Raw genomic sequence first — 111,849 nt, 5'->3', positions numbered from 1 at the left:
TTACCACCATAGATGGAAACATGAGAGATCGCACCTCGGGTCTCCTCCCAGAACCCGAGCAGGCTGATAGTCTCCATACCATCCCAGTCCCCGACCTCGAACGCGTAGAAGTAGTAGTTGGGGTTGGTGTTTCCATCCTTGACCACCAGGTAACACTCAGGACAGGAGATAAGATCCGGGCCTTCCCATCTGATGTAGGCGTTGTAGGGATCGCCCGCTTCTGGGAAGAAGGTTGTGGTGTAGGAGGAGGCGAGTTCGCCACTATCGCTACCACCGAAGTCGGAGCGGTACAGCAGACTAAGGCTGCTACCGTCCTCCAGACCGAACACATCGGCAATGCACCCGGCCTGAGCGGCCTCCCCGGCACACTGCCCCGACGGGTGATAATAGCGTTCTATCATGTCATCGGGTGTGAGCTCAAAGGACTGTGCATTACCACTAAATGCAAGCAGCACCAGCATCACAAGAGAGAGCGTCCAGTTACGTGTGCACATTGTCGTACTTCCTTCGTCAATTTGCTGTTGTGATGAGGGTTTGGTCTTCAAGCCCTCCGTTTCGGCTCAGATGTTGCTCTGACATCTGTGCCACCCTCCCTGCTGTGTCTGGTCTGGATCTGTCCGTGATTCAGGGCTGAGAGGTCAGCTGAGTCCAGTTGTCTTTCATAACGCACTAGCCGTGCCAGATCTAAAAATACCAGTAAAAACAATAGGATATGTGGTCTGACTTCAGCGATGCTCACCATAGTGGGTGAGAAGTGTTAATCGGCCCGACAATGTGATGGGGTTCACATCTTGTGGCCTGTGTGAAATCCCTCTCTAGCACACATCCCGCATCCTTGGCTGTCGCCGGGTCTTCTTCTAATGCATTGAAAAACAGGGCTTAATGGGCGTGTGGTGTTGGGCGTTGGCCGTGCGAGCCCGTGAACTGCGTGTTTGGTGTTGTGTAAAGGAAGTCGACACTCGCGGGTGTTTCATCCGGTAGCCGCTGTGTCGGGGCAGCGGCCCAGCAGGGGAGCGAGGAAGCGCCCCGTATGCGAGTCTGGGTGTGCGGCCAGGTCTTCCGGCGTCCCCACAGCGATGATCTGGCCCCCGCCGGAGCCGCCTTCGGGTCCCAGGTCGATGAGCCAGTCGGCGGTCTTGATCACGTCCAGGTTGTGCTCGATGACCACCACGGTGTTGCCGTGGTCGCGCAGGCGGTGCAGCACCTCCAGCAGCTGTTCCACGTCGTGGAAGTGCAGGCCGGTAGTGGGTTCGTCCAGGATGTAGAGGGTGCGGCCGGTCTCGCGCTTGGAGAGCTCCCGGGCGAGCTTGACCCGCTGGGCTTCGCCGCCGGAGAGCGTTGTGGCGTTCTGGCCCAGCTGGATGTAGGAGAGGCCCACGTCCATGAGGGTTTCGAGCTTGCGGCGGATCACCGGCACTGCATGGAAGAACTCCAGGGCGTCCTCCACGGTCAGGTCAAGCACCTCGTGGATGGTCTTGCCCTTGTAGCGGATCTCCAGGGTCTCACGGTTGTAGCGCTTGCCCTTGCAGACGTCGCAGGGCACGTACACGTCCGGCAGGAAGTGCATCTCCACCTTGATCACCCCGTCTCCCTGGCAGGCCTCGCAGCGTCCGCCCTTGACGTTGAAGGAGAAACGTCCCGGGTTGTAGCCCCGGGAACGGGCCTCGGGTGTGGAGGAGAACAGGTCCCGGATGGGAGTGAACAGGCCCGTGTAGGTGGCCGGGTTGGAGCGGGGGGTGCGGCCGATGGGGCTCTGGTCGATGTCCACCACCTTGTCGAACTGCTCCAGACCCTCCACGGCGTCGCAGGGGGCGGGTTCCTCGCCGGCGCGATTGATGTGCCGCGCCATGATCCGGTACAGGGTGTCGTTGACCAGGGTGGACTTGCCGGAGCCGGACACGCCGGTGACGCAGGTGAGCAGGCCCACGGGGAAGCTCGCATCCACGCCTTTCAGGTTGTTGCCCCGGGCGCCGCGCAGGGTGAGCACCCGCTCCGTGTCGTAGGGCACGCGGGTCTCGGGCACGCGGATGGCGCGTCGCCCGGAGAGGTACTGGCCGGTGAGGGATTCCGGGTGGGTCTCCACCTCGTGGGGGCTGCCCTGGGCCACCACCCGGCCACCGTGCACGCCGGCGCCGGGACCCATGTCCACCACGTGGTCGGCGCGGCGGATGGCGTCCTCGTCGTGTTCCACCACCACCACCGTGTTGCCGAGATCCCGCAGGTAGGTCAGGGTGTTGAGCAGGCGCTCGTTGTCCCGCTGGTGCAGGCCGATGGAGGGCTCGTCCAGGATGTACATGACCCCCACCAGGCCCGCGCCGATCTGGGAGGCCAGGCGGATGCGCTGGGCCTCGCCGCCGGAGAGGGTGTCGGCGCTGCGGTCCAGGGTCAGGTAGTCCAGGCCCACGTTGACCAGGAAATCCAGGCGCGCGGCGATCTCGCGCACGATCTTCTCCGTCACCTGGCCCTTGGCGCCGGGCAGGCGCAGGGACTGGAACAGGGCCTGGGCCTCGCCGATGGGCAGGTGCGTGGTCCGGGGCAGGGTGTGCTCGCCCACGAACACGTGCCGGGCGGTGCGGTTCAGGCGCGTGCCCTCGCAGTCCGGGCAGGCGTGGGTGGAGAGGTACTTGGACAGCTCCTCGCGCACCGTGGCCGAGTCGGTCTCCCGGTAGCGGCGTTCCAGGTTCGGCAGGATGCCCTCGAAGGGATGGCTGCGCCGGGTGGTGTGGCCGCGTTCGTTGATGTAGCGGAATTCGATGGCTTCCTCGCCGCTGCCGTGCAGGATCACCTGGCGGTGTTTTTCGTCCAGGTCGCCGAACGGGGCCTCGATGTCGAAGCCGTAGTGTTCGGCGAGCGACTGGATCATCTGGAAGTAATAGGCATTGCGCCGGTCCCAGCCGCGCACCGCGCCGCCGGCGAGACTCAGCCCCGGGTTGGTGACCACCCGCTCCGGATCGAAGAACTGCTTCACCCCCAGCCCGTCGCAGGCGGGACAGGCCCCGGCCGGGTTATTGAAGGAGAACATGCGCGGTTCCAGGGACTGGATGGAGTAGCCGCACACGGGGCAGGCGAAGCGGGCGGAGAAGGTCAGGGGGGCGCGCTCCGGCTCGTCCATCCAGGCCACCAGCACCAGGCCGTCGGACAGGTGGATGGCCGTCTCGATGGATTCCGCCAGGCGCACGCGCACGTCGTCGCGCACCTTGAAGCGGTCCACCACCACCTCGATGCGGTGCTTGCGCCTGGCATCCAGGTCCGGCGCCGCGTCCAGCTCCACCAGTTCCCCGTCGATGCGTGCGCGGATGTAGCCCTGGGCGCGCAGGTTCTCGATCACCTGGTGGTGTTCCCCCTTGCGGTCCTGGATCACCGGCGCCAGCAGCATCAGCTTGCTGCCCTCCGGCAGGGCCAGGATCTGGTCCACCATCTGGCTCACGGTCTGGGCCTCCAGGGTCTCGCTGTGGTCCGGGCAGCGGGGTGTGCCGGCGCGGGCGAACAGGAGGCGCAGGTAGTCGTAGATCTCGGTGATGGTGCCGACGGTGGAGCGGGGGTTGTGGGAGGTGGTCTTCTGCTCGATGGAGATGGCCGGCGAGAGCCCCTCGATGTGGTCCACGTCGGGTTTTTCCATCACCGACAGGAACTGCCGCGCATAGGCGGACAGGGATTCCACGTAGCGGCGCTGACCCTCGGCGAACAGGGTGTCGAAGGCCAGCGAGGACTTGCCCGAGCCGGACACGCCGGTGATCACGATCAGGCGGTCCCGGGGCAGGTCCAGGTCCACGTTCTGCAGGTTGTGGGTGCGGGCGCCGCGGATGAGGATCTTGTCCATGGGGTGTCGGGTCTGGCAGCCGTTGGGGCGTGGGATAGGGGAGTCGCGCAAACGTGTTAGCTTAACACTGCGGGGTGGGGTGGGGCTAAGGTGAGGGGTGATGTGTTTTTTGGGGATTCAAGGGCCTCAAAGTCAAAGGCTTCCGATCCCCGCTTTTCGCGGGGCTCGGGTTACTTTCTTTGCTTGTCCAAAGAAAGTAACCAAAGAAAGGACACCCGACTTTCTCGCCCCTGCGGGGTGCCCTGCGCGCGGGGGTGTTCCGGGGAGGTCGGCTGACAGGCCGTCCATGGCCTGGCAGCCGACGCGCCGCATCCTTGCGGCGCCCCTGCGGGCTTTAACCCCGGAACACCCCCGTGCTCGGCGAGAAAAACGGGGAGGGACGTCAAAGGCAGCAACCCCCACAAGGTGTGTTGTATTGCCTGGTTTTGTAGGAGCCCCGACCCCGGGGCGAATTTCCTACCATTCGCCCCGGGGTCGGGGCTCCTACAATGAAAACCCAAAGCAGATCGAAGCGGTTTTGACCTGCCTCCCCCCCTTATGCCGCACCGAGTAGCGCAGGCTTCGAGGGAAAAAGCCCGAAGGGGCGCCGCAGGGACGCGGCGCGTCGCCTGCCAGGCCATGGACGGCCTGTCAGGCGACCCCCTCGAAGCCGAGCAACGCAGGGCACCCGCGAACAGCGGGTGCGGCATCAGGGTGTCCTTCTTTTGGTTACTTTTCTTGGACAAGCAAGACAAAATCGCCGGGAGCGATTTTGCGCGCAAGCCCAAAGGGGTGAGGCGCAGGGATGCGCCGAACAAAAGTAACCCGAGCCCCGTGCAACGGGGATCGGAAGCCTTTGACCTTATCTTCGCTTAATCCTCAAACCCCAGCCGTCAGCAATCTACACCGATACCCCTCTGACGCCCGGCCCCCAAAAACGACTCCTCCCAGCCCCGACAAACCTCCCCCAGCCCCCCAGTCTGCTAAGATACCCGCCCTGTCCGGGCCCCCTCAGGCCCGGCGTAGACCCAGAATCCAAGGACCACCCAAGACCCCATGCAATCAGGCTATTCCGATTCCCTGAGCCCCGCCGAGCTGCGCGCCTCCGGCGCCCTGGCCAGTATCTACGCGGTGCGCATGCTGGGGCTGTTCATGATCCTGCCGGTGTTTGCCCTGTACGCCGAGGGGCTGGCCCATGTGACCCCCTTCCTGGTGGGGCTGGCCATCGGCATCTACGGCCTCACCCAGGCCCTGCTGCAGATCCCGCTGGGAGTGCTTTCTGACCGCGTCGGGCGCAAGCCGGTGATGGTGGCCGGCCTGCTGGTGTTCGCGGCGGGCAGTGTGCTGGCGGCGGTGTCCGATTCCATCTACGGGGTGATCGCCGGGCGGGCCCTGCAGGGGGCCGGGGCCATCGCGGCGGTGGTGCTGGCCCTGGCGGCGGATCTCACCCGGGAGGAGCATCGCACCAAGGTCATGGCCATCATCGGGCTGACCATCGGCGTGTCCTTCTCCGTGGCCCTGGTGGCAGGACCGGTGCTGGACCGCTGGGTGGGGGTGTCGGGGATCTTCTGGCTCACGGCCCTGCTGGCCATCGTGGCCATCGGCATCACCCTGCTGCTGATCCCCACGCCGGTGACGGCCAGGGTGCACCGGGATGCCCAGGCGGTGCCGGGCTCCTTCGGCGATGTGCTGCGCGACCCCCAGCTGCTGCGCCTGGACGCGGGCATCTTCGTGCTGCACATGGTGCTGACCGCCAACTTCGTGGTGCTGCCCCTGTTGCTGCGCGACAGCCTGGGGCTGGACTCGGCCCAGCACTGGTGGATCTATCTGCCGGTGCTGCTGGCGGGGTTCTTCGCCATGGTGCCGTTCATCATCTACGCGGAGAAACACCGGCGCATGAAACCGGTGTTCGTGGGCGCCATCGCCGTGCTGGGCGTGGCCCAGCTGGCCCTGGCGGGCAACGGCGGCTCCATGGTCTGGCTGGTGGTGGCCCTGTTCGTGTTCTTCGCCGCCTTCAACCTGCTGGAGGCGAGCCTGCCGTCCCTGATCGCCAAGATGGCCCCCCCGGACCGCAAGGGCACCGCCATGGGGGTCTATTCCAGCACCCAGTTCCTGGGCATCTTCGTGGGCGGGGCCGTGGGCGGCCTGCTGCATGCCCGGTACGGGGTGCAGGGGGTGTTCCTGCTGGGCGCCCTGGGGACCCTGATCTGGCTGGGGCTGGCCATGAGCATGCGCCGGCCCCGGTATCTGTCTAGCTACGTGCTCAACGTGGGCACCCTGGCGGAGAAGGAGGCCGAGAGCCTGGCCATGAAGCTCACCGCCGTGCGCGGGGTGGCCGAGGCGGTGGTGATCGGGGAGGAGGGCATGGCCTACCTCAAGGTGGAGCGCCACGCCCTGGACGAGGCGGCCCTGCGCCGGTTTGCCGTGGCCTGAGGGCGGGGCGGCCTGATACAATCCCCCTTTGGTTTCTGGTTCACGCGGGCAGGGAGCCGGCACGACACCCAAGCACAGGAGCGAAGCGCATGGCACGAGGCGTCAACAAGGTCATTCTGGTGGGCAATCTGGGCAACGACCCGGAGGTCAAGTACATGCCGAGCGGCAACGCCGTGGCCAACGTGAGCCTGGCGACCACCGAGAGCTGGAAGGACAAGAACAGCGGCGAGCGCCAGGAGAAGACCGAGTGGCACCGGGTCACCTTCTACGGCAAGCTGGCCGAGATCGCCGGCGAGTACCTGAAGAAGGGTTCCCAGATCTACGTGGAAGGCCGCCTGCAGACCCGCAAGTGGCAGGGTCAGGACGGCCAGGACCGCTACACCACCGAGATCATCGCCAGCGACATGCAGATGCTCGGCGGGCGTGGCGGCAGCGGCGGCACCGGCGGCTTCGACGATGCGCCCAGCCAGTCCCGCCAGGGTGGTGGTGGTGGCCGTCAGGAGGCCCCGGCCCGTTCCTCCATGTCCGACGATTTCGACGACGAGATTCCGTTCTAAAAAACCTGTAATGGGTCCGCAAATGAACGCGAATGGACGCGAAAGAGAGCGCTGGTCTTATTCGCGTTGATTTTGCGTTCATTCGCGGACTCATGCTTTTTGGTCATTCAGCACACATGAGCAGCAAGGTATACATCCAGACCCACGGTTGTCAGATGAACGAGTACGACTCCGGCAAGATGCTGGACGTGCTGCGTGAGTCCGAGGGCATGGTGCTGACCGATGACCCGGAGCAGGCGGATGTGCTGCTGCTCAACACCTGCTCCATCCGCGAAAAGGCCCAGGAGAAGGTGTTCTCCCTGCTGGGCCGCTGGCGTGCCCTGAAAGAGGCCCGCCCGGGGGTGGTGATCGGCGTGGGCGGCTGCGTGGCCAGCCAGGAAGGCGAGGCCCTGCGCGAACGGGCGCCCTTCGTGGACGTGGTGTTCGGCCCCCAGACCCTGCACCGGTTGCCGGAGATGGTGCGTTCGGCGCGCCTCAAGGGCCTGCCGGTGGTGGACATCTCCTTCCCGGAGATCGAGAAGTTCGACCGCCTGCCCGAGCCCCGGGCCGAGGGCCCCTCGGCCTTCGTGTCCATCATGGAAGGCTGCTCCAAGTACTGCACCTTCTGCGTGGTGCCCTACACCCGGGGCGAGGAGATCAGCCGGCCCTTCGACGACGTGCTCGCCGAGGTGGCCCAGCTGGCCGCCCAGGGGGTGCGCGAGATCAACCTGCTGGGGCAGAACGTCAACGCCTACCGGGGCCCCATGCACGACGGCGAGATCGCCGACCTGGCCCTGCTGATCCACTACGTGGCGGCGGTGGACGGCATCGAGCGCATCCGCTTTACCACCTCCCACCCGGTGGAGTTCTCCGACAGCCTGATCCGGGCCTTCGCCGAGGTGCCGGAGCTGGTGAGCCACGTGCACCTGCCGGTGCAGAGCGGTTCCGACCGCATCCTGGCCGCCATGAAGCGCGGCCACACGGCGCTGGAATACAAGTCCAAGATCCGCCGCCTGCGGGAGGCCCGTCCGGACATCTCCCTGTCCTCGGACTTCATCGTCGGCTTCCCCGGCGAGACCGATGCCGATTTCGAGGCCACCATGGAACTGATCGAGCAGGTGGGCTTCGACCAGTCCTTCAGCTTCATCTACAGCCGCCGCCCCGGCACGCCCGCATCCTCCCTGCCGGACGACGTGCCCCTGGAGGTGAAGAAGGCACGCCTGGCGCGTCTTCAGGCGCGCATCAACGAGATGGCCCAGGCCATCAGCCAGTCCATGGTGGGCAGCCGTCAGCGCATCCTGGTGGAAGGTCCGTCGAAGAAGGACCCCGCCCAGATGGCCGGACGCACCGCCAACAACCGAGTGGTCAATTTCGACGGCGCAGCGGAACTGGCGGGCCGGTTCGTGGACGTGCACATCACGCAGGCGCTGGCCAATTCCCTGAGGGGGCGGCTTGACGCCGAATTCAATATTCAAGATTCAATATTCAAAGTGGGTTGAAGGGGTAGATTTTTCCTTTGAATCTTGAATGTTGAATCTTGAATCGCCTTGCGTTCTATAATCCTTCCATAGTCCTCAATTCCCGGTAATCCTGGCCTCTTGAATCCTTCCCCCGACCCTGCCCCTGCCGATCTGCCCGTCACCCTGGAAATCGTCCTGGAGCCGGCGGACAACCTGCGGCTCGCCAACCTGTGCGGCCAGTTCGACGAGCACCTGCGTCTGCTGGAGCAGCGCCTGGGTGTGGAGATCAACAGCCGCGGCAACCACTTCAACGTGATCGGCGATCCCCGCCCCGCCCAGGCGGCGGCGGAGCTGCTCAAGGACCTGTACCGGGACACCGCCCGCGAGACCCTGTCGCCCCAGCGGGTGCACCTGCACCTGCAGGAGTCCGGCGTGGACCGGCTGCTGGAGCGGGCCGAGGCGCAGGCGCCGGAAGACATGGCCCTGCATCTGCGCAAGGGCATCATCCGTGGCCGGGGCACGAACCAGATGCGCTACCTCAGGCACATCCGCAGCCATGACCTCAACTTCGGCATCGGCCCCGCCGGCACCGGCAAGACCTACCTGGCTGTGGCCGCCGCTGTGGAGGCCCTGGAGACCGACCGGGTGCGACGCCTGGTGCTGGTGCGCCCGGCGGTGGAGGCGGGCGAGCGTCTGGGCTTCCTGCCCGGGGATCTCGCCCAGAAGATCGATCCCTACCTGCGCCCCATGTACGACGCCCTCTACGAGATGCTGGGCTTCGACACCGTGGCCAAGCTCATGGAGCGCAACGTCATCGAGGTGGCGCCGCTCGCCTACATGCGCGGGCGTACCCTGAACGATGCCTTCGTGATCCTGGACGAGGCCCAGAACACCACCACCGAGCAGATGAAGATGTTCCTCACCCGCATCGGTTTCGGCTCCACGGCGGTGGTCAACGGCGACGTCACCCAGACGGACCTGCCGCATCATCGCCAGTCCGGCCTGCGCCACGTGATCGAGGTGCTCAAGGACGTGAATGGCGTGAGCTTTACGTTCTTCACTTCCCGGGACGTGGTGCGTCATCCGCTTGTGCAGCGGATCATCGAGGCCTACGAGAAAGACGAGAAGAAGGGCGGGGACTGAGCAACGCCATGGCGCTGCACACCGAGATCCAGCTGGCCAGCGAGGCCGCGGACATCCCTGTCGAGGCGTCCCTGGAACGCTGGGCCGCCGCCGCCTGGCAGGGCGATGAGGACGAGGCCTCGGTGGTGATCCGCGTGGTGGACGAGGCCGAGAGTGCCGAACTCAACGGCACCTACCGTCACAAGCAGGGCCCGACCAATGTGCTGTCCTTTCCCTTCGAGGCGCCGCCGGAGTTCGCCGAGGGCCACCTGGGCGATCTGGTGATCTGCGCCCCGGTGGTGCTGCGCGAGGCCGCCGAGCAGGGCAAGACCGCCGAGGCCCACTGGGCCCACATGGTGATCCACGGCATGCTGCATCTGCAGGGCCACGACCACATCGAAGACGCCGAGGCGGCCCGCATGGAGGCCCTCGAAAAAGAGATACTGTCCGGGCTCGGTTATGAAAATCCCTATGAATAAAGGACTAGAGACAAGATGCAAGATACAAGAGGCAAGAAAAGGCCCTGGGGTCGACGCTGAGGCCGTCGAAGCCACGCGTCCCCGATCTTGCCTCTTGTCTCTTGTCTCTTGTATCTAACGCTTTCTTTTATGAACGACAAATCAAGAAACGCACCGCCCCTGAGGAACTGGCTGGAACGCCTGAGTCTTGCCTTCACCGGTGAGCCCCGCGACCGGGCGCAGCTCATCGACCTGCTGCGCAGCGCGCACCAGCGGGAGATCCTGGATCCGGATGCCCTGGGCATGATCGAGGGCGTGCTGCAGGTGGCCGAGATGCAGGTGCGCGACATCATGGTGCCCCGGGCGCAGATGGACGTGGTGCGCGGCGACGGACAGCTGATGGATATCCTGCCGGTGATCACCGAGTCGGCCCATTCCCGTTTTCCGGTGGTGGGCGACAGCCGCGACGAGGTGCTGGGCATCCTGCTGGCCAAGGACCTGCTGCGCTATTTCGTGGACGGCAACACCGAAGACTTCGACATGCGCGACGTGCTGCGCCCGGCGGTGTTCGTGCCGGAGAGCAAGCGTCTGAACGTGCTGCTCAAGGAGTTCCGCAACAGCCGCAACCACATGGCCATCGTGGTGGACGAGTACGGCGGCGTGGCGGGGCTGGTGACCATCGAGGACGTGCTGGAGCAGATCGTCGGCGAGATCGACGACGAGCACGACATCGAGGACTACCTCACCCACATCATGCGTCACCCCAGCGGCCGCTACACGGTCAAGGCGCTCACCCCCATCGACGAGTTCAACCAGTACTTCTCCACCGACTACAGCGAGGAGGAGTTCGACACCATCGGCGGCCTGGTGGTCAACCGCTTCGGCCACGTGCCCAAGCGCGGCGACGAACTGGTGTTCGACCGCTTCCAGGTGCGCGTCCTGCGCGCTGACAATCGTCGCGTGCACCTGCTGGAGATGCGGCTGCGGGAGGATGTGGAGCCGACGGTGGACGGGGAGTAAAGGCCCTCGACGCAAAGACGCGAAGACGCAAAGGAACGCGAAGGTTTTGCTGATGCTTTGTTCCGGGTTTTCATAAGTATCAATTGAGCTTTTTTGCGTTCTTGGCGCCTTCGCGTCTTTGCGTTCAGGGCTTTTATCCTGCCTTCACGCCCATCCGGTACACTACCGGCCGAATCCGAACCCGTGCCTGATCCGATGAACCCGGTCATCTCCTTCCTCGAGGCCCGTCCCTGTCTCGGCCATCTCCTGGCCCTGATCGCTGGCGTGTCGCTGAGCCTGGCCTTCGCCCCCTATGAACTGCGCGTGTTCGCCGTGCTGGCGCCGGCGGCGCTGTTCCTGCTGTGGTGGGACCAGGCGCCGGGCCGGGCCGCGTGGCGGGGCTACCTGTTCGGTCTGGGGATGTTCGGCGCGGGGGTCTCGTGGATCTATTACAGCCTGCACCTGTTCGGTTCCGCCATCGCGCCCCTGGCGGCCCTGATCACCGCCCTGTTCGTGGCGGTGCTGGCCCTGTATCCGGCGCTGCTCGGCTACCTGCTGGCCCGCTTCGCCCCGCGCCTGCCGGTTGCGGCCCTGGTGCTGTGTTTCCCGGCCGCCTGGGTGCTGTGGGAATGGTGGCGGGGCTGGTTCCTCACCGGCTTCCCCTGGCTGCTGCTGGGCACCGCCCAGGTGGATACGGCCCTGGCCGGCTACGTGCCGGTGGTGGGGGCCTACGGCGCGAGCCTGGTGGTGGCGCTCATGGCCGGGCTGCTGGCCTTTGTCCTGGTGCGCTGGTCACCCCGGGCCCTGGGCGTGGGCGCTGCCGCCGTGTTGTGCCTGTGGCTCGCGGGTCTGGGGCTGTCCCGGATGGACTGGACCCGGCCCGAGGGGGAGGCGCTGTCGGTGCATCTCATCCAGGGCAACGTGGCCCAGGAAGAGAAGTGGGGGCCCGACAGCATCGATGAGGCCCTGGCGCTCTACGGCGGGCTCACCCGAAAGGTCCTGGTCGAGGCCGAAGCGGTGGACATCGTGCTGTGGCCCGAGACCGCCATCCCTGCCTTCTATCACGAGATCCATGAACCCCTCATGGAACTGGCCGATGCGGTGGAGGCCCGGGGCGGGGCGCTGATCACCGGCATTTTCGTCTACGACTTCGAGACCGGCGCCATGTACAACAGCATCGTGCATGCCACCGCGGAACCCGCTGCCTACCACAAGCGCCACCTGGTGCCCTTCGGCGAATACCTGCCCCTGAGGGGCCTGCTCATGTGGCTGGATGACTGGCTGGAGATCCCCATGTCGGATCTCTCCAAGGGCGGCTGGCGTCCGCTCATGTACGTGGGCGATCTGCCCGTGGGCATGTCCGTGTGCTACGAGGATGCCTTCGGCGGGCAGGTGATCGATGCCCTGCCCGAGGCGAAGTTGCTGATCAACGTGAGCAACGATGCCTGGTTCGGCGATTCCATCGCCCCCCACCAGCACCTGGAGATCGCGCGTATGCGTTCGCTCGAGACCGGGCGCGACATGCTGCGCGCCACCAACACCGGCGTGTCCGCCGTGATCGGTCACCGCGGCGAGCTGATCGCCACCTCGCCCCAGTTCGAGGTGGACGTGCTCACGGCCCACGCCCAGCCGCGCACCGGGCGCACGCCCTTTGCCCTGTGGGGCAACAGCGTGGCGGTGTGGCTCAGCCTGGTCCTGCTGGCCGCGGGCAGCCTGGGACGCCGCTGGCTGCGGGCCTGACCGGCCTTGTGGCCGGGGGTTGTCAGGGCGCGCTGGCAGCTCAGGCGGACAGTCGCCGCGGATCGGCATCCTCCGCCGTCCTGGGCTCGATGCCGAGTCTCTGGCAATGGTCCAGGTAGCGCTCCCGCAACTCCGTCTCCCCCGGCAGGTCGCCGGGTTCCTGCCGATAGCTCTGGGTGCCATCGAGCAGCTGGCCCTGCCAGCGCTGTTCGATGGCGCGGCGTTCCGGGCTGCCCCGGAACTCGCCGATGAAACGGTTCAGCGCCGCCAGCAGGTGGTAGCCGGAGGGTTCTGCCGACACCCCAGCAGCGTAGTACCAGGGCGAGGCGCTGATGGGGGCGGGGAGCAGTTCGATCTGTCCGCGCCAGGGGCTGTCCTCGCCGTAACAGGCCCACCAGTAGATGGGCCGGTCCACCGCGAAGGCGTCCACCAGGCCATCCGCCAGGCAGTCGTGGATGCGCCCCTGGTCGGAGTAGGCCACCAGGTTGGCCAGACGCACCCGGCCTCCTGGCTGGTCCTGGTTGGCCGGCCAGCGCAGGCCCGCGCCCGCCAGGGTGTCGAAGGCGGCCGGGTCGTTGATGCAGCCCAGCACCCGTCCCTCCAGGTCGGCGATGCCGCTGATGCGGGTATCCCCCTTGCGCCGGGCCAGGGCATAGGGCAGGTAGGTATAGGATTCCGAGAAGGCCACGTCACGGTAGCTGGCATTGGGGGGCAGGGCACTCCACACCAGATCCGCCTCCGGTTCTCCCGGGGCACGGCCAGCGGCCAGCAGTTCGGTGCACTGGTCCCAGGGGCACTCCAGGAACTGGCACTCCACGCCGAGCCAGCGGGCGAAGGCCCGGGCGTAGTCCGCATCCAGGCCCTGCAGGGGATCGCCGGGACGGCGCCTGAAGGACAGGCCCTTGAAGTCCGGCTCGATGGCCACCCGGAGCACGCCGCGCCGGCGGATCTCGGCCAGGCGGTCGAAGTCCGGCGCGCGCAGCAGATCCCGGTCCTGCAGCAGGCGGGTGAGGGCCGGCTCGCCGCCCTGTTCCAGCGCGGTTGTACCCTCGGCGAGCAGCGACCGGCTCCAGCGGGTCTTGCCCGCGACCCGCTCCACCGCCGACTGGCTCTGGCCCAGCACCTCGAAGATCACCTTGTTGTTGTCCCGCACCGATTCCAGGTGCGCGTGCATGTGCTGGAAATTGCCCAGCTGCCGGCGGGTGGATGCCGAGGTGCTGTCGGCCAGCGCGCCCAGGGTGTCTCCCGTGTCCTGCTGGAAGCGTTCGAGGGCCTCGTGCAGGTCGCCGAAATCCAGCTGTTCCTTGATGCGTTGGGCATGGCTGCGGGTCGATCCCGCCAGCTCCCGGATACGCTCTGCCACCACGCCGAAGGTGGCCCCGTGGCGCTCCGCGTGGGCGGCCTCGATGGCCGCGTTGATGGCCAGCAGGTTGAGCTCGTTGGCGATGCCCTCGATGAGGGAGACGATCTGCGTGGTTTCGGCCAGGCGGCGGGTGAGTTCCCCGTCGATGCGGGCCAGGCCTTCACCGATGTGGCGCTGGGTGTCCTGCACGCCGGTGGCGATCTCGCCCTCCAGGGCCTCCGCCGAGTGCAGGCTTTGCTGCATCTGGGTTTCCGCCGCATCCAGGGCGATCTTCAGCGTGCTGGAGCGCTGGTCCATCTCGTCCATGCGCTGGGCCAGGCTGGCACTGCCTTGCTCCGCGTGTTCCAGCAGGCGTCGGGCCAGGGCCATGAGTTGCACGGCGGATGGCACGGGCAGGGGTTCGGCGCTGGTCGAAGCGCTGTCGACGGGGACCGGGTCGGCGGGCGGTGCTTCGCTGCCGGCGGTGTCGGGATTGAAGGCGCCAAGCAGGGTCAACGAGCGTAGGAGTTGGAGCATGGGGCATCCCTGTTGTGGTTGTGTGTCGCACCAATACCCACAGCAAGATGCGGGCTGGATGAGCGGCGCGATTTCCGGTACGAACGGCACATTGCCGGACCGCCGTGCACGAAACCGGGCGGCAGTGCCCCATCCCTGCGCGGCCCTGGTGCAGGGACCCCGTCTATCCCGAATGGGTAGTGCGACCCTCTCCCATGTGGTTTTGCGGCGGGCGCTGCTCCTCCGGTAGTCTCATCGGTTTGATCAAGTTTTTTGCCTGAGGAGCGCCATGCGACCTGCGCTGTTGCTGCAAGTGCTGGACCGGGAGTTTCAGAGCACCCGTTCGGGGCATCACACCCCCGTGATGCTCTGGGGCCCGCCGGGGGTGGGCAAGTCCCAGATGATCACTGAGGTGGCGAACCGCCACGGCGTGCCGCTGATCGACATCCGCCTGTCCCAGATGGAGCCCTCGGACCTGCGCGGCATCCCCTTCAAGCACGGCGACCGGGTGGAGTGGGCCATCCCCTCCATGTTGCCTGATGCCGAGCGGCACGGGCCCGAGGGCGTCCTGTTCCTGGACGAGATCACCTCGGCGCCGCCCAGTGTCTCGGCCGCCGCCTACCAGCTGATCCTGGACCGACGCCTGGGCAACTACCAGGTGCCCGAGGGCTGGGCGATCTTCGCCGCCGGCAACCGCCAGGGCGACCGGGGCGTGACCTACACCATGCCCGCGCCGCTCGCCAACCGATTCTCCCACTTCGAGGTGGACCTGAACGTGGACGACTGGGCCGCCTGGGCCTACGGTGCCGGTATCGACGATCGCATCATCGCCTTCATCCGTTTCCGCCCGGACCTGCTGTTCGATTTCGACCCGGCCCATAACCCCGTGGCCTTCCCCTCGCCCCGTTCCTGGGAGTTCGCCCACCGGGCCCTGCAGAAGTTCGAGGGCCAGCCGGAGCTGCTCTCCGGCGCGCTGCAGGCCTGTGTCGGCCAGGCCGCCGGCATCGAACTGGCCGCCTTCCTCGCCCACCTGGAGGATCTGCCGGATCTGGACGCCATCATCGGCGGCGAGCGCCTGCCGGCGCCCCGGGAGATCGACCTGCAGTACGCCGTGGCCGCCGCCCTGGTGGGGCGCGCCATCCGTGCCCGGGAGGCGGAGGAGGCACCGGTGGTCTGGGGCAACATCCTCAACTACGCCGGCGTGTTCCCGCAGCGGGAGATGGGCGTGATGATGATCATGGACATGCACCGTGCCCTGGGCGAGCCGCTGTTCGCGGTGCCGGAGTTCGGCCGCTGGGCCACCGAGGTGGCGGACCTGATGCTCTACGAGAGCTAGCCCGCATATCTCACCGGTCGGACACCGGCTGGCGCACAACAGGTCGATACATATGTGGAATACGTTGAAATGGTCGTCAATCTCAGCATGACAGACTGTTCCCGCCGGAGTCCGACCGGTGAGATATGCGGGCCAGCCTTCTCGTGAGCCGGCCGGACGTCGAAACCAAGCTGGGCGCGGCGCGCACGCGCCTGATCCTGGACAAGCCGTTTCTCGGCGCCCTGGTCCTGCGCCTGCCGCTTGAGCCCGCCGGAGACTGGTGCAGGACCACCGCCACGGACGCGCGCAAGCTCTATTACAACGCCGAGTACATCGACAAGCTCAACTTGGCCGAGGTGCAGTACATGCTGGCCCACGAGGCCCTGCACTGTGCACTGGGGCACTTCGCCCGTCGCGGCCACCGGGTCAAGCACCTCTGGGACATCGCCTGCGACTACGCCATCAATCCCATCCTCATCAACGACGGCCTCACGCCGCCTCCGGGCATGCTGTATGAACGCAGCTACGAGGGCATGTCCGCCGAGGAGATTTACCCCTTCATCCAGGACAACGAGAACGACTCGACCCTGGACCAGCACGTCTACGACCAGCCCGAGGAGCAGCGCAGCGGCAAGGGCAAGCAGCCGCCGCCGGAGTCCGGGGAGGACATGGGCAAGCGCCGCGACGAGAACCCGCAGCAGGATCCCGGCGAGGGGCAGAACGAAGCCGAGAGTCCCGAACGGGAGACCGACGAGCACCAGGGCGGTGACCAGCCGCCCCCGCCGCTCGGCCACCAGGAGCGGGAGGAACTGGCGGTGCAGTGGCGCCAGCGTCTGGCCGGCGCCGCCCAGCAGGCCATGCAGGCGGGCAAGCTCAGCGGCGACATGGCGCGCCTGGTGGATCACCTGCTGCAACCCCAGCTGCCCTGGCGCATGCTGCTGGCCCGCTACATGAGCGCCCAGGCCCGGGACGACTACAGCTACAGCCGTCCCTCGTCCAGGCGCGGCGAGCCCGCCATCCTGCCGAACCTCAGGAGCCACAACCTGGACGTGGTGGTGGTGCTGGACACCAGTGGTTCCGTGTCTGCGAAGGAGATGACCGACTTCATCACCGAGGTGGACGCCATCAAGGGCCAGATCCGCGCCCGGGTCACCCTGCACGCCTGTGATCACCAGATGAATGCCGATGGCCCCTGGGTGTTCGAGCCCTGGGAGACCCTGCGCCTGCCCGAGTCCTTCCAGGGCGGCGGCGGCACCGACTTCCGGCCCGTATTCGACTGGATCGCGGGCCTCGACCGCCAGCCGGACCTGCTGGTGTACTTCACCGACGCCCAGGGGGATTTCCCCCCGCTGCCGCCCCACTATCCCGTGGTGTGGCTGGTCAAGGGCAAGACGCCGGTGCCCTGGGGGCAGCGCGTTCAGTTGAACTGAACGCGAGTGGCTAGTTTCAAGTGGCTAGTGGCAAGGGACACCCATATCAAACCTCACCACGATTTAAGGCAGGGTGTTATGTCTGGTTTTGCTCCCTCTCCCTCAGGGAGAGGGCTGGGGTGAGGGTGGTTTAACTTGCCACTTGCCACTTGAGACTTGCCACTTCATTACAACCACTGGTTGAACCATGAACCTGAGCCCAGAAGACAGCCTGCGTTTAAACGTCCTCCTCAAGCAGGAGCTCCAGGCCCTGCGCATCGACGAGGGCAAGCTGCTGGTGGTGGGGCTCACGCCCCGGGGCGAGGCCAAGGTGCAGCTGCATCCCAACTGCCCGGAGGAGAAATACCTGCGCCAGGTGCGCGAGATGATCTCCAACCAGGTGCTGGGTTCCCCCCACGGCTATCCCCGCTTCATGCACCGCTGGACCCGCACGGGCCACGCCCGCACCGAGAGCCTCACCAAGCTGCTGCGCCTGGGCGAGCCTGAGGCGGTGGCAGCGGTGGTGCATGCCGAAGGCCTCACCGAGGAGATCGCCCGACACGCCTGGTGGGTGGACCAGTCCCCGGATCATGCGCGGGCCATGCTGCGCCGGGCACAGGTGGCGACGAGCGACATGGGCCGGGTGCTGGCGGAGTTCCTGGTGGAGTTCATGCCCTTCGAGGAGGACAGTCAGAAGGTGGCGGAGTCAGTGCGCCTGGTGCTGCAGCCCGGACTGGTGGGCGAGCAGGTGCAGGCCTCCCTCTGGTCCCGGGGCCAGCGCAAGCCCGCGTTTCGGGTGGGTTTCCTGAAGACCCTGCCCGATGCACTGCCCTCGCAGCAGCCGCCCCATCCGCGCCTGGCCGAGCTGGAGCCGCTGCTTACGGCCCTGGCCGAAGGCGGCAATGCCCACGCCCGGTTGCTTATGCGGCTGTTGAGTCCCCAGGGCCAGGCCTGGCTGGAGACGGTGGAAGGGGTGTTGGGTCGCAGTGCGGATCAGGGTGTGGTGATCCAGCTGTTCGAGGCCATCGAGGCCTACTTCGCCCCCATCAAGCCCGCCGAGGCTCGCTACCGGGACATGGCATCCCTGCTGGCGGTCTGCACCGCAGCGGACAGTGGACCGGCCGATGCGCGGCTTTGCGGCGAGCTGGCCGCGCTCAGGTCCGCCCTGCCGGAACAGGATCATCCCTTGCTTGAAAGCCTGCGGGTCCTGGCCTGCGTGGGCGAGCAGCTCATTGCCCCCATCTTCGGCTTGTCGGACTCCGTCGGTATCGCCCTGCGGCAGAGCATCGAGCCGGTGACCGGGCCGCTCATGCCGCATGTGCATCGCCTGCGCGGAAAAGGAACTCGGTGATCGGTAGTTAACGCAGAGGACGCAAAGACGCAGAGGGCGCAAAGAATTGATGTCAAAAATCCTCTGCGATCTCCGCGTCTCTGCGCCCTCTGCGTGAGATAGGGACTTTTGGCTTATCCCGGAGAGGTTCGCGGCGGGGTCGCCGCGCCTACGATGTTTCGCCGCGGGTGCGCCGGAAGGTGGTGGACTTGCACTTGGGGCAGGGCGGGATGTGGCCGCTGCTCTTGAAGTGCAGTTCCTCGCCGCATTCGGTGCACATGAGCACGCCGGGTCCGGTGATCTCGCCGGTGTGGCGTTCGCGCACCGTGGCGCGGGCGGCGATTTCGGCGATTTCCACCCGGGTGCGGTCCGCGATGGAGCCGAGCAGGTCCATGATCCTGGCCTCGATCAGCTGCAGATCCATGCGGAACCACTTGCGGTAGTCGTCGCTCGCCTCGTTGAGGTAGTCCGCCATGTCGTGCAGGTCGCGGCGCACGTAGTCGCCCACCTTCTCCGCTTCCTCCCGGGTGATCTCACCCAGTTCCACCGCCTTCTCCCTGGCCGCCTCCAGGGCATGCTCCAGGGTCGGCGCCACCTTGTGTTCGGCAGTCTCAAGGCTGTGGCGCACCCGCTCCAGCATGCGGTCGTAGGCGTGGGCCAGGCGGTCCTTGACGTTCTCTTCGTGCTTTTGCTCGCTCATGGGAATCCTCCGTGCGGTGGCGCTCGCGGGTGAATCTATTTTTGAAGGCTACCAAGTCCCGGTGTGGATGGCTATCGGATTCCCGCGGCAAATTGAGCTGCATCAGTCATTGATGCCGGGTGGTCGAGGCGCCCACGATCAGGCCGGGTGCTTGGGTCCGTGTTCCGGGACATCGGTCGTGGGCAGACAGGCGTGGTGCGATCGGGCGATGATGTGTCCGGGTCGTGATGGGGGCAGTCCGATTGGGTGATCCTGTGAGCATGCAGGAGGTGGAATGCGATGGGTACGGGGGTATCGGGAGCCTTCCGGGTTAGTGGCGTATACGGTCCCGGTGCTTGCGGCGGGTTCTCGATCAGTGGCTGCCTGCCGGGGCGATGGCTGTGCCTGCTGTGCCTGGTGCTGATGCTGTGCCTCGGCCGGGACGCCCTGGCCGGGCTGTACGCTGATCAGGCCGCCATTCTCGAGGCGATCCGCACCAGCCCGCTCGATGGAGAGCCCGTGCACCTGGTCTCGGTGGAGGAGAGGGGTGCTGTCCATGGCGAGGTCCACGCCATCCTGGACGCCCCCTTCGAGGCGCTTGTCCGCCAGCTCGACAGTGCCGAGGCCTGGTGTGAAATCTTCTTTCTGCACTTCAACATCAAGGCCTGTGTGCTTGAGCGCAAGGAGGCCCATCCAGGTCAGGAGATCCGACTGCATATCGGGCGGAAGCGTTACCAGGACCCGGAGGTGGTGGAACGACTGGGCATGCGCTTCGAGGCCCAGCACTTAAACACGGAGACGTTTCTCGTCCGCTTGCAGGCAGAGCGCGGTCCCCATGGCCTGAGAGATCTCTCCCTGGAGCTTTCCGCGATGCGCCTGGATGCAGAGCGCAGTCTCCTGCGGTTGCGCTATGCATTGCGCTATGGCGCCCTGGGGCGCATGACCCTTGCCCTGTACTTCTCGGTGGGTGGCCGTGACCGCATCGGCTTCACGGTGGAAGGGCTGGACGAGGCGGGCCAGCCCGTCCATGTGAGCGGCATGCGCGGCATGATCGAGCGCAACACCCTGCGCTTTTATTTCGCGCTCAAGGCCTATCTGCGTGAGCCGGGGCCGGCGCGTCTGGAGCAGCGGCTCATCGCGTGGTTCGAGTTGACGGAGCGCTACCCGGAACAGCTTCGGGAGATGCCGCTTGGCAGCTACGTGGCCCAGAAACTGCGCGAGCATCATGATCAGGTGGCGATCCAGGCGCGCATCGATGCGGGCATCGAGGCGGACATCTGGGCGCCCTCCGGTGGCTGGTAGGTCCGTGCTTCCTTGGTAGAGCCTGAATGTCTATCAGGGAAATCGCCGGCCATGTATCGGCCAGGCTTGCGGGAGGGGCATGGGCTCAATCCCGTCCGGGTGAATAGAGCGTCGTCAGATTGCGTCCTTCGGCCTTGGACAGGTACATGGCCTCGTCGGCGCGCCGGGCCAGTTCGCGGGCGTTGTCGGCGTGGCTGGGGTAGAGGGCGATGCCGATGCTGGCGGAGATTTGCAGGCGTCGGCCCTCGATGTCGAAGGGAGTCTCCAGGTGGCAGCGCAGTTTTTCCGCGGCGGTCAGGGCGTCGTCTTCTGTGCGGATGTCATGCAGCAGCACGATGAACTCGTCGCCGCCGATGCGCCCCACCAGGTCGCCGGCGCGTAGTATGGTGTGCATGCGCCCGGCCACCGCCTGCAGCAACTGATCCCCCACGGCGTGACCGTGTCGGTCATTGACCGGCTTGAACCGGTCCAGATCCACGAACATCAGGGCCAGTTTCCGGGACTCGGCGGAGGCCTCGTCGATGGCCGCTTCCAGCCGATCGAAGAACATGGCGCGGTTGGGCAGACCGGTGAGCAGGTCGTGGTGGGCCAGATGGTGTATCTGCGCCTCCTGCTGCTTGCGTTCGGTGATCTCCCGGGCAATGCCCAGGTAGGCGCTGACGCGGCCGGCTTCATCCAGCACGGGAGAGGCATTGGAGGTGTGCCAGCGCCAGCTGCCGTCGGCGTGCCGGATGCGGTATTCCACGCCGCTCTGCTTCTTCCCGGTGGTGAACACGGCGCGCATGAACTCCCGGGTCCTGTCCAGGTCGTTGGGGTGAATCAGCGGCTCGTAGGAATGGCCGATGAAGGGCTCCACCTCGTAGCCCAGGACGTCCTGCCAGTTGGGGGAGATGTAGCTCAGTTCACCCTCGGGTGTGAGGGTGTAGATGATGTCGTTGGCGTTCTCCACCAGGGTGCGGAACTTGGCCTCGCTCAGGCGCAGGTCCTGTTCCAGCAGCTTGCGCTCGGTGATGTCCTGGGCATAGCCGGTCCAGATGACGCCGCCCTCGGGCGGGAAGTGCAGGGTGTCATAGGCCTCGATCCAGAACATCCGGCCATCGGGCCGGATCATGCGCATGTCGGTGCAGGAGGTGCCGTCGATATGGGCGTGCCGGATGCTGTCCTCGATGACGTGCAGGTCGTCGGCATGGATCATGCCCAGCAGCACGTTGGCGTCGGCCAGGGCGTCTTCCACCCGGATGTGGAACATCTCCTCCACCCGCCGGCTCAGGTAGGTGAATCTGAAGCTGCCGTTGGGGGACTGGCGCAGTTCGTAGAGAAAGCCCGGCAGGTTGTGGATGACCGATTCCAGTTCGCGGGCGTCGCGCAGCTTGTGCAGCACCTCCACGGCCGGGTCGGTGGGGGTGGATGGTCTGTTGTGGGGCGTATCAGGCGTCAAGGTGTCTGGCCGGTTTCCTGATGATCGGACCCATGGTAGCCACTGATCCGCATGAAGCAAACCCGCAGAGGGATCAATCCTTGCGGACAGGATCACGCCCCCGCCCGCGGGGCGGGGGCCATGAGTCCTGAGCCAGGCGGATCAGGCGACGCTGCCGAAGCCCGACTGCACGGCACCGGCGGGTGGCTGCAGGCCGGCCAGGCGGCAGCCCTGGGCCACGGGGCCGCCGGGCAGCAGGCCGAACAGGTACTTGCGCCCGCCCTGGCGGTGGAACTTCTCGTCCAGGGCATCGTGCAGCTCGCGCAGGTTGACCCGGCTGTCCGGGTGTCGGGCGTAGTACTCCTGCAGGGCGCGCACCACTTCCCAGTGATCGTCGGTGAGTCTCAGACCATCGGCCTGGGCGACCCGGATGGCCTCGTCCCGACTCCAGCCGGACGGGGCATGGCGGAAGGCAGGGTCATGGCTGGCGGCGCTGGGGTTGAGGATCTCGTTCATGTCGGGGTGCATGGGTACCTCCTGGGAGAACGGATTGGTCGGGATGTCCCGTTCATGAGTGTAGTTCATGCATGCCAGGGCTTCGGGCCAGGGTGGCAAAATGTCGTGTGGGAAAGCCCCTTGTGGCGGGGCTGCGCGGTTGTGGGGGTGTTCTGCGGGCTGGTATCCTGACCTATTGCCCGGGGCAGGGCCTCATGCCTGCCCCAGCCACCCCCTTTGCCCCGAACAAGAACGGTCCATGCAAGAACACTACGAACCCGACGCCCTTGAACGCCAGGCCCAGACCTGGTGGGACGAGCACCAGACCTTCCGCGCCCGGGAGGACGCCCCCGGCGAGCCCTTCTACTGCCTGTCCATGTTCCCGTACCCCTCGGGGCGGCTGCACATGGGGCACGTGCGCAACTACACCATCGGCGACGTGATCTCCCGCTATCAGCGGATGCAGGGGCGCAACGTGCTCCAGCCCATGGGCTGGGACGCCTTCGGCCTGCCGGCGGAGAACGCCGCCATCAAGCACCTGGTGCCGCCGGCCAAGTGGACCTACGAGAACATCGCCTACATGCGCGGGCAGCTGCAGCGCCTGGGTTTTGGCTACGACTGGGACCGGGAGCTGGCCACCTGCCGGCCCGAGTACTACCGCTGGGAGCAGTGGCTGTTCACCCGCCTGGTGAAGAAGGGCCTGGCCTACAAGAAGACCGCCATGGTGAACTGGGACCCGGTGGACCAGACCGTGCTGGCCAACGAGCAGGTGATCGACGGCAAGGGCTGGCGCTCCGGCGCGCCGGTGGAGCGCCGGGAGATCCCCCAGTGGTTCCTGCGTATCACCGATTACGCCGAGGAACTGCTCAAGGGCCTGGACGGCCTGGAGGGCTGGCCGGAGCAGGTGCGCACCATGCAGCGCAACTGGATCGGCCGCTCCGAGGGCGTGGAACTGGAATTCGAGGTACCCGGCGAGGCGCCGCTGACCGTCTACACCACCCGCCCGGATACGCTCATGGGCGTGAGCTACGTGGGCGTGGCCCCGGAACACCCGCTGGCCGCCAGGGCGGCCGAGGGCGATGGGAAACTTGCCGCCTTCATCGAGGCATGCCGCCACACCAAGGTCTCCGAGGCGGACATGGCCACCCTGGAGAAGAAGGGCATGGACACGGGTCTGAAGGCCGTGCATCCCGTCACCGGCGAGCCCGTGCCCGTCTGGGTGGCCAACTTCGTGCTCATGGAATACGGCACCGGCGCGGTCATGGCCGTGCCCGCCCACGATCAGCGGGACTGGGAGTTCGCCCGCCAGTACGGCCTGCCCGTCCGCCAGGTGATCCTCCCGGCGGAGGAGGGCGTGGCCGTGGACCTGGACCAGGCCGCCTTCACCGACAAGGGCGTGCTGATTGAGTCCGCCCAGTTCAACGGCCTCAGCTCCGCCCAGGCCTTCGACGCCATCGCCGATTTCCTGGAGAAGCAGCACAAGGGTCGGCGCCGGGTGAACTACCGCCTGCGCGACTGGGGCGTCTCCCGCCAGCGCTACTGGGGCTGCCCGATCCCCATCATCAACTGCCCAGACTGCGGTCCGGTGCCGGTGCCCGAGGAGCAGCTGCCCGTGGTGCTGCCCGAGGACGTGGCCTTCGACGGCGTGGGTTCACCCATCAAGAGGATGCCCGAGTTCATTGATACCACTTGCCCGGAGTGCGGCGGCAAGGCGGAGCGCGAGACGGACACCTTCGACACCTTCTTCGAGTCCTCCTGGTACTACGCCCGCTACACCTGCAAGGACGCCGACGGCGCCATGCTGGACGAGCGCGCCCGCCACTGGTTGCCGGTGGACCAGTACATCGGCGGCATCGAGCACGCGGTGCTGCACCTGCTCTACGCCCGCTTCTTCCACAAGCTCATGCGCGACGAGGGCCTGGTGGACGGCGACGAGCCCTTCACCCGCCTGCTCACCCAGGGCATGGTGCTCAAGGACGGGGCCAAGATGTCCAAGTCCAAGGGCAACACCGTGGACCCGGAGGCGCTCATCGAGCGCTACGGCGCCGACACCGTGCGCCTGTTCATGATGTTCGCCGCGCCCCCGGAGTTGTCCCTGGAGTGGTCCGACTCCGGTGTGGAGGGGGCCTACCGCTTCCTCAAGCGCCTGTGGAAGCAGGTCCATGACCACGTGCAGGGGGGCGCCGCGCCGGCCCTGGACAAGGCCGCGCTCAACGCCGATCAGCAGGCCCTGCGCCGCAAGCTGCACCAGACGCTGGCCAAGGTGAGCGACGACATCGGCCGGCGCACCACCTTCAACACGGCCATCGCCGCCTGCATGGAGCTGATGAACGAGCTGGGCCGCTTCGAGGACAAAAGCGGGCAGGGCCGGGCGGTGATGCAGGAGGCCCTGGAGACCACCGTGCTGATGCTCTCGCCCATCGTGCCCCACATCGCCCATGCACTGTGGTCCGAACTGGGCCGCGAAGGCGCCGCCGTGGACCAGCCCTGGCCAGTCGTCGACGAATCCGCCCTGGAAAGCGACACCGTGGAACTGGTGGTGCAGGTCAACGGCAAGCTGCGCGCCCAGATCCAGGTGCCCGCCGCCGCCGCGCGTGCCGCCATCGAGGAGGCCGCCCTGGCCGACGAGAATGTGCAAAGGCACATCGAGGGCAAGACGGTGGTGAAGATGGTGGTGGTGCCGGGGCGGTTGGTGAATGTAGTTGTGAAGTGAGAGAAACAAGATGCAAGAGACAAGAGGCAAGTTGAACGGCGGGCACAGGGTGCCCCGCATTTACTTGTCTCTTGCCACTTGTCTCTTGTCTCTGCTCCTTGCTTCCTGCGGCTTTCAACTGCGCGGCGCGGCCGACCTGCCGCCGCAGATGGAGCGTACCTGGCTCACCGGGATCAATGCCCATCACGGTTTCGCCCGGGAACTGTCGGGCTTGCTGCGGGCCGGCGGCGTGACCCTGGTGGACAGCCGCGAGGCGTCCACCGCTGAATTCCGGGTGCAGCGACTCACCACCGGTCGGCGCGTGCTGTCCGTGGGTGGCGATGCCCGGGTGAGCGAATACGAACTCTACATGGTGCTGGAATACGAGGTGCGCGGCCGCGGCAGCGAATGGGCCCTGGAGCCGGTGACGCTCAACATCACCCGCGAATACGTGCACGACCCGCTGCTGGTGCTCAGCCAGGGCGAGCAGGAGCAGGCGCTGCGCGAGGCCATGGAGCGGGACCTGGCCCAGCTGGTGATGTTCCGGCTGCAGTCGGCGCGTTGACTCTTCAAAATGGACAGGATGAACAGGATTTTTCAGGATTGACAGGACTCATGACTAGTTGAAAACCGTGAGACGGTCTGCCTGCATCCGAAGCGAATGTGTAATTCGCGGTTCAGATTCCATAATTTTTCCTGTTCATCATGAAAAAATCCTGTTCATCCTGTCCATTCCCCAAGTCCCATGCGCCTGAAGCCTGAACAACTCGCCCGTCACCTGGAACAGGGCCTCGCCCCGGTGTACCTGTTCGCAGGCGACGAGCCGCTGCAACTCATGGAGGCGGCGGACGCGGTACGTGCCGCGGCGCGTACCCGGGGCTACACGGAACGGGAGGTGTTCACCGCCGACCGGAGTTTTGACTGGAGCGCGCTGACGGCCGCCTCGGACAGCCTGTCCCTGTTCGCCGAGCGGCGCATCCTGGAACTGCGTCTGCCCACGGGCAAGCCGGGCACCCAGGGCGCCAAGGCCCTGGAGGCCTACTGCCTGCGGCTGCCCGAGGACACCCTGCTGCTGGTGCATGCGGGCAAGCTGGAGAAGAGCGCAGCCAACAGCAAGTGGGTCAAGTCCCTGGAACAGGCCGGGGTGATGATCCAGGTCTGGCCCTTGTCGCTGGCCGAGACCGCCGGCTGGATCGCCCGGCGCCTGCGCAGCCGGGGGCTCGTGCCCGACGAGCCGGCGGTGCGCCTGCTAGCGGAGCGGGTGGAGGGCAACCTGCTGGCCGCCGCCCAGGAGGTGGAGAAGCTGGCCCTGCTGCGGGGCGAGGGGTCCCTGGACGCCGACGGGGTGCTGGAGGCGGTCTCCGACGCTGCCCGCTACACCATCTACGACCTGGCCGATGCGGCGCTCGCCGGCGACAGCGCCCGGGCGGTGCACGTGCTCAACGGCCTGCGCGGCGAGGGGGTGGATGCGGTGCTGATCCTCTGGGCCCTGTCCCGGGAGGTGCGCAGCCTCACGGACATCGCCGAGCAGATGGAGGCGGGCACCCCTGCCGCCCAGGCCATGAAGAGCGTCTGGGCCAAGCGGGCGCCCCTGGTGAAGAAGGCGCTCGCCCGGCACCGGGCCCCCGCCTGGCGCGCCCTGCTGGCCCTGTGCGCCCGCACGGACCGGGTGATCAAGGGCCAGGCACCGGGCAGCCCCTGGGATGAGTTGTTACAATTAACAATAGGCTTGGCCGGGCGTCCGTTGTTCGGACGCCCGGCCTCCCGACCGGCCCCCTAGATCTTTATTCTCTGTGACCTCTGTGTTCTCTGTGGCAAGAATGATTAGAAAGGATTTTTTGCCACAGAGAACACAGAGATCACAGAGCTAAGGGACTTTTTGGAGTGGCACGTAGTTTTGATGAATCTGGATGATGGCAATGAACGCAGTGGTTGAAAACATGACGGGCGAGATCGAGCGGCAGATGCAGGAGATGGGTCGGCGCGCGCGCGCGGCCTCCCGCGCCCTCGCCCGAGCGGAGACCGGCGCCAAGAACGCCGCGCTCATGGCCATGGCGAGCGTTATCGAGGCGCGGGCCGAGGCCCTGATGGCCGAGAACCGCAAGGATCTGGAGGCCGGCGAGCAGAACGGCCTGGACGCGGCCCTGCTGGACCGCCTGGCGTTCACCCCCGAGCGCATCGCGGTGATGGCCGAGGGCCTGCGCCAGATCGCCACCCTGCCGGACCCGGTGGGCGCCATCTCTGATCTCAACTACCGCCCCAGCGGTATCCAGGTGGGGCGCATGCGCGTGCCGCTCGGGGTCATCGGCATCATCTACGAGTCCCGCCCCAACGTGACCGTGGACGCGGCGGGTCTGTGCCTCAAATCCGGCAACGCCTGCATCCTGCGCGGCGGCTCTGAGGCCTTCCACTCCAACCGCGCCCTGGCCGAGTGCATCCGCGCCGGCCTGGAACAGGCGGGACTGCCCGTTGACGCGGTGCAGGTAGTGGCCACCACCGACCGCGCCGCCGTGGGCGCGCTGCTGCGCATGAAGGACTTCGTGGACGTGATCGTGCCCCGGGGCGGCAAGGGGCTGATCGCCCGGGTGAGCGAGGAATCCCTGATCCCGGTGATCAAGCACCTGGACGGTGTCTGCCACGTGTACCTGGACGACGGCGCCGATCCCGACAAGGCGCTCAAGGTGTCGGTCAACGCCAAGACCCACCGCTACGGCACCTGCAACACCATGGAGACCCTGCTGGTCTCCCGCGCCGTGGCAGAGCAGATGCTGCCTGCCCTGGGCCAGGCCTTTGAGGAGAAGGGCGTGGAGCTGCGCGGTTGCGCGGCCACCCGGGCCATCCTGCCCGGCATCAAGGAGGCCACCGAGCAGGACTGGTTCGAGGAATACCTGGCCCCGGTGCTGGCGGTGCGCGTGGTGGACGGCCTCGATGCCGCCATCGAGCACATCAACACCTACGGCTCCCACCACACCGACAGCATCATCACCGAGGACTACACCCGGGCGCGCCGCTTCCTGCGCGAGGTGGATTCCAGCTCCGTGATGGTCAACGCCTCCACCCGCTTCGCCGACGGCTTCGAATACGGCCTCGGCGCCGAGATCGGCATCAGCACCGACAAGCTCCATGCACGGGGGCCCGTTGGGCTGGAGGGGCTGACCACGCTCAAGTACGTGGTGCTGGGCGACGGGCATGTACGAAGCTAGAGGCAAGATGCAAGAGACAAGAGGCAAGAACGGCCCGAAGGGCCGTGGTCCCGGTCTTCACTTGCCTCTAGCGACTTGTCTCTTGTCTCTAGCGCCATGCTAGGTATCCTCGGCGGCACCTTCGACCCCATCCACTTCGGGCACCTGCGCCCGGCGCTGGAGGTCATGGAACACCTGCGCCTGGACGAGGTGCGCTTCGTGCCCTGCCGCATCCCGCCGCACCGGCGTACCCCGGTGGCCTCCGTGGAGCATCGCCTGGCCATGGTGGAGCGGGCGGTGCACGGCCAGCCGGGCTTCGTGGTGGACCGGCGTGAGCTGGACCGGGACGGGCCCTCCTACAGCGTGGACACCCTGGAGAGCCTGCGCGCCGAGCTGGGCAATGACACGCCCCTGTGCCTGATGATGGGCATGGATGCCTTCGCGGGACTGCCCTCCTGGCATCGCTGGGAGGAGATCCTCAAGCTCGCGCACATCGTGGTGGCCCACCGGCCTGGCAGCCCTGCCTCCCACGATCTGGGCGACTGGGCCACCGAGGCGGCGACCCGCGATCTCAATGAACTGCGTGCCCGGCCGGCGGGTGCGGTGTGGTTCCAGCCGGTGACCCAGCTGGACATCTCCGCCACCGCCATCCGTGCCATGCTGCGCCGGGGCGAGAGCCCGCGCTACCTCATGCCGAGCAGCGTGCTCGATTACATCCGCGCCCAGGGCCTGTACCTGGACGCCTCACCGACCCAAGGCGCGGCCACCCGCTTCGCTTAGCCCACACGGGGAAGACATGCAGACAGAAGAACTCACCGAACTGGTCATCAAGGCCCTCGAGGATCTCAAGGGCCAGGACATCAAGGCCATCGACGTGCGCGGCAAGACCGCCATCACCGACATGATGGTGATCGCCAGCGGCACCTCGGACCGGCACGTGAAAGCCCTGGCCGACAGCGTGGTCGTCAAGGCCAAGGAAGCCGGGGTGATGCCGCTCGGCACCGAGGGGCAGGGGGACAACGAGTGGGTCCTGGTGGACCTCAACGACGTGGTGGTGCACGTGATGCTGCCCCGGGTGCGTGACTTCTACAACCTGGAGAAGCTCTGGCTCACCGACGCCTCCGCCGCCGAGGAGTCCGAGCCGGTCACCAAGGTCAAGCGCCTGCGCCGCTGATGCGCATTCACCTGATCGCGGTGGGCGAGCGCATGCCCGCCTGGGTCAACGCCGCCTACGCCGAGTACGCCAACCGCCTGCCTGCCGAGTGCAGCCTCAACCTCAAGGAGATCCCGGCGGTCAAGCGGGGCAAGAACGCCGATCTGGCCCGCATCGCCGAGACCGAGGGGGCGCGCATGCTGGAGGCGATCCCCAAGGATTGCCTCGTCGTCGCCCTGGATGAAAAGGGCCGCAGTTTCTCCACCGCCGAACTCTCCCGCCGCCTGGACGACTGGATGCACTCGGGCCGGGATCTCGCCCTGCTGGTGGGTGGCCCCGAGGGCCTGACCGATGCCTGCCGCGCACGCGCCGATCTCGTCTGGTCCCTGTCGCCACTCACCTTCCCCCATCCCCTGGTGCGGGTGATCCTCGCCGAACAGGTCTACCGGGCGTGGAGCCTGTTGCGGGGGCACCCGTATCACCGTGAATAAGTGGGGTTGGAAGCCAGAAGTGTGAATTGGGAAGTGCGAAGTGAAAGGCGGTAAGATCGAGCGGGATTTCGGCCTTTTGTTCCCACTTTCAAATTCACACTTCGTACTTCATCAACCCCTATGCTGATCCTCGCCTCTTCCTCTCCCCGCCGCCGTGAACTGCTCGAGCAGATCGGCGTGGCCTACCGGGTCCAGGCGGTGGACGTGGACGAGACGCCCCTTGCCGGCGAGACGCCCCGGGCCTTCGCCGAGCGCATGGCGCTGGCCAAGGCCCGGGCGGGATGGATGGCCCAGTCGAGCGGATTGTCGGTGCTGGGGGCCGATACCGTGGTGACCCTGGACGGGGTCATACTGGGCAAGCCCGCCGATCGCGACGAGGCCCTGCACATGCTGGGACGTCTGTCCGGGAACACCCACCGGGTGCTGTCTGCGGTGGCCCTGGTGCACGGGGACCGGGAGGCGCTGAAATGTGCCGAGACCCGGGTGCGCTTTCGCACCCTCTCGCCCCGGGAGATCAGCGATTACTGGGCCAGCGGAGAGCCCGCCGACAAGGCCGGCGCCTACGGAATCCAGGGGCTGGGCGCGCTGTTCGTGGAACACATCGAGGGCAGCTACACCGGCGTGGTGGGGCTGCCCCTGTTCGAGACAGGTCAATTACTGGAGGCCTTCGGCGTGACCCATGGTGGTCACGGCGCTGCGGCTTCAAAGGATATGCAAAGCACATGATGGGCACCGAGATACTGATGAACGTCACTCCCCAGGAGACCCGCGTGGCCCTGGTGGAGAACGGCGTGCTGGTGGAACTGAACATGGAGCGCGCGCGCCGCCGCGGGCTGGTGGGCAACATCTACAAGGGTCGGGTGAGCCGGGTGCTGCCGGGCATGGACGCGGCCTTCGTGGACATCGGCCTGGAACGGGCCGCCTTCCTGCACGCCTCGGACGTGGCGCCGGTGGAGCGCGAAGAACTGCCCAACGGCGAGGGTGTCAAGCCCACGGAACCCATCCAGAAACTGCTGCGGGAAGGCCAGGACGTGCTGGTGCAGGTGATCAAGGACCCCATCGGCACCAAGGGCGCGCGCCTGACCACCTACATCACCGTACCCTCCCGTTATCTCGTGCTGATGCCCAACAACCCGACCATCGGCGTCTCCACGCGCATCGAGGATGAGGCCGAACGTGCGCGCCTGAAGGGCTTCATGGAATCGGTGCTGGCGGACAAGAGCGAGGGCCACGGCTTCATCGTGCGCACCGCCGCGGATGCGGCCAGCGAGGAGGCCATGCGCAACGACGTGGACTTCCTGCACAAGCTCTGGCACTCCATCAGCGAGCGGGTCAAGCAGGTGCCGCCCGGTTCCGAGGTCTACACCGACCTGCCGCTCACCCTGCGCATCCTGCGTGACATGGTGGGCGTGGAACTGGAGAAGATCCGCATCGACTCCCGGGAGACGGTGCAGAAGGTGACGGAGTTCGCCGAGAGCTACGTGCCGGAGTTGCTGGGCCGCATCGAACACTACCCGGGCGAGCGGCCCATCTTCGATCTCTACAACGTGGAGGACGAGATCCAGAAGGCCCTGGAGCGCAAGGTGGAGCTCAAGTCCGGCGGTTACCTGATCTTCGACCAGACCGAGGCCATGACCACCATCGACATCAACACCGGCGCCTTCGTCGGCCATCGCAACCTGGAAGAGACCATCTTCAAGACCAACCTGGAGGCGGCCCAGGCCATCGCCCGGCAGCTGCGCCTGAGGAACCTGGGCGGCATCATCATCATCGATTTCATCGACATGACCCAGGACGAACACAAGCGCCAGGTGTTCCGCGCCCTGGAGAAGGCCCTGGAGAAGGATCACGCCAAGAGCCAGTTGTGCGAGGTCTCGCCGCTCGGCCTGGTGGAGATGACCCGCAAGCGCACCCGTGAAAGCCTGGAGCGCATCCTGTGCGAACCCTGCGTCACCTGTTCAGGGCGGGGCTATCTCAAGTCTGCCGAGACCGTGTGCTACGAGATGTTCCGGGAGATCATGCGCGAGGCGCGCCAGTTCGACGCCAAGGAGCTGCTGGTGATGGCCTCCCAGACGGTGGTGGACCTGCTGTTGGATGAGGAATCCGCCAGTGTCGCCCAGCTGCAGGAATTCATCGGCATCCCCATCCGCTTCCAGGTGGAGAGCCTCTACACCCAGGAGCAGTTCGACGTGGTCCTGCTCTAGTCCCCAATACCCATGTCCGAGACGCCACAGCCCCAGGAGCCTGAAAGCCCGCGGCATGATCGTGCCGGGGGTGTGCGTGTGGCCTGGCGGGGCTGGCTCAGTCGCCTCAAGACCGCGGCGATCTGGATCACGGCCAGCGTACTGATCCTGCTGGCGGTGCTGGTGACCAGCCTGCGCCTGGTGCTGCCCATGGCCTCCGAGTACCGGGAACAGATGGCCGCCGAGCTGGGCGGCCTGTTGGGCCACCGGGTGGAGATCGGCGCCCTGGATGCCCGCTGGCGCCTGCTGGGTCCACGCATCCTGCTGGACGACGTGGCCATCTACGGCGAGGACGACACCACCCCGGCCCTCCATGTGGCGCAGGTGGACGTGGGTGTGCGTGCCATCCTGAGTCTCTGGCACCGCCAGCTGCGGGTGCACTCGGTGCGCGTGCTGGGCGCCGACGTGCACATCCACCGGGACGCGGAGGGCGGTGTCCAAATCAGTGGCGCGGGCTTCGCCCCGGCGGCCGGCGAGGCTGCCCCCGCCGCCCCCGGGACCCGGGTGCTGGACCTGCTCGCCGGTACCCGCTTCCAGCTCCAGTCCAGCCGCCTGCGCTTCAGCGACGAGATCCTCACCCTGGATTACCGCTTCGACGATCTCAACCTCGACGTGGCCGTGGATGCCGATCGCCTGCGCCTGGCGGGCCAGGTGTTCCTGCCCAGGGAACTGGGTGCCGCCATGGCCGTGGGCCTGGACCTGCGCGGCGACCCCGGGGTGCGCGAGAGCTGGCGCGGCGAATTCTATGTGCATGGCGAAGGGGTCATCATCGAAGGGCTCCCGGAACATGCCCTGATGCGTCGCGTGCATGCGGACTCGGGGGTCCTGGACCTGGAGGTCTGGGGACGTCTGTCAGCGGGCGAACCGGACCGGCTGCGTGCCCGGGCCCGTGCCAGGGACCTGCGCTTCAGCCCTGTCTCAGAGGAGGCACCGGCGCACAGGTTCTCCGAATTGCGCACCGACCTGCTCTGGGAGCGACGCGGCCGGGGCTGGCAGCTGCGCCTGCACGATACCCGCATCGAGGACGGCTCGCCCATGGGGCTGTCCCTGGCCTTCGCGCCCCGGGACGAAGGTCGCCAGGTCTGGGGCGAACTGGAGGGTGTGGGTCTTGAGCGTCTCTCCGTGCTGCTGCTGGCCCAGCCGGCCTTGCTCGAGGAAGACCAGCGCCACCTGCTCGAACGCCTGGCGCCTACGGGCGAGATCCGGAAGGCGCGTTTCAATGTCCGCTTGCCCGTCGAGGAGGATGCCCGGCCCACGGGGGTGATGGAGGGCGAGTTCAGCGAACTGGGCGTGAATCCCCTGGACAAGATCCCCGGTTTCCATGGCCTGGCAGGCAGCTTCAGCCTCCACGAGGAGGGCGGTGATGTGACCCTGGCCAGCCGTGGGCTGCGATTCGAGGCCCCCCGGCTGTTTGCCGATGCCCTGTGGCTGGATGGCCTGGAGACCCGGCTGAAGATCGAGCGCGGCGCGGACGGGCTGCATCTGGCCGCCGACGGGATCCGCGTGCACAACGCCGACATCCGTGCCTGGGGGCGGGCCGAGGTGGAACTGGGCGAGCGCCCGGGCATGGTGCTGGAGATGGCGTTCGCCGATGGTGACGGCAGCCGCACCGCCGCCTATCTGCCGGTGGGCATCATGCCCCAGAACACCTCACGCTGGCTGCGCGAGAGCATCAAGGCGGGCCGTGTCACCGAGGGCACCGTGGTCTACCGGGGGCCGTTCACCCGGCTTCCCTTCGAGGAGGGGGAAGGGGAGTTCGAGGTGCGCGCCCGGGTGGAGGAGGGCCTGCTGGACTACCAGCGCGGCTGGCCTGCCATCGACGCCCTGGCGGGAGAATTGATCTTCACCGACCGGGGCATGCGTGCGCAGTCCGCCAGCGGTCGCCTGTTTGGCGCGCAGATCCAGGATGCGACGGTGGTGATCGAGGATTATCACAACACGGTGCTGCAGATTCAGGGGCAGGTGGACGGCCCGCTCCAGGACATGCTGCGCTACGTGCGCGAGAGCCCCCTGGTGCGCGGGCTGGATGACCTGCTGGATCACTCCCGCGCCCAGGGCGACAGCCACCTGGATCTGTCCCTGCGCATCCCCCTGACCCGGCGTGAGGGCGGCACCGCCAATACCACCGCCCAGGGCACGGTGACCCTCAAGGGCAACCGCCTGACGCTTACTGGTCATCCGGTGGATTTCACGGACCTTGAGGGCCAGGTGCGTTTTACCGAGGCCACGGTGAACGCCGAGGGGGTCAGCGCAAACCTTCACGGCGAGGCGGTGACGCTCGCGGCGCGCATGCCCAGGGGCGGACCCCTGACCGTGGACGGGGAGGGCCTGCAGCGGATCGAGTCCTTCCGTACGGTGCTGCCCGAACTGCTCGCGCCCAGACTCGCGGGTCGGGCCCGCTGGCAGGCCCGCCTGACCGCCCCCCTGGATGGCGGCGCCACCACCCTGCGTCTGCAATCGGACCTGCGGGGTGTCAGCTCGAACCTGCCCGAGCCCCTGGCCAAGCCCGCCGCCCGCACCCTGCCCATCACCCTGACCGTGCCGCTGACCCAGGCCGGTGCGCAGCCCTTGGCCCTGGACCTGGGGCAGCTGCTGTCCATGCGCCTGCGCACGGCTGCCCCGGGTCGTGCCGCCCGGGGCGAGTTGCGTTTCAACGACGGCACGGCACGCATGCCCGAGCGGGGTGTGCGTCTGGCGGGGCGGATCGAGGATCTCCCCCTGGATGACTGGCTGGCCCTGCGGCAGCGAGTACCGCGCACGGCCGGTGCCCAGGCCGCCCCGGAGCAGCTGGTGGATCGCCTGGACGTGCACGTCGGTGCATTGCGCAGCGGCGACCGGCTGTTCCGCGATCTGCAGATCCAGGCCGAGCGCACCCCCCAGCACTGGGAGGCCCGGGTGGTCTCCGATGCCCTGCGCGGCCAGCTGGACATTCCCCATGACTTCACCGGCGCGGCACCCCTGACCCTGAACCTGGAGCTGCTGGACCTGGATCAGCTGGCCGCGGCACGGGAGGGCAGCAGTGCAGGCCAGCCCGCCCGGCTGGATCCCCGGGAGCTGCCTGGCATCCGGGGCAACGTGGGCGCCCTGGTGCTGGACGGCCGCTTCTACCGGGACGTGCGCATCGAGGCGACCCGCATCCGCGAGGGCCTGCAGATCCACAGCCTGCAGCTCGCCAGTGCCCGGGACCATGCCCGGATGCGCATCACCGGCGACTGGCGGGTGAGTGGCGCAGACCGGCACCAGACCCAGCTGCGTTTCACCATCGACAGCGAGAACGTGGGCGAGGCACTCACGGATCTGGGCTTCGAGCACGGCTTCCACCGCGGCACGGCGAAGCTGGAAGGCCAGATGCGCTGGCCCGATGCGACCACCCGATTCACCTGGCAGGGGCTGACCGGCAACGTGAAGCTGGAGGTCAAGGATGGCCGGCTCACCGAGGTGGAGCCGGGGGCAGGGCGGTTGCTGGGCCTGTTCAGTCTCAACATGATCCCCCGCCGTCTGGCCCTGGACTTCCGTGATCTCTTCCAGCGCGGACTCGCCTTCGACCGCATGGAGGGCAACATCCGCTTCGTGGACAGCGATGCCTATACCTCGGACCTCACCATCCAGAGCGCCGCCGCCCGGGTGCAGATCGAGGGGCGCACCGGGATCGTGGCCCGGGATTACGACCAGAAGATCACGGTGATGCCCCGCGTCGGCAGCACCCTGCCGGTGGCCGGCGCCATCCTGGGCGGGCCCGTCGCGGGCGTGGCCGTGTTCGTCATGGACCGCCTGCTGGGCATGGGGCGGCGCATCGACGAGGCCTCCCGGGTGGAATACCGCATCACCGGCTCCTGGGATGAACCCCGGGTGGAGGTGCTGGCCAGGCCCGTGGAGGAGGTCCAGTAGGGTGTGGCCGGCTTGCCGAGGACAGACACGGGCTCGGCTGACTTGGTATAGTGACGGCATGTTCGAACACCTGCTCCGGGCCCTGTGCCTCTCCTGCCTGCTGATCCCCCTCGCCCTGTCCGCGCAGCCGCCGGCGCCAAGCCTGGATGCGGACACCTGGTCGCGTCCCCGCAGCGCCGAATCCCTGATCGCCCTCGCGCCCCTGCGCGAGACCGTGGCGGCGCTCCAGGCCAGCGCCGATCGGCGCCTGCAGATCCGTCACCCCCAGGATGAGCAGGGTGAACTGTGGGCCTCGGAACTGCGCGACTGGCTGGTGGCCCTGGGCATTCCCTCGTCGCGCATCGAACTGCGCGCCGATCCCGGTGTCACTGAGCGTGTGGACCTGCTGGTCCAACCCTGATCCCCGTCAACTTGCCCGACAAGCCGCCCAGCATGAAAACTGAATCCAAGCCGACCCTGCTCGCCGCCATCCAGATGGCCTCCGGTCCCAATGTCTCCGCCAACCTGTCCGAAGCCGCCCGGCTGGTGGGCGAGGCCGCCGCGGCCGGTGCCAGGCTCGTGGTGCTGCCCGAGAACTTCGCCCACATGGGCATGAAGGAGAGCGACAAGCTGGAGATCGCCGAGGCCGATGGCGAGGGTCCGATGCAGGATTTCCTGGCCGACCTGGCGCGGCGTCACCGTCTGTGGATCGTGGGCGGCACCATTCCGCTCAGGAGCGCCGATCCGGGTCGTGTCTACGCCAGCTGCCTGGTCTACGACGACCAGGGCCGGCGGGTGGCCCGCTATGACAAGATCCACCTTTTCGACGTGAAACTGCCCGAGGGCGATGAGTCCTACCACGAGTCCGAGACCACCATGCCCGGAGAGTCCGCGGTGGTGGTGGAGACCCCCTTCGGCCGGCTGGGCGTGGCCATCTGCTACGACCTGCGCTTCCCGGAGCTGTTTCGCGGCATGATGGACCAGGGCATGGACCTGCTGGCGCTGCCGTCGGCCTTCACCGCCATCACCGGCCGCGCCCACTGGGAGGCCCTGATCCGGGCCCGGGCCATCGAGAACCAGGTCTACCTGGTGGCCGCGGCCCAGGGTGGCTACCACGTCAACGGTCGTGAGACCCACGGCGACAGCATGGTAGTAGACCCCTGGGGCCAGGTCCTGGACCGCCTGGCGCGGGGTTCGGGGGTGGTGTTGGGGGAACTGCATCCGGAGCGTATTGCCTCCATCCGGCGTAGCTTCCCGAGCTTGCAGCACCGCCGCCTGAGCTGCGCCATCAGCTGATCGCGCCAATACCCCGGGCCCCTGTCGGGTTGAATTGCCCGCGCCGGGGCCCCACTGTGATCTAAAGACCGATGCGCGGACGCGCGCGCCGGCTTCGCCACATTCCCAAGGAGCAACCCTCCCATGACCCAAGTCCTGCAGATCGCCAAGCAACAGTTCATGGAGCCGGCCGGCCTCACCGAGGGTGACCTGGACCGTGTCCTGGGCGGCCTCATGGGGCCGGGCATCGACGGCGGTGACCTGTACTTCCAGCTCACCCGCCACGAGTCCTGGTCCCTGGAGGACGGCATCGTCAAGGACGGCAGCTACAACATCGAGCAGGGCGTGGGCGTGCGCGCCCTGAGCGGTGACAAGACCGGTTTCGCCTACTCCGACGACATCCGCATGCCCACCCTGCTGGAGGCCTCCTCGGCCGCGCGGGCCATCGCGCGGGCCGCCAGCAGCGGCACCGCGGCCATGCGCCGTGACCAGGCCGGCCACAGCCTCTACGCCCCCCTGGACCCGCTGGCCACCCTGGACGAGCAGGCCAAGATCGATCTGCTGCACCGGGTGGACGCCGAGGCCCGGCGCCAGGACCCCCGGGTGAGCCAGGTGATGGTGAGCCTTAACGGCGTGCACGAGGTGATCATGGTGGCCAACACCGACGGCACCCTGGCCGCCGACGTGCGCCCCCTGGTGCGCCTGAATGTGAACGTGATCGTGGAAGGCAAGGACGGGCGCCGGGAGCAGGCCTCCTCCGGCGGCGGCGGACGTTCCGGCTACGAGTTCTTCCTGGACGAGGAGCGCGCCCTGGGCTATGCCCGCGAGGCGGTGCGCCAGGCCCTGGTGAACCTGGAGGCGGTGGACGCCCCCGCGGGTACGCTCACCGTGGTGCTCGGCCCCGGCTGGCCCGGCGTACTGCTGCACGAGGCGGTCGGCCACGGCCTGGAAGGGGACTTCAACCGCAAGGGCACCTCCGCCTTCAGCGGCCGCATCGGCCAGCAGGTGGCGAGCCCCGGCGTGACCGTGGTGGACGACGGCACCCTGGCCGGGCGGCGCGGCTCCCTGAACGTGGACGACGAGGGCATCCCCACCCAGTGCACCACGCTCATCGAGAACGGCGTGCTGCGTGGCTTCATGCAGGACCGGCTCAATGCCCGGCTCATGGGCGTGCCCACCACCGGCAACGGCCGGCGCGAGTCCTACGCCCACCTGCCCATGCCGCGCATGACCAACACCTACATGCTGGCCGGTGAGCACGATCCCGGCGAAATCCTTGCAAGCGTCAAGAACGGCCTGTATGCGGTGAACTTCGGCGGCGGCCAGGTGGATATCACCTCCGGCAAGTTCGTGTTCTCCGCCTCCGAGGCCTATCTCATCGAGAACGGCCGGGTGACCCGCCCGGTGAAGGGCGCCACCCTGATCGGCAACGGGCCCGAGGTGCTCACCCGGGTGTCCATGGTGGGCAACGACCTGAAGCTGGACGCCGGTGTCGGCACCTGCGGCAAGGACGGCCAGAGCGTGCCGGTGGGCGTGGGTCAGCCGACGCTCAAGGTGGACGGTCTTACCGTGGGCGGCACGAGCACTTAAAGGCTAAAGGCTAAAAGCTTCAACGCAAAGGCGCAAAGACGCAGAGGGCGCAAAGAGATTCATGGTGAAAACCTTCGAGACCTTCGCGCATCCCTTGGCGTCCTTGGCGGTTATGCTTTCAATGATCAACGTATCGAAGACAGATTTTCAGGAAAGACACGGCAGACAACAGGAGGTGACTATGGTTGACGAAGACTTTCTGGCCCATGAACTGGCCCTGCCGGAAGGCCATGGCAAGGATCACGTGGTGCAGTGGCACGTGTTCCGCAGCCGCGAGGCCGCCGCGGCCTTCATGCCCCATGTGAAGCTGGCCGAGGGTCAGCAGCTGGTGGGCGGTTATACCCGCGACAGCGTGGGACCGCTCTGGTGGGTCGGCGTGCAGGTGGATGATCTGGATCGCTGGGGCAACCGCACGGCGGTGAACAAGCACGGGGCAAGTGCATGAGGGCGCTAGAGGCAAGAGGCAAGGGGCAAGGGGCAAGACGACACAGAGCGTAATTTGTAGGTCGGGCTTCAGCCCGACGGCTCGCGGTTCGAAGCCGCCTGTGTCGGGCTGAAGCCCGACCTACGCAGTTCCCTGTTCGCTCAGGTAGCGGAACAGGGCGCGGGAGGCGGTCTTTCTGGCCGCGGCGTTGGGGGCGTTGCGGGCGGTGTCGATGAAGTCCCGCAGGGTTGCGGCATCGCTCTCCGGATGCTCGGCCAGCCAGGCGTTCAGGGCCTTGTCGTCTTCCTTGAGCAGGCGCTCGCGCCAGGCCTCAAGGGCCTTGAAGGCCCGGGCGTCACGGTGACGGTCCTGCTCCCGTTCGGTCAGGGCGGCGCGGATCGGCTCGATGTCGATCTTGCGCATCAGCTTGCCGATGTACTGGCGCTGACGACGCAGGGCGCCGTGCTGGCGGATGCTGCGCGCCGCGCGGATCGCCTCCAGCAGGGGCTCGGGCAGATCCAGGGCCGCGAGCTCCGCTTCCTTGAGCGTGACCAGCCGTTCGCCCAGGGCCTGGGCCTCCTCGGCCTCGCGCTTGAGCTGGTTGCGGCTGATGTATTCCTCGTCGTCGTCTTCGTACACGGGCTTCGATGATGTGTGGTGAATGAGATTCAAAGGCCTTCAACGCAAAGGCGCAAAGACGCAGAGGGCGCAAAGATAAGGCTTGTGATGAATAAAATCCTTCGCGGCCTTCGCGCAGACCTTGGCGCCCTTTGCGGTATGGCTTTGTCTGGCGCGTGAATCGCCAGCCGCATCTTACAACGATCAACAGGATCAGGTCGCGGCCCGGTCCAGGAATTTTGGGAAAACACATGACAGCGATTCAGGCCCTTCCCAGGGATCAGCGGACCATGGAATCCATCGTCGAGCAGATGCTGGACGAGGCGCGCAAGGCGGGTGCGAGCAGCGCCGAGGCGGCGGCCAGCAATGACCTTGGGCTGTCCGTGAACGTGCGCCTGGGCGAGGTGGAGACTCTGGAGCACCACAAGGACCAGGGCGTGGCCATCACGGTCTACTTCGGCCAGCGCAAGGGCACGGCCAGCACCTCGGACCTGGCACCGGAGGCCCTGCGCGAGGCGGTGCAGGCGGCCTGCCGCATCGCCCGCTACACGGCGGAGGACAGCTGCGCCGGTCTCGCCGACCCGGCACTCATGGCGAAGGACTGGCCGGACCTGGACCTGGATCATCCCTGGGACCTGTCCGTGGAACACGCCATCGAACTGGCCCGCGCCTGCGAGGCCACGGCCCGGGAATTCGACGCGCGCATCATCAACTCCGAGGGCGCCTCGACCAACACCATGCGCGGCATGGCGGTGTACGGCAACAGCCATGGCTTCCTCGGTGCCTACACGGGCACCCGGCATTCCCTGAGCTGTTCCGTGGTGGCCGCGGACGAGAAGGGCATGCAGCGGGACTACTGGTATTCCGTGGCCCGGGACGCAGCCGGACTCGAAAGCCCGGAGGCGGTGGGCCGCGAGGCGGCCCGGCGTGCCGTGCGTCGCCTGGGCGGGCGGCGCCTGACCACCCGCCAGTGTCCGGCCATCTACGTGCCGGAGATGGCCCGTTCCCTGATCGGACATTTCGTCGGCGCCGTGCGCGGCGGCGCCCTGTACCGCAAGGCCAGTTTCCTGGTGGATGCCCTGGGTCAGTCGGTGTTCCCGGACTTCGTGCGCATCCACGAACAGCCCCACCTGCCCGGCGCCCTGGGCAGCGTGCCCTTCGACAGCGAGGGCGTGGCCACCCGGCCCCGTGACCTGGTCACCGGCGGCGTGCTGCAGGGTTACGTGCTGGATAGCTACTCGGCCCGCAAGCTGGGTATGAGCACCACCGGCAACGCCGGCGGCGTACACAACCTCACCATCGAGCCCGGCGAGCAGGACCTGGATGATCTCATCCGCACCCTGGGCACCGGCCTGCTGGTGACCGAGCTCATCGGCCACGGCATCAACCTGGTCACCGGTGACTACTCCCGGGGCGCCGCCGGCTTCTGGGTGGAGAACGGCGAGATCGCCTATCCCGTGGAGGAGATCACCGTGGCCGGCAACCTCAGGCAGCTCCTGAAGGGTATCCAGGCCGTGGGCCGCGACGTGAACGTGGACAGCAACATCCGCACCGGCTCGCTGCTGCTCGAACAGGTGACTGTGGCGGGTGAATAAAACTTGGAAGTGGGAGTTTGGAAGTGGGAAGTAAAACCACCCTCACCCCAACCCTCTCCCTGAGGGAGAGGAAGTAACTGAGCGGTTTTACTTCCCACTTCCCAATTCACACTTCGTACTTGTGTTCCCGATTCACACTTCCAACTTCAAGAGGAGGTTTTATCCATGTCCATGACCGCACAGCAACTGGTGGCCGAGGCCAGGCAGCAGATCCAGGAGACCGATCACGACGGCGCCTACGCGCTGATGGAGAAGGACGCAATCGTGCTGGATGTGCGCGAGCCGGGTGAATTCGAGCAGGGGCATCTGCCCGGCGCCGTGAACGTGCCCCGGGGGTGCTGGAGTTCAAGGTGGGCGAGCACCCGGCGCTCAAGGATCCCAATGCCGAGATCCTGGTCTACTGCCGCACCGGCGGCCGCGCCCGCGCTCGCCTGCGTGGCCCTGCAGCGCATGGGCTTCGGCAAGCTCACCTCTCTGGCCGGCGGCTTCGAGGGCTGGGTCTCCAAGGGCCAGCCGGTGCAGAAGTCCCCGGAGGCCTGCTGAAGCGCATTTTTCAGGTTTCGTCGAAATAACGCAGAGCTCGCAAAGACGCGGAGGGCGCAAAGTTTTTTTGCCTGTTTTTCTTCGCGCTCTCTGCGTCTTTGCGAGCTCTGCGTTACATCCACGTAACCAGTTAGAACCACCTGCCAAGGTGGCACAGGACACCGAATAGCGGTTACCCTCCCAGACGGTTCCATGGACTGTGCCGGGAGGTGTCATGCGCAACACCCGCAATGCCCTGATCTGGATGAGCCTGTTCCTGCTGGCGGTGGCGCTGGTGGTGGCGGTGCTCTCGGTGCCCCTGGCCCGGGCCTTCATGGCCAATCCGGTGTTCAACGGGCTGATCCTGCTGGTGCTCCTGGCCGGCCTGGTGATCAATTATCGCCAGGTGCTGATCCTCGCCCCCGAGGCCCGCTGGATCGAGCGCTTCCGCCGCGCCGACGCCCCCGATGCCGCCATCCTGCCCCGCACCCGCCTGCTGGGGGCCATGGCCCGCCTGCTCACCGGCCGCCACGGCGAGCAGTTCACCCTCTCCACCACCTCCCTGCGTACCCTGCTGGACGGCATCCGTTCACGCCTGGATGAGTCCCGGGACATCTCCCGCTACATCATCGGCCTGCTGGTGTTCCTGGGCCTGCTGGGCACCTTCTGGGGCCTGCTGGACACCCTGGGCGGGGTGAGCGCCGTGATCAGCGGCCTGAACCTGGGCGGCGAGGACGTGGGCACCGCCTTTCGCGGCCTGCAGGCGGGCCTGGAGGCGCCGCTCTCGGGTCTGGGCACCGCCTTCAGTTCCTCCCTGTTTGGCCTGGCCGGCGCCCTGGTACTGGGCTTCATCGACCTGCAGGCGGGGCATGCCCAGAACCGCTTCTACAACGAGCTGGAGGAATGGCTGGCGGGCCAGACGCGCCTGTCCAGCGGCGCCCTGGTCGCGGAGGGGGAGGGCAGCGTGCCCGCCTACATCCAGGCCCTGCTGGAACAGACCGCCGACAGCCTGGATAAATTGCAGCGCATCATGAGCAAGGGCGAGGAGACCCGCCGCGCCACGGACCAGCGCCTGGAGGCCCTGATCGGCGAGGTGGGTGCCCTGGCGGAGCAGGCCCGCGGCGACCACAAGGCCCTGCTGGGCGTGGTGCGCACCCAGGGTGAGCTTCAGGGCGTGTTGCAGACCCTGGCCGCATCCACGTCCGAGCGCAGCGACACCGACCAGCAGCTGCGCGAGCAGCTGCAGCGCCTGTCCCAGAGTCTCGACGGGGTGCGCGACACCCTCGGGGCCGAGCGGTCCGAACTGGTGGACACCCTGCGCGAGGAGATCCGGCTGCTCACCCGCACCGTGGCCCGGGTGAGCGAAGGCGGACGGGACTGAGCCGGCCATGATCAGCACCAGCCGACGCCGCAGTCGCAGCACCGACATCTGGCCGGGCTTCGTGGACGTGCTCGCCACGGTGGTCCTGGTGTTCGTGTTCCTGCTGATGCTGTTCGTGGTCTCCCAGTTCTACCTCTCCGACGTGCTGTTCGAGCGCCACCGGGCCCTGGAGACCCTGCAGACCCGCGTCACGGAGCTGGCCGAGACCCTGTCCATGCGCGAGGCCGAGGCCGAGGACCTGCGCGAGCGTGTCCAGGCCCTCTCCGGGCGTCTACAGGTGACCCTGGCCGAACGGGAGCAACTGCAGCAGAGCGTCGACCAGAGCCAGGCGGAACTGAGGCAGCAGGCCGAGACCCTGGAGGCGCACCTGCTTCAGATCGCCTCCCTGCAGGAGGACATCGACGCCCTGCGCCGCCTGCGCGAGGACCTGGAGTCCCAGGTGGGGCGGCTCGCCTCGGAACTGGAGGAGAGCCAGGCCAGCGCCGGACAGCTGCGGGACCGCAGCCGCGCCCTGGAGGCACGCCTGGCGGAGACGCAGGAGACCACCCTGCTGGCCCAGCGGGAGATCGAGGCCCGGGAGATCCGCATCCAGGACCTGGCGGCCGGCATCGAGGAGCGGGACCGCGCCCTGGTCGAGGAGCGCAGCCTCACCGCCGACGCCCAGGCCCGGGTGGATGCCCTGCGTCGCCAGATGCAGGACCTGGAGCAGCAGCTGGCGCGTCTCAACGAGACCCTGCGCGCCCGGGAGGAGACCATTGAGGCCCAGCAGGTGGAGATCGCCGACCTGGGCGAGCGCCTGAACCTGGCCCTTGCCGAGGAGGTCAGGGAACTCTCCCGCTACCGTTCCGAGTTCTTCGGCCGCCTGCGGGAGGTGCTTTCGGACGTGGAGGACATCCAGATCGTGGGCGACCGGTTCCGTTTTCAGTCGGAGCTGTTCTTCGAGACCGCCTCGGCGGACATCGGTCCCGAGGGCCGCGAGCGCCTGGACCGGGTGGCGCGCACCATCCGCGAGATCGATGCCCGCATCCCCGGGGACATCGGCTGGGTGCTCATGGTGGAAGGCCATACCGACCGGCGTCCCATCCGCACCGAGCAGTTCCCGTCCAACTGGGAGCTGTCCAGCGCCCGGGCCCAGAGCATCGTCAATTACCTGATCAGCCGGGGCGTGGCACCCCGCCGCCTGGCGGCGGCAGGTTTCGGCGAGTATCACCCCCTGGACGCGGGCAGCACGGAGGCCGCCTTCTCGCGCAACCGGCGCATCGAGATGCGCCTGTCATCGGCGCCGAATTAAGTGGCCAGTGGCAAGTCTCAAGTGGCAATGGAAACCACCCTCACCCCGACCCTCTCCCTGAGGGAGAGGGGGAACGGTTCTTTCCTTGCCACTTGAGACTTGCCACTAGCCACTGCCTCAAGGCCCCATCTGCTCCGGCCGCACCCGGGCCCGGAAATACTCGTCCGCCAGTTCCGGGTCCACCTCGTTGCCGTCGGCATCTTCCAGCGCACCGCCGTCGTCGTTCCAGCCACGCACGCCCATCTTGAGTGATTGCACCTGTTTGAAACCCATCTCCACCAGGGTGCGGCCGGCCAGGGCGCTGCGCCGGCCCGAGCGGCAGATCACCACCACCTCCGAATCCCGCGCCCGGACCAGCTCGGGCAGGGTCTCCTCGAAGCCCCACTGGGCGGCGGCCTCCAGGATGCCCCGGGGGGCGTGCAGGCTGCCGGGGATGTGCATGGCGGCGTATTCCTCGGGCTCGCGCACGTCCAGCAGCAGGGGGGCGGGGGCCTGTTCGAGACGGCTCTGCAGGTCCCAGGGCAGTATCTCGGGAACCACCGTCAGGGCCTCGGCGACGAGGGTTTCGTAGGTCTTCATGGGATCCTCGGGGGCGGTGTCGGGTCCTTGAGTATACCGATTGGGCGATTGCCATCACCCCGGGGCTTCGGTACAACACGGGCACTGGCCCTACGACCCACGGGCGCACCCGGAGCAAGACAAGATGGATCAGAATCCCGAGACCCGACCCGGCAATCCCTTCACCGGCATGCTGGCCGCGGAACAGGCAGCGATGGAGCAGCAGCTGGCGGAGATGCAGCTGAAGCTCGCGACCCTGCCTGCGGACACCCCCTTCATGGAGCGGGTGCACCTGCTGCTGGACATGGCGGAGGCGCGCCTGGGACTGGAACGCCATGGCGAGGTCTGGGAGACGGTGCGTCCGCTGCTGGACGAGCTGATCGAGGCCGAGGCGTGGCAGGAGGCGGTGGAGGCCTGCGAACTGCTGTACCAGGCGGAGCAGGCGGAATCCATCGTGGCCCTGGGCCACGGCGTGTGGCTCTCGGTCACCTACCCGGTGAAGGCCCACACCACGGTGACCATGCTGGGACACGTGGTGGAGGAGACCCCGGAAAATGCCGATGGCGCGGCGGTGGCGGCCATGGCGGCCCACTACATCGCCGGCCTGCGCACCGAGGGCAAGGAACGGGACAATCTCACCTTCCTCACCAACCAGATCATCGCCAAGGTGGCCAGGCGTCATCGGGGTATCGAGGACCAGGAGACCCTGGAGACCTGGATCGAGATGTACGAGCTCAACAACATCGACAAGCTCTTCCCGCGGCTCGGCATGATCGTGGACGCCATCGTGGGCGGCAAATGGTGGTTCGAACGGGATGCCCTGCGGGCCCGATTGCCCTGATGCGGTAGTCGTCTAAGGCTGGGATTTCCCCTTGCCTTTGTCGCCCTCGTCCGATCCCCGCTGCACGATGCCCTGCACCACCTGGGGCACGAAGCGCTCGGAAAATCCGGCCACGAATGACCAGAAGATCAGCTTCGCCAGATCGGGGCCGCTGGCAGGCAGGGTCTCAGTCAACAGCGCATGGATGTTCTCGCTGCTCGGCGGGACACTGAAGGCAGGGATGTGGAAGCTTGGGAACAGCTGGCCGCCCACCAGCTGGGCAATGAACAGCACGTAGAGCACCAGGGCGAAGATGCCCCCATAGACGGGGATGAGCAGCACGGAGAACCAGGACTCGGCCAGCAGCTGCAGTTCGTCATCCTGGATGTCCTTGAGCCGCTGCTGGATGCTGACGAAACCGCCGATGATGCCGCACTGAAAGCACAGCCAGCTGAGCATCAGGCGCCCGGTGCCCAGGAAGGCGGCGGCGAAAATGATGCCCGACAGGACAAGGGAGAGGCCTGCGAGGATGATGAGGCGTCGGGTGATGGTGTGCAGGTGCCTGCGGCGTTCCAGCTGATCCATATGCGTCCTCCATGGACGTCCTGTCCCTGAAGCATAGATCAAGTCCTGATGAGTGCCAGAGCAGCGAGCCTGCGCAGACGTCACCGCTGCGGACTGTTATCCTTGCGTGCCGATCACCTCCTTGCTTCCCGGGCGCCCGGCGCCCGATGCCTGTGTCCTTCGATGCCATGATGCGCTACATCAATTCCGTGGGCAGAAAGCTTGCCCGGGTCGTCTCCCGGGCCCGGGGAGACATGCGCACGCCCTGGCAGCGTTTCCTCGGACGCTTTGAACTGCTGCTGGTGGATCACGGCTTCATCCGCGCCCTGTACAGCAACCGACACCAGGTGGCGCCGGGCATGTACCGCTCCGCGCAGCCTTCGCCGGCCCATGTGAAACAGATGGCCGATCTCGGCGTGAAGACCATCGTCAATCTTCGCGGCGAGGGGGATACCGGTGCCTATCTCCTGGAGGCGGAGGCGTGCCGGCGCTTCGGCATCGAGCTGGTGAATTTTTCCGTGAGCTCCAAGCGGGCGCCGCCCAGGGAGACCCTGCTCGCGGCGGCGCGCATGTTTCAGGAGCTCAACTATCCGGCGCTGATGCACTGCAAGTCGGGGGCGGACCGGGCGGGCCTCATGTCGGCGGTGTATCTGGCCATGCACGAGAGGCGCGACGCGGACGAGGCCGCGGCGCAGTTACGGCTGCGTTACGGGCATCTGCGCATCGGCCGCACCGGCGTGCTGGACGAGATCTTCAGGCAGTACCGGCGCGATGCGGCAGAGACGCCCATGGACTTCAGCACCTGGGTGGAACAGGTCTACGATGCGGACAAGATCAACCTTCAGTACCGCTCCGGGAGACTCGGCAATCTGCTGGTGGACCGCATTCTAAGGCGGGAATGAATTTGTCAGTGGTCAGTGGTCAGTGGTCAGTAGAAATTTGCCACTGACTACTGACTACTGACTACTGACCAAATCCAAACACCTGATCCGCAAGCCCCCACTTGCTCGCCAGGGTCTCGGTGGCATTGAGGACCTCTTCCGCCCGGGCCGGGTGGTTGAACACGCCTTTGGCGATCCAGCTGAGCCCCGTCTCCCGGTCAGGCGCGAGCGACAGCAGGTGGATCAGTTCACCGGCCTCGCCACCCACGATCTCACCGCCCAGCAGGGCGCCGGAATCCATGTCGCCGATCAGGCGCACGAAGCCGGCAGTGTCGTCCTGGCCCAGGGCGCAGGGGGAGGTCTCGAAGGCGGCAAAGCCGACCGCCGGTTCCAGTTCCTCGTCCTCGGCCATGTCCTCGTCCATCCCCAGACGCGCCATCTCGATGGCGCTGTAGATGACGATGGGCACCTGCAGGCCATCCTGTTTGCGGGTGTTGCCGCTGATAATGTTGTCCACGGCCACGGTGGCGTCCGACAGGGCGTGGTTGGCGGTCATCCAGGGGCTGGCCACGTCGCCGATGGCGTAGATGTTCGCGGCATCGGTCTGCAGGAAGTCGTTGCGTTTCACGAAGCCGTCCCGGTCCAGCTTCACGCCCACGGCCTCCAGGCCGAGGCCCTCGGTGTGGGGCGTGCGGCCGGTGCCGAGACACACCCAGTCCACCTGGATCTTTTCGCCGTCCTTGAGGGTGATCACCACGCCGTCACCGGCGGTGTCCACGGACTCGAAGCCCACGCCCTGGCGGTGCTCGATGCCGTGCTCCTTGAAGGCGGTCTTCAACGCGCCCATGGCCTGGGGGCTGAAGGGGATCTTGCGCAGGGCGGCGGAGCGGGACAGCCACACCACTTCTTTGCCCAGCATGGCGAAGATGAAGGCGAACTCGGTGGCCACCACGCCGTTGCCGATCACCGCCACGCGCTTGCCCTTCGGCGGCGGACTGTCGAACAGCATGTCGCTGGTCAGCACCTTGCCGTCCACGGCCTCGAAGGGTTCGGGCACGAAGGCGGTGGCGCCGGTGGCGATGATGCTGTGCCTGGCCTGGATGAGTTGCGTGCTGCCGTCGCTGGCGGTGATCTCGAGCGTATGGGTGTCCTTGAAGCGGGCAGCGCCCTGCAGCGCGCTGATCTTCAGGTGCTTCATGTAGTCCACGTAGCTCTGCTGCACGGTGGCCACCACGGTCTCCTGGTGTTCCCAGGCGGCGTCCATGGACGCAGTGAGCGTGCCCTCGATGCCTCGCCCGGCGAAGTGGCGCTGGGCGGCGATGAGTTTCGCGCTGTGGTACCAGTCCTTCTTGGGGACGCAGCCCCGGTTGAGGCAGCAGCCGCCCCAGTCGGCCTTCTCGATGATGGCCACGTTGAGCCCGCGCAGGGCGCCGAGGATCGCGGCGCGATAGCCGCCCGGTCCGGAGCCGATCACGGCCAGGTCGAAGTGTTCGCTCATGGTGGGTGTTCCGATGGCTTGGAATGGATGGGTGGTCAGTGTCTGGGTGAATGAGAAAACGCAAAGTTAATTCAGCCACAGAGGACACAGAGGTCACAGAGTTTTCAAGAAAGGCCACAAACTGTCAGTCTTATGATTTTTCTCTGCGACCTCTGTGTCCTCTGTGGCAAAAGGTTCTTCGCACAAATGCCTGGAATCAGGCGGACGGCATGATCAACAACCCTGACCAAGGCACGCTTGAGGAAGCCTCAATGCCACTCCACCCCGGTGATCCTCAGGGCGTAGACGCGCCCGTCGGCCTCGTAGTCGAAGCGTACCGGGATGTAGTGCAGTTCAGGGGCAAACCAGGCACTGAGGGCGATACCCCGCTCCTCGTCCCGGCGGGTGATCTTCACCGTGTCCAGGCGGCCGAGGTCCGTCTGCAGGCGTTCGTTGCCTTCACGGATCAGGGTGTAGGTGCGCAGGCGATGGCGCTCCACCACTTCCACGGTTTCACGGGCCTCGACACTGCCGGTGCGCAGTTCCTGCATGAGCATCATCAGCACGGACAGGTAGTCCAGGGTGCCGTCCTGCACCTCCAGTTCGAAGGGATTACCGTTCTGCACACCCCGGGCCAGGTGTGCGTCCCAGTCAAAGCGGGTGTGCACCTCGCGGCTGCGACGGGGCTGGGTCTCGCTGTGATGGCTTTCCAGCAGGCGCAGGCCTTCGGGACCATTGCTGAGGATGCTTTCCCGGGACATCTCGAAGCGCCCCAGGATGCGCAGGAAACCCACGATCCGGGCGTCCAGGCTCATGCGCACCAGGCCCGGTTCGTAGTTCACGGTGCTGCGGGTCTTGAGGGTGTTGCCATAGGCGACGGCCTCGTAGAAGGCAGTATGGGCCGGGGGCATCGCCAGGGCCGGGGTGCCGGCGCCGAGCAGCAGGATGAACAGTGCGAGCCGGGTGCTGAGGGTGTTCCATGCCATGTCGATCAATCCTCCGCGGATGCCTGCGCGTCCAGGTCCAGGGGGGCGTCCAGCGGCGTACCGTCGAACCAGACCTCACCGCCCTGGAGTTTCAGGTGGCCATCGGCCAGCAGACCCACCACCCGGGGATAGAGGCGGTGCTCCCGCTGTTGGACCCGTGCGGCCAGGGTCTGGGGGGTGTCGTCGGACCTGACCGGAACCCGGGCCTGCATGATCACGGGGCCGCCGTCCAGTTCGTTGTTGACGAAGTGGACGCTGGCGCCATGTTCTTTGACCCCGGCGCGCAACGCCCGTTCATGGGTGTTGAGGCCGCGGAAGTCCGGCAGCAGGGAAGGGTGGATGTTGATCATGCGTCCGGCATAGTGCTCCACGAAGCCGGGGGTGAGGATGCGCATGAAGCCGGCCAGCACCACCAGGCCGGGTTGATGGCTGTCGATGGCGGCTGCCAGGGCGGCGTCGAAGGCGGCCCGGTCCGGGTAACCGGTGTGGTCCAGCACGTGGGTGGGGATGCCCGCCCGCCGGGCCCGTTCCAGGCCGCCGGCGCCGGGGCGGTTGCTGATCACCGCCGCGATGCGCGCCCGCACCTCGCCGGCGGCGATGGCGTCGATCAATGCCTGCAGGTTGGTGCCGGTGCCGGAGATGAGCACCACCACCGGCATTGGTTCCGGCAGGGTCATTCAGTGATCAGTTCCACGTGGGGCGGCACGTGCTCGCTGGCGCCGATCTGCCCAAGGACCCAGGACTCGATGCCGGCCTCGGTCAGGTGGGCGCGGGCGCTGTCCACGCCCTCGGCGGGCAGGATCACCACCATGCCGATGCCGCAGTTGAAGGTGCGCAGCATTTCCCGGGGCTGTACCTGGCCGGCCTCCTGCAGCCAGTTGAACACCGGCGGGCGGGTCCAGGCGTTGGGGTCCAGCCGGGCGCAGGTGCCGGGCGGCAGGACCCGGGGGATGTTTTCCAGCAGGCCGCCGCCGGTGATGTGGGCCAGGGCGTGCACCGGCTGCTTCTGCATCAGGGCCAGCAGGGGGCGCACGTAGATGCGGGTGGGGGCCAGCAGGGCATCGCCCAGGCTGGTGTCGCCGCAGGGCTGGTCCAGGTCCGCCTGGCTGACCTCCAGGACCTTGCGGATCAGGGAGTAGCCGTTGGAGTGGGGGCCGGAGGAGGCCAGGCCCAGCATCACGTCGCCTTCGCGAACCAGGCGGCCATCCAGGATCTGGGACTTCTCCACGATGCCGACGGTGAAGCCGGCCAGGTCGTAGTCGCCCTCGGCATACATGCCGGGCATCTCGGCGGTCTCACCACCCACCAGGGCGCAGCCGGCCAGCTCGCAGCCGTCGGCGATGCCCTTGACCACGTCGGCGGCCACGTCCACGTCCAGCCGGCCGGTGGCGTAGTAATCCAGGAAGAACAGCGGCTCCGCCCCCTGCACCACCACGTCGTTCACGCACATGGCCACCAGGTCGATGCCGATGGTGTCGTGGCGCTTGAGCTGCATCGCCACACGCAGCTTGGTGCCCACGCCGTCGGTGCCGGAGACCAGCACCGGTTCCTTGAATCTGCCCACCGGCAGTTCGAACAGGGCGCCGAAGCCGCCGAGGCCCGCCAGCACGCCGGGGCGATGGGTGCGTCGGGCGTGGGGCTTGATGCGTTCCACCAGGGCATTGCCGGCGTCGATGTCGACACCTGCGTCGCGGTAGCGCAGGCCGGTGGACGGGTCCTTGGCGTGGGGATCGGATTGGGACATGGACTTAGGGTCCTGGGGGTTGGGGGCCGACGATGTTACGAGGGCCATAAGGGGGTGTAAAGCGTGGCGCCCATCAGGCTCACGGCAGGATCAACTGTGATATGTTAGCGAACTCTCAATCCAAGCGAAAACGCCGCCTTTCCCATGAACTTGCGACCTCTGTTGCGCCGCTTACCCGTTCTTGCCCTGGTCTGTCTGCTCACGGCCGGTTTCACCGGTGCGCTCCAGGCCGCCGGCGCCGGGCTCCACGAGGCCACCGTGCCCGTGCAGGACCGGGACCGTGCGGCTCGGCAGGCGGGCTTCGAGGCCGCCCTGGACCGGGTGCTGCTCAAGCTGACCGGCGACCGACAGGTGCTGCGGGACCCCCGCCTGGACGACATCCGCTCGGCGGTCTCCCGCTACGTGCAGCGTTTCCGCTATGTGGATCTGGGCGACGGTCAGCCGGGTCTCGAGGTGCTGTTCGACGGCGCCGCCCTGGAGCGCCAGCTGATCAGCCGAGGGCTGCCCGTATGGGGTGCCGACCGCCCGGCGGTGCTCATGTGGGTCGGCGCGATCCACCAGGGACAGCGCGTGGTGCTGGGCGGCGAGGAGGGCCGCGAACTGCGCGAGACCCTGGAGCGGGTGGCCGGCGAGCGAGGCCTGCGCCTGGTGTTTCCCGTCATGGACCTCCAGGATCAGTCGGCGGTGAGCTACGCCGACCTGGCCGGCGGATTCAACGAGCCGGTCATCCAGGCCTCCACCCGCTACGGAAGCCGCTTCGTGCTGGCCGCCCATGTGCAGCGCCGTGGCAATCTCTGGAGCGGCCGCTGGCGGCTCATGGGGCAGGATTTCCAGGAGGACTACACGGCCGAGGGGGAGACGCCGGAGGCGGCCCTGGACGAGGGGCTGCAGCGGGTCGCCGACGCCCTGGGGCGGCGCCTGGCCATCGCCGGGCTGATGGCCAGCGAGGACCACGTGCTGGTGACCGTGGACGGGGTGCAGAGCCTCGCCGATTTCCAGGCGGTGCGTCAGTACCTGGCGGAGCTGAGCGTGGTGGCGGAGATCCGCCCGCACCGCCTCGAGGCCGGTCAGGCGGTGTTCATCACCCGCCTGCGCGGCAGTCCCCGGGACCTGGAGCGGGGCGTGCGCCTGGGCCGGGTGCTGGTGCCCGCCGAGGCCGCCGCCGAGCTGCCCTTCCACGAGCAACGCATGAGCAGCGTCAGTCTGCGTCTGTCCCGGTGAGCCTGCGCCAGCTGCCCAATGTGATCACGGTGCTGCGTCTGCTGCTGACGCTGCCCATCGTGCTGGCCCTGCTCGACGGCCACTATGGCTGGGTGCTGGCGCTCCTGCTGCTGGCCGGCATCTCCGATGGCCTGGACGGCTGGCTGGTGCGCCGCTACGGCTGGCACACCCGGCTGGGCGGCTATCTGGATCCCCTGGCGGACAAGGTGCTCATGATGGGCACCTATTTCACTGTGGCCTGGGTGGGCCTGATCCCCTGGTGGCTCATGGTGCTGGTGGTGGCCCGTGACGTGGTGATCATCCTCGGGGCCCTGGCCTACCGGGCGGTGACCCGCAGCCTGGAGATGCAGCCTCTGCTCATCAGCAAGCTCAACACCTTCTTCCAGATCGTGCTGGTGCTGTCCGTGCTGGTCAACGCCGGGGTCATTTCCCTGCCCCAGCTCTACCTGGATGCCCTGGTGGGCATCGTCCTGGTGACCACCGTCTCCAGCGGCGTGGCCTACGTGGTGGGCTGGTCCCGGCGCGCCCTGGCCGCCCGGCAGCCCGGCGTATGAACACGCAGCCCGGTGCCGCAAGTCAGCGGCTGACCCTGCTGCTGTTCTTCGCCGCGGCCGGCCTGCTGGTGTACTGGCTGCGCCCCATCCTGACCCCCTTCCTGCTCGCCGCCCTGTTCGCCTACCTGGGCAATCCGCTGGTGCTGCGTCTGCAGCGGGAGGGGCGGCGCTGGAAGTGGCGCCTGCCCCGGACCGCGGCGGTGATCCTGGTGTTTCTGCTCCTCTTCCTGGGGCTGCTGCTGGCGGTGCTGACGCTGGTACCGGTGCTGCAGCGTGAACTGGCCCGGTTCCTGGAATGGCTGCCCCAGTGGCTCGCGTGGTTCCGCGCCGAGGCTCTGCCCTGGCTCGAGAACCGTTTCGGACTGCCCCTGGAAGGTCCGGAGATGGGCACGCTCTCGGGTCTGCTCTCGGAGCACTGGCAGCAGGCGGGGGAGTGGGCCCTGGGTGCCCTGGGTTCCATGGGCCGTTCCGGCGGCCTGGTGTTTGCCTGGCTGCTCAACCTGGTGCTGGTACCGGTGGTGACCTTCTACCTGCTGCGGGACTGGGAGCGCCTGGTGGCCGCCCTGCATGGCCTGCTGCCCCGTTCCATCGAGCCCCGGGTGGTGCGCATCGTGCGGGAGTCCGACGCGGTGCTGGCCACCTTCATCCGCGGCCAGCTGCTGGTGATGATCTCCCTGGCGGCCTTCTATGCCGTGGGCCTGTGGTTCGCGGGTCTGGATCTGGCCATCGCCGTGGGGGTCACTGCCGGGCTGGTGAGTTTCGTGCCCTACCTGGGCGTGATCGTGGGCGTGGGTCTGGGGGTGGCGGCGGCCCTGCTGCAGAGTACCGACCCCTGGCTGCTCATCTGGGTGCTGGCGGTGTTCGGCGTGGGGCAGTTGCTGGAAAGCCTGGTGCTCACCCCCTGGCTGGTGGGCGATCGCATCGGCCTGCACCCGGTGGCGGTGATCTTCGCCGTGCTCGCCGGCGGGCAGCTGTTCGGTTTCTTCGGTGTACTGCTGGCCCTGCCTGCGGCCGCGGTACTGGCGGTGCTGGTGCGCCACGCCCATGCGGACTACCGGGGCAGCGCCCTCTACGCGGGCGATTCGGCCAAGCCCGGGGACTGACATGCAGGCGCGCCAGCTGACCCTGGACGTGACCCTGCCGGACGGGTCCGATTTCGATGCTTTCCACGCGGGTGCCAACGGCCTGGCCCTGGACAGCCTGCGCGCCCTGGCCCGGGGCGAGGGGGAGCGCCAGCTCTATCTCTACGGCGAGCCCGGCAGCGGCAAGACCCACCTGCTGCAGGCCGCCTGTCACGAGGCATCGCTATGGGGGCGCCGCGCCGCCTACCTCCCCGCCTTCCTGCTGCGCCAGGGTGGCGCACACGCACTGGAAGGTCTGGATCAGCTGGATCTGGTCTGCCTGGATGGCATCAGTGCGCTAGTCGGGTGTGTGGAGACCGAGACGGGCCTGTTCAACCTCATCAACGCCTCGAGGTGCCGCGATACCCGGCTGGTGCTTGCCGATACCCATGCCCCGCGGGCCCTGTCGGCGGCGCTTCCCGACCTGGGCTCACGCCTGGTCTGGGGTCCGGTGTTCCAGCTACAGCCTCTGGATGATGCCGGCAAGCGAGCCGTGCTCGTGGAACGCGCCCGGCGCCGCGGCTTCGATCTACCCGGGGAGGTGGGGGAGTTTCTGCTGCGCACCTGTGCCCGTGATCTTGCCACGCTCATGGTGCAACTGGAGCGTCTGGAACAGGCGTCCCTGCGGGATCAGCGCCGGGTGACCCTGCCGTTCGCCCGGGCGGTTCTGGGGGAGGGGGGGTGAAGTGGGAAGTGTGAATTTGGAAGTGCGAAGTTAAGTCCCACTTCTCACTTCACTTGTCTTTCCCGCCGCGACATCCGCGGATACAAGGCGCTGCCCGCCATCCAGGCCAGGCTGAGCAGGACCATGAGCCAGCCGTAGAGCTTCTCGACCGGTTCCCCCGCGGCGTGAAACACCCCGATCACGAAGTAGGGCATGGCCAGGTAGCTGGCCCAGGCGTGGGTGTAGGCGCGCCCGGCCAGCATGCCCCGCAGTGGGAATACCAGGGGCACCAGCAGGATCGCGAGCACCAGGGCGCGGGGCAGCACCTGGGGCGGGAACAGCCAGGCATTCCACACCAGGATCAGCAGGAACAGGCCCAGCAGCCCGGAGATGGCGCTGAAGTAGCAGATGCGGCTCAACGGGACTCTCCCTGGTGCAGGGCCAAGCCCAGGGCCTGGGCCGTGCGGGCGATGCGCTCACCCAGGGCGTGGCACAGGTGACGTTCGTCCTCGCTCAGGGGCAGGTCGCCCTTGGGCCCGGCGAAATGGCTGGCGCCGTAGGGGGTGCCGCCGGTGCGGGTCTCGGTCAGGGCCGGCTCGGTGTAGGGCAGGCCCACCAGCAGCATGCCGTGGTGCAGCAGGGGGATCATCATGCTGAGCAGGGTGCTCTCCTGGCCGCCGTGCAGGGTGCCCGTGGAGGTGAACACCCCGGCGGGCTTGCCGGCCAGGGCGCCGGAGAGCCACTGGCTGCCGGTCTGGTCGAGGAAATACTTCATGGGGGCGGCCATGTTGCCGAAGCGGGTGGGGCTGCCGATGGCCAGCCCCGCGCATTCCTCCAGGTCCTGGGTCGTGACGTAGGGCGGACCCTCGGCGGGGATCTCCGGGCTCACCGCCTCGCAGGTGGCTGACACCGGCGGCACGGTGCGCAGTCGCGCCTGCATGCCGGAAACCGACTCCACGCCCCGGGCCACGTGCCGGGCCATCTGCGCCGTGGCGCCATAGCGGCTGTAATAGACCACCAGGATCTCGGTCATCTCAGAGGATCTCCAGCACCTGCTCCGGCGGGCGCCCCAGGGCGGCCTTGTCGCCGTGGATCACGATGGGGCGCTCGATGAGTTTGGGGCGCTGCACCATGGCGCGGATCAGGGTCTCGCGGGTCAGGCCCGGGTCGTCCAGGTCCGCCTCGGCATATTCGGGTTCCTTGCGCCGCATCAGCTCCCGAGGCTCCATGCCGAGCATCTTGAGGATGCGGTCCAGTTCCTCGGCGCTGGGCGGAGTCTTGAGATACTCCACCACCCGGGGCGAGATGCCCCGGGATTCGAGCAGTTGCAGGGTCTCGCGGGACTTGCTGCAGCGGGGGTTGTGGTAGATCAGGACGGGGGCTGGCTGTTCGGTCATCGGGCTGCCTTCTGCTTTCGGTGAATCAGGTGCGGACCTGGGGCGTGTCTTGACGGCATGGGGGGTGGGTGATAGCGTCGGGAATCAACCTTAGTCTCCACCCGCCTATTACGCCCGAATCCTGCCCCATGTGGAGTCAACGACTGCGTACCGCGCTTGTGATCGCATTATACCTGTCGGTGCTCGCCCTTGCCGGATGTGCCGCCACCGCCCCTGTCCAGGAGATGAGTGACGCGCGCCAGGCCCTGCGGGCGGCGGAGCAGGTGGGTGCCCCCCAGCGCGCCGCGCCTACCTACGAGACGGCCCGCAGCCTGCTCGAGTCCGCCGAGAGCCTGTTGCAGGCGGGCGAATACCGGGCCGCCCGGGACAAGGCCGAACAGGCGCGCAGCGAGGCCCTCAAGGCACGCCAGGAGGCGCTGGACGCGATCCCCTGATATTTAAGCCCCTGAGCGCGTCGGGTCTGAGCAGGAGGGATTGCATCGGAATATGGCACCGTTCAGAATTCTCCCAACACCCGATCATCGTCCCGATGAGCCGTTCCGTGACGTGCGTCTCTGCTTGTTCTTGACGCCTCAAGTTTTCCGGTGTTAGCTTGGATACACGTAGTGCCGTGTTGTATGCCCGCTCAAAGAATTCCCAAAAATCAGGAGCTTTTGACATGAATACGAAACAGCTGCGGCTTGTCCTTGCCGGCGCCATTGCCCTTGGGCTGACCGTCGGATGTGCCTCCACCCAGCCGGCCCCGGAACCCGAACCGGCCCCGGCCCCGGCGCCTGCTCCGGCCCCCCGTGCCGAGCCTGCTCCGGCCCCGGCTCCGCCCCCGGCGGCCCCCACCACCATGACCTACGAGGTGGTGCGCGGTGACAGCCTGTGGAAGATCTCCGGTCGCAGCTCCGTGTACGGCAACCCGTACCAGTGGCCGCTGATCTACAGGGCCAACGCCTCCCAGATCCGCGACGCCGACCTGATCTTCCCCGGCCAGCGCCTGACCGTGCAGCTCAACCCCTCCAGTGCTGATGTGGATGCGGCCGTGAACCACGCCCGCACCCGTGGTGCCTGGGAACTGGGTCGCGTCGAGAGTTCCGATCTGCGTTACCTGGATCAGTACGGCCTGCGCCCCATGCGCTGATCCGGCATCACCTGATGCAGAAAAAGGCCCGCCCTGTGCGGGCCTTTTTTGTTTCTGACCCGGATACTGGCATGAGCCCATCAACGGTACACCTGACATGTCGTCCCATTTCGAGAAACACTGCGCCCGGAGATTTCTGGTAAGCGGCCGGGTGCAGGGGGTCTTCTACCGCGCCTCCACGCGTCGGGAGGCGCAACGCCTGGGTCTGTCCGGCCATGCGAAAAACCTGCCGGACGGTCGTGTGGAGGTGCTGGCGGCCGGACCCTGCGCAGCAGTCGATGAACTGGAGGCCTGGCTCTGGCAGGGTCCGCCGGCAGCGCAGGTGGATGAGGTGCTGGCGGAGGAATTCGCGGGCGAGGTGACGGAGGGATTCAGGACGGGATGAGATTCATAATTCAAATTCAAGATTCAAGATTCAAAATTCAAAGGGAAAACCCACGCGTCCTCACCTTTGAATCTTGAATCTTGAATTTCGAATCGCTTATTTAGCCTGCGGCAGGATCACATGCAGTGTCTCCATGAATTGCATGTTCACGTCACGCCAGAGGTCCTCGGTGATGTCTTCGTCGAGGCCGAGGGTCTTCCACACGCCGGGATGAGGCATGCTGGCGAAGGCGCCGAACTCACTGAAGCTGCCCTGGTCGGTGCGGTTGGCCAGGGTGTCGGCCAGGTGCACGATGGCCACTTCCATGTTGTTGGCGGTGGCGCCCGGTCGGTGGTGGAAGGCCACCGCCTGCTGCAGGCTTTCCGGCAAGCCCCACATCTCCATCAGCGCGCCACCCACCTCGGCATGATCGAAGCCGATCAGTTCCCGCTCCTGCTGGGCCAGCACCTCCTCGTTGCCGCGTGCCGCGAGCAGGGAGTCGCGCAGGATGTCCGGATACCGGTGATACAGCACCAGGCTGCCGATATCGTGCAGCAGTCCGCCCACGAACAGTCGTTCCGGGTGCAGCACATGACAGCGCTGCGCCAGGTTGCGGGCGATCAGCGCGGTGAACACGCTGTGGCGCCAGAACACGGCGATGTTGACCAGTTCGCTGGGCAGTTTGGAGAAGGTCTTGGTGGCGCTCACGGCCAGCGCCAGGTGATAGAGGGCGCGCTGGCCGATGATGGAGATGGCCCGGCTCACGGTCTCGATGCGGTGATTGAGGCCGTACATGGCGGAGTTGGCCATGTGCAGGATGCGCGCACTCAGGTTCGGGTCCTGCATGACGATCTTGGCCAGGCTTTCCGCCGTGCTCTTGGGGGACTCCATGTCCTGGCGCAGGCGGATGATGATCTCCGGTGGCGAGACCAGCGCCGAGAGGTCCTTCAGCAGATCCTGAATTTCCTGCCTTTTGTCGGAAACCGAGCTCATAAGTCTGATTTACCTCTCGCTTTCGCTGGTATGCGATGGCTGTTTGGAGACACTATGGGCTATAAGTTTGGCAAGTCAACCAGGTTTTGCAGGGCAGCGTGATCTCCCGGGGGCATCTACATCGGGGGATCGTCAACTGTCAGGAGAGTCAGTCATGAGCGACGGCGCGAGCGAAAAAGTAGTTCCCTTTGATGTGGCTGCACGGCGTGAGTCGCCGGGCTCCGCCATGCAGATCATCGGGCGTTGCCGCAATCTCACCACGACCCACCTGGAGCGTTTCCTCAAGGAGATGCTCGACAACACCGACGACGCCCTGTTCAAGCTGGCCGACCAGGCCGAGGACAATCGCACCCAGAGCGAGTACTTCGACGCCATGCGCGAGGTGCGCCTCAAGCGCTCCACCATGGAGTCCGAGTACCCATCCCAGCTGGCGCGCGCCTTCGACTCGTTTCTCCAGGCCGGCCCCAGCGCCGCCGCCAAGCTGGCGAGCGCAGGTGAGCTGGAACTCTCCCTGGTAGGTCAGGAGGAACTGGAGGAGAACCTGGCCCTGGAAGGCATGATCGCCAAGGCCAGCCGCGTCAACAAGGCGGAGCTGGAGGCCCTGACCCGTCGGCTGGTGGTGGCGCTCAACCGTCCCAAGCTGTCCGAGGATGCGCATCCCCTGACCCCCATGTCCCTGTGCGAGTCCTTCCGCAGCACCATGAAGGTGCTGGACGTGGACCTGCGGGTTCGGTTGATCATCTACAAGCTGTTCGACAAGTACGTGGTCGGCGCGCTGCCGGCGCTGTATCAGGAGATCAACCGTGAGCTGGCGGAGCGCGGCCTGTTGCCCGAGCTCAAGACCACAGCGACGGCGGCACAGACTCGTCGCCGCGTCAGTCCCTCCCAGTCCCGCGAAATCGATGACGAGCATGAGCCGATTGCGGGCGAAATGGCGGATGCCGGTGAATTGCTGGCCGCCCTGCAACAGCTCGCGGCCAGGGGTGGCAGCCCGATGTTGCCCGGGGTGACATTGGTGGATTCCAAGTCCCTGCTCAGCGCCGTGCCACGCATCCCGGTGATCACCCCTGCCTCCGGCAGCGTATTCACCAGCGCCGAACTCAAAGATGTGGTGCTCACTGCAGTCAACAACGGTGATCCCACCGGCCTGGCCCTCAATCGCATGGACGAGACGGCCATCGACATCGTCGCCATGCTGTTCGACTTCATCTTCGATGATCCGGCGCTGCCCGCACCCATCAAGGAGTTGATCGGTCGTCTTCAGATCCCGGTGCTGCGGGTGGCCATCAGCGACAGGACCTTCTTCAGCCGCAAGAAGCATCCCGCCCGTCGCCTGCTCAACGAGCTGGCCCGTGCCGGTATCGGCTGGACCGAGGCGGAGGAGCGTGAAGACGGTCTGCGTACCCGCATCCAGTCGGTGGTTGATAGACTGGTCAATGACGCCTCCGGTGACACGAGTCTGTTCGAGCAGGAACTGGTGGCCTTCCAAGAATGGTGTCAGGATCAGAGCGAGCGTGCCGCGCAGCGCGAGGAGCAGAGTGCCCTGGCGGCCCAGGGTCGTGAGCACCTGCGCGTGGCCAAGGGCGTGGCCGAGGAGTCCATCGCCCGTCTGCTGGAAGGGCAGACCCTGCCCGAGCCCATCACCCAGTTGCTCAAGACCACCTGGAAGGACCTGCTGGTTCTCATCTATCTCAAGGACGGCCAGCACGGCAAGCTCTGGCAGAAGGCCCTGAACGTGGCCTCGCTGCTGATCTGGAGCCTGCTGCCCAAGTCGAGCCAGGCGGAACGCGAGCAGTTGACCGGCATGCTGCCCTCCCTGCTCAAGGCCCTGCAGGAGGGCATGAACCGCATGTCCTGCAGCGAGACCGAGCGCCAGGGGATCATCGCCCTGCTGGCCCGGGAACATGCCCGGATCGTGCGCGATCCCGAGCTCGACCTGGACGTGCAGTCCGTGCCCGCTGTGGAACATGCAGAGCACGATGCCCGGCCCGTCGAGCAAGCCGCGGCCGAGACTGTGCGGCCCGTGGATGCCGCTGTGGCAGCGCCGTCTGTCCAGGAGACGAGCACCGACGCCGAGACCGATGGGGCGAGCGACGGCCGCTCCTTCATGGCGCGCAAGGTGGCCGAGATCAACCGGCTCATCTCCGACGGCCGATTCAAGGTCTACGAGGAAGTGGTGATTGGCGAGGCCGGTGCGAGCGAACCTGTGGATGAGGACCAGTACGTCCAGCAGGCCCGCGAAATGGAGGAGGGCACCTGGCTGGAATTGACCGATGCCGACGGCCAGCCCCTGCGTGCCAAGCTGTCCTGGAAGAGTCTGATCAGCGGCAAGTACTTCTTCGTCAACCGACAGGGCCTGAAGGTCAAGGAAATGACCGTCTACGGGCTGGGCGCGGAGTTCCGCGCCGGCCGGGCCCGTGTCATTGAGGATGTGCCGGTGTTCGATCGGGCCATCAGCACCCTGATGGCCAGTCTGAGCAAGAGCGGCGCCCCGGCCCTGTGATGCAAGCGGCGCGGCGCGGGGCTGATCAGGCCCCGCGCCGCGCCGTTTTCGCGTTCCCTCCGCCCCGGGCGCGAGTTGCGCCGTTGCAGGGCAGGCCGTACCATTGCTCCCTTTTCGGTTCCCGCTCCCGGCGCGGTCTCCCGTGCGCCGCGCCCCCTGCCGTTTCGGCACCCGTCGGGGCGGATCCCCATCGTTCATAAAGGGCTGGAAATGCGTAGCCATTACTGCGGTTCTGTCAACGAGTCACACTTGGACCAGGAAGTCACCCTGTGCGGATGGGTCAACCGGCGCCGGGACCACGGCGGCGTGATCTTCATTGATCTGCGTGACCGGGAAGGCCTGGTTCAGGTGGTGTTCGACCCGGACCTGCCCGAGGTCTTCGCCACCGCCGAGCGGGTGCGCAGCGAATACGTGCTCAAGGTGAAAGGCCGTGTGCGCCGCCGCCCCGCCGGCACCGAGAACCCGGACCTGCCCACCGGCGCCATCGAGGTGCTGGGCCGCGAGTTGACGGTGCTCAACAGCGCCGAGACGCCCCCCTTCCAGCTGGACGAGGACGAGGTCAACGAGGAGACCCGCCTGCGTTACCGGTACGTGGACCTGCGCCGGCCAGCGATGCAGAAGCGCCTGCAGATGCGTGCCCGGGTGTCCCGCACCCTGCGCCGCTTCCTGGAGGACAACGGCTTCCTGGACATCGAGACCCCGATGCTCACCAAGGCCACCCCCGAGGGTGCCCGGGACTACATCGTGCCCAGCCGCACCCATCCCGGCAGCTTCTTCGCGCTGCCCCAGTCGCCGCAGCTGTTCAAGCAGCTGCTGATGATGGGCGGCATGGACCGCTACTACCAGATCGTGCGCTGCTTCCGGGACGAGGACCTGCGCGCCGACCGCCAGCCCGAGTTCACCCAGCTGGACATCGAGACCTCCTTCATGGACGAGGAGGGCATCATGGGCCTCATGGAGGAGATGGTGCGCGAGCTGTTCGCCCAGGTGCTGGAAGTGCCCCTGCATACCCCGTTCCAGCGCATGAGCTACGCCGAGGCCATGGCCCGTTACGGCTCCGACAAGCCGGACCTGCGCATCCCGCTGGAGCTGACCGAGCTCACCGACATCATGGGCGAGGTGGACTTCAAGGTCTTCTCCGGCCCCGCCAGGGACCCCGCCGGCCGAGTGGCCGCCCTGCGCGTGCCCAAGGGCGGCGAGCTGTCCCGCAAGGACATCGACGACTACACCCATTTCGTCGGCCGCTACGGTGCCAAGGGCCTGGCCTACATCAAGGTCAACGACCTCAATGCCGGGCGCGAGGGCCTGCAGTCCCCCATCCTCAAGTTCATGCCCGACACGGTGGTGGTGGAGATCCTGGGCCGCACCGGCGCCGAGGACGGCGACCTGATCTTCTTCGGCGCCGACAAGGCGCGTATCGTGAACGAGGCCCTGGGCGCCCTGCGCGTGAAGCTGGGCCACGATCTGGGCCTGGTGGAGCGTGGCTGGCGGCCGCTGTGGGTGGTGGACTTCCCCATGTTCGAGCATGACGAGAAGGAAGGCCGCTGGGTGGCCCTGCACCACCCCTTCACCGCTCCCCGCGTCGAGCGTCCCGAGGAACTCACCGGCAACCCCGGCGAGATGATCTCCCGGGCCTACGACATGGTGCTCAATGGCACCGAGGTGGGCGGCGGTTCCGTGCGTATCCACACCACCGCCATGCAGCAGGCCGTGTTCAACCTGCTGGGCATCGGCGAGGCCGAGGCCCGGGATAAGTTCGGCTTCCTGCTGGACGCCCTGAAATACGGCTGCCCGCCCCACGGCGGCATCGCCTTCGGCCTGGACCGTCTGGTCATGCTCATGACCGGCAGCCAGTCCATCCGCGACGTGATGGCCTTCCCCAAGACCCAGACCGCCCACTGCCCGCTCACGGACGCGCCCGCCGAGGTGTCCGACGCGCAGCTGAAGGAACTGAGCATCCGGGTCAAGAAGCAGACCGCAAGCGGTTAGTGACAAGATACAAGAGGCAAGGGGCAAGAGACAGGTGAAAAGCGGTTTTTCTTGTCTCTTGCCTCTTGTATCTTGTCTCTCGTGTTTCCTAAACGCCCCGAATCGGTCCTGATCGTCGTCTACACCCAGGGCGGCGATGTGCTGCTCCTGCGCCGCCGCGAGCCCCCGGATTTCTGGCAGTCGGTGACCGGCAGCCTCGAGTGGGGCGAAGCGCCGCTGCAGGCCGCCCGCCGGGAACTCTTCGAGGAGACCGGGCTCGGCGCCGACGGGCTCGTGGATTGTCACCTCCAGTACCGCTTCCCCATCCACACGGCCTGGCGGCATCGCTACGGCCCCGATGCCCATGAAAACCTGGAGCATGTCTTCCTGCTGCGCCTGCCGGAACCGGTGCCCGTGCGCATCGAGCCCCGGGAGCATACGGAATACCGCTGGCTGCCCGCGGCCCAGGCCGCCGAGTGGTGCTTTTCCTGGAGCAACGCCCGGGTGATCCGCGAGCAGGTCCTGGGGGAAGGCGGACGCGATGCGTGAGGCGGTGGTCTTCATCCACGGGGCGTGGATGACGGGGCTCGAGATGACCCCGCTGCGCCGCCGCCTCGCCCGTGGGGGTTTCTCCTGCCGCCAGTTCAGCTATCCGAGCCTGCTGGCCGCGCCCGAGGACAACGCGGCCCGCCTCAACCGCTTTCTCAGCGGGGTGGAGGCGGACGTGGTGCACCTGGTGGCCCACAGCCTGGGTGGGCTGGTGCTGCTGCATCTGTTCGACCGCTATCCTGTGCAGCGCCCCGGCCGCGTGCTCATGCTGGGCACCCCGATCAACGGCAGTCGCACCGCCGCCTGCTTCGCCCGCACGCCCCTCACCCGCTGGCTCCTGGGGCGCAGCATTCGCCGGGGTCTGCTGGGCGGCGCGCCGCGCTGGAAGGGTGGACGGGAACTGGGCATGGTGGCGGGCCACCGGGGCTTTGGCATCGGCACCCTGTTCTGCCGTGCCCTGGAGCAGCCCAACGACGGCACCGTGGCCCTGGCCGAGACGCGTGCGCCGGAGATCAACGCCCACCTGAGCGTGCCCTACGGGCATTTCGCCATGCTCTGGTCGGCGCCGGTGGCGGACGCGGTGGCGGCCTTCCTCAGGACCGGCGATTTCGCCGCATCCTGAGCCTGGGTTAAACTAGCGTGATGATTTCAGGGCCCCCGTGATGCGCTGTGCGCACGGAGGGTTCGGCCCGGGGTCGGGCCTCCTACGCGATCAGGGATCAAGGTAGGAGCGGCGACCTCGCCGCGAATCTCCCCCAATCCAACCGAACCACTCTGCGAGACAGACCTCCATGGCCGGACACAGTAAATGGGCGAACATCCAGCACCGCAAGAACGCCCAGGATGCCAAGCGCGGCAAGCTCTTCACCAAGCTCATCAAGGAGATCACCGTAGCGGCCCGCATGGGCGGCTCGGACCTGAACTCCAACCCCCGCCTGCGCCTGGCGGTGGACAAGGCCCTGGACGCCAACATGACCAAGGACACGGTGGAGCGCGCCATCAAGCGCGGCGCCGGTGAGCTGGAAGGGGTCAACTACGAGGAGATCCGCTACGAGGGCTACGGCCCCGGCGGCGTGGCCATCATGGTCGACACCATGACCGACAACCGCAACCGCACCGTGGCCGAGGTGCGCCACGCCTTCACCAAGTGCGGCGGCAACCTGGGCACCGACGGCTCCGTGGCCTACCTGTTCGAGAAGCAGGGCGTGCTGAGCTATCCCGCGGGCAGCGACGAGGACCGGATCATGGAGGTGGCCCTGGAGGCCGGCGCTGAGGATGTGGCGGTGGGTGACGACGGCTCCATCGAGGTGATCACCAACCCCGACGACTACGAGGCAGTGCGCGCCGCCATGACCGAGGCCGGTCTCAAGCCCGAGCACAACGAGGTCACCATGCGCGCCGGCACCGCCGCCCCCGTGGACGTGGAAAGCGCACCCTCCCTGCTCAAGCTCCTGGACATGCTGGACGACCTGGACGACGTGCAGAATGTATATACGAACGCTGATTTCCCGGACGAAGTGATGCAGGCACTTGAGGCCTGAGGGTTTATACAAACTATGGTTGAACAGTGGCAAGTCTCAAGTGGCAAGTGGCAAGGGAAAACCAGGGGTTCCTTGCCACTTGCCACTTGCCACTTGCCACTGCGCATACAATGCGCATCCTAGGCATCGACCCAGGCTCCCTGGTCACCGGCTTCGGCATCGTCGACAGTGACGGGCGCAGGAGCGTCCACGTGCACAGCGGCTGCATCCGGGTGAAGGGGGAGGACCTGGTGGTGCGCCTGGGCCGCATCTTCGACGAGGTCAGCCTGCTGGTGGAGACCCACCGTCCCGAGGTCCTGGCCATCGAACAGGTGTTCGTCTCCCGCAATCCGTCCTCCGCCCTGAAACTGGGGCAGGCCCGGGGCGCGGCCATCTGCGCCGGGGTGCGCGCCGGCCTGCCGGTCTCCGAATACAGCCCCACGTCCATCAAGCAGGCGGTGGTGGGCACCGGCGCCGCCAGCAAGGAACAGGTCCAGCACATGATCACCATGATCCTCTCCCTCAAGGACGCACCGGCCGCCGACCAGGCCGATGCCCTGGCCGTGGCCCTGTGCCACGCCCATACCCAGGCCACCGTGAGCCAGATCCCCGAGGCCCTGCAGGGCCTCGCCTTCCGCTCCCGGGGCAGCCGGCGGAGGACCCGGCGATGATCGGGCGCCTGCGTGGCGAGTTGGTGAGCAAGCAGCCCCCCTTCCTGCTCCTGGACGTGCAGGGGGTGGGCTACGAGATCGAGGCGCCGCTTTCCACCTTCTACGACCTGCCCGAGCCGGGCGGGCAGGTCACCCTGCACACCCACCTGCACGTGCGCGAGGACGCCCACGTGCTCTACGGCTTCGCCAGTGAGTCGGAGCGCGCCCTGTTCCGCAGCCTGATCAAGGTCACCGGCGTGGGCGCCAAGATGGCACTGGCCATCCTCTCGGGCATGACCGCCAGCGAGTTCTCCCGCTGTGTCATGGATGGAGACGTGGCCTCCCTGGTGCGCCTGCCGGGCATCGGCCGCAAGACCGCCGAGCGGCTGGTGGTGGAGATGCGTGACCGCCTGGGCAGTCTGCCCGCCGCGGTCACGCTGACCGGCGGCAAGCCGGCCGCCGCGGCCGCCAGGGCCCCGGACCCGGTCAGTGACGCCGTCTCCGCCCTGGTATCCCTGGGCTACAAGCCCCAGGAGGCCAGTCGCCTGATCAGCGCCGTGGAGGGGGAGGCGGAGCGTTCCGAGGACCTGATCCGGCTGGCCTTGAAGGCAACGCTCAAATAGAGCGCAGATACAAGAGGCAAGATTCAAGAGACAAGAAAAGACCAGGGGTGAGAAAATATTTCTATCTGACAGGCTGTTGTCGTTCTTTTTTCATGTTTTTTCTTGTATCTTGCCTCTTGTATCTTGCCTCTGTACCCCGTTGACCCCCTTATGCCCGAACGCTTGATTACCCCCAAAGGCTCCAGGGATGACGAAGCCGCTGATTTTTCCATCCGCCCCCAGCGGCTGGCGGACTACGTGGGTCAGCCAGCGGTGCGCGAGCAGATGGAGATCTTCATCGGCGCGGCCCGCGCCCGGGGTGAGGCCCTGGACCACGTGCTCATCTTCGGGCCGCCGGGTCTGGGCAAGACCACCCTCTCCCATATCATCGCCCACGAGTTGGGTGTGAACCTGCGCCACAGCTCCGGCCCGGTGCTGGAACGGCCCGGCGACCTGGCGGCGCTGCTCACCAACCTGGAACCCCGGGATGTGCTGTTCGTGGACGAGATCCACCGTCTCTCGCCGGTGGTGGAGGAGGTGCTCTATCCGGCCATGGAGGACTTCCAGCTGGACATCGTCATCGGCGAAGGTCCGGCGGCGCGCTCCATCAAGCTGGACCTGCCGCCCTTCACCCTGGTGGGCGCCACCACCCGCGCGGGGCTGCTGACCTCGCCGCTGCGCGACCGCTTCGGCATCGTGCAGCGCCTGGAGTTCTACAACGTCCAGGACCTGACCCGCATCGTGCAGCGTGCCGCCGGTATCCTGGGAGTAAGCATCGAGCCTGCCGGGGCCGCCGAGATCGCGCGCCGTTCCCGGGGCACGCCGCGCATCGCCAACCGCCTGCTGCGCCGGGTGCGCGACTACGCCCAGATCAAGGCCGACGGCGTGATCACCGACCAGGTGGCGGACCGCGCCCTGGACCTGCTGGACGTGGACGTGCAGGGCTTCGACGCCCAGGACCGGCGCCTGCTGCTGGCGGTGATCGAGAAGTTCGACGGCGGCCCGGTGGGTGTGGACAGCCTGGCGGCAGCCATCGGCGAGGAACGCGGCACCATCGAGGACGTGGTGGAGCCCTATCTCATCCAGCAGGGTTTCCTCATGCGCACGCCCCGCGGGCGCATGGCCACCAGCAACGCCTACCGCTATTTCGGACTGCCCGCGCCCAGGATGACCGGTGTGCCCGGGGACCTGTTCGGCGCGCAGGAGGAGGGCGGCGGTGAAGGCAAACTGTGAACCACGCCTGTGACTTCCGGTGACGCATCCCCCAACATGAGCCGCGCGCCCGGCAGCTTCGTCTGGCCCGTGCGTGTCTACTACGAGGACACCGATGCCGGCGGCGTGGTGTTCTATGCCAATTACCTGCGCTTCATGGAGCGTGCCCGAACCGAATGGCTGCGCAGCCTCGGTTTCGATCAGGCGCGGCTCATGGAACAGCAGGGTGTGCTGTTCGCCGTGCGCTCGGTGCAGGTGGACTACCTGCGCCCCGCCCGGCTGGACGATCGGCTCGAAGTCACCGCGACCATCAGTCAGCGGGGACGCGCGAGCCTGGTATTCGCACAGACGGTGGAGCGACTGCGGGAATCGGACGCGCCGGAACTGTTATGCCGCGGCGAGGTCAAGATTGCCTGTCTGGATGCAGGCGGTTTCAGACCCGTGAGCGTTCCTGAAAACATTCTCAAAGCCCTGTCGGACCCGGAGGTCGAGACACGTGAGCGTTGATCTTTCCCTGTACCGCCTGATCCTGGAAGCCAGCTTCATCGTGCAGCTGGTGATGCTCATCCTGGTGGTCATGTCTGTCCTGTCCTGGACGGTGATGATCATCAAGTGGCGCGTGCTGCGCGACACCCGTGCCGCCACCGACGAGTTCGAGGAACGCTTCTGGTCCGGCGTGGACCTGGCCCATCTCTACGAGGGCATCCGGCGCAAGAGCGAGGTCACCGGGCTTGAGCACGTGTTCATGGCCGGCTTCAAGGAATTCCTGCGCGGCCGCAAGCACCGCAGTGACCGGGGCGCGACCCTGGGTGAATCCGCGCAGCGTTCCATGCGCGTGGCGGTATCACGGGAAGTGGACGGCCTGGAGAGTTATCTCTCCTTCCTCGCCACGGTCGGTTCCACCAGCCCCTACATCGGCCTGTTCGGTACCGTGTGGGGCATCATGCACGCCTTCATCGGCCTGTCCGGCGCGCAGCAGGCAACGCTCGCCATGGTGGCGCCCGGCATCGCCGAGGCGCTCATCGCCACCGCGCTCGGCCTGTTCGCCGCCATCCCGGCGGTGATCGCCTACAACCGTTTCTCCGACGACGTGGACCGCATCGTCACCCGCTACGACAACTTCACCGAGGAGTTCACCTCCCTGTTGCAGCGCCAGGCGCCGGCCACGGAGGAATCCGCCTGATGCGGACCCGCGTGTCACAGGGTCAGGGGGTGTGCCCATGGCGGTAGCCAAGGATCGCGGCGGCCGTCGCCGCCCCATGTCCCAGATCAACGTGGTGCCGTTCATCGACGTGATGCTGGTGCTGCTGATCATCTTCATGGTCACCGCGCCGCTGCTGCAGCAGGGCGTGGAGGTGGACCTGCCCCAGGCCCAGGCCGAGACCATGGAACCGGATCCGGAACGCGGCGAACCGGTGGTGGTCACCGTCTCCCGGGACGGGCAGATGAGCCTCAACCAGGGTCCCCAGGTGAACGTGCCCCTGGAGCCCCGGGATCTGGGCGAGATCGTCGCCGGCCTGCTGGCCCAGCGTCCCAACACCCAGGTGTACGTGCGTGGCGACCGCAACGTGGACTATGGCCGGGTGGTGGATGCCATGGTCACGGTGCAGGCCGCCGGCGTCTCCCGGGTGGGACTGATCACCGATCCGGCCGAGTCGGAGCGGTGAGGCCCAGTGGTTAGGTTCCATGTGGCAGACGCTTAGGGAGCATCCGCGCATCCTGGGAACCGTGGCCGGCATCCACCTGCTGTTGCTGGCGGTGATGCTGCTCGGTTTCGAGTTCACGCCCCGCAGCAAGGCCTCGGTGATGGAGATCTCCGTGGCGGATGCCGAGCCGGTACAGGTAATCGAGGCGGTGGCCGTGGATGCGCGCAGCTTCGATCGCATCGAGGAGCAGAAGCGCGAGGCCGAACGTCAGCGTGTCGAGGCGGAACGCCAGCGGCGCCTGGATGAGGAACGCCGCCGCGCCGAGGCGGAGCGCCAGCGCCAGGAGGAGGCCCGCAGACAGGAGCAGGCCCGCCAGGAAGCGGAGCGTCGCCGCCAGGCGGAGGCCGAGGCCGAACGTCGCCGCCAGGAAGAGGCACGGCGCCAGGCCGAGGCCGAGCGTCAGCGTCAGGAGGAGCAGCGACGTCAGGAAGAGGCGCGTCGCCAGGCCGAAGCGGAGCGCCAGCGTCAGGCGGAGGCGGAACGCCAGCGGCGACTGGAAGAGGAACGCCGCGCCGAGGAGGCACGCCGTCAGGCGGCCCTGGCGGCTGAGGAGCGCCGTCTGCAGGAGGCCGCCGCGCAGCGTGCCCGGGAGGAGGAGGCGCGCCGCCAGGCGGCCCGGCAGGCGCAGCTGGACAGCCAGCGCCAGCAGTACATGGCGGCCATCCGCAGCGCCGTGGAAAGGGCCTGGCTGCGGCCGGCGGACCACCAGTCTGGGCAGCGTGCGGTGGTGTTCGTGCGCCAGGCGCCGGGCGGTTTCATCCAGGAGGTGCGCATCGAGAGCTGCACCGGCAACCCGGCCTTCTGCCGTTCCGTGGAGGCGGCGGTGCGCCGGGCGGAACCCCTGCCCAGTCCGCCCGACCCGGAACTGTTCGCCCGGGAGATCCGTTTCACCTTCGAACCCAGTTAACCGGACGGAATCCAGACCATGATCCCGATGCCCAAGATGATCCGAAGCCTGCTTCTCCTGTTCTGCCTGCTGCCCCTCGGCGCCCAGGCAGCGCTGGAGATTCGAATCACCCAGGGTGTGGAAGGTGCCATGCCCATCGCCATCGTGCCCTTCGGCTGGGAGGGCCCGGGCGCCCGCCCGCCGGAGGACATCGGCGCCATCATCCAGGCCAACCTGCACCGCAGCGGCCAGTTCTCGCCCATGGAGCAGGGTCGCATGCCCCAGCGGCCCACCCGGGGCCAGGACGTGAACTTCCAGGTCTGGCGCGGGGCCGGGGTGGATTACGTGGTGATCGGCCGCCTGGTGCCCGCCGGGGCGGATCGTTTCAACGTGCAGTTCCAGCTGTTCGACACGGTGCGCGGCCGGCAGGTGACCGGCTACAGCATACCGGCATCGTCCAGCCAGCTGCGCCGCGCCGCCCACATGGCCAGCGACATCATTTACCAGCAGATCACCGGGGTGCGCGGTGCCTTCAACACCCGGGTGGCCTATGTGAGCGTCACCCGCGAGGGCGGTGAGCAGCGCTTCGCCCTGCAGGTGGCCGATGCCGACGGCCACAACCCGCGCACCATCTTCCGCTCCCGCCAGCCCATCCTGTCGCCGGTTTGGTCGCCGGACGGCCGGCGCCTGGCCTACGTGTCCTTCGAGAACCGCAACTCGGAGATCTACGTCCAGGACATCGACGGCGCCCAGCGCGAACGCATCGCCAGTTTCCAGGGCATCAACAGCGCCCCGGCCTGGTCGCCGGACGGCCGGCGCATGGCCCTGACCCTGTCCCGGGACGGCCAGCCCGATATCTACGTCATGAACCTTGCCGACCGCAGTCTTCTGCGCGTGACCAACAGCCGCTCCATCGACACCGAGCCGGAGTGGACGCCCGACGGCCGCAACCTGCTGTTCACCTCGGACCGGGCCGGGAATCCGCAGATCTACGAACAGAGTCTCAGCGGCGGTCAGCCCCGGCGGTTAACGTTTGACGGCCGTTACAACGGCAACCCGACCCTCTCCCCGGACGGCCGCCTAGTGGCCATGGTCAACGGTGATGGCGGGCGTTTCCGCATCGCGGTGCTGGATCGCCAGACCCGCCAGTTCCGCCTGCTCACCGACGGCCGCCTGGACGAGGCACCGAGCTTCGCACCCAACGGCAGCATGATCATCTACGCCACCGCAGGCCGGGGCGGCCAGGGCGAACTGGCCGCGGTCAGCGCCGATGGCCGCGTGCGCCAGAGCCTGGTTCTGCAGGAGGGCGAGGTGCGCGAGCCGGCCTGGTCACCGTTTCTCGATTGACGTGCATACGAACTGATAGTCCACAAACCCTCATTCACAACCGAACCGATTCTTTGAAGGAGTCTTGCCATGATTGCCATGCTTCGCCTTGCCGTGATCCTGATGCTGGCCCTGGTCCTGGGCGCCTGCGCCCGCGCCACCAAACCCGGCGAGGAGCCGGCCCCGGGCACCGATCCTTCCATGCGCCCGGTGCCTGATTCGGGCATCGAGGCCCTGCCCCTGGACCGCGACGGAATGCTCGGCATGGATGCCCTGAGCGATCCCGCCAGTCCGCTGGCCAACCGCATCATCTACTTCGAATTCGACCGCAGTGACATCAAGCCGGAGTTCGAGGAAGTGATCATCGCCCACGGCCGCTTCCTGGCCCAGAATCCCAACATGCAGGTGCGTGCCGAGGGTCATACCGACGAACGCGGTACCCGCGAATACAACCTGGGCCTGGGCGAGCGCCGTGCCCAGGCGGTACAGCGCATGCTCATGCTGCAGGGTGCCCGCGCCGACCAGATCCAGGTGGTGAGCTACGGCGAGGAGATGCCCGTGGCCTTTGGCCGGGACGAGGAATCCTGGGCCCAGAACCGCCGCGTGGAACTGGTCTATGACCGGGCGGGCATGTGAGCCGGGCGCGCATCGCCGCGGGCCTGTGCCTGGGCGCCAGCCTGCTGGTGCCCGGGCTTGCGCCCGCACAGCAGCAGGGGGCCATGCCTGACCCGCGCGTGCTCGATGCCCGTATCGAGCGCCTGGAACGCCTCATGGACAACCAGACGCTCATGGACATGATGCGTCGACTCGAGGCCCTGGAGCAGGACGTGCGTGCCCTGCGCGGCGACACCGAGGCCAATGCCCACGAGATCGACACGCTGCGCGCCCGCCAGCGTGAGCTTTACCTGGACGTGGACCGCAGGCTCCAGACACTCGAGGAGGGCGGCGTACCGGCCGCCTCCGCTGCGCCCTCGGCCGCAGTGCCGGGTCCCGAGACGCCCGCACAGCCGGTGGCACCGGCTGCGGCGAGCAGCGGCAATTCGGCCGAGGAACAGCAGTCCTATCGTGCGGCCTTCGATCTGCTCCGGGAGGGTCGCTACGAGCAGTCGGTGAGCGCGTTCCGTCGCTTCCTCGAGGCCTATCCCGAGAGCGGTCTTGCCTCCAATGCCCAGTACTGGCTGGGCGAGGCCAAGTACGTGAGCCGGGATTTCCCCTCGGCACTCACCGAGTTCGAGAAGGTGCTCAGGCAGTATCCCGACAGCAACAAGGTGGCCGACGCCCAGCTCAAGCTGGGCTTCACCCACTACGAGCTGGGCCAGTGGGACAAGGCCCGGGAGACCCTGGAGCAGGTGCGACGCGACCATGCCGGCAGTGCCGTGGCGCGGTTGGCGGAACAGCGCCTGCAGCGCATGCGTGACGAAGGAAGGTGAATCAACCCGTAGGTCGGGCTTCAGCCCGACAGCGGAGTCCAAGCACGCATCGCTGTCGGGCTGAAGCCCGACCTACGGTAGAATAGTGATCTACTCATCGTCCCTGCATGCCTCATGTCCATCCACGCCCCCAGCCCCGCGCCCGTCACGCCCCAGGCAGAGCGCCTGCGCATCACCGAGATCTTCCTCTCCCTGCAGGGGGAGTCCCGCAGCGTGGGCTGGCCCACGGTGTTCGTGCGCCTGACCGGCTGCCCGCTGCGCTGCGGCTACTGCGACACCGAATACGCCTTCACCGGCGGTGAGTGGATGAGTCTGGAGGCGGTGCTGGCGCAGGTGGCGTCCCACGGTGTGCATCACGTGACCGTCACCGGCGGTGAGCCCCTGGCCCAGCGCGCCTGCCTGGAACTGCTGACCCGGCTGTGCGATGCCGGCTACGAGGTCTCCCTGGAGACCAGCGGTGCCCTGGATGTGGCCGCCGTGGACCCCCGGGTGGTGAAGGTCATGGACCTCAAGACCCCGGCGTCCGGTGAGGCGGGGCGCAACCGCTACGAGAACCTGGGTTATCTTTCCCTCAAGGATCAGGTCAAATTCGTGATCTGCGACCGGGCCGACTACGAGTGGGCCAGGCAGACTGTGGCGACCCATGACCTGACTGCTCGCTGCGAGGTGCTGTTCTCCCCCAGCTACGGCCAGCTGGCGCCGAGAGACCTGGCCGACTGGATCGTCGCCGATCGGCTGCCGGTGCGTTTCCAGCTGCAGTTGCACAAGATCCTGTGGGGGGAAGAGCAGGGAAGGTAGGAAGTGTGAATTGGGAAGTGCGAAGTAAAGGACTTTCAATTCGCACTTCCCAATTCACACTTCGTACTTCCTACCCCGTTTCCCAATTTAGCCATCGCACTTCAACGCCATGTCTTCAGCCCAAAGAAACGCTGTCGTCCTCCTTTCCGGCGGCATGGATTCCGCCACGGTGCTCGCCATCGCCCGGGAGCAGGGCTATGTCTGTCATGCCTTGAGTTTTCGCTACGGGCAGCGTCACCGGGCGGAACTGGACGCCGCGGCCCGGGTGGCCAAATCCCAGGGTGCAGTGCGCCACCAGGTGGTGGACCTGGATCTCTCCCTGTTCGGCGGTTCTGCACTCACTGACAGCCGCATCGACCTGCCCGAGACACCCAGTGAGGGCATCCCCGTCACCTACGTGCCTGCCCGCAACACGGTGTTCCTGTCCGTGGCGCTCGCCTGGGCGGAGGTGCTGCCGGCCCGGGACATCTTCATCGGTGTGAATGCGGTGGACTATTCCGGCTACCCGGACTGCCGGCCGGCCTTCATCGAGGCCTTCGAACGCCTGGCCAACCTGGCCACCCGGGCCGGGGTGGAAGGACGGCAGCTCAGTATCCACGCGCCGCTGCAGTACCTGAGCAAGGCCGACATCATCCGGCGCGGCACCGAGCTGGGGGTGGATTTCGCCGAAACGGTGACCTGCTACGGCGCAGATGCCAAGGGTCTGGCCTGCGGGGTCTGTGATGCCTGCCGGTTGCGGGCCCAGGGATTCGCTGACGCGGGCCTGCCCGATGTGACGCGCTATCGGCGCAAGGTGTAAAGGCATAGAGGACAGGTAAGGCGTGTCTGTCTATCAGACAGTAGCAAGTATTCACTTGCCACGACTCATGACACCTGACCAGACTCCGGTTATACTTTCGCGCCGGTATGCTCTGGAATCCCTTCCGATCCACAATAAATACAAGGTTTTGCGATTCCGGGTGTGATGGATATCGGGGCCACAATGCCCCAGATCATGCGCGAGTCGCTGGAGGATAATCATGGTTTTCGAAAGCTTCTCGACCGCAGCCGCGGTCGTGCTGGGTGTCACCTTCGTCCTGGCGTTCATCATGGGCGCCGTGGCCAACAAGACCAACTTCTGCACCATGGGCGCGGTCTCCGACTGGGTCAACATGGGCGACCTGGGCCGCATGCGTTCCTGGGTCCTGGCCATCGCCGTGGCCATGCTGGGCGTGGTGGTGTTCGAGTCCATGGGCCTGGTCAACGCCGACGGCGCCTTCCCTCCCTACCGTGCCGGCCAGTTTGCCTGGGTTGAGCACCTGCTGGGCGGCCTGCTGTTCGGCATCGGCATGACCTACGCCAGTGGCTGCGGCAACAAGACCCTGGTGCGTGTGGGTGGCGGCAACATCAAGTCGCTCATGGTGCTGCTGATCATCGCCGTGATCGCCTACTTCATGATTAACCCCCTGCCGGGTTCTTCCAACACCCTGTACTCCCTGCTGTTCTACGGCTGGACCAACCCGCTCGCCGTCAATCTGGGCAGCGGTCAGGATCTGGGTTCCCTGGTGGCCAGCGGCGAAGGTGCCGTCACCGCCCGCCTGATCATCGGTGGCATCCTCGGCCTGGTCCTGCTGTTCTGGGTATTCAAGTCCGCGGATTTCCGCAGCACCCGCGATAACATCATCGGCGGCCTGGTGATCGGTGCCGTGGTGGTGAGTGCCTGGTACATCACCAGCAACGTGCAGGTGGGCGATGACATGGACGCGTACGAACTACGCGCCTACGTGCAGGAGTGGGACTTCCTGGCCGATGACCCCGAGGGTCGTCCCGCCGAGGCCATGCCCTGGTCCAGCCAGTCCTTCACTTTCATCAACCCTATGGGCCAGTCCCTGCGCTACGTGGCCTCCGGCTTCGATAACGCGGTGCTCTACTTCGGCGTGATCGCCCTGTTTGGGGTGATCGTGGGCTCCCTGTTCTGGGCCCTGGTGAGCAAGAGCTTCCGCATCGAGTGGTTCGCCTCCTTCCGGGACTTCGTGAACCACTTCATCGGCGCCATCCTGATGGGCTTCGGCGGCGTGCTGGCCATGGGCTGCACCATCGGCCAGGGCATCACCGGCATCTCCACCCTCGCCCTGGGCGGCTTCCTGACCTTTGCCTCCATCGTCCTGGGTTCCGCGCTCACCATGAAGGTGCAGTACTACAAGATGGTCTATGAAGACGAGGCCACCTTCTTCAAGGCCCTGATCACCGGCCTGGTGGACCTCAAGCTGCTGCCCTCGAGCATGCGCAAGCTGGAAGCCATCTGATCCCGTGGGGACCGCCTCCGAGCGGTCCCTGTCGGTCTCCTGCACAAGCCCGCGTTCGCGCGGGCTTGTCATTTGGGACGAGCATAGTAAGATAACCGCCTTTCGGAGACGGCCCCGTCCGTTTCCAGCCTTCAAGTGATACGGGTCGTTAGCTCAGTTGGTAGAGCAGGAGACTTTTAATCTCTTGGTCGTAGGTTCGAATCCTACACGACCCACCATCTTTTTCCGGTTGCTCCTGGTTTTGGGACATTTCCGGGACACTCTGTTGTAACTGCCCTCCACGCCATCGACCGCTTGAGCCGCTTCCGGCCGTTGACTGAGTGCAATGGGGAGTGGACTGATTCACAGCCAGTCAAGAGCAGATGTTCTCGCAGAGACGCGGAGGCGCGGAGAAAAGCTTTCTGATGTAGTCTCCGCGTCTCTGCGTCTCTGCGTCTCTGCGTCTCTGCGTCTCTGCGAGAGAGTCCTGATTTTGGTTGTCAGTTCTAGCGCGTCTGGACATGCATCCACAAAAAAGCCCCGCCGGCGAACCGGCGGGGCTTTTTTGATCCCCTTGCGGGGAAGGCCTGATTACTTTTCCAGACCCAGGTTGCCGTCCATGCCGCGGATCACGGGGGTGTTGAGCTCGCTCACGCGGATGCTCTTGTGATCACGCAGGTATTCGGCGGTCACGTCCCAGATCTTGCGGCCGGTGTCGCCCGGGGGTTCCTCGGAGACGCTGGCCCAGCCGGCCACCACGTAGGACTTGCTGGGGTCGATGGGCTTGCCGTTGAGCTCCATGTCGGTGATGCGCTCGCCGATGCGCTTGGTGGGGTCGATGGCGTACTTCAGGCCGCCCACGCGCACCATGTCGCCGCCCTGCTGCAGGAAGGGGTCTTCGTTGAACAGGTTGTCGGCCACGTCCTCGAGGATGGTCTTGAGCATCTCGCCGGACATGGCATTGCGGGTCACGGCGGGGTAGGTCAGGCCGGTCTGGTCCATGACGTGCTCGAAGGTGATCTTCTGGCCCGGCAGCACGGTGGTGCCCCAGCGGAAGCCCGGGGAGAAGGCGATCTCGGCGTCCACCTGCTCGATCAGCGCATCGCAGATCACCTGGTCGAAGGTGCCGTTGAAGTTGCCGCGGCGGTACAGCAGGTCTTCGGCTTCGGCCAGTTCCTCGGACAGCTTTTCCTGCATGTTGAAGGTCTCGCCGTCGTAGGTGACCGTCTGGTTGCGCATGTTGCTGATGTAGTCGGCCACTTCGCGGTCCGGCTCGATCAGGTTGGCGAACACGGGCAGCAGCTTGTACTTGTAGCCCTGGATCTTGCCGCCGCGCACGTCCAGATCCAGCACGCCCAGGAACTTGGTGTTGGAGCCGGCGTTGGTGACCAGGCAGGTGTGGCCATTGGGGCTCTTGACCTCCAGCGGCCTGGGCACGGCGTCGTGGGTGTGGCCGCCCATGATGGCGTCGATGCCGTCCACCAGGCTGGCCATCTTGATGTCCACGTCCATGCCGTTGTGGGACAGCACCACCACCACCTCGGCGCCCTCGGCGCGGGCCTCATTGACGACTTCCTGCATCTGGTTGTGGCGGATGCCGAAGGACCAGCCTTCCACCATGTGACGGGGGTTGGCGATGGGGGTGTAGGGGAAGGACTGACCGATCACGGCCACGTTCACGCCGTTCTGGTTCTTGATCACGTAGGGCTTGAAGATGCGCTCGCCCCAGTCGGCGTCGACCACGTTCTGGGCCACGAAGTCGATGTGGCCGGCGAAGTCGTTCTCCACGATCTCCTGCACGCGCTGGGCGCCGAAGGTGTACTCCCAGTGACCGGTCATGACATCCACGCCGATCATCTTCTGGATGTCTACCATGTCCTGGGCGTTGGTCCACAGGCCGGTGCCGGAGCCGCCGCCCCAGGTGTCGCCGCCGTCAAGCAGCAGGGCGCCTGGACGCTGGGCACGCACGTTCTTGAGCAGGGTGGCGAAATGGGCAAAGCCGCCCACCTTGCCGTATTTCTCGGCCAGTTCCACGAAGTCCAGGAAGGTGTAGGCGTGGGACCAGAGGCTGGGGTGGTCAATGTTGTAGTACTCGAGGAAGCGCGTGCCCACGATATGCGGAGGACGGCCGTTCATCTCGCCCACGCCCAGGTTGATGTTGGGTTCGCGGAAGTAGATGGGCAGCAGCTGACCGTGGCAGTCGGTGTAGTGCAGGATGCTGACATTGCCGAAGGGGGCCAGCTCGTAGGGGTTGCTCGGCCCCGTCGCCGTGCGCACGCCATTGGCGGCCTGCTCTGAGCCGTTGCCGCAGCCGGTGAGGCTGAAGCCGGCGGCACTGGCAGCGGCCAGCACCTGCAGGAATTCTCGGCGGGAAAGGTTCATGGATTGTCCTCCAGGCTTGCGTTTGATCGGGCGAATGAATTGTGTAGTGAAATCTGTTTTATCTGGCGGAGCGTGAGTATACCGGGGAATACGGCCTCTGCGCTCATCCACGTAAGGACGTTCGAAGCCCGCGGGCTATTCCATCGGGCGCGCCTGCGGCTTAAACAAAAAGCCGGGCCCCTTTCGGGACCCGGCTTTGGGGTTTGAGACTTAGCCCACCTGGACTTCGGTGGAATCGGCCTCGCCCTTGTTGTCGACCCAGGAGATCTTCAGGGTGTCGCCGGCGGCGGCGCCGGTGAACTGGAACGACAGGTAGGGGTTGCGGGAGATGGCCGGACCCCAGTAGGCGGTCAGCACGTTCTTGCCCTTGACCTCGGCGACCACTTCCTTGATGTAGTGGGCGGGGATAGGCTCACCGGCCTTGTTCTTGCGCTGGCCGGTCTCCATGGGGTGGCTCATCAGGGCACGCACGGTGGTGGTGTCGCCGGCGAGCTGAGCACGTACACGAATGCTGGACATGGTATGTCTCCTTCAAATAGTCGTTAGGCAATCAAGGTGTCGGTGGGGGGCTTAGCCGCCGCAGCCGCCGATGGTGACCTTGACTTCCTTGGAGGCGTTGTAGAGCCGGCCGTTGGCCTTGACCACAGCGATGATGTCGGAGGTCTCACCCATCTTGATACGGGTGGAGACGAAGGGCTTGGCGCCCTCGCCGAGCTTGTAGCTGGAGGTCAGGGGGGCGTTGGCGGTGGCGGCCAGGATGGCGATGTCGGTGACGCCGCTCATGCCGGTTTCCACGGTGATGGGCACCACGGCGCCGTTCTCGGCGATGTCGGGGGCCTGGATGCTGATGTCGCCGGCGGACATGGAGTCGGAGCCCATGGCGTTCTTGATGGCGTCAGAGACGGAACGGGGACCGAAGGCGGATTCGGGCCATGCGGCCAGGACGGTACGGGGGGCGAGCATGCCCGCGCCCACGGCGACGCCCACGGCGCTGGCGGCCAGGGTGCCCTTCAGAAATACACGACGCTTGCTGTTCATGTTTGGACTCCAGACTGAAATGGATTTTGAGTAATGACCTTCCGGATGGTCTGAAACCGGTGGGACGACCGGACTGCGAGGAGGTGCGGGCGATGGACTGCTGACGCTCGGCCTGTCTGCCTGGGGTTTCAACGCCTTGCTGAGCGGTGCCGCGCGGGCGGGTCGATGCAAGACGACGGTTAAGGGTACCCATTTCGCCGGGCATGGCAAGACCTGGCGAATATATTAGATATTGCTGAATTTCTTGTGTTTTATGGGGCGAGGGACGGGAGGGACTGTCAGCGGATCCAGGTGCGCACGATGTCGCGCTTGCTGCGGATCCGCTCTTCCACGAAGGGGGTCAGGTCCGGGGCCTGAAGGGCCAGCTCCAGCTGGTGCAGGGATTCACCGTACTGGCCCAGATAGAAGTAGTACTCGGCCATGGTCTCCTGGCTGACGGCCCGCTGCCCGGCCTGGTCTGCCGCTCGGGCCCTGAGGTGCAGCAGGCCGGGTTCCTCGCGGCCCTCGTTGAGCAGGCTGTCGATCACCGTCATGGCCATGAGGGGCTCGCCGGTCAGCAGCAGGGCATCGGCGTAGTGATGCACCACGGGCAGGTGGCGCGGATAGAGCTCGTTGAGCCGGGCGAGGATCCTCACGGCTTCTTCTGGGCGGTTGTCCCGCTGGGCGATCTCCGCCTGCAGCAGGTTGAGGGCCACCCGGGGGATCTGTTCGTCATTCAGGCCATCCAGGGCCCGGGCAGCGCCCTGGGTGTCGCCACGGGCGAGCAGGGCGGTGGCGTAGCCGTAGCGGCTCACCGGGTCGTCCTGGTCGCGCCCGCGGGTGTGTTCGGCGATCGTCTGGCCGGGATCCTGGCGGGCGTTGATCCGGGCCTGGATGACGCGGAATTCCAGAGAGTCTTCCCGGTAGCCGTCCCTGGGGTATTGCTCGGCGCGGGACTGGCTGTCACTCAGGCGGTTGGCGGTCACCGGGTGGGTACGCAGGAATTCGGGCACGCTGTCCGGGTTGGCGCGGCTCAGCATCATCATGCGTTCGAAGAAGCCGGGCATGGCGCGGGGGTCGTACTCCGCCGCGGCCAGGATGGCGATGCCGATGCGGTCGGCCTCCTGTTCGTTGGCCCGGGTGTGGTTGATGCGCGCCTGGGTGCCGGCGGCCAGGCCACCGATGATGGCCGCCTGTCCCACGTTGGGGTCGTAGGCGGAGGCGATGATGCCCGCCAGCACCGCCAGCCCCGTGGCCAGGTCGATGCGCGAGCTGCCCGCGTACATGCGCGCCAGGTGGCGCTGGGTTACGTGGGCGATTTCATGGGCGATGACCGCGGCCACCTCTGCCTCGTTGCGCGCGGCGCTGATCATGCCGGTATTCAGGCCGATGATGCCCCCGGGCATGGCGAAGGCGTTGATGCGTGGATCGTCCACCACCAGGAAGCTGAAATAGGGATGTGCGTCGGGGGTGCTGGAGACCAGTCTCTGGCCCAGGGACTGCACGTAGCTGTTGATCAGCGGGTCATGGTCCAGGGGCAGGGTGCGGCGCACCTCGCGCAACAGGGTGCGGCCCAGTTGCTGCTCCTGGCCGGGTGAAATCAGTGCGGAGGAGGGGTCGCCCATCTCCGGCAGGTTCAGTTCGGCCCGTGCGGGCCATGACAGCCAGACCAGCGCCAGGATCAGCAGCGTGAGGAGGGCGGGCGGGCGTCGGGTGATTAGCATCGAGACGGGAAGGCCGATCCCTGGCCAGCCGGTTCGTCCGGCAAGTGAATTACTTGCCCAGGCCCGGGGCGGAGGAGTAGGCCATCATGGTGTCACGGGTGGCCCAGACCTTCTGGTTGAGCACGGCCTCGGGCAGCATGAAGCGCTTCTTGTCCTGCACGGGGATGGTCTTGACGACCTTGGTGATGTTCTCGTAGGCGATCTTGAACAGCATACCGGTCTGGTTGCCGCTGGTACGCCGGGCGATCATGAAGTCGTCGTACAGGCGGTACACATAGATGTTGGCCGGACGCAGCTTGCCGCTCTCATCCTTCAGGGTGATCGCGTACTGGGTGTCGACGGAAAAATTACTCTTATCCAAGGCTTCACTCTCCATAAAGCAGTTGAAGTCGGTGCGCGAAAGCGCCGGAACCTTACCACGCCAGACACCGACAGATAAGACCGTGGCGCGGACAATCCGTTCCACGGTCGGGGTCCTGTAATACCTGATGCCTAGACTCGGAGGCCCAGGGCCAAGTAGAATATTTAAATATTATTATGGTGCTGCGCCCAACGCCAGATTTTATGGGCCAGATTTTATGGGCAAGCCCCCCGGCCGGACCGTGCCGGGACCCGTGATATCTGAGGAGGTCACATGTACGGCTTCAAGGAAATCGATACCGCCACGCTGCGCCAGTGGCAGGACACCGGCCACGGCTTCCGCTTGCTGGACGTGCGCACCCCGGCGGAGACTGCCCGGGGCGTGATCCCCGGCGCCGAGGCCTTGCCCCTGCATCTGCTGCCCCTGAGGGTACAGGAACTGGGTGGCGATACGCCTTTGGTCATCTATTGCCAGAGCGGCGCACGCTCGGCCCAGGCCTGCGCATTCCTGGCCCAGCACGGTCTGGACGAGGTCTACAATCTGCGTGGCGGCATCATGGGGTGGGCCGGGTCCGGACTGCCCGTGGCAAACCTGGATGAATCCCCTGCAATGGCCGCCGGAATAAGCTAAGCTGGTACGTCCATAAAAATTTTTGAGTGGTTTGGGGGCGTCATAGGCCTGTAGTTTGATGACCCCTGAATATAAGAATATAAGCTTTGCCTTGTGTGCCGAGTGAAGAAGTCCCAATAATTAACCTTAAAAACTAAGGAGATTGGAAACATGGCTAATTTCGATCAGGAACTCGATGCCTCCGGCCTGAACTGCCCCCTGCCGATCCTGCGCGCCAAGAAGGCCCTGGCCTCCCTGAGCAGCGGCCAGGTGCTGCACATCATCGCCACCGACCCGGGCGCTGTGAAGGACTTCGAGGCCTTCGCCAAGCAGACCGGCAACGAGCTGATGGAGCACCGTGAGGAAGGCGGCAAGTTCTACTTCCTGATGAAGAAGGGCTGATCCGCAAGGATTCTTCTTCAGGGTCGTCCGGTCTGGCCCTCGACCCGCAAGAGGGCCGACCGGATGGACCTTTCAGGCACCAGGCAAGTGTGCTTCTCCGGGTCCCCGGAGTGGCTTGAAGATACCCGATCGAACTTAATAACGACGGCGCGACTGTGGGCAATAGTCCGGGTCCGAATTCCTGATCTATACTCGTCGAAACCCAAAAGTTGACTTAAACGCTAGGGTTTTAATCGAGCACTGATTTCTGCCAGCGAGGTGTGAAAATGGCAACTTATGCCGAGATGCAGCAGATCTATGATGACATTCGTGGCGACTTCCGTTACGACCACGAATTGAACGGCTGCCTGAACTGTGGGATCTGCACCGCAACGTGCCCCTCAGCTCAGTTCTACGACTACTCCCCCCGTGAGATCGTGCAGCTGCTGTGGACCGAGAACGTCGAGCAGATCTATGACGCCATGCAGGAAAAGATCTGGGCCTGTGCCCAGTGCATGACCTGTGCGGCCCGTTGCCCCTTCAAGAACTCCCCCGGTGGCCTGGTGGCCATCATGCGCGAGGTGGCCATCAAGCACGAGATGCAGTCCGCCAAGGACGTGCTGCGCCCCTTCGGCCGCGTGATGCTCAAGCTGATCACCACCGGCAACCAGCTCTCCCCCGACATGATCCAGCCGGACCACTTCCCGGACTGGGGTCCGAACATCCAGAAGGTGGAAGGCGATCTGCGCATCCTGCGCAAGGCCATCCCCGTGAAGACCCTGCAGACCGTGGAAACGGCCTGGGAAGTGTCCCTCAAGACCTCCGTGGAGATGTACACCATCTGGGAGATGACCGGTGTGCTGAAGTCCCTGGAGCTGATGGACGAGAACCTCTTCGACGTGATCGAGGACTTCATCGACGAGAAGCGTGAAGACTACGAGGACTGGCTCGAAGAGCAGGAAGAAGACGACGACGATTGAGCCGTTGCCTGACCTGACACTTTGTTCGGCTGAAACATCCGAGCGTACGAGGAGAACCGAATATGAAACCGACAGACCAGACCCCTGGCAACCACAACACCTCCGGTGAGGGTGCCGGCGCCGGCGCCATGAAGCCCGGCTTCCACAACACCGACGGTCAGGGCATCGCCGGTCACGGGTCCTTCTTCCAGGCCACCGACCTGTCCAAGGAAGACGCCGTGCGCGCCACCGACTGGGTGCGCAAGCACGTCGACCGCCGCACCGTCGACCTGGGTGACCGCATGGACGACATCCGCGAGCACATGTACGAGCTCGAGAAGGATGGCCAGATCATCATCCACCGCATCGGCGATCAGCATGAGCCGCAGTCGGTGAAGACCCTGTTCGGCTGGGACAAGAAGGTCCCCACCAAGCAGTTGTGGCACCACAAGTCCTGCGGCCAGTGCGGCAACATCCCCGGTTACCCCACCTCCCTGCTGTGGTTCATGAACAAGTTCGGCTTCGTGCCCGGCAAGGACTACCTGGACGAGACCGACCAGACCTCCTGCACCGCCTGGAACTACCACGGTTCCGGTATCGGCAACGTGGAGTCCCTGGCCGCGGTGTTCCTGCGTAACTTCCACCAGGCCTACGTGTCCGGCAAGCAGCACGGTTTCGAACTGGGTCACTTCTACCCGCTGATCCACTGTGGCACCTCCTTCGGCAACTACAAGGAGATCCGCAAGTACTTGGTTGAGTCCGCCGAACTGCGCGAGAAGGTCACCAAGATCCTGGGCAAGCTGGGTCGCCTGGTGGACGGCAAGCTGGTCATCCCGGAAGAGCTGATCCACTACTCCGAGTGGGTGCACGTGATGCGCAACCGCATCGCCTCCGAGCTGCAGACCATCGACGTCTCCCACATCCGTGCCACCGCCCACGTGGCCTGCCACTACTACAAGATGGTGCACGAGGACGCGGTGTACGACCCGTCCGTGCTGGGCGGCAACCGCACCGCGATCATCACCTCCACCGCCCAGGCCCTGGGCGCCCAGGTGATCGATTACTCCACCTGGTACGACTGCTGCGGCTTCGGCTTCCGTCACATCATCTCCGAGCGTGAGTTCACCCGCTCCTTCACCATGGATCGCAAGATCCGCGTGGCCCGTGAAGAGGCCAATGCGGACGTGATGCTGGCCAACGACACCGGCTGCGTCACCACCATGGACAAGAACCAGTGGATCGGTAAGGCCCACGATCAGAACTTCCAGATTCCGATCATGGCCGAGGTTCAGTTCGCGGCACTCGCCTGCGGCGCTGATCCGTTCAAGATCGTCCAGCTTCAGTGGCATGCCTCGCCCTGCGAGGACCTGGTCGAGAAGATGGGCATCTCCTGGGATCAGGCCAAGAAGACCTTCCAGGAATACCTGAAGGAAGTCGAGGCCGGCAACATCGAGTATCTCTACAATCCCGAACTTGCATATGGGGGTAAGGCGTAATGCAGGACACAGTACTGGTCGTCGGCGCGGGCCCTGCCGGGCTTTCCGCTGCCGCTAACGTTACCGCTGCCGGCTACAAGGCCGTGGTCGTCGAGAAGGAAGAAGTGCTGGGCGGCGCGCCCATCCTCTCCGGCTACGCCAAGCTGGTCCCCTCCGGTGAATGGGCCAAGGATGCCATCGGTCGCATGGTGAGCCGCGTTGAGCAGGACGGCAACGTCACCGTGCACAAGAGCACCAAAGTAACCCAGCTGGACGGCGAGGCGGGCAACTTCACCGCCACCCTGAGCAACGGCGAGAAGGTCAGCGCCGGTGCCGTGGTGCTGGCCACCGGCTTCACCCACTTCGACTCCATCAACAAGCCCGAGTGGGGCTTCGGCACCTATGAAGACGTGCTGACCACCACCCAGATGGAGCAGATGGTCGCCTCCGGCAAGATCGCCTGCCCCTCCGACGGCCGTGTGCCCGAGCGTGTGGCGATCCTGCTTTGCGTGGGTTCCCGTGACCGTCAGATCGGCCGCGAGTGGTGCTCCAAGATCTGCTGCACCGTGTCCGCGAACCTGGCCATGGAGATCAAGGAAATCTCTCCCGAGACCGACGTGTTCATCTACTACATGGACATCCGTACCTTCGGTCTCTACGAGGACAAGTTCTATTGGAAGTCCCAGGAAGAGTTCAAGACCAAGTTCGTCAAGGCCCGTATCGCCGAAGTGACCGCCTCCGGTGACGGTCGCCTGCTGGTGAAGGGTGAGGACACCCTGGTCAAGCGCCCGATCATCATCCCGTTCGACATCGTGGTGCACGCCATCGGCATGGACCCGAATGAGGACAATCCGGAGATCTCCCGTGTCTTCGGTGTGGGTCTGGAGAAGCACGGCTTCATCGAGCGCGCCGAGCACTACACCAACACCTGCGGCACCACCCGCAAGGGCATCTACTCCTGCGGTGCCACCTATGGGCCGGAGACGATCGACGACTCCATCTCCCAGGGTGCCGCCGCCGGTGCGCGTGCCGTCGCGGACCTGCATGCTCTGGTTCGGAAAGCAGGCTAAGGGTCAGAAGACCGGCGGCGGCGATGAGATCGCCGCCGCCGATCTCGAGATCACGCTCGACAAGGAGATTGCCTCGAGCAAGTTCCGCACGTTGCTGGAACAGATCGAGGAGCGCGGCACCACCATAGAGTTCTTCTTGGAGGCGCTGCGTTCGAAACACGAGTTGTTCGCCAGGATGCTGCCGGCGGAAAAGCCGCAGTTCCTGAGCCGGGATGACGTGATGCTGTTGCTGGCGGTGATCTTCCCCGCCCGCCGCAAGCTGGAATCCCACCTGGCGTCCCTGGATGATGCCGCCCTGTCCGATGCCGTGCTGGCACTGGTCTATGGCGAAGGCCCACTTGATGATCGCATGAATGCGTTCTGCGAGCTGATTCCAGAGACGGACAAGAAGGCCCGTCGTGCCATCTGGGATCTGGCTGCGGAGTTGCTGCACTTCAGGGATCCGGAACGCGTGCCCCTGATGACTCGCTGGGTCTGGGACACGCGCACCATGACCGGTGCCGTGCGCGAATTCATTCGCGGCAACGACACCCTGAGGGAGATCCCCATCGGGACACGTCCCGAGGATTTCCAGGGGGTACGCGCGTGGTTCGCCGAGCGCCTGTCCGAGGATGGCCTGTACCGGGATCTGCCGTACCTGGTGGATCTGTTGCAGGGACAGGCCTATGCGGATTACGTCAAGGCGGTGTCCATGGGCGTGGGCATGGTGAACGCAGAACTGGGTGCCAAGCAGGACCCGCTCGAGTTTCTGGTCAAGTTGTTGGGTATCGAGGAAAGGCCTGCCAGGAAGGCCGGAGCAGACGAGAAAACACTTCACTAGGCCTGAGGGCCGGTAGGTAGAGTTTCGGAGAGAACCATGGCTATTCATGAAAAATCGCTGATCGAGCCGGAACGCCTTCTCAACCACGAGTCCCTCGTGGTGGACGGCGTCGACGTTTCGGGTCACTGGAACACGATGATCGCGCCGCGCACGATCAGGGATTACGACGACGATTTCGAGGCAAAGATCCAGAAGCTGGGTGGCGGCGAGAACGTGCACCGCTGCTGGCAGTGCGGTTCCTGCACCAACTCCTGCACCATGTATGCGCAGAACGTGCAGTTCAACCCGCGTTACTGGATCTACCTGACCCGTCTGGGTCTGAAGGAAGAGATCATCAAGGACAAGGACATCGTCTGGCAGTGCGTCTCGTGCAACAAGTGCACCAACATCTGCCCCAAGGACGTGCGTCCCGAAGGCGTGATGAAGGCCCTGGCCCACTGGATGGAAGAGGAAGGCATCACCGAGAAGACCCCGTCTTCCATCTTCGATGAAGAGTTCGCCGATCAGATCTACAAGACCGGCCGCATCGAGGACAGCCGCGTGATGCAGAACTTCTTCAAGAAGACCGGTCAGCCCCTGATCCAGGACTGGCTCAAGGTGTTCGTGCTGCGCATGATGAAGGGTCTGCCGATCTCCCACCTGATCAAGATGGGCTGGAACACCGTGCATACCCCGCGCACCAAGTCCTGGGGCAAGACCGGTGAAGTGCTCAAGGCCTACGTGCAGGAACAGAAGGAGGCCGCTCATGGCTAAGGTTGCTTACTATCCCGGGTGCGCGCTGGAAGGCTCCGGCGGCCCCTACGACAAGTCCACCCGCGTGCTGGTCAAGGCGCTGGGCCTGGAAATGGAAAACCTGCGCGACTACAACTGCTGTGGCGCCATGGAGGTGAAGAACATCCACCCCATGCTGCAGACCTACCTGTCTGCCCGCAATCTGGCCATCGCCAGCGAGCAGATGGGTCTGGACGCGGTGATGGCCCCCTGCAACGGTTGCTACCACAACCTGAAGAAGGCCGAGTACGAGACCGCCACCTCCGCCAAGGCCATGCAGACCGTGCAGGACCTGGCGAAGAAGGCCGATGACCCGGTCTACAACGGCGACGTGCGTACCCTGCACCTGCTCGAGTGGCTGATGGAAGAGCTGGGCCCCGAGGGCATCAAGCAGAAGATCACCAAGAGCCTCAACGGTATCAAGGTGGCCAACTACTACGGCTGCATGTACACCCGTCCGCGCCAGATCTTCCCCGAGAAGGACCAGGGTCCCGGTTCCGAGTCCAGCTACAAGCCGCACTTCATGGACGACCTGCTGGGTGCCGCCGGTGCCGTGAACGTGGACTTCCCGCTGAAGACCGCCTGCTGCGGTGGTGCCCACACCCTGTCCGACTCCGACACCTCCACCCAGCTGGTGCTGAACATCCTGCAGGCCGCCGAGGATTCCGGCGCCGAGGTGATCGCCACCGAATGCCCCACCTGCCACTCCGGCCTGGAGATGCACCAGGTGCGCGCCGAGGTGGAGTTCGGCATCAAGACCGGCGTGAAGGTGCTGTACTTCACCCAGCTGCTGGGCCTGGCTATGGGCCTGTCCCCGCGCAAGCTGGGCATTCAGGACAACGTCAGTGATTCCATTGGCTTCCTGAAGGAGAAGGGCGTCATCTGACGCCTGGCGCACAACGGGGGCGGGCAACCGCCCCCGTTGCTGTTTGTAGAGACTATAAGAATCGACAGGCATTCGCCGATGGGCTGGCGGGTGAGTCCCTGACACTGACCGAAGCGAGTTCCATGGACTGCAACGGCTGCGAATTCCATCCCGAACTGTTCTACGACGACGAATACCAGATCTGGGTCCGGCGCGAGGACGACGGCACCCTGACCGTGGGCATGACTGACCTGTCCCAGACCATCGCCGGCAAGATTCTGCACGTGCGCGTGCGCCGGCCCGGTACCCGTCGTCCCCCCGGCAAGCCGGTGGCCACCATCGAGAGCGGCAAGTGGGCCGGTCCGATCCCCAATTTCATCGATTGCGTGATCATCGAGGGCAACCCCGAGGTGCTGGAGAACCCGGTGCTGCTCAATTCCGACCCGTACAACGCCTGGGTGGCGCGGGTGGAGGCCAGCGACGGCGCCGACAAGGCCCTGGAGAGTTTCGTCACCGGTGACGAGGCCCACAAGGGCTACTGCGCCCGCGCCCAGCGCGATGACATCCATTGCCAGCGCACGCTTCGCTAAGCAGACATGTCCCAAGACGACTATTATCTGGATAACGACGAAAAGACCGTGGTCTTCCTCATGACCAGCGGTCCCAGCACGCCGCATCGCTGCGCGACACCGTTCTATCTGGGTTCCATCCTGGCCTCCATGGACGTGGAGGTGCACATCTTCTTCACCATGGAGGGCGTCAAGCTCATGGAGAAGGGTGTGGCCGAGAACATGGTGGCCATGGAAGGGGGCAAGAAGATCATTGATTTCATTCGGGATGCCAAGCGGGCAGGGGTCATCCTGCACGTTTGCCAGCCCGCTTTGCCGGGGTATAAAATCGACGAGTCGGCCGACATCATCGAGGAGGCTGATCACGTCTCGAGGGCCAGCGTGCTGGCCGACCTCATCCTGAGGTGCGATAAGCTGATTACCTTTTAACCGGGCGGGTTCATCACGAGCCGGCTCTTTTTTGTTTCATCCATAAGAGTACTGGAGGAAAGCATGGGCGCAGTACGGGGTTGTAATATTCCTGAAGACCTGATGTACAGCATCGACAACAACGTGTGGGTGCGTAAGGAGAGCGATGGTTCCGCGACCGTGGGCCTGACCTCCTACGCCGGCTCCCTGGCGGGCCAGATCGTGTCCTACACCCCCAAGAAGGTGGGCAAGGAAGTGAAGAAGGACAAGTCCTGCGCCACCGTGGAATCCGGCAAGTGGGTGGGTCCTGCCAAGACCCCCGTGACCGGCGAAATCACCGCCATCAACGATGCCGTTGCCGCCAAGCCTGGCCTGATCAACGAAGATCCCTACGGCGAAGGCTGGCTGGTGAAGATCAAGCCCGCAGACTGGGACGGCGAGTCCGGCGATCTGAAGACCGGCGCTGACGCGCTGGCCGCCTTCGAAGCCAAGATGGATGCCGACGGTTTCGGCGGCTGCTGATCGGCCTTGATGTGATGTTCAAGGCCGTCTCCGCCCCGGGTGGAGACGGCCTTTTCGAATGACCGAAGAATTCTGTTGTGGGGTGTCGGTAATGTCCAACTGGTACGACCTGGTCCAGCACGTGGAACCTCTGGAGGATCTGCCTCTGGATCGAGACCTGGTGCAGTCCCTTGAGTCCGATTGGGCGAGCCTGGCTGGGCGCGACATCCCGCCCGTGCATTTCTACACACCCACCTTCAAGTCCTATCAGACTTCCGAGCTGAAGGACTGCGGCAAGAGCGCCTGGCCCGCCGTGTCCATCACCGGCGGCGACTGCAAACTGCAGTGCGACCACTGCAAGGCCAAGATCCTGGAGCCGATGATCCCGGCGCGCACGCCCGAGGATCTGTGGCGCGTGGTCAACGGCATCATCGAGGACGGTGCCCAGGGCATGCTGCTCACCGGTGGCTCCAACCACCGCAACGAGGTGGAGTACGACAACTACTATTCCACCATCCGGCGCATCAAGGATGAGTTCCCGGATTTCCGCATTGCCATGCACACGGCGCTGGTGGACGACAACATCGCCCAGTCCATGGAACAGGCGGGCATCGACGCCGCCATGATGGATGTGATCGGCTCCCAGGACACCATCACCCAGGTCTACCACCTGCGCCGCAGCGTGGATGACTTCGAGGCGACCCTGGAAAGCCTGGTCAAGACCAACATGAAGGTGGTCCCCCACATCGTCATCGGCCTGCACTACGGCCGCCTGCTGGGCGAGTGGAACGCGCTGGAGATGATCCAGCGTCACCTGCCCGACGCGGTGGTGCTGGTGGTGGTGATGCCCTTCTACGCGCCGGAAAGCCGGCCCTTCGTGACCCCGGACACCGAGGCCGTGGGCCGCTTCTTCATGGACGCCCGCAAGGCCCTGCCGGAGACGCCCCTGCTGCTCGGCTGTGCGCGCCCGCCGGGCCAGGCCAAGCTGCAGATCGACGCCTACGCGGTGATGGCGGGTCTTAACGGCATCGCCCATCCCTCCGACGGCGTGGTGGAACTGGCCGCGCGTCTGGAGCGCCGCATCCGCGTCACGCCGGCCTGCTGCTCCATCGCCGTGGGCGATGAAGTGATGGCCGTGGAGGGCGCCAACTCCGGCATCGAACTGGACCTCAACACCATCCTGGCGGAAGAGAAGAAACGCCGTGAACTGGCCCGGGTGTCCGCCTCGGGCCTGGGCGGCATTCGCGTGGTGAGCCAGGCGGGTGCGGGCATGGCCGCCTCCGGCGGTTGCTGCGGGACCTGACGCCATGAGAGAGGCCAAGACACTCCGGGTACTGGATACCGGCCTGCGCCGCGCCGCCGAGAACATGGCGCTCAACCGCGCCCTGCTGGAATCCCACCAGGCCGGCACCTCGCCCCACACCCTGCGCTTCCTGCGCTTCACCCCCAGCGCCCTGCTGGGCTTCCACCAGGACGTGGAGCAGGAACTGCGCACCGACTACTGCGCCGAGCACGGCATCGATATCCAGCGCCGCATCACCGGCGGCGGGGCCATCTATTTCGATGAGACCCAGATCGGCTGGGAGCTGTATCTCGACAAGGCCTTCCTGGGCACCGCCGACATGGGCGCCATCGCCCGCAAGATCTGCGAGGCCGCCGCCGAGGGCATCAGCGCCCTGGGCGTGGACGCCCGCTACCGCCCGCGCAACGACATCGAGGTGGACGGGCGCAAGATCTCCGGCACCGGCGGCGCCTTCGACGGCGATTCCATCATGTACCAGGGCACGCTGCTCATCGATTTCGACGTGGAGCGCATGCTGCGGGTGCTGCGCATCCCTGCGGAGAAGCTCTCCGACAAGGCCATCGAATCGGCCCGTGATCGGGTGGCGAATCTGAAGGACCTGCTGGGCGGCAACATGCCCAGCTTTGATGAAGTGCAGAAGCGCCTGGCCGAATCCTTCGCCAGGGCCTTCGACGTGAGCCTGGAGTTCGCCGATGCCATGAACGGGGCGGAGGAGGGCGCCTTCCAGGAGGCCCTGGCCGAGATCGACACCCCCGAGTGGATCAACCAGCACAACCGTCCCGCCACTGACGCCACGATGCGCGAGGCCATCACCCGTTCCCAGGGTGGGACCATGCGCGTGGGCGTGGCCGTGGACCCGGCCCGCAACCAGCTCAAGCAGCTGTGGATCACCGGTGATTTCTTCGTCAAGCCCCAGCGCCTGGTGGTGGACCTGGAGGGTGCGTTGCGCAACACCCCCATCGAGGCGCTTGAGGCCAACGTGAAGGCCTTCTTCGAGGCCCATCCCGCCGAGATGCTGATGCTCACCCCCGAGGACTTCATCACCGCGATCCGCGCCGCGCTTGACGCTGGCGAGGCCAGGGCCTGAGATGAACGCCGGGGTGGACAGCATCAGGTCCGTGGACGTGCTGGTAGTGGGCCTGGGCCCCGGTGGCGCCAGCGCCGCCCGCACCGCCGCCGAGGCCGGACTGAGCGTGCTGGCCGTGGAGCGCAACAAGGTGCTGGGCGAGCCGGTGCAGTGCGCCGAGTTCATACCCACCCCCATGGGCGGCTATGCCAAGGCCGAGAAGGTGCTGCTGCAGCGCATCACCGGCATGAAGAGCATCCTGCCTTCGGGCACGGTGCATGAATCCGAGTTTCCCGGGCTCATGATCAACCGGGCCGAGTTCGACCGGGCCATCGCCCGGGAGGCCGAGCGCCTGGGCGCCGAACTCTGGACCCGTTCGCCCCTGGTGGCCCTGGATGCCGACGCCCGCATCGCCACCGTGCGCCGCGAGGACGCCGAGGTGAAGCTGCGCTACAAGGTGCTGATCGCCGCCGACGGCCCCCATTCCCCGGTGGCCGCGCAGCTGGGCCTGGAACCCCTGGTAGTGGTGCAGACCCGCCAGTACACCGTGCCCCTGCTCAAGCCCTACGCGGATACCGACATCTGGCTGTCCGACGAGTACCCGGGCGGATACGCCTGGCTGTTCCCCAAGGGCGAGCTGGCCAACCTGGGCCTGGGTGCCGACCGGCGCTGGGAGGACAACCTGAAGGAGCCCCTGGATCGTCTGCACCGTCAGCTGGTGGAGGCGGGCCTGCTGGGCGAGGAGATCCTCTATCGCACCGGCGGGGCCATCCCGGTCGGTGGTCTGCGAGAACACCTGGTGGTGGGCGACGTGCTGTTCGTGGGTGATGCGGCGGGCCTGACCCATCCCATCACCGGCGCCGGCATCGCCGCCGGCGTGGTCTCCGGCGAGCTGGCCGGCAAGGCCGCCGCGGCCTGGCTCGAAGGCGACGAGGACGCCTTCGAGGACTACGAGGAAGACGTGCGCGACCAGTTCGAGACCGCCGTGAGCCGCGCCGTGGAGCGCCGCCATGAGCTGGCGCAGCACTGGCGCACCCGGGCAGCCAACGAGGATGCCACCCAGCGCAAGGGCTGGATTGCGTTTAATGAGTATTTTGAGAATGCCGTGGTGTGATGCCTGGGTTTGACGGCAGATGTCGTCACTTCCCGTGACCGCCTGATCCCGTAGGTCGGCCTTCAGGCCGACAGCGGCGGCTCCGGCTGGCTCCGGCGTCGGGCTGAAGCCCGACCTGCGAGGAATCGTTACGCGAGTCTTCGTGATGAACAGCAACAAGGGCGCTTGAGATGGCCTTGAGCGCTTGAAGGGTGAGCTCGACAGGACACAGGGCACGCAGGCAGATTCCGTGGATGATTCATGTGCTTTGCGTGCCTCGCGTCTTCGCGAGAAATATTGAACTAGGTTTCTGATTACTGGAGGTCACAATGAGTGCTAGTGCCGAGTCCATGGTCTCCCCGGTGACGTTCTACCGGCCCGACTATCACATCAAGACCCCGGAGATGCGTTCCCCGGACTACGTGCAGATGTCCACTGCCGCGGCCATCACCCTGGGCCTGGTGCCCGGCACCATGCACCGCACCGCCTGCACCCACTGTCTGAACCTGCTGGTGACCTATCCTGAAGGCTGCCGTGCCAACTGCAGCTACTGCGGCCTCGCCCGTCACCGTGAAGAGGCCCGCGACTACGCGGACCGCAATTTCATTCGCGTGGACTGGCCCACTGCCCGCTACGACGACGTCATCGAGCGCGTGAAGAACAACGCCGACAAGGGCCAGTTCGAGCGCATGTGCATCTCCATGATCACCCACCCCAACTCCGACCACGACACCGTGGTGCTGCTGGAGAAGTGGGTTAAGGAAGTCCCGCACATCCCCGTGTCCATCCTCTCCAACCCCACCACCATGAGCTACGAGGACCTGAAGAACCTGCGCGACAAGGGCGCGGACATCTTCACCGTGGCCCTGGATGCAGTCACCCCCGAGATCTTCGAGCGCACCCGTGGCAAGACCGTGGACAGCCCGCACCGCTGGGACAAGTACTGGCAGGCCATCGAGTGGGCCGCCGAGATCTTCGGCCCCGAGAAGTTCGGCGCGCACCTGATCTGCGGCATGGGTGAGACCGAGCAGGAGATCCTGGCCGTCTGCCAGAAGATCCGCGACATGGGCGGCCACAACCACATGTTCGCCTTCTTCCCGGAGCAGGGTTCGCTTATGGAAGACTGGAACCCCGTGCCCCGTGACCAGTGGCGCCGCGTGCAGCTGGCCCGCTTCATCATCGACTACGCCGGTGGCCGCATCGACGACATGAAGTTCAACGAGCAGGGCCAGGTGGTGGACTTCGGTCTGGACGAGAAGGAGCTGAACGACCTGATCAGCTCCGGCAAGCCCTTCCAGACCTCCGGCTGCCCCGGCAAGTCCGACGAGGAGGTCTCCGCCTGCAACCGTCCCTACGGCGATTCCAGCCCCACGGACATCCTGAGCTTCCCGTTCGCGCTCAACGGCAAGGACGTGGAGTTCGTGCGCCGCCAGATGGCCGGGGAGAAGGTAGGCACCTTCGATCACGACGCCGACAACTGAGTCGGTCTTTGATCTGTTCCCAAACAGAAAACCCCGCGTGAGCGGGGTTTTCTGTGTCGGGTGGCTGTAGTCAGGCCTGCACAGCCGTTCTCTCTATGAATTCGACTGCCTGGTCTCCTTAAGGCCAGGTGCAGGCCCGCGCGTGTTCCTTCGGACACTCGTTTGAAGCACCAGGATAACCATAACAACAACCCGATCAACACAAGATGATCAACCGGGGCCATGCCCCAATCTCAGTGGAGGAATGCAATGTATCAGTCCATCCGGCGCTCCGGCGTCTTCATCTGCCTGGCCTCCGGCCTCGCCGCCACGGGCGTTGCCCAGGCCACCAACGGCTACCAGCTCATCGGCATCGGTGCCTACCAGAAGAGCCTCGGTGGCGCGGTGACCGCCAACCCCGGCTCTGCCATGACCGCCATCACCAACCCCGCCGGCATGGCCCGCATCGGCAAGCGCGCGGACTTCTCCATGGAGGCCTTCATGCCAGAGCGCTCTGTGGATTTCACCGCCACGGGCGGCGAGACCGGCAAGAGTTCCGTGGACCTGTACGGGATCCCGGCCATCGGCTGGACCGCACCGGTCAACGGGCGGGATGACCTGTGGTTCGGCGGCGGCATGTACGGCACATCGGGCATGGGTGTGGACTATGCGCAAACCGAGGTCATGCCCGGTCTGTCATTCGATGGTTACAGCAACGTCATGCTTTGGCAGATGGCACCGACCCTGGCCTGGCAGGTGGATGATCGCCTCACCCTCGGCGCCTCGCTCAACATCAATTACCAGTCCGTGGCGTTCAAGCAGCGCTTCATCAATGCACTGGGTGATGTGGAGAACAATTTTGACCTGTCACGCTCTTCCAGTGCCTTTGGCATTGGGGCGTCCTTCGGTCTGCTGTTCGATGTGAACGACCGTCTCACTCTGGGCGCTGCCTACAAGAGCAAGCAGGTGTTCGGGGATCATGCGTACAACCTGGCCCAGGGCGACATCGACATGAGCATGATGGGCGGTGGACCGTTGCCCGCCGGCACCTACAAGCTGGGCCTGGATTTTCCCCAGCAGCTGGCTCTGGGTCTTGCCTACCGCGCCATACCGGCCGTGACTGTCTCCGCTGACGTGAAGTGGATCAACTGGTCCGACACCATGGACAAGCTGGCTGTGACCGGTCCCGGCGGAATCTCCGTGCCCATGGATCCGGGCTGGGACGACCAGACCGTCTACGCCCTGGGCGTGGACTGGGCCGTGAACAACCGCCTCAACCTGCGGGCCGGTTTCAACTACGGCAAGTCACCCATCGGCAACGAGGACGTCAGCCGCAACCTGATCCTGCCGGCCGTGGTGGAGACCCACTACACACTGGGTGCCGGCTATAACATGGACGGCAACTGGGAACTGGCCTTCCACTACATGTACGTGCCCGAGAAGACCTTCCAGGCGCCGGCCACGGATCCCATGCTGCCTGGCAGCAAGATCTCCCTGTCCGAGCAGTCCTTCGGCGTGAACCTGGGCTATCGCTTCTGATCCCTTTAGCATGTCTTGCGGCCAGGGATGGCCACTCAAGCCCCGCCCCTCGGCGGGGCTTTCTTTTGGGGCCTGTAGGAGGCTCGACCTCGGGCCGAACAGCCTTGATTCTGGATATATCGGCAGCGCCAGAAAGGAATCCAGAGCCTGCAATGGGTTGCATGCGCCGTTGTCACTGCGCTTATCGCGCCGGCGTCAATCAGGTAAAGGCAGCGCCGTTCGACACTGGGGCAGCGTATGAAATCCACGCTGAGGCATGTTCGCGGCGGGGTCGCCGCTCCTACGGTGACTTTGCCGCTTCGGTTATCTGATGTGAGGCAGGGAGGCGGCCGCATCGGTTAGTGCAAATCAGGCTCCCGTTGACTGAAACAGTCAGAAAAGATTGCATCATCGGGTGTTCAAGGGGGCCTGAACGCCAATCCCCAGGGGGCTGGCGTGGAGATTCGCGTTGTTGCGTCCTGGCCCGGTAACACAGGAAAAGCCCAGAGAATGCCAATGCGTCAGCGCATTTAATGTTGAGAAATGGAGGCAAGCAAACCGTGATTCTGCGATTCAAGGACGTGAACTTGGGGCAGTCTCGCCAGACTTCGCGCTTCGTCAACGATCAGTGAGAGATCCTGAAAATTCGGAGATTAGAAAATATTAATAATCAGTATAGCTAACATACATAATACTGATTGCATATTAATTTTTATGTTTGGACCCTGAGAACGAATTCTCCGATGCTCAGTCTCGGCCATAAAAACAACAACAAAGGCCGGGTTGTGCACCTGTCTCACTTATCAATAAGACACGCATTGAGCGTGTGATCGGAGGAGGATTTCATGCATAAGGTTGTCAGACAGTCGACTGTCTTGTTTGCCGTTGCCGCCGGGCTGGGCGTTGCAGGGGTGGCCAACGCCACCAACGGTTACTTCTCTCATGGCTACGGCACCACCAGCAAGGGTCTGGCGGGTGCGGGTGTGGCCCTCTCCCAGGATTCCCTGGCGGCTGCCACCAACCCTGCGGGTATGGTGACTCTGGGTGACCGTATTGACCTGGGTGCTGCACTGTTCTCGCCGCGTCGGAGTTATTCAGTATCCGGTATGGGCGCCCCCGACTTTTTCCCTGATCCCGATGATCTCGCCGCCTCCGGCTTCCCGCTGGCGACTGGCAGCGTGGACAGCCGCTCAGATTACTTCCTCGTGCCACATTTCGGGTGGAACCGTATGCTGGATGACCAGAGCAGCATCGGTATTTCCGTGTATGGCAATGGCGGCATGAATACAGACTATCCGAATGACATGTTTGGCGGCACGTTCTACGGTGGTGCTGCAGGCGTGGACCTGATGCAGCTCTTTATCGCGCCCACCTATTCACGAAAGATCAATGATACGGCCTCCTGGGGTGTCACGCCGATCATTGCATACCAGCGTTTCAAAGCCACGGGGCTTGGTGGCTTCGGCGTAGTCGAAGATGGTTACGACAGCTCCTGGGGTTATGGTGTTCGCCTTGGAGTCCAAGGTGAAGTCGCTCCTGGTGTACGTCTGGGTGCGTCCTATCAGTCCAAGATCTTCGCCGAGGAATTCAGTAAGTATGACAACCTGTTCGCAGAACAGGGTGACTTCGATATCCCTGCCAACGTGACCGTGGGTCTCGCCTGGGATGTCTCTCCCTCCTCGACCCTGTTCTTTGATATCCAGCACATCTGGTACAGCGATGTGAAGTCCATCGGAAATCCGATGTTGCCAGCTCTCGGCATCTGCTTGAATACTGGCAATCAGTGTCTTGGGGACGATAATGGACCTGGCTTCGGATGGAAGGACATGACCATCTACAAGCTGGGTTACCAGTGGCAGACCAGCCCCGACATGACCTGGCGCGTGGGCTACAGCTACGGCAAGCAGCCTATCCGTGATTCCGAGGTTCTGTTGAATATTCTTGCTCCGGGCATCATCGAACATCACCTTACGGCTGGGTTTACCCGTCAGATGGGGCCGCGCAACGAGTTGAATTTCGCAGCCATGTATGCTCCGACCAAGAAGGTCAGCGGTGAGAACCCGTTGTTCCCCATGCAGGATATCGAGCTGAAGATGTATCAGTTCGATCTGGAACTGAGCTACGCCTGGAAGTTCTAGGCACGTCGCAACAACGGGGCCCGCGAGGCCCCGTTGTTTCGTTTGGTCCGGCAGGTACAACTTCAGAGGGGGCGACTGCCGGTTTCCCGACCGCTTGATCCGCGAGGTGTCTGAATCATGAAGCATTCCCGTTCTGCGTTTTCCTGGCTCGTCCGGGCCGCCTGTGTCTGGATGTTGCTGTCCTTCTCCCTTGTTCATGCCCAGGATGGCGAGAACCTCAAGCCTTTCGTGCTGGGCGCGGTCTATGAGGGACCCATCTCGGCGCATCTGGACAATACCCGCACCGCCCTGGAAGGGCAGGGTTTCCGTGTCGTGGGCGAATACCAGCCCTACGATGGCGCCCATATCCTGATCGTCACCAGCGATGAGCTGCTGCAGGTGGCCGCGGCCAGCGAGCGGGGCGGCTACATCGCGCCGCTGCGGGTGTCGCTGACGGAAGTGAGTGGCAACACCCAGATCGCCTATGTGAATCCAATCTACCTGCGTCACGCCTACCGGCTGAACGGCGAACTTTTCTCTGTGTCTGCCCGTCTGGCGGGCGCCCTGGGTCAGCGTGAGTTCTTCGGCTCCGAGGCAGGCCTGCCGCCGGATCAGCTGCAGCGCTACAACTACACCTTCGGCATGGAGTACTTCACCGATCCCTACCGCCTGGCCAGCTATCGCAGTCACGCCGATGCGGTGGCCGCCGTGGAGCGCGGTCTGGCGGCCAATGCCGGTGGTGTGTCCAAGGTCTACCGGCTGGATATCCCCGGCACCCAGATGACGGTGTTCGGTGTCTCCATGAGCCAGGCAAGGGGCGGCGCCAGCGCGCACATGGATGATGCCCACCAGATGTCCATCGTGGATTTCCAGGGCATGAAGTCGACCGCCTACCTGCCCTATGAAATCCTGGTGATCGGCGGCGAGGTGGAGGCCCTGCACATGCGTTTCCGCATGGCGGTGCATTTCCCGGACCTGAAGATGATGGGTGCCAACAGCTTCATGCGTCTGCGCCGCTCTCCCAATGCCATTGGTGAAGCACTTACCAAGGCGGCGGGCGGCGAGGTGCAGCGATAAGATTGATCGGGCGCATACCAGCCCATTGGACCCCGGCGCTGGCCGGGGTTTTTTTTGCCTGTTGAAGGGCGGGGTCTGGGTTGTGTTGCTGAGCGCTGAAGAACCGTTCTCTCAAGGTGACACGGGGGCAGGGAGAATCAATCCCCGATTGTCCCCAGTGGCTCCGTGTCTCCGTGAGAGCGATGGTTTGCATCCTGACTCACGCGGGTTCGCGACGGGGTCGTCGCTCCTACGGACTGGGACTTGACCCTGCTACGGATAACGTTTTCTTCGGTGTCTTTCTGGGGGACAATGGTCCTGTCATCGAGCCATCATCAGGGTGTGATCAGCCATGAGTGATGTGAACACCACCCGGGCATCAGCGCCGCAATGGCGCGATCTGCGCGAGACCGTGCAGCGCAACTGCGACATCGCCGATGCGCGCTATGCGGGCAACGATACCCTCTGCACCTATCTGCTCAAGATGCGCGAGTTCTACCGCTGGGAGCGGGGCCTGCCGTATTCCATGGCCCTGGACCGCCGCGAGGTGGGCGACTGGGTGGTGGCGCGGGAACAGCACTGGGAAGGGCTGGAGGCACAGGACCTGGACGCCCTGACCCTGGGTGAGCGGCGCTTTGATCCCTTCGATCACGAGGCGGTCAATCAGCATCTCAGTCCCCACGGACTGGTCTATGGCGCTGGCTATGGTCGCGGCGCGCGCCCGCTGTTCTTCCTTGGCAGTCTGATCAAACTCGAGGATTACGAGGGCTACCGCATCTATGTGGTGGGCCAGGAGATGGCGCGGGATCTTTCTTCACCGCCGGCCATGTCCCGGGGCGAGCGCATCTTCGTGCGCCGGGAGTCCATACGTCGCATGGTGTTCGAGATGATCGAGGCCTGGCAGATGCGCGGCGCGCCTGCCGTGGATTCTCTGGGACGGGCCTTGCGGGCCTATGGTCATGATCCGGGCAATGACGAAAGCCTGGAGCGCATGGTGGACGCCGAGGTGGAGTCCGCGGTGTGGCACGAGGTGGGCGAGGTGCTGGCCGGACGCCTGCTGGGCCCCGAGTGGCAGGAGCGGATGATGACGGTGGCCGGCAGCCGGGCCGAGCGGGTGATGCGTGCCGTGCGGGATCACCTGGCCGATTGTTTGGCCACCTTGCCCGCACTCCTGGATGACGCACCCGAGGGTGCGCTGCATTTCTATTTCGCCAACCTGGGCGGCATGCGTGCGCTGCTGTTTCCCCAGTTGCGTGAGGCGTACGAGGGATGGGTGAAGGGCGGTACGCTGGAGGAACTCAAGCGTCTGATCGCCCCGGCCCGTGAGCACTGGCTGACGGTGGCAGAGCGTCTGCTGCGCGAGCCCCCCGAGACCTGGCCGGTCAGCGACGAGGCCTTGCCTTCCCTGTGTCCGGACTTCTCCGGGCGTAGGTTGGGGTAGTCCAAATCAGAACCAATCCTCTCACGGAGGCACGGGGACACGGAGGAAACCTGATCAAATAGGGTTTCCCCGTGCCTCCGTGTCCCCGTGAGAGGAACATGTTTTTCTTTCTCTTTGCGAGAGGACAGGTTTTCTCCTGTCCGAGCCGTTGGACTTCGCTGCGCTCAGTCCAACCTACGGCATTGGGTTTAACTTCCCACTTCCCAATTCACACTTCTTCCTTTGGCACTTCGGACTAAACGTCCGCCCACATGCGCATCAGGTTGGCGCGCACATGCCCGGCTCGCCGGGTCACCTCGGCATCGGGATTGTCCCTGCGCAAGGCCTCATGGACCTGGTAGAGCTCGTAGAGCATCTGCCTCCGGGCCGGGTCGCGCACCATGGATTCCGCCCAGGCAACGGCGACCAGGCGTTCTCCCCCTGTCACCGGGGAAACCCGGTGCAGGCTGGAGGAGGGATAGATCACGGCATGTCCCGCAGGGAGTTTCACCTGCTGCTCTCCGAAGTCCGTTTCCACAACCAGTTCGCCACCCTCATAGCTTTGCGGTTCGCCGATGAACACGGTCACGGAGACATCCGTTCGGTAGCGGCCGCCCTCCGGGCCCATGACCGGGTCGTCCACGTGGGCACCGTACTGCATGCCGGGCAGGTAGCGGGCGAAGAATGCGCCGGAGAGCTTGCGGGGCAGGGCGGCGGCCTGGAAGGTCTCGTGCCGGTAGAGGGGCATGAGCACCAGCTGGTTGAGCGCCCTGACTCGGGTATCCGACGGATCCACCTCCTCGTTGTGCTTCACGCGCCGGGCGTCCGCACCGGCGCTGTAGCGGCCGTCGGTGAACGGTGCATCCGCCAGCAGCCGGCGGATCTCTGCCAGCTGCGCGGCATCCAGCAGCTCAGGAATGGTCAGAAGCATGTCTGGTTAAGACCCTGTTGGGGGGCGAGGGAAAAGCGAACCGCGAGGGGTGCGAAGGTATGCGCTAAGGCCGCGAGGTGTTTTCATCATGATAGGCTTCGCGTCCTTCGCGCCGACCTTGGCGCCCTTTGCAGTCCGCTTAATCCTATGATTTGTCCGGCGACCAGGTGCCGCTCACGCTGGCGGGCGGGGCGCCGGCGGCGGAATTGGGCGGGCGGTAGTGGGGATCGTTGGGGTTCATGAAGATGAAGCGGAATTCGCCCGGGTTCATCTCCACGTAGTCCAGCACCGCATCCTTCACCAGGTCGACGCAGATGGGGTCGATGACCAGGCTCACACCCTCGCTCTTGAAGGTCAGATCCTCGTCCCGGCCGGTGTCGTCGAAGCCCATGCCATATTCGATGGCGCCGTCGGAATGGCGGCGTGCGGCGATGCGCAGGGGGGTGTTCTCGAGGCCGCTCTGCCTGGCCGATTCGATGATCTGCTTTGCGGCGTTGGGGGTGATGGTGATCATGAATAACTCCTGGTGTGCATGGAGACGCGACGCATTCAGGGGGCTGTGCTGCGGGCCTGTGTCGCTGAACGGGATTGTAGCTGATGACGGATGAAGGCCACGAAGCGCGAGGCCCAGGGATTGCGGCGGGTGTGCCGCTGGTGGCTGTAGCTGGCCAGCAGATTGTGGCGGACGATGCCGTCGTGACGCCCGTCCACGCCGTGACCGCGCAGGACCCGGTAGGCGTACACGGTCTCAGCGCCCATGGGTTCCAGGGCCGAGTAATGGAATTCATGGGCAGGGAAGGTGGCTGCCTTGCCTTCCCCATCCCGAAGCGGCCAGAGTCCCGCGCCGGTCTCCTCGAGGCGCACATAGCCCCGGCCCTGGGGACGTTCATGCATGACCACGTCGCCCGGGATCACGCCCACCATGGTGTGGCACTGATCCTTCCAGCGGATGCTGCGCGAGAGGTACATGAGGCCGCCGCACTCGGCGTAGGCGGGCAGGCCTGCCTCGATGGCATCGAGGATCGCGCCGCGCAGGGGGGCGTTGGCCTCCAGGGCCGCCAGGTGGGTCTCGGGGAATCCGCCGCCGATGAACAGGGCATCCGCTTCGGGAAGCTCTGCATCATGCAGGGCATCGAAAAAGCACAGCTGCGCACCGGCCTGCTCCAGGGCCTCCAGGTCCGTGTGGTAGTAGAAACCGAAGGCGGCGTCCCGGGCGACCGCGATACGCACCTTCGGACCGGCAGTGGCCTCGGCAACGGGCGAGGGCGTAGCCGGCAGGGGCGTGCGGGTGTCTGCGCCGATCCTGAGCACGGCCTCCAGGTCCACCTGTGCAGCGATGGCCTCGCCCAGGCGGCGGATCTGGCTGTCCGCCTTCTGGTGTTCGTTGCTGGGGACCAGCCCCAGGTGGCGTTCGATGATCTGCAGCGCCGGATCCTCGTGCACGGCGCCCAGCACGGGGACGTCCGTGTAGTGTTCGATGACCGCGCGCAGCTTGGATTCGTGGCGGGCGCCGCCGACCCGGTTGAGGATCACGCCGCCGATGCGGACGCCGGCATCAAAGGCCTGGTAACCGAGCAGCAGGGGTGCGATGCCCCGGGTCATGCCGCGGCAGTCCACCACCAGCACCACCGGGGTCTCGAGCAGCTTGGCCAGGGCGGCGTTGCTGTTGCTGCCCTCCAGGTCCACGCCGTCGTAGAGGCCCTTGTTGCCTTCCACCAGGGTGACATCGGTGTCCCGTTCGTAACGGGCGGCCATGGCCAGGATCTCGTCGTGATCCTGGGTATGGAAGTCCAGGTTCACGCAGGGACGGCCGGCGGCATGGCCGAGCCACAGGGGGTCGATGTAGTCGGGGCCTTTCTTGAAGGGCTGGACCCGCAGGCCGCGCGCCGCGAGGGCGGCGCACAGGCCTGTGGCTACGGTGGTCTTGCCGGAGGACTTGTGGGCGGCCGAGACGAGCAGGCGCGTCATGATCAGGCGCCGCGGGGCAGTGTCACAGGCCTCATGCCTTGGCGGGTTCGGCCCCGGCGGCGGCCTGCGCGGCGTGGTGCGGATCCACCTTGTCGTCGGCGAGGCTCTCGGGCAGGAAGCGCAGGAACTTGATGGCCACGGTCACCATGAACAGGGCCAGGGCCACACCGCCGATGCCCAGCATCCACTCCACGGCGGAGGGGGTGTAGGGGACCACCACGCCGTCGAAGAAGCTGCTGCTCACGTCATGGCCGGGGAACAGGTCGAGCGGGTAGGCCTGACCGCCGATGATGGTCACATAGAGCTGGGCCAGGCCACCCAGGATGACCAGGCCGCAGGCCGCTGCGATCACCGCCCGGCAACGGCTCCACACCGGGTGGAACAGCAGCACCAGGGGCAGCACGCTGCCCAGGGCGATCTGGACGAACCAGAACAGGAAGGGATAGATGCCGCCGTGCACCAGCAGGAAGGCCTCCACGCCGTGCAGGCGGGTGGCATACAGGTTGGTGAGGTGGTAGACGGCCACGAAGTACAGGACGCCGGCCACGAAGATGCCCAGCAGGTTCTTCAGGCGCCTGAGGATGGCGTCACCCAGGGGGCGTCCGGTCCAGTTGTAGGCGGCCATCAGCACCAGCAGGAACACCGCCAGGCCCAGGGAGAAGGACAGGGCGATGAACAGGGGGGCCAGGATGGCGGCGTCGTAGGCCTCGCGGGCCACCAGGAAGCCGAAGATGGAGCCGGTACCGGTGGTCAGGATCAGGCGCCAGATGAAGGCCACGTAGCCCACCTTGGTGCTGTGGGGGTTCATGCGCCGTTCCATCATGAACCACAGGTACACCGCCACGATGGCGATGAAGCCGGTGTACAGGAAGATGTTCCAGGCGAAGATGGACTTGAAGTTGTAGTGAGTCATGGCGACGATCAGCCGGTCGGGACGACCCAGGTCCAGTACCAGCACGGCCAGGCCGCCGGCGAGCAGGGTGATGGCCAGCAGGCCCGACAGGGGCGCCAGGGGCTTGTAGGCCTTGCGGCCGAACACCGAGGCGATGGAGGCCACGTTCAGGGCCCCGGAGGCGGCGACGATCAGGAAGATGGCGAACACGTGGGGCAGGCCCCAGACCACGTGGTTGTTCATGCCGGTGATATGGTGGCCGTAGGTGCCCTTCAGGGCGGCGGCCACCAGGCCCAGGCCGATGCCGAACAACAGCAGCACGAGCAGTCCGTAGTAGCCCTTGCTCCTGCCCTCGATCTCCCGGAAGTGGGTCATCGCTTTCATGCTTGTCATAGCCTCGGATCAGAGTCCCTGGTAGCGCACGCCCGGGTTCAGACCCAGGTCGGCCCGGATGGCGGCCCCGCCGTACTCGGCCAGGCGGCGGGAGATCTCGGAATTGGGATCGTTGAGATCACCGAACACCATGGCGCCGTTGCCCTCGGTGTGGCAGGCCTCCACGCACGCGGTGGTCCGCTCGCCCTTGTCGATGCGGTGCACGCACAGGGTGCAGCTCTCCACGGTGCCCTTGCCGCGGGGGGCATGGGGTACCTGGTCGGTGAGATGTTCATGCACGAAGGAGCGTGCCTTGTAGGGGCAGGCCATCATGCAGTAGCGGCAACCGATGCAGGTGTGCTTGTTGACCAGCACGATGCCGTCCGCGCGCCGGAAGGAGGCGCCGGTGGGGCACACGTCGACGCAGGGCGGATGTTCGCAGTGCTGGCACATCACCGGCAGGGAGCGGCTGTGGCCGGTGGTCCGGTCGGTGATGTTCACCTTGCGGATCCACTGGGCGTCGGTGGTGGGCCGGTTCATGCTGCCCACGCCGTTTTCCTTGTGACAGGCGGTCACGCAGGCGTTGCAGTCGCCGCACACATTGGTGTTGATCAGCAGGCCCCAGCGGGCACCAGGCTTGGTGCCGGCCTGGGCGTTGGTCTGCATCAGGAAGATGCCCGGTGCCACCGTGAGGCTGGCCACGGCGCCGACCGCGCCGGTGATGAAGCGGCGGCGGGAGAGATCAGGCGTGGAGTCATGGCTCATGGTTTCTGCGTCTCCAGGGCGATGATGGACTCCAGGTCCCGGGCCAGGCTGGCGGAATTCGCCGCGGAATCGAAACCAAAGCCCGGCCCGTGGGGGTTGAGGGCATGGAAGTGGTAGTCATTGGCGGGCTTGTCCGCATGACACTGGAAGCAGTCCATGCGCACCGCGTTGAAGCTGTGGCAGTTCAGGCAGAAATGGCTGCTGGGGTCATCCCGGCTGGCGGTGGGCGAGACGTGACACTCCACGCAACCCCGGATGCTGTGGTTGGGGTTGCGCACGCCGAACAGCACCGCCTGATCCTTCTCGTGGCTGAGCAGCTTCATGTGATCCCGGCGGATGACCTCCACCGGTTCCACGCACTGGTCACCCCGGGCCTGCATCATCTGCGGACCTTCCACCGGGCTGCAGCCGGCGAGCGCGAAGACTGCGCCCGCCAGCAGCAGACCTGCGAGGATCATACGGACAAGTGAGATGCCTCGCCCCATGGTTCAGTCACCCATGGCCATGTCGATGTAGCCGGTGGGGCAGACCTCGGCGCAGATGTGGCAGCCCACGCACTTGGCGTAGTCGGTGGCCACGTAGCGGCCGGTGGCGGCCTCTTTCTTGGGCACGCGATACACGGCCGTCTGCGGGCAGTAGATCACGCAGTTGTCGCACTCGAAGCACATGCCGCAGCTCATGCAACGCTTGGCCTCGGCCACGGCCTGTTCCTCGGTGAGGCAGTCCATGCGCTCCTGGAAGTGGCCGATCACCTCGTCGGCGCTTGGGCCGTGCTCGCTGCGCTTGTTGCGCGGGGTGAACGGGAAGTGGCCCTTGAACAGCTTCTCGTGGGAGATGATCTCCTGGGCGGAACGGTCCTCGAAGTTGTGCACCGCGAACTTGCTCTCGGAGGTACCACGCACCTGCTCACCGGAGTAGGCCTCGGGGTTCAGGCCCACCTCCTGCAGCTTGTTGAGCAGCTTGAAGTGATGCACATCGACGCGCGGGCGCTTGATAGGCTCCTCGTGCGACAGGTAATGATCGATGCTGTCGGCGGCGATGGCGCCGTGGCCGATGGCGGTGGTCAGCAGGTGGGGGCGGATGATGTCGCCGATCACGAAGTGACCCTGCTTGCCGGGTACCTGGTAGAACTTGTCGGTGTCGATGAAGCCGCGGCCGTTGTCCAGGGACTCCAGACCGCTGAGGTCACCGCCCTGACCGATGGCGGAGACGATCAGGTTGGCCTCCAGCACGAACTCGGTGCCTTCAACGGGCACGGGCTTGTTGCCCTCGAACTGGCACTTGGCCATCTTCAGGCCCACGGCGCGGCCCTTGTCGTTGAGCACCACTTCAACGGGCATCACACCGTCGAGGATGGTCACACCCTCGTGCAGGGCGTCGTGCACCTCGTGCTCGGCGGCCGTCATCTTCTCCTTGGGGAACAGGGAGGTCAGGGTCACGTTGGCACCGGTGCGCATGGCACTCATGGCGCTGTCGTGGGCCACGTAGCCGTGGATCATGTCTTCCGGGTTGTCGGTGATGTTCTCGGCCTCGATGCGGCCCAGACGGCGGGCCACGGAGACCACGTCGATGGAGGTGTCACCACCGCCCACGCAGACGATGTTGTCGGTGCTCAGGACCTTGATGCGGCCGGTGTTGAAGGCCTCCAGGAAGTCCACACCGGTGATGCAGTTGGGGGCGTCGCCACCGGGCACCGGCAGTTTGCGGCCGGTCTGACAGCCCACGGCCCAGACCACGGCGTCGAATTCCTTCTCCACGTCCTCCATGCTGACGTCCTTGCCCACACGGGTTTTTAGGCGCACGTCGATGCCGCCCAGGTCCAGGATGCGCTGGATCTCGTGGCGCAGGATGTTGCGGGGCACCCGGTACTCGGGGATGCCGTACATCATCATGCCGCCCAGTTCCTCGTGGTCGTCGAAGATGGTGGAGGCATGGCCGCGCTTGCGCAGGTGATAGGCCGCCGACATGCCGCCGGGGCCGCCGCCGATGATGGCCACGCGCTTGCCGGACAGGGCCGGGGCGGCGTCAAACTTGTAGCCCTGGTTGAAGGCGGAGTCACCGATGAACTGTTCCACGGAGTTGATGCCGACGAAGTCTTCCACCTCGTTGCGGTTGCAGCCGGATTCGCAGGGCGCCGGGCACACGCGGCCCATCACCGAGGGGAAGGGGTTGGCGCTGGTGGAGCGGCGGAAGGCGTACTCCTGCATGCTCATGTCGGCCGGGGGCTTCTCGATGCCGCGCACGATCTGCAGCCAGCCGCGAATGTCCTCACCGGAGGGGCAGGAACCCTGACAGGGCGGGGTGCGATGCACGTAGACCGGGCACTTGTGGGAGTGATCGCCCTCGAAGATGGCGTCCTTCCAGCTGCGGCGTTCGTGGTCACCGTCCTTGAATTTGCGGAACGTCAGTTTCATGTCATCGCTGGAAGTCGCCATGGGTCTTCTCCTGATTGATGTCGGGCCAGTGGCCTGATTGCGATCTGTATTGTTTTATTACTGCTTGGAATCCATCACGAGTGCATCGCTGACCAGCTGATGCAGGCTCACGATCTGGTCCATTTCAAATCCGTAATAGGGCAGTACCTTGGAGAACTGGCTCTTGCAGATGGCGCAGATCGCCACCAGCTGGTTGACGCCGTGTTCTTCCACCACGTGCTTGAGGGCCTGCATGCGCGGCAAGGCGCCCTTGACGCGCAGTTCCATGAGGTCGTCGGTCAACAGGCCACCACCGCCGCCGCAGCAGAAGGTGGATTCACCAATGGTGTCGGGGGCCATGTCGTAGTAGTGATTGCACACCGCCTTGAGGATCTCGCGGGGGATCACGAACTGACCGCCGGGCATGTCGCCCATGCGCGAGGCGCGGGCCACGTTGCAGGAATCGTGGAAGGTGACCCGGCGGTGGTCGTTGGCGCTCTTGTCCAGGGTCAGGGCGCCGCGCTGGATCAGGTCATAGGTGACCTCGCAGATGTGCTGCGGCACCGGGTAGCGGGGGTCCAGGAAGTCGAAGGGGCCCGCCAGGGTGTTGAGGAAGCTGTAGGCTACGCGCCAGGCATGGCCGCACTCGCCGAACACGATGCGCTTCACGCCCAGTTCCAGGGCCGCCTCGCGGATGCGCATGGCGATGCGCTTCATGTTCTCGGGCGAGCCGATGAACAGGCCGAAATTCGCCGCCTCGGAGGCGTGGGAGGACAGGGTCCAGGAGATGCCTGCCTGGTGAAACACCTTGCCATAACCGATCAGGCCGTCCACGTGGGGTTCGGCGAAGAAGTCGGCGGAAGGGGTCACCAGCAGTACCTCGGCACCCTTCTCGTCCAGCGGGTAGCGCACGTCCACGCCGGTGTCCATCTTGACCTCTTCCTCGAGGCCTTCCAGTGTGTCGCGCAGGGCCGGTTCGGGCAGGCCCAGGTTGTTGCCGATCTTGAAGACCTTGCCGATGATCTCGTTGCTGTACTTCTGGCCCTTGCCCACCGCGTTCATGATCTCGCGGGTGGCCATGGTGATCTCGGCGGTGTCGATGCCGTAGGGGCAGAACACGGAGCAGCGGCGGCACTCGGAGCACTGGTGGAAGTAGCTGTACCACTGGTCCAGCACCTCCTCGGTCAGGTCCATGGCACCGACCAGCTTGGGAAACAGCTTGCCGGGCAGGGTGTAATAACGGCGGTAGACGCCGCGCAGCAGATCCTGTCGGGCCACGGGCATGTTGCGCGGGTCGGAGGTGCCCAGGAAATAGTGGCACTTGTCGGTGCAGGCGCCGCACTTCACGCAGGAGTCCATGAACACCTGCAGACCTCGGTTGGTCTCCAGCAGTTCGCCCAGCTTGTTGATGGCCACCTCTTTCCAGTTGTCCGCCAGTTCGCCCGGGAAGCCCAGGGGTGCCTGGAACTGCTCCTTGGAGACGAATGGCTTGCTGTGGGACATGACCCCGGCTTCCAGGGCGGGTATCTCCAGGTATTCCTTCACCTCTGGGGTTTTGAAATCGGCCATGGTCTCGTGTCCTCGGGATCGGCTGGGGCGCGGTCCGTTGTTTTACTGTTCGCTGCCGCTGGCGGCGGGTTTTTCGCTGTTGGCGATCCAGCTCACATGACGCCGCTCACGGGGATTGTCCACCTGGTTGCGGGTCGGGCTGAAGAACACGCCGGGGGCGTGCAGCAGCTTGCTGAACGGGAAGATGATCATCAGCGCCGCCACCAGGGTGAGGTGGATCAGCAGCATGGCGTCCGTGGGCAGCGGCTGGATGTCAAAGCGCATCAGGCCCAGGAAGAACAGCTTCACGGCGGTGATGTCCGTGTGCCAGATGTACTTCATCGCCAGGCCGCTGGCGCCGATCAGGATCAGCAGCACCAGCATCAGGTGATCGGAGGGCGAGGAGATGTAGCGGATGCGCTCCACGAACAGCCGGCGGGCCCACAGGCCGAACAGGGCGGCCACCATGGCAAACCCGGCATAGATGCCGAAGGGCTGGATCAGGGCCACCCAGGTGGGCACGTTTTCGATGAAATAGCGCAGGTGGCGCAGGACCACCAGCAGCAGGGCGAGATGGAACGCCCAGCCGAGAATCCAGATCCACTTGTTGGCCTTGAAAAGGCTGTGGAAGAAGACCACTTCGGTACCCATGCGCAGGAACACGCCGCTGCGGGTGGTGGGGGCCGGGGTGGTGGGAATCTTGAGAGGTGCCGGGGTACGCGCGTACCGGGCAATGCGCAGGCCCACGCCGATCAGGAAGATGGCGGTGGCGGCATAGAACAGCAGGGCATAGAACACGGTCGCGAACGACACGGGGCATCCTCCAGGTCAGAGATCCGGGTGCGGCCCTCGCGGGCCACACCCGGAAACAGCTTTGCGTGATTTAGACGCAGCCGGTCGGCTTGGGCAGCCCGGCGTACTTACAGGCCTGCTTGGCAGGACCGTAGGGGAACAGCTCGTACAGGTACTTGCTGTTGCCCTTGTCCGGGCCGAGCTTCTTGCCGATGGCCTTGGTCAGCACGCGAACGGCGGGGGCGATCTGGTATTCCTCGTAGTATTCACGCAGGAAATTGATCACTTCCCAGTGGTTCTCGTCCAGGGTGGTGCCGTCGGCGGCGGCCATGGCGGTGGCCAGGTCGGGGTTCCACTCGTTCAGGTTGGCCAGGTAGCCTTCTTCGTCGGTTTCGTAGCTCTTGCCGTTGACTTCGATTGGCATGGGGATATTCCTCCTGCTGTTGTTTCCGGTTCGTGGGATGAAGGGGGCCGGTGGGCTAGACCCAGGCCTGTACCTTGTCGTGTTTCTCGGTCAGTTCAACAAAGCCCTCGTAGTTCACCACCTCGATGCCATCGATGACCTGGTCGGCACTCAGGCCGCGGGCCATCAGGTCCGGGCCGAGCACGTAAACCTTGCGGCCGTTCATGGCTTCGCGCAGGGTGCCCTCGTGCGCCGT

Annotated in this window: 108 protein-coding genes and 1 tRNA gene (2 of these 109 cut by a window edge); 76 read left to right on the top strand and 33 right to left on the bottom strand. The window is 65.7% G+C overall.

All coding sequences use genetic code 11. The features are described 5' to 3' along the window. Together TGR7_RS11500 and uvrA are read right to left on the bottom strand one after the other, a co-directional pair. On the bottom strand, positions 1–545 hold the 5' portion of the coding sequence (locus tag TGR7_RS11500) for a PEP-CTERM sorting domain-containing protein (RefSeq protein WP_222702406.1). It extends 94 nt beyond the left edge of the window; the window shows 545 of its 639 coding nt (coding positions 1–545); the start codon lies at positions 543–545; its stop codon lies off the left edge, out of view. 425 nt (positions 546–970) lie between these two features. Next, positions 971–3,820 carry an excinuclease ABC subunit UvrA gene (gene uvrA / locus TGR7_RS11495; RefSeq protein ID WP_012638851.1) on the bottom strand — a complete coding sequence of 950 codons (2,850 nt, stop codon included), beginning with the start codon at positions 3,818–3,820 and terminating at the stop codon, positions 971–973. 1,035 nt (positions 3,821–4,855) lie between these two features. Here uvrA and TGR7_RS11485 point away from each other — a divergent pair. The 7 genes from TGR7_RS11485 to lnt all read left to right on the top strand — a co-directional run bounded on the left by TGR7_RS11485 (position 4,856) and on the right by lnt (position 12,547). Next, complete coding sequence (locus tag TGR7_RS11485) at positions 4,856–6,232, top strand: MFS transporter (protein ID WP_012638850.1); 1,377 nt, start codon at positions 4,856–4,858, stop codon at positions 6,230–6,232. 89 nt (positions 6,233–6,321) lie between these two features. Continuing rightward, complete coding sequence (gene ssb / locus TGR7_RS11480) at positions 6,322–6,789, top strand: single-stranded DNA-binding protein (RefSeq protein ID WP_012638849.1); 468 nt, start codon at positions 6,322–6,324, stop codon at positions 6,787–6,789. Positions 6,790–6,905: 116 nt separating this feature from the next. Further along, positions 6,906–8,267: a tRNA (N6-isopentenyl adenosine(37)-C2)-methylthiotransferase MiaB gene (gene miaB / locus TGR7_RS11475; protein ID WP_012638848.1), complete on the top strand. Its 1,362-nt coding sequence runs from the start codon at positions 6,906–6,908 to the stop codon at positions 8,265–8,267. A gap of 99 nt (positions 8,268–8,366) precedes the next feature. After that, complete coding sequence (locus TGR7_RS11470) at positions 8,367–9,371, top strand: PhoH family protein (protein WP_012638847.1); 1,005 nt, start codon at positions 8,367–8,369, stop codon at positions 9,369–9,371. A gap of 8 nt (positions 9,372–9,379) precedes the next feature. Further along, positions 9,380–9,829: an rRNA maturation RNase YbeY gene (gene ybeY, locus TGR7_RS11465; RefSeq protein WP_012638846.1), complete on the top strand. Its 450-nt coding sequence runs from the start codon at positions 9,380–9,382 to the stop codon at positions 9,827–9,829. Between the two features lie 129 nt (positions 9,830–9,958). Next, positions 9,959–10,828, top strand: coding sequence for a CorC family transporter (locus TGR7_RS11460; RefSeq protein WP_012638845.1), 870 nt, complete (start codon positions 9,959–9,961; stop codon positions 10,826–10,828). Positions 10,829–11,011: 183 nt separating this feature from the next. Further along, positions 11,012–12,547: an apolipoprotein N-acyltransferase gene (gene lnt / locus TGR7_RS11455; RefSeq protein WP_245522978.1), complete on the top strand. Its 1,536-nt coding sequence runs from the start codon at positions 11,012–11,014 to the stop codon at positions 12,545–12,547. A gap of 40 nt (positions 12,548–12,587) precedes the next feature. On the opposite strand, the gene TGR7_RS11450 is transcribed toward lnt, so the two are convergent. Then, on the bottom strand, positions 12,588–14,426 hold the full coding sequence (locus TGR7_RS11450; RefSeq protein ID WP_012638843.1) for a methyl-accepting chemotaxis protein: 1,839 nt from the start codon (positions 14,424–14,426) through the stop codon (positions 12,588–12,590). Positions 14,427–14,694: 268 nt separating this feature from the next. Here TGR7_RS11450 and TGR7_RS11445 point away from each other — a divergent pair, with 268 nt between their 5' ends. The 3 genes from TGR7_RS11445 (at position 14,695) to TGR7_RS11435 (ending at position 18,480) form a co-directional block, all read left to right on the top strand. Further along, positions 14,695–15,741, top strand: coding sequence for an AAA family ATPase (locus TGR7_RS11445; RefSeq protein WP_012638842.1), 1,047 nt, complete (start codon positions 14,695–14,697; stop codon positions 15,739–15,741). 125 nt (positions 15,742–15,866) lie between these two features. Beyond that, entirely contained in the window at positions 15,867–17,150 is a 1,284-nt protein-coding gene (locus tag TGR7_RS11440; RefSeq protein WP_012638841.1) for a vWA domain-containing protein, read from the top strand. Between the two features lie 187 nt (positions 17,151–17,337). Next, positions 17,338–18,480, top strand: coding sequence for a hypothetical protein (locus TGR7_RS11435; RefSeq protein ID WP_012638840.1), 1,143 nt, complete (start codon positions 17,338–17,340; stop codon positions 18,478–18,480). Positions 18,481–18,628: 148 nt separating this feature from the next. Here TGR7_RS11435 and TGR7_RS11430 read toward each other — a convergent pair whose 3' ends face one another. After that, complete coding sequence (locus TGR7_RS11430) at positions 18,629–19,159, bottom strand: zinc ribbon-containing protein (protein WP_012638839.1); 531 nt, start codon at positions 19,157–19,159, stop codon at positions 18,629–18,631. A gap of 279 nt (positions 19,160–19,438) precedes the next feature. Between TGR7_RS11430 and TGR7_RS11425 the strand changes: the two genes are divergently transcribed. Further along, positions 19,439–20,440 (top strand): hypothetical protein, encoded by a 1,002-nt coding sequence (locus TGR7_RS11425; protein ID WP_012638838.1) that lies wholly within the window; start codon positions 19,439–19,441, stop codon positions 20,438–20,440. An 85-nt stretch (positions 20,441–20,525) separates the two neighbouring features. Here the strand turns inward: TGR7_RS11425 and TGR7_RS11420 are convergent, their stop codons facing one another. Both TGR7_RS11420 and TGR7_RS11415 read right to left on the bottom strand, forming a co-directional pair. Continuing rightward, the gene (locus TGR7_RS11420) at positions 20,526–21,878 is read right to left on the bottom strand and encodes a sensor domain-containing diguanylate cyclase (RefSeq protein ID WP_012638837.1); all 1,353 of its coding nucleotides are present in this window, start codon (positions 21,876–21,878) and stop codon (positions 20,526–20,528) included. Between the two features lie 141 nt (positions 21,879–22,019). Further along, complete coding sequence (locus TGR7_RS11415; RefSeq protein ID WP_041441717.1) at positions 22,020–22,385, bottom strand: TusE/DsrC/DsvC family sulfur relay protein; 366 nt, start codon at positions 22,383–22,385, stop codon at positions 22,020–22,022. Between the two features lie 226 nt (positions 22,386–22,611). Here TGR7_RS11415 and leuS point away from each other — a divergent pair, with 226 nt between their 5' ends. The 14 genes from leuS (at position 22,612) to TGR7_RS11345 (ending at position 39,290) form a co-directional block, all read left to right on the top strand. Further along, positions 22,612–25,065: a leucine--tRNA ligase gene (gene leuS / locus TGR7_RS11410; RefSeq protein ID WP_012638835.1), complete on the top strand. Its 2,454-nt coding sequence runs from the start codon at positions 22,612–22,614 to the stop codon at positions 25,063–25,065. An 85-nt stretch (positions 25,066–25,150) separates the two neighbouring features. Further along, positions 25,151–25,609 carry an LPS-assembly lipoprotein LptE gene (locus TGR7_RS11405; protein WP_245522977.1) on the top strand — a complete coding sequence of 153 codons (459 nt, stop codon included), beginning with the start codon at positions 25,151–25,153 and terminating at the stop codon, positions 25,607–25,609. Between the two features lie 180 nt (positions 25,610–25,789). Next, the gene (gene holA, locus TGR7_RS11400; protein ID WP_012638833.1) at positions 25,790–26,824 is read left to right on the top strand and encodes a DNA polymerase III subunit delta; all 1,035 of its coding nucleotides are present in this window, start codon (positions 25,790–25,792) and stop codon (positions 26,822–26,824) included. A 139-nt stretch (positions 26,825–26,963) separates the two neighbouring features. Continuing rightward, positions 26,964–28,247 (top strand): glutamate-5-semialdehyde dehydrogenase, encoded by a 1,284-nt coding sequence (locus TGR7_RS11395; RefSeq protein WP_012638832.1) that lies wholly within the window; start codon positions 26,964–26,966, stop codon positions 28,245–28,247. 96 nt (positions 28,248–28,343) lie between these two features. Continuing rightward, a complete protein-coding gene (nadD, locus tag TGR7_RS11390) occupies positions 28,344–29,006 on the top strand; it encodes a nicotinate-nucleotide adenylyltransferase (RefSeq protein WP_012638831.1) in 663 nt (220 codons plus the stop codon). A gap of 16 nt (positions 29,007–29,022) precedes the next feature. Continuing rightward, positions 29,023–29,400, top strand: a complete 378-nt coding sequence (gene rsfS, locus TGR7_RS11385) for a ribosome silencing factor (RefSeq protein ID WP_012638830.1) — start codon at positions 29,023–29,025, stop codon at positions 29,398–29,400. After that, positions 29,400–29,870 (top strand): 23S rRNA (pseudouridine(1915)-N(3))-methyltransferase RlmH, encoded by a 471-nt coding sequence (rlmH, locus tag TGR7_RS11380; protein ID WP_012638829.1) that lies wholly within the window; start codon positions 29,400–29,402, stop codon positions 29,868–29,870. The genes rsfS and rlmH overlap by 1 nt, the downstream gene beginning before the upstream one ends. Before the next feature lie 120 nt (positions 29,871–29,990). Then, entirely contained in the window at positions 29,991–30,596 is a 606-nt protein-coding gene (locus TGR7_RS11375; RefSeq protein WP_012638828.1) for a Maf family protein, read from the top strand. Then, entirely contained in the window at positions 30,593–32,074 is a 1,482-nt protein-coding gene (gene rng, locus TGR7_RS11370) for a ribonuclease G (protein ID WP_012638827.1), read from the top strand. The genes TGR7_RS11375 and rng overlap by 4 nt, the downstream gene beginning before the upstream one ends. A gap of 12 nt (positions 32,075–32,086) precedes the next feature. After that, the gene (locus TGR7_RS11365; RefSeq protein ID WP_012638826.1) at positions 32,087–36,001 is read left to right on the top strand and encodes a YhdP family protein; all 3,915 of its coding nucleotides are present in this window, start codon (positions 32,087–32,089) and stop codon (positions 35,999–36,001) included. A gap of 58 nt (positions 36,002–36,059) precedes the next feature. Beyond that, a complete protein-coding gene (locus tag TGR7_RS11360; RefSeq protein ID WP_012638825.1) occupies positions 36,060–36,401 on the top strand; it encodes a hypothetical protein in 342 nt (113 codons plus the stop codon). Between the two features lie 32 nt (positions 36,402–36,433). Further along, a complete protein-coding gene (locus tag TGR7_RS11355; protein ID WP_012638824.1) occupies positions 36,434–37,276 on the top strand; it encodes a carbon-nitrogen hydrolase family protein in 843 nt (280 codons plus the stop codon). Positions 37,277–37,399: 123 nt separating this feature from the next. Next, positions 37,400–38,845, top strand: coding sequence for a metalloprotease TldD (gene tldD / locus TGR7_RS11350; RefSeq protein WP_012638823.1), 1,446 nt, complete (start codon positions 37,400–37,402; stop codon positions 38,843–38,845). A 181-nt stretch (positions 38,846–39,026) separates the two neighbouring features. Further along, a complete protein-coding gene (locus TGR7_RS11345) occupies positions 39,027–39,290 on the top strand; it encodes a hypothetical protein (protein ID WP_012638822.1) in 264 nt (87 codons plus the stop codon). Positions 39,291–39,410: 120 nt separating this feature from the next. Here TGR7_RS11345 and yjgA read toward each other — a convergent pair whose 3' ends face one another. Further along, positions 39,411–39,908 carry a ribosome biogenesis factor YjgA gene (gene yjgA / locus TGR7_RS11340; RefSeq protein ID WP_012638821.1) on the bottom strand — a complete coding sequence of 166 codons (498 nt, stop codon included), beginning with the start codon at positions 39,906–39,908 and terminating at the stop codon, positions 39,411–39,413. Between the two features lie 230 nt (positions 39,909–40,138). Between yjgA and pmbA the strand changes: the two genes are divergently transcribed. From pmbA to TGR7_RS11320, 4 genes are all read left to right on the top strand, one after another. Next, complete coding sequence (gene pmbA, locus TGR7_RS11335; RefSeq protein WP_081434284.1) at positions 40,139–41,482, top strand: metalloprotease PmbA; 1,344 nt, start codon at positions 40,139–40,141, stop codon at positions 41,480–41,482. A 165-nt stretch (positions 41,483–41,647) separates the two neighbouring features. Then, positions 41,648–42,025 (top strand): rhodanese-like domain-containing protein, encoded by a 378-nt coding sequence (locus tag TGR7_RS11330; protein WP_012638819.1) that lies wholly within the window; start codon positions 41,648–41,650, stop codon positions 42,023–42,025. 214 nt (positions 42,026–42,239) lie between these two features. Beyond that, a complete protein-coding gene (locus tag TGR7_RS11325) occupies positions 42,240–43,385 on the top strand; it encodes a hypothetical protein (protein WP_012638818.1) in 1,146 nt (381 codons plus the stop codon). 7 nt (positions 43,386–43,392) lie between these two features. After that, entirely contained in the window at positions 43,393–44,676 is a 1,284-nt protein-coding gene (locus TGR7_RS11320; protein WP_012638817.1) for a peptidoglycan -binding protein, read from the top strand. Between the two features lie 117 nt (positions 44,677–44,793). Here the strand turns inward: TGR7_RS11320 and TGR7_RS11315 are convergent, their stop codons facing one another. After that, positions 44,794–45,255: a rhodanese-like domain-containing protein gene (locus TGR7_RS11315; RefSeq protein WP_012638816.1), complete on the bottom strand. Its 462-nt coding sequence runs from the start codon at positions 45,253–45,255 to the stop codon at positions 44,794–44,796. Positions 45,256–45,379: 124 nt separating this feature from the next. Between TGR7_RS11315 and TGR7_RS11310 the strand changes: the two genes are divergently transcribed. Further along, entirely contained in the window at positions 45,380–46,075 is a 696-nt protein-coding gene (locus TGR7_RS11310; RefSeq protein WP_012638815.1) for a hypothetical protein, read from the top strand. Between the two features lie 12 nt (positions 46,076–46,087). Here the strand turns inward: TGR7_RS11310 and TGR7_RS11305 are convergent, their stop codons facing one another. Then, entirely contained in the window at positions 46,088–46,639 is a 552-nt protein-coding gene (locus TGR7_RS11305) for a hypothetical protein (protein ID WP_012638814.1), read from the bottom strand. 146 nt (positions 46,640–46,785) lie between these two features. On the opposite strand from TGR7_RS11305, the gene TGR7_RS11300 reads away from it, so the two are divergent. Further along, the gene (locus tag TGR7_RS11300) at positions 46,786–47,520 is read left to right on the top strand and encodes a fused DSP-PTPase phosphatase/NAD kinase-like protein (protein WP_012638813.1); all 735 of its coding nucleotides are present in this window, start codon (positions 46,786–46,788) and stop codon (positions 47,518–47,520) included. A gap of 61 nt (positions 47,521–47,581) precedes the next feature. Here the strand turns inward: TGR7_RS11300 and TGR7_RS11295 are convergent, their stop codons facing one another. The 4 genes from TGR7_RS11295 to purM all read right to left on the bottom strand — a co-directional run bounded on the left by TGR7_RS11295 (position 47,582) and on the right by purM (position 51,706). Beyond that, the gene (locus TGR7_RS11295; RefSeq protein ID WP_012638812.1) at positions 47,582–48,997 is read right to left on the bottom strand and encodes a dihydrolipoyl dehydrogenase family protein; all 1,416 of its coding nucleotides are present in this window, start codon (positions 48,995–48,997) and stop codon (positions 47,582–47,584) included. A 248-nt stretch (positions 48,998–49,245) separates the two neighbouring features. Further along, positions 49,246–49,962: a DUF3108 domain-containing protein gene (locus tag TGR7_RS11290; RefSeq protein WP_012638811.1), complete on the bottom strand. Its 717-nt coding sequence runs from the start codon at positions 49,960–49,962 to the stop codon at positions 49,246–49,248. 5 nt (positions 49,963–49,967) lie between these two features. After that, positions 49,968–50,639 (bottom strand): phosphoribosylglycinamide formyltransferase, encoded by a 672-nt coding sequence (gene purN / locus TGR7_RS11285; RefSeq protein WP_012638810.1) that lies wholly within the window; start codon positions 50,637–50,639, stop codon positions 49,968–49,970. Continuing rightward, entirely contained in the window at positions 50,636–51,706 is a 1,071-nt protein-coding gene (purM, locus tag TGR7_RS11280; RefSeq protein ID WP_012638809.1) for a phosphoribosylformylglycinamidine cyclo-ligase, read from the bottom strand. Before purM ends, purN begins: the two co-directional genes overlap by 4 nt. A 144-nt stretch (positions 51,707–51,850) precedes the next feature. Here purM and TGR7_RS11275 point away from each other — a divergent pair, with 144 nt between their 5' ends. Genes TGR7_RS11275 through hda form a run of 4 tightly spaced genes read left to right on the top strand, consistent with a single transcriptional unit; the run spans position 51,851 to position 55,287 of the window. Further along, positions 51,851–52,927: a DUF2066 domain-containing protein gene (locus tag TGR7_RS11275; RefSeq protein WP_012638808.1), complete on the top strand. Its 1,077-nt coding sequence runs from the start codon at positions 51,851–51,853 to the stop codon at positions 52,925–52,927. Further along, the gene (locus TGR7_RS11270; RefSeq protein ID WP_012638807.1) at positions 52,924–53,481 is read left to right on the top strand and encodes a CDP-alcohol phosphatidyltransferase family protein; all 558 of its coding nucleotides are present in this window, start codon (positions 52,924–52,926) and stop codon (positions 53,479–53,481) included. Before TGR7_RS11275 ends, TGR7_RS11270 begins: the two co-directional genes overlap by 4 nt. Beyond that, the gene (locus TGR7_RS11265) at positions 53,478–54,584 is read left to right on the top strand and encodes an AI-2E family transporter (protein WP_012638806.1); all 1,107 of its coding nucleotides are present in this window, start codon (positions 53,478–53,480) and stop codon (positions 54,582–54,584) included. Before TGR7_RS11270 ends, TGR7_RS11265 begins: the two co-directional genes overlap by 4 nt. Position 54,585: 1 nt before the next feature. Continuing rightward, positions 54,586–55,287 (top strand): DnaA regulatory inactivator Hda, encoded by a 702-nt coding sequence (hda, locus tag TGR7_RS11260; RefSeq protein ID WP_012638805.1) that lies wholly within the window; start codon positions 54,586–54,588, stop codon positions 55,285–55,287. Positions 55,288–55,331: 44 nt separating this feature from the next. Here hda and TGR7_RS11255 read toward each other — a convergent pair whose 3' ends face one another. From TGR7_RS11255 to arsC, 3 genes are read right to left on the bottom strand one after another with little or no spacing between them, the layout of a single operon-like run. Further along, positions 55,332–55,685, bottom strand: a complete 354-nt coding sequence (locus TGR7_RS11255) for a DUF2069 domain-containing protein (protein ID WP_012638804.1) — start codon at positions 55,683–55,685, stop codon at positions 55,332–55,334. Continuing rightward, a complete protein-coding gene (wrbA, locus tag TGR7_RS11250; protein ID WP_012638803.1) occupies positions 55,682–56,299 on the bottom strand; it encodes an NAD(P)H:quinone oxidoreductase in 618 nt (205 codons plus the stop codon). The genes TGR7_RS11255 and wrbA overlap by 4 nt, the downstream gene beginning before the upstream one ends. A gap of 1 nt (position 56,300) precedes the next feature. Then, positions 56,301–56,663, bottom strand: a complete 363-nt coding sequence (gene arsC / locus TGR7_RS11245) for an arsenate reductase (glutaredoxin) (RefSeq protein ID WP_012638802.1) — start codon at positions 56,661–56,663, stop codon at positions 56,301–56,303. A gap of 128 nt (positions 56,664–56,791) precedes the next feature. Between arsC and TGR7_RS11240 the strand changes: the two genes are divergently transcribed. From TGR7_RS11240 to TGR7_RS11230, 3 genes are all read left to right on the top strand, one after another. Then, a complete protein-coding gene (locus TGR7_RS11240; protein ID WP_012638801.1) occupies positions 56,792–57,097 on the top strand; it encodes a DUF4398 domain-containing protein in 306 nt (101 codons plus the stop codon). A 224-nt stretch (positions 57,098–57,321) separates the two neighbouring features. Continuing rightward, entirely contained in the window at positions 57,322–57,792 is a 471-nt protein-coding gene (locus TGR7_RS17770; protein WP_012638800.1) for a LysM peptidoglycan-binding domain-containing protein, read from the top strand. A 97-nt stretch (positions 57,793–57,889) separates the two neighbouring features. Continuing rightward, positions 57,890–58,177 carry an acylphosphatase gene (locus TGR7_RS11230; RefSeq protein WP_012638799.1) on the top strand — a complete coding sequence of 96 codons (288 nt, stop codon included), beginning with the start codon at positions 57,890–57,892 and terminating at the stop codon, positions 58,175–58,177. Between the two features lie 96 nt (positions 58,178–58,273). Here TGR7_RS11230 and TGR7_RS11225 read toward each other — a convergent pair whose 3' ends face one another. Continuing rightward, complete coding sequence (locus TGR7_RS11225; protein WP_012638798.1) at positions 58,274–59,149, bottom strand: HDOD domain-containing protein; 876 nt, start codon at positions 59,147–59,149, stop codon at positions 58,274–58,276. A gap of 154 nt (positions 59,150–59,303) precedes the next feature. Between TGR7_RS11225 and TGR7_RS11220 the strand changes: the two genes are divergently transcribed. From TGR7_RS11220 to TGR7_RS11130, 19 genes are all read left to right on the top strand, one after another. Beyond that, positions 59,304–61,652, top strand: coding sequence for a DUF1631 domain-containing protein (locus tag TGR7_RS11220; RefSeq protein WP_012638797.1), 2,349 nt, complete (start codon positions 59,304–59,306; stop codon positions 61,650–61,652). Between the two features lie 210 nt (positions 61,653–61,862). After that, complete coding sequence (aspS, locus tag TGR7_RS11215) at positions 61,863–63,641, top strand: aspartate--tRNA ligase (protein ID WP_012638796.1); 1,779 nt, start codon at positions 61,863–61,865, stop codon at positions 63,639–63,641. A gap of 81 nt (positions 63,642–63,722) precedes the next feature. Next, entirely contained in the window at positions 63,723–64,169 is a 447-nt protein-coding gene (nudB, locus tag TGR7_RS11210) for a dihydroneopterin triphosphate diphosphatase (RefSeq protein WP_012638795.1), read from the top strand. Then, on the top strand, positions 64,162–64,791 hold the full coding sequence (locus tag TGR7_RS11205) for an esterase/lipase family protein (RefSeq protein ID WP_012638794.1): 630 nt from the start codon (positions 64,162–64,164) through the stop codon (positions 64,789–64,791). Before nudB ends, TGR7_RS11205 begins: the two co-directional genes overlap by 8 nt. 169 nt (positions 64,792–64,960) lie before the next feature. Continuing rightward, entirely contained in the window at positions 64,961–65,710 is a 750-nt protein-coding gene (locus TGR7_RS11200) for a YebC/PmpR family DNA-binding transcriptional regulator (protein WP_012638793.1), read from the top strand. 110 nt (positions 65,711–65,820) lie between these two features. Continuing rightward, positions 65,821–66,360, top strand: a complete 540-nt coding sequence (ruvC, locus tag TGR7_RS11195; protein ID WP_012638792.1) for a crossover junction endodeoxyribonuclease RuvC — start codon at positions 65,821–65,823, stop codon at positions 66,358–66,360. After that, a complete protein-coding gene (ruvA, locus tag TGR7_RS11190; protein ID WP_012638791.1) occupies positions 66,357–66,962 on the top strand; it encodes a Holliday junction branch migration protein RuvA in 606 nt (201 codons plus the stop codon). The genes ruvC and ruvA overlap by 4 nt, the downstream gene beginning before the upstream one ends. A 150-nt stretch (positions 66,963–67,112) precedes the next feature. Continuing rightward, a complete protein-coding gene (ruvB, locus tag TGR7_RS11185) occupies positions 67,113–68,174 on the top strand; it encodes a Holliday junction branch migration DNA helicase RuvB (protein WP_012638790.1) in 1,062 nt (353 codons plus the stop codon). Between the two features lie 36 nt (positions 68,175–68,210). Beyond that, positions 68,211–68,660, top strand: a complete 450-nt coding sequence (gene ybgC, locus TGR7_RS11180; protein ID WP_012638789.1) for a tol-pal system-associated acyl-CoA thioesterase — start codon at positions 68,211–68,213, stop codon at positions 68,658–68,660. Continuing rightward, on the top strand, positions 68,650–69,336 hold the full coding sequence (gene tolQ, locus TGR7_RS11175) for a protein TolQ (RefSeq protein ID WP_012638788.1): 687 nt from the start codon (positions 68,650–68,652) through the stop codon (positions 69,334–69,336). The genes ybgC and tolQ overlap by 11 nt, the downstream gene beginning before the upstream one ends. A 37-nt stretch (positions 69,337–69,373) precedes the next feature. Then, positions 69,374–69,820 carry a protein TolR gene (gene tolR / locus TGR7_RS11170; RefSeq protein WP_012638787.1) on the top strand — a complete coding sequence of 149 codons (447 nt, stop codon included), beginning with the start codon at positions 69,374–69,376 and terminating at the stop codon, positions 69,818–69,820. A gap of 19 nt (positions 69,821–69,839) precedes the next feature. Then, positions 69,840–70,766: a cell envelope integrity protein TolA gene (gene tolA, locus TGR7_RS11165; protein ID WP_012638786.1), complete on the top strand. Its 927-nt coding sequence runs from the start codon at positions 69,840–69,842 to the stop codon at positions 70,764–70,766. An 18-nt stretch (positions 70,767–70,784) separates the two neighbouring features. Continuing rightward, positions 70,785–72,092: a Tol-Pal system beta propeller repeat protein TolB gene (gene tolB, locus TGR7_RS11160; RefSeq protein WP_012638785.1), complete on the top strand. Its 1,308-nt coding sequence runs from the start codon at positions 70,785–70,787 to the stop codon at positions 72,090–72,092. 69 nt (positions 72,093–72,161) lie between these two features. Further along, positions 72,162–72,707 (top strand): peptidoglycan-associated lipoprotein Pal, encoded by a 546-nt coding sequence (gene pal, locus TGR7_RS11155; RefSeq protein ID WP_012638784.1) that lies wholly within the window; start codon positions 72,162–72,164, stop codon positions 72,705–72,707. Beyond that, positions 72,704–73,501 (top strand): tol-pal system protein YbgF, encoded by a 798-nt coding sequence (gene ybgF / locus TGR7_RS11150; RefSeq protein ID WP_012638783.1) that lies wholly within the window; start codon positions 72,704–72,706, stop codon positions 73,499–73,501. The genes pal and ybgF overlap by 4 nt, the downstream gene beginning before the upstream one ends. Positions 73,502–73,615: 114 nt before the next feature. Next, complete coding sequence (queE, locus tag TGR7_RS11145) at positions 73,616–74,299, top strand: 7-carboxy-7-deazaguanine synthase QueE (RefSeq protein WP_012638782.1); 684 nt, start codon at positions 73,616–73,618, stop codon at positions 74,297–74,299. A gap of 109 nt (positions 74,300–74,408) precedes the next feature. Continuing rightward, a complete protein-coding gene (queC, locus tag TGR7_RS11140) occupies positions 74,409–75,098 on the top strand; it encodes a 7-cyano-7-deazaguanine synthase QueC (protein ID WP_012638781.1) in 690 nt (229 codons plus the stop codon). A 220-nt stretch (positions 75,099–75,318) separates the two neighbouring features. After that, positions 75,319–76,584, top strand: coding sequence for a YeeE/YedE family protein (locus TGR7_RS11135; protein ID WP_012638780.1), 1,266 nt, complete (start codon positions 75,319–75,321; stop codon positions 76,582–76,584). Between the two features lie 142 nt (positions 76,585–76,726). Then, a tRNA-Lys gene (locus tag TGR7_RS11130) sits at positions 76,727–76,802 on the top strand. Positions 76,803–77,154: 352 nt separating this feature from the next. Here TGR7_RS11130 and soxB read toward each other — a convergent pair. The 5 genes from soxB to TGR7_RS11105 form a co-directional block, all read right to left on the bottom strand. Further along, on the bottom strand, positions 77,155–78,945 hold the full coding sequence (gene soxB, locus TGR7_RS11125) for a thiosulfohydrolase SoxB (protein WP_012638779.1): 1,791 nt from the start codon (positions 78,943–78,945) through the stop codon (positions 77,155–77,157). Between the two features lie 210 nt (positions 78,946–79,155). Next, positions 79,156–79,464: a thiosulfate oxidation carrier complex protein SoxZ gene (soxZ, locus tag TGR7_RS11120; RefSeq protein ID WP_012636629.1), complete on the bottom strand. Its 309-nt coding sequence runs from the start codon at positions 79,462–79,464 to the stop codon at positions 79,156–79,158. 51 nt (positions 79,465–79,515) lie between these two features. After that, positions 79,516–79,983: a thiosulfate oxidation carrier protein SoxY gene (soxY, locus tag TGR7_RS11115; RefSeq protein ID WP_012636630.1), complete on the bottom strand. Its 468-nt coding sequence runs from the start codon at positions 79,981–79,983 to the stop codon at positions 79,516–79,518. A 278-nt stretch (positions 79,984–80,261) separates the two neighbouring features. Further along, entirely contained in the window at positions 80,262–81,686 is a 1,425-nt protein-coding gene (locus TGR7_RS11110; protein WP_012638778.1) for a beta-barrel assembly-enhancing protease, read from the bottom strand. A 49-nt stretch (positions 81,687–81,735) separates the two neighbouring features. Then, entirely contained in the window at positions 81,736–82,047 is a 312-nt protein-coding gene (locus TGR7_RS11105) for a hypothetical protein (protein WP_148211497.1), read from the bottom strand. A 273-nt stretch (positions 82,048–82,320) separates the two neighbouring features. Here TGR7_RS11105 and TGR7_RS11100 point away from each other — a divergent pair, with 273 nt between their 5' ends. The 19 genes from TGR7_RS11100 (at position 82,321) to TGR7_RS11010 (ending at position 101,529) form a co-directional block, all read left to right on the top strand. Next, entirely contained in the window at positions 82,321–82,677 is a 357-nt protein-coding gene (locus TGR7_RS11100) for a rhodanese-like domain-containing protein (protein ID WP_012638776.1), read from the top strand. Between the two features lie 150 nt (positions 82,678–82,827). After that, entirely contained in the window at positions 82,828–83,058 is a 231-nt protein-coding gene (locus TGR7_RS11095; protein ID WP_012638775.1) for a sulfurtransferase TusA family protein, read from the top strand. Positions 83,059–83,342: 284 nt separating this feature from the next. Next, positions 83,343–84,017 carry a 4Fe-4S dicluster domain-containing protein gene (locus TGR7_RS11090; protein ID WP_018953007.1) on the top strand — a complete coding sequence of 225 codons (675 nt, stop codon included), beginning with the start codon at positions 83,343–83,345 and terminating at the stop codon, positions 84,015–84,017. Positions 84,018–84,079: 62 nt separating this feature from the next. Further along, positions 84,080–85,492, top strand: coding sequence for a heterodisulfide reductase-related iron-sulfur binding cluster (locus TGR7_RS11085; protein ID WP_012638773.1), 1,413 nt, complete (start codon positions 84,080–84,082; stop codon positions 85,490–85,492). Next, entirely contained in the window at positions 85,492–86,541 is a 1,050-nt protein-coding gene (locus TGR7_RS11080) for a CoB--CoM heterodisulfide reductase iron-sulfur subunit A family protein (protein ID WP_012638772.1), read from the top strand. Before TGR7_RS11085 ends, TGR7_RS11080 begins: the two co-directional genes overlap by 1 nt. Continuing rightward, the gene (locus tag TGR7_RS11075) at positions 86,516–87,361 is read left to right on the top strand and encodes a hypothetical protein (protein WP_012638771.1); all 846 of its coding nucleotides are present in this window, start codon (positions 86,516–86,518) and stop codon (positions 87,359–87,361) included. Before TGR7_RS11080 ends, TGR7_RS11075 begins: the two co-directional genes overlap by 26 nt. Before the next feature lie 36 nt (positions 87,362–87,397). Beyond that, positions 87,398–88,114: a 4Fe-4S dicluster domain-containing protein gene (locus tag TGR7_RS11070; protein ID WP_012638770.1), complete on the top strand. Its 717-nt coding sequence runs from the start codon at positions 87,398–87,400 to the stop codon at positions 88,112–88,114. Next, positions 88,107–89,018: a CoB--CoM heterodisulfide reductase iron-sulfur subunit B family protein gene (locus tag TGR7_RS11065; RefSeq protein WP_012638769.1), complete on the top strand. Its 912-nt coding sequence runs from the start codon at positions 88,107–88,109 to the stop codon at positions 89,016–89,018. Before TGR7_RS11070 ends, TGR7_RS11065 begins: the two co-directional genes overlap by 8 nt. 122 nt (positions 89,019–89,140) lie before the next feature. Continuing rightward, entirely contained in the window at positions 89,141–89,587 is a 447-nt protein-coding gene (locus tag TGR7_RS11060; protein WP_012638768.1) for a biotin/lipoyl attachment domain-containing protein, read from the top strand. 6 nt (positions 89,588–89,593) lie between these two features. Further along, positions 89,594–89,995: a DsrE family protein gene (locus TGR7_RS11055; protein ID WP_012638767.1), complete on the top strand. Its 402-nt coding sequence runs from the start codon at positions 89,594–89,596 to the stop codon at positions 89,993–89,995. Positions 89,996–90,058: 63 nt separating this feature from the next. Further along, complete coding sequence (locus TGR7_RS11050) at positions 90,059–90,496, top strand: glycine cleavage system protein H (protein WP_012638766.1); 438 nt, start codon at positions 90,059–90,061, stop codon at positions 90,494–90,496. A 91-nt stretch (positions 90,497–90,587) separates the two neighbouring features. Next, complete coding sequence (locus TGR7_RS11045) at positions 90,588–91,778, top strand: radical SAM protein (protein ID WP_041441689.1); 1,191 nt, start codon at positions 90,588–90,590, stop codon at positions 91,776–91,778. Positions 91,779–91,782: 4 nt separating this feature from the next. Next, on the top strand, positions 91,783–92,865 hold the full coding sequence (locus TGR7_RS11040) for a lipoate--protein ligase family protein (RefSeq protein ID WP_012638764.1): 1,083 nt from the start codon (positions 91,783–91,785) through the stop codon (positions 92,863–92,865). A gap of 1 nt (position 92,866) precedes the next feature. Continuing rightward, positions 92,867–93,958 carry a geranylgeranyl reductase family protein gene (locus TGR7_RS11035; RefSeq protein WP_012638763.1) on the top strand — a complete coding sequence of 364 codons (1,092 nt, stop codon included), beginning with the start codon at positions 92,867–92,869 and terminating at the stop codon, positions 93,956–93,958. Between the two features lie 308 nt (positions 93,959–94,266). Beyond that, positions 94,267–95,418 (top strand): radical SAM protein, encoded by a 1,152-nt coding sequence (locus TGR7_RS11030; protein ID WP_012638762.1) that lies wholly within the window; start codon positions 94,267–94,269, stop codon positions 95,416–95,418. A 249-nt stretch (positions 95,419–95,667) separates the two neighbouring features. Beyond that, positions 95,668–96,936, top strand: coding sequence for an OmpP1/FadL family transporter (locus TGR7_RS11025; RefSeq protein WP_012638761.1), 1,269 nt, complete (start codon positions 95,668–95,670; stop codon positions 96,934–96,936). 824 nt (positions 96,937–97,760) lie between these two features. Continuing rightward, on the top strand, positions 97,761–99,053 hold the full coding sequence (locus TGR7_RS11020; RefSeq protein ID WP_012638760.1) for an OmpP1/FadL family transporter: 1,293 nt from the start codon (positions 97,761–97,763) through the stop codon (positions 99,051–99,053). Positions 99,054–99,170: 117 nt separating this feature from the next. Next, complete coding sequence (locus tag TGR7_RS11015) at positions 99,171–100,109, top strand: DUF302 domain-containing protein (RefSeq protein WP_012638759.1); 939 nt, start codon at positions 99,171–99,173, stop codon at positions 100,107–100,109. A 331-nt stretch (positions 100,110–100,440) separates the two neighbouring features. Next, a complete protein-coding gene (locus TGR7_RS11010; protein WP_012638758.1) occupies positions 100,441–101,529 on the top strand; it encodes an Sfum_1244 family protein in 1,089 nt (362 codons plus the stop codon). A gap of 235 nt (positions 101,530–101,764) precedes the next feature. On the opposite strand, the gene TGR7_RS11005 is transcribed toward TGR7_RS11010, so the two are convergent. The 11 genes from TGR7_RS11005 to tusB all read right to left on the bottom strand — a co-directional run. Continuing rightward, positions 101,765–102,439 carry a Fe2+-dependent dioxygenase gene (locus TGR7_RS11005; RefSeq protein WP_012638757.1) on the bottom strand — a complete coding sequence of 225 codons (675 nt, stop codon included), beginning with the start codon at positions 102,437–102,439 and terminating at the stop codon, positions 101,765–101,767. A 145-nt stretch (positions 102,440–102,584) separates the two neighbouring features. Next, entirely contained in the window at positions 102,585–102,953 is a 369-nt protein-coding gene (locus TGR7_RS11000) for a HesB/IscA family protein (protein ID WP_012638756.1), read from the bottom strand. Between the two features lie 35 nt (positions 102,954–102,988). After that, positions 102,989–104,407: a cobyrinic acid a,c-diamide synthase CobB gene (locus tag TGR7_RS10995; RefSeq protein WP_012638755.1), complete on the bottom strand. Its 1,419-nt coding sequence runs from the start codon at positions 104,405–104,407 to the stop codon at positions 102,989–102,991. 31 nt (positions 104,408–104,438) lie between these two features. Further along, positions 104,439–105,683 carry an NrfD/PsrC family molybdoenzyme membrane anchor subunit gene (nrfD, locus tag TGR7_RS10990; protein ID WP_012638754.1) on the bottom strand — a complete coding sequence of 415 codons (1,245 nt, stop codon included), beginning with the start codon at positions 105,681–105,683 and terminating at the stop codon, positions 104,439–104,441. A gap of 18 nt (positions 105,684–105,701) precedes the next feature. Continuing rightward, positions 105,702–106,436 (bottom strand): sulfate reduction electron transfer complex DsrMKJOP subunit DsrO, encoded by a 735-nt coding sequence (gene dsrO, locus TGR7_RS10985; protein WP_012638753.1) that lies wholly within the window; start codon positions 106,434–106,436, stop codon positions 105,702–105,704. Further along, on the bottom strand, positions 106,433–106,894 hold the full coding sequence (locus TGR7_RS10980; RefSeq protein ID WP_012638752.1) for a hypothetical protein: 462 nt from the start codon (positions 106,892–106,894) through the stop codon (positions 106,433–106,435). Before TGR7_RS10980 ends, dsrO begins: the two co-directional genes overlap by 4 nt. A gap of 30 nt (positions 106,895–106,924) precedes the next feature. Continuing rightward, a complete protein-coding gene (locus tag TGR7_RS10975; RefSeq protein ID WP_012638751.1) occupies positions 106,925–108,871 on the bottom strand; it encodes an NAD(P)-binding protein in 1,947 nt (648 codons plus the stop codon). 57 nt (positions 108,872–108,928) lie between these two features. Then, on the bottom strand, positions 108,929–110,419 hold the full coding sequence (gene dsrK, locus TGR7_RS10970) for a sulfate reduction electron transfer complex DsrMKJOP subunit DsrK (RefSeq protein ID WP_012638750.1): 1,491 nt from the start codon (positions 110,417–110,419) through the stop codon (positions 108,929–108,931). A gap of 42 nt (positions 110,420–110,461) precedes the next feature. Then, positions 110,462–111,211, bottom strand: a complete 750-nt coding sequence (locus TGR7_RS10965; protein WP_012638749.1) for a respiratory nitrate reductase subunit gamma — start codon at positions 111,209–111,211, stop codon at positions 110,462–110,464. Positions 111,212–111,281: 70 nt separating this feature from the next. Further along, a complete protein-coding gene (locus TGR7_RS10960; RefSeq protein WP_012638748.1) occupies positions 111,282–111,614 on the bottom strand; it encodes a TusE/DsrC/DsvC family sulfur relay protein in 333 nt (110 codons plus the stop codon). A 55-nt stretch (positions 111,615–111,669) separates the two neighbouring features. Beyond that, positions 111,670–111,849, bottom strand: the 3' portion of a protein-coding gene (tusB, locus tag TGR7_RS10955) for a sulfurtransferase complex subunit TusB (protein WP_012638747.1). Its footprint extends 123 nt past the window's final position; only the last 180 of its 303 coding nucleotides appear in the window; its start codon lies beyond the right edge, outside the window; the stop codon is at positions 111,670–111,672.

The sequence above is a fragment of the Thioalkalivibrio sulfidiphilus HL-EbGr7 genome (genome assembly GCF_000021985.1).
Classification (GTDB): Bacteria; Pseudomonadota; Gammaproteobacteria; order Ectothiorhodospirales; family Ectothiorhodospiraceae; genus Thioalkalivibrio_A; species Thioalkalivibrio_A sulfidiphilus.
Note: the sequence above shows the minus strand (reverse complement) of the source record. Positions and strands in the feature narration are given on the sequence as shown.

Excerpts from the sequence above, each read along its gene's own strand:
- uvrA (WP_012638851.1), bottom strand. The coding sequence starts at position 3,820 with ATGGACAAGATCCTCATCCGCGGCGCCCGCACCCACAACCTGCAGAAC.
- TGR7_RS11485 (WP_012638850.1), top strand. The coding sequence starts at position 4,856 with ATGCAATCAGGCTATTCCGATTCCCTGAGCCCCGCCGAGCTGCGCGCC.
- ssb (WP_012638849.1), top strand. The coding sequence starts at position 6,322 with ATGGCACGAGGCGTCAACAAGGTCATTCTGGTGGGCAATCTGGGCAAC.
- miaB (WP_012638848.1), top strand. The coding sequence starts at position 6,906 with ATGAGCAGCAAGGTATACATCCAGACCCACGGTTGTCAGATGAACGAG.
- ybeY (WP_012638846.1), top strand. The coding sequence starts at position 9,380 with ATGGCGCTGCACACCGAGATCCAGCTGGCCAGCGAGGCCGCGGACATC.
- TGR7_RS11460 (WP_012638845.1), top strand. The coding sequence starts at position 9,959 with ATGAACGACAAATCAAGAAACGCACCGCCCCTGAGGAACTGGCTGGAA.
- TGR7_RS11450 (WP_012638843.1), bottom strand. The coding sequence starts at position 14,426 with ATGCTCCAACTCCTACGCTCGTTGACCCTGCTTGGCGCCTTCAATCCC.
- TGR7_RS11445 (WP_012638842.1), top strand. The coding sequence starts at position 14,695 with ATGCGACCTGCGCTGTTGCTGCAAGTGCTGGACCGGGAGTTTCAGAGC.
- TGR7_RS11440 (WP_012638841.1), top strand. The coding sequence starts at position 15,867 with ATGCGGGCCAGCCTTCTCGTGAGCCGGCCGGACGTCGAAACCAAGCTG.
- TGR7_RS11435 (WP_012638840.1), top strand. The coding sequence starts at position 17,338 with ATGAACCTGAGCCCAGAAGACAGCCTGCGTTTAAACGTCCTCCTCAAG.
- TGR7_RS11430 (WP_012638839.1), bottom strand. The coding sequence starts at position 19,159 with ATGAGCGAGCAAAAGCACGAAGAGAACGTCAAGGACCGCCTGGCCCAC.
- TGR7_RS11425 (WP_012638838.1), top strand. The coding sequence starts at position 19,439 with ATGGGTACGGGGGTATCGGGAGCCTTCCGGGTTAGTGGCGTATACGGT.
- TGR7_RS11415 (WP_041441717.1), bottom strand. The coding sequence starts at position 22,385 with ATGCACCCCGACATGAACGAGATCCTCAACCCCAGCGCCGCCAGCCAT.
- leuS (WP_012638835.1), top strand. The coding sequence starts at position 22,612 with ATGCAAGAACACTACGAACCCGACGCCCTTGAACGCCAGGCCCAGACC.
- holA (WP_012638833.1), top strand. The coding sequence starts at position 25,790 with ATGCGCCTGAAGCCTGAACAACTCGCCCGTCACCTGGAACAGGGCCTC.
- TGR7_RS11395 (WP_012638832.1), top strand. The coding sequence starts at position 26,964 with ATGAACGCAGTGGTTGAAAACATGACGGGCGAGATCGAGCGGCAGATG.
- nadD (WP_012638831.1), top strand. The coding sequence starts at position 28,344 with ATGCTAGGTATCCTCGGCGGCACCTTCGACCCCATCCACTTCGGGCAC.
- rsfS (WP_012638830.1), top strand. The coding sequence starts at position 29,023 with ATGCAGACAGAAGAACTCACCGAACTGGTCATCAAGGCCCTCGAGGAT.
- rlmH (WP_012638829.1), top strand. The coding sequence starts at position 29,400 with ATGCGCATTCACCTGATCGCGGTGGGCGAGCGCATGCCCGCCTGGGTC.
- TGR7_RS11375 (WP_012638828.1), top strand. The coding sequence starts at position 29,991 with ATGCTGATCCTCGCCTCTTCCTCTCCCCGCCGCCGTGAACTGCTCGAG.
- rng (WP_012638827.1), top strand. The coding sequence starts at position 30,593 with ATGATGGGCACCGAGATACTGATGAACGTCACTCCCCAGGAGACCCGC.
- TGR7_RS11365 (WP_012638826.1), top strand. The coding sequence starts at position 32,087 with ATGTCCGAGACGCCACAGCCCCAGGAGCCTGAAAGCCCGCGGCATGAT.
- TGR7_RS11360 (WP_012638825.1), top strand. The coding sequence starts at position 36,060 with ATGTTCGAACACCTGCTCCGGGCCCTGTGCCTCTCCTGCCTGCTGATC.
- TGR7_RS11355 (WP_012638824.1), top strand. The coding sequence starts at position 36,434 with ATGAAAACTGAATCCAAGCCGACCCTGCTCGCCGCCATCCAGATGGCC.
- tldD (WP_012638823.1), top strand. The coding sequence starts at position 37,400 with ATGACCCAAGTCCTGCAGATCGCCAAGCAACAGTTCATGGAGCCGGCC.
- TGR7_RS11345 (WP_012638822.1), top strand. The coding sequence starts at position 39,027 with ATGGTTGACGAAGACTTTCTGGCCCATGAACTGGCCCTGCCGGAAGGC.
- pmbA (WP_081434284.1), top strand. The coding sequence starts at position 40,139 with ATGACAGCGATTCAGGCCCTTCCCAGGGATCAGCGGACCATGGAATCC.
- TGR7_RS11330 (WP_012638819.1), top strand. The coding sequence starts at position 41,648 with ATGTCCATGACCGCACAGCAACTGGTGGCCGAGGCCAGGCAGCAGATC.
- TGR7_RS11325 (WP_012638818.1), top strand. The coding sequence starts at position 42,240 with ATGCGCAACACCCGCAATGCCCTGATCTGGATGAGCCTGTTCCTGCTG.
- TGR7_RS11320 (WP_012638817.1), top strand. The coding sequence starts at position 43,393 with ATGATCAGCACCAGCCGACGCCGCAGTCGCAGCACCGACATCTGGCCG.
- TGR7_RS11315 (WP_012638816.1), bottom strand. The coding sequence starts at position 45,255 with ATGAAGACCTACGAAACCCTCGTCGCCGAGGCCCTGACGGTGGTTCCC.
- TGR7_RS11310 (WP_012638815.1), top strand. The coding sequence starts at position 45,380 with ATGGATCAGAATCCCGAGACCCGACCCGGCAATCCCTTCACCGGCATG.
- TGR7_RS11305 (WP_012638814.1), bottom strand. The coding sequence starts at position 46,639 with ATGGATCAGCTGGAACGCCGCAGGCACCTGCACACCATCACCCGACGC.
- TGR7_RS11300 (WP_012638813.1), top strand. The coding sequence starts at position 46,786 with ATGCCTGTGTCCTTCGATGCCATGATGCGCTACATCAATTCCGTGGGC.
- TGR7_RS11295 (WP_012638812.1), bottom strand. The coding sequence starts at position 48,997 with ATGAGCGAACACTTCGACCTGGCCGTGATCGGCTCCGGACCGGGCGGC.
- TGR7_RS11290 (WP_012638811.1), bottom strand. The coding sequence starts at position 49,962 with ATGGCATGGAACACCCTCAGCACCCGGCTCGCACTGTTCATCCTGCTG.
- purN (WP_012638810.1), bottom strand. The coding sequence starts at position 50,639 with ATGACCCTGCCGGAACCAATGCCGGTGGTGGTGCTCATCTCCGGCACC.
- purM (WP_012638809.1), bottom strand. The coding sequence starts at position 51,706 with ATGTCCCAATCCGATCCCCACGCCAAGGACCCGTCCACCGGCCTGCGC.
- TGR7_RS11275 (WP_012638808.1), top strand. The coding sequence starts at position 51,851 with ATGAACTTGCGACCTCTGTTGCGCCGCTTACCCGTTCTTGCCCTGGTC.
- TGR7_RS11265 (WP_012638806.1), top strand. The coding sequence starts at position 53,478 with ATGAACACGCAGCCCGGTGCCGCAAGTCAGCGGCTGACCCTGCTGCTG.
- hda (WP_012638805.1), top strand. The coding sequence starts at position 54,586 with ATGCAGGCGCGCCAGCTGACCCTGGACGTGACCCTGCCGGACGGGTCC.
- wrbA (WP_012638803.1), bottom strand. The coding sequence starts at position 56,299 with ATGACCGAGATCCTGGTGGTCTATTACAGCCGCTATGGCGCCACGGCG.
- arsC (WP_012638802.1), bottom strand. The coding sequence starts at position 56,663 with ATGACCGAACAGCCAGCCCCCGTCCTGATCTACCACAACCCCCGCTGC.
- TGR7_RS11240 (WP_012638801.1), top strand. The coding sequence starts at position 56,792 with ATGTGGAGTCAACGACTGCGTACCGCGCTTGTGATCGCATTATACCTG.
- TGR7_RS17770 (WP_012638800.1), top strand. The coding sequence starts at position 57,322 with ATGAATACGAAACAGCTGCGGCTTGTCCTTGCCGGCGCCATTGCCCTT.
- TGR7_RS11230 (WP_012638799.1), top strand. The coding sequence starts at position 57,890 with ATGTCGTCCCATTTCGAGAAACACTGCGCCCGGAGATTTCTGGTAAGC.
- TGR7_RS11225 (WP_012638798.1), bottom strand. The coding sequence starts at position 59,149 with ATGAGCTCGGTTTCCGACAAAAGGCAGGAAATTCAGGATCTGCTGAAG.
- TGR7_RS11220 (WP_012638797.1), top strand. The coding sequence starts at position 59,304 with ATGAGCGACGGCGCGAGCGAAAAAGTAGTTCCCTTTGATGTGGCTGCA.
- aspS (WP_012638796.1), top strand. The coding sequence starts at position 61,863 with ATGCGTAGCCATTACTGCGGTTCTGTCAACGAGTCACACTTGGACCAG.
- TGR7_RS11205 (WP_012638794.1), top strand. The coding sequence starts at position 64,162 with ATGCGTGAGGCGGTGGTCTTCATCCACGGGGCGTGGATGACGGGGCTC.
- TGR7_RS11200 (WP_012638793.1), top strand. The coding sequence starts at position 64,961 with ATGGCCGGACACAGTAAATGGGCGAACATCCAGCACCGCAAGAACGCC.
- ruvC (WP_012638792.1), top strand. The coding sequence starts at position 65,821 with ATGCGCATCCTAGGCATCGACCCAGGCTCCCTGGTCACCGGCTTCGGC.
- ruvA (WP_012638791.1), top strand. The coding sequence starts at position 66,357 with ATGATCGGGCGCCTGCGTGGCGAGTTGGTGAGCAAGCAGCCCCCCTTC.
- ruvB (WP_012638790.1), top strand. The coding sequence starts at position 67,113 with ATGCCCGAACGCTTGATTACCCCCAAAGGCTCCAGGGATGACGAAGCC.
- ybgC (WP_012638789.1), top strand. The coding sequence starts at position 68,211 with ATGAGCCGCGCGCCCGGCAGCTTCGTCTGGCCCGTGCGTGTCTACTAC.
- tolR (WP_012638787.1), top strand. The coding sequence starts at position 69,374 with ATGGCGGTAGCCAAGGATCGCGGCGGCCGTCGCCGCCCCATGTCCCAG.
- tolA (WP_012638786.1), top strand. The coding sequence starts at position 69,840 with ATGTGGCAGACGCTTAGGGAGCATCCGCGCATCCTGGGAACCGTGGCC.
- tolB (WP_012638785.1), top strand. The coding sequence starts at position 70,785 with ATGATCCCGATGCCCAAGATGATCCGAAGCCTGCTTCTCCTGTTCTGC.
- pal (WP_012638784.1), top strand. The coding sequence starts at position 72,162 with ATGATTGCCATGCTTCGCCTTGCCGTGATCCTGATGCTGGCCCTGGTC.
- queE (WP_012638782.1), top strand. The coding sequence starts at position 73,616 with ATGTCCATCCACGCCCCCAGCCCCGCGCCCGTCACGCCCCAGGCAGAG.
- queC (WP_012638781.1), top strand. The coding sequence starts at position 74,409 with ATGTCTTCAGCCCAAAGAAACGCTGTCGTCCTCCTTTCCGGCGGCATG.
- TGR7_RS11135 (WP_012638780.1), top strand. The coding sequence starts at position 75,319 with ATGGTTTTCGAAAGCTTCTCGACCGCAGCCGCGGTCGTGCTGGGTGTC.
- soxB (WP_012638779.1), bottom strand. The coding sequence starts at position 78,945 with ATGAACCTTTCCCGCCGAGAATTCCTGCAGGTGCTGGCCGCTGCCAGT.
- soxZ (WP_012636629.1), bottom strand. The coding sequence starts at position 79,464 with ATGTCCAGCATTCGTGTACGTGCTCAGCTCGCCGGCGACACCACCACC.
- soxY (WP_012636630.1), bottom strand. The coding sequence starts at position 79,983 with ATGAACAGCAAGCGTCGTGTATTTCTGAAGGGCACCCTGGCCGCCAGC.
- TGR7_RS11110 (WP_012638778.1), bottom strand. The coding sequence starts at position 81,686 with ATGCTAATCACCCGACGCCCGCCCGCCCTCCTCACGCTGCTGATCCTG.
- TGR7_RS11100 (WP_012638776.1), top strand. The coding sequence starts at position 82,321 with ATGTACGGCTTCAAGGAAATCGATACCGCCACGCTGCGCCAGTGGCAG.
- TGR7_RS11095 (WP_012638775.1), top strand. The coding sequence starts at position 82,828 with ATGGCTAATTTCGATCAGGAACTCGATGCCTCCGGCCTGAACTGCCCC.
- TGR7_RS11090 (WP_018953007.1), top strand. The coding sequence starts at position 83,343 with ATGCAGCAGATCTATGATGACATTCGTGGCGACTTCCGTTACGACCAC.
- TGR7_RS11085 (WP_012638773.1), top strand. The coding sequence starts at position 84,080 with ATGAAACCGACAGACCAGACCCCTGGCAACCACAACACCTCCGGTGAG.
- TGR7_RS11080 (WP_012638772.1), top strand. The coding sequence starts at position 85,492 with ATGCAGGACACAGTACTGGTCGTCGGCGCGGGCCCTGCCGGGCTTTCC.
- TGR7_RS11075 (WP_012638771.1), top strand. The coding sequence starts at position 86,516 with ATGCTCTGGTTCGGAAAGCAGGCTAAGGGTCAGAAGACCGGCGGCGGC.
- TGR7_RS11070 (WP_012638770.1), top strand. The coding sequence starts at position 87,398 with ATGGCTATTCATGAAAAATCGCTGATCGAGCCGGAACGCCTTCTCAAC.
- TGR7_RS11065 (WP_012638769.1), top strand. The coding sequence starts at position 88,107 with ATGGCTAAGGTTGCTTACTATCCCGGGTGCGCGCTGGAAGGCTCCGGC.
- TGR7_RS11060 (WP_012638768.1), top strand. The coding sequence starts at position 89,141 with ATGGACTGCAACGGCTGCGAATTCCATCCCGAACTGTTCTACGACGAC.
- TGR7_RS11055 (WP_012638767.1), top strand. The coding sequence starts at position 89,594 with ATGTCCCAAGACGACTATTATCTGGATAACGACGAAAAGACCGTGGTC.
- TGR7_RS11050 (WP_012638766.1), top strand. The coding sequence starts at position 90,059 with ATGGGCGCAGTACGGGGTTGTAATATTCCTGAAGACCTGATGTACAGC.
- TGR7_RS11045 (WP_041441689.1), top strand. The coding sequence starts at position 90,588 with ATGTCCAACTGGTACGACCTGGTCCAGCACGTGGAACCTCTGGAGGAT.
- TGR7_RS11040 (WP_012638764.1), top strand. The coding sequence starts at position 91,783 with ATGAGAGAGGCCAAGACACTCCGGGTACTGGATACCGGCCTGCGCCGC.
- TGR7_RS11035 (WP_012638763.1), top strand. The coding sequence starts at position 92,867 with ATGAACGCCGGGGTGGACAGCATCAGGTCCGTGGACGTGCTGGTAGTG.
- TGR7_RS11030 (WP_012638762.1), top strand. The coding sequence starts at position 94,267 with ATGAGTGCTAGTGCCGAGTCCATGGTCTCCCCGGTGACGTTCTACCGG.
- TGR7_RS11025 (WP_012638761.1), top strand. The coding sequence starts at position 95,668 with ATGTATCAGTCCATCCGGCGCTCCGGCGTCTTCATCTGCCTGGCCTCC.
- TGR7_RS11020 (WP_012638760.1), top strand. The coding sequence starts at position 97,761 with ATGCATAAGGTTGTCAGACAGTCGACTGTCTTGTTTGCCGTTGCCGCC.
- TGR7_RS11015 (WP_012638759.1), top strand. The coding sequence starts at position 99,171 with ATGAAGCATTCCCGTTCTGCGTTTTCCTGGCTCGTCCGGGCCGCCTGT.
- TGR7_RS11010 (WP_012638758.1), top strand. The coding sequence starts at position 100,441 with ATGAGTGATGTGAACACCACCCGGGCATCAGCGCCGCAATGGCGCGAT.
- TGR7_RS11005 (WP_012638757.1), bottom strand. The coding sequence starts at position 102,439 with ATGCTTCTGACCATTCCTGAGCTGCTGGATGCCGCGCAGCTGGCAGAG.
- TGR7_RS11000 (WP_012638756.1), bottom strand. The coding sequence starts at position 102,953 with ATGATCACCATCACCCCCAACGCCGCAAAGCAGATCATCGAATCGGCC.
- TGR7_RS10995 (WP_012638755.1), bottom strand. The coding sequence starts at position 104,407 with ATGACGCGCCTGCTCGTCTCGGCCGCCCACAAGTCCTCCGGCAAGACC.
- nrfD (WP_012638754.1), bottom strand. The coding sequence starts at position 105,683 with ATGAAAGCGATGACCCACTTCCGGGAGATCGAGGGCAGGAGCAAGGGC.
- dsrO (WP_012638753.1), bottom strand. The coding sequence starts at position 106,436 with ATGAGCCATGACTCCACGCCTGATCTCTCCCGCCGCCGCTTCATCACC.
- TGR7_RS10980 (WP_012638752.1), bottom strand. The coding sequence starts at position 106,894 with ATGATCCTCGCAGGTCTGCTGCTGGCGGGCGCAGTCTTCGCGCTCGCC.
- TGR7_RS10975 (WP_012638751.1), bottom strand. The coding sequence starts at position 108,871 with ATGGCGACTTCCAGCGATGACATGAAACTGACGTTCCGCAAATTCAAG.
- dsrK (WP_012638750.1), bottom strand. The coding sequence starts at position 110,419 with ATGGCCGATTTCAAAACCCCAGAGGTGAAGGAATACCTGGAGATACCC.
- TGR7_RS10960 (WP_012638748.1), bottom strand. The coding sequence starts at position 111,614 with ATGCCAATCGAAGTCAACGGCAAGAGCTACGAAACCGACGAAGAAGGC.